The sequence below is a fragment of the Ruicaihuangia caeni genome, from assembly GCF_029952955.1.
Classification (GTDB): domain Bacteria; phylum Actinomycetota; class Actinomycetes; order Actinomycetales; family Microbacteriaceae; genus Ruicaihuangia; species Ruicaihuangia caeni.
Genome location: NZ_JASATX010000004.1, coordinates 1 through 113,552, shown reverse-complemented (window position 1 = coordinate 113,552; position 113,552 = coordinate 1). Strand labels below are relative to the sequence as shown.

The following is a 113,552-nucleotide window of genomic DNA, read 5'->3' as shown; positions in this document are numbered from 1 at the left end:
GGCGTAGAGATGAAGGATCTCGCGCTCGCGGCGACCGAGCTGCGCTTTCGCGAAGTCGCGATCGGCGTCGATCGCGCTCGCCCACTCGAGGTTGTTCAGCACTTCGCCGCGCGCGACAGTCTCCGCTGCAGCGAGCACCGTCTTCGTGGAGGACGACTTGGGAATGACTCCTGCCGCGCCCGCGGCAAGCGCCTCTCGAACGCTCGCGACCCGGTCAGCGATGCTGTGCACGAGCACGGCTGAACCGGTCGCCTGCACGTTCTTCACGTTCTCGGTCACGGTCGATCCGTCGCCAAGCGACAGGTCGAGCACGACCACGTCGCATTCCCGACCGTTGAGCTCTTCCGAGAGCTGGCGCACATTGGGCGCCTCGACCAGGAACTCGAAGCCGGCCTCGATGAACGCCGCTTTCAGGCCGAGTCTCACCGACTCGTGATCATCGACCACCGAGACGCGCACCGTGCGGGTCGCCGGGGGTGAACTTGCGTGCACAGTCACAGTCCTCCTGACGAGTGTTCGAAACGGTCATCACGCGGGCGCGTGCGTGTGCGCCCCGGCATCCCCGGCATCCCCGGCATCCCCGGCATCCCCGGCATCCCCGGCATCCCCGGCATCCCCGGCATCCCCGGCACAGTCTATTCCGCAGTCACTCGCGAACCAGCGAGGCGACGGCCTCGACGTGGTGCGTGTTGGGGAAGAGATCGAAGCTCCGAAGCGAGGCCAACCGGTACCCCCGCTCTCGAAGCGCACCCGCATCGCGCGCGAACGCCACGGGGTCGCAGGCCACGTAGACCAGCTGTGCGGGGCGCAGTGAGGCGAGCGCGTCCACGACATCGAGCCCCGCTCCAGCACGCGGAGGGTCGAGCACCACCGTCGCCGATTCGAGACGTGCGCGCTCGGGGGCCGAGCCCGCGGCCAATTGCCTCAGGAACGCCTCCACTCGCGAGGTGACTGCCCGGGCACCCACCCATTCGGCAAGGTTCTCTGCCGCGTAGTCGGTGGCGATGGCGTCGGACTCGACGCTGGTGATGCGCAGCCCCGTGCCGAACCTGTCGCCGAGCGCTGCGGCGAGCAGGCCGACACCGCCGTAGAGATCGAGATTCGCGGATGCCGGGTCGAACTGTGCTGGGTCGACCGCCTGCTGCACCGCGGCGGTCAGCGTGGATGCGGCGTGGCGGTGCACCTGCCAGAATCCGGAGTCAGCCAGGGCGAACTCACGCTCCCCCACGCGCTCGGTGATGGTCGAGCGGGCCTGCTTGCCGATGATCAACCGCGCCGAGCCGACGCTGGGCGCAAGCACATCGACGTGAGGCTCGCCGGCGAAGCGCTCGCCGAGCGGCGCGGCAGCCTGCACCTCGGGGGTCGCGAGCGGCAGGTCGTTCACTGGGATCACCCGATGCGAACGCGCTGCGTACGGCCCCAGGCGCCCCTGCTCGTCGACATTGAGCCGCACCCGGGTGCGCCACCCCGTGCCGTCCGGCTCGCCGGGCAGGCCCTCGATCGTGAGCCGATCTGCACCGAGCGCGTCAGCGAGCGTGTCGGCGTCGATTCCGCCCGTGCGGTCGAGCGCTTCCATGAGCACTTGCGCCTTGAGCTCCCGCTGGTGAGCGAGCTCAATATGGCCGAACTCCGCGCCGCCCGCTCGCTCTGCCGGGTCGCGATCGACGGATGCCGCACCCCACACGTGCTCGCGCCGATGCTCACTCGCCTCGATCACCCGGACGGTGTCGGCGCGCCAGAAGCGCTTCTTGCGGTCATCGCTCACCCGCGCCACGACGCGTTCCCCGGGGATCGCGTCGTTCACGAAGATCACGCGTCCTTCGTGCCTCGCGACCGAGATGCCGCCGTGCGCGATCTTGCCGACCTCGACTTCGAGTTCACGACCGATATCGTCGCCCATGCCTGCTCCTCGCCCGCTCGATGCCCGCCAGCACTACGCTGGCACGGCGCCCTCGAGTTTAGGTGGGCGGCTTGGGCAGACAGAGTGAGTGCAGGAGTCGTCGTGGGAGCACCGGTTCGTCTCTATCTCGCCTCGACTTCACCCGCTCGGCTCGCGACGCTCCGCGCTGCGGGCATCGAGCCGGCCGGATTGATCAGTCCCGGGGTCGATGAAGACGCTGTGGTCGATCGGCTCCGAGTCGAGCGGGCAGCCTCTGGCGGTTCGCTCACGCCCCACGACATGGTGCTCGAGCTCGCCAGGGCGAAGGCCGAAGCGGTGCAGGGACAACTCGTGGAAGGCGAGCCGATCGACGGCTTCGTGCTCGGCGGCGACAGCGCGTTCGAGTTCGACGGCGAGGTCTACGGCAAGCCGCATGAACCGGCCGTTGCCCGCGAACGCTGGCTCGCGATGCGCGGGCGAAGCGGCGTCCTGCACTCCGGGCACTGGATCCTCGACCACAGAAGCGCCAGCCTTGGCCCGGATGCGGGTGGCTCAGCCGTCGAGTGCGCGGGCGCCGGTGTGGTCGACTCCGCCGAGGTGCACTTCTCGGCATCCGTCGGCGATCACGAGATCGACGCATACGTCGCGACCGGTGAGCCGCTCGAGGTGGCCGGCGCGTTCACGATCGACAGTCGAGGCGCCGCGTTCATCGACCGGGTGTCGGGATCGCCGAGCGCCGTGGTGGGCCTGTCGGTGCCGGCAGTGCGCTCGTTGTTGCGGGATGCGTTCGGCGTCTCGTGGCATGAGCTCTGGAACCGCTGAGCGTCGATCGCCGTGGTCGCTCGCACCGCTTCGACTCGCCGCGTCCGACCGCCGCAGGGCCGCGGCTTGTAGGGCTCGACCAAACAAGGCTGCTGGTTCTTGGTGCTGTCAGCCAAAAACACCCTGCCGATCGGCTTTAGGCTTGGACACCGTGGCACGCATCAGCAAGGTACTCATCGCCAACCGAGGCGAAATCGCCGTCCGTGTCATCCGCGCAGCGCGGGACGCGGGAATCGCGTCGGTCGCGGTCTACGCAGACCAGGACCGTGACGCGGTGCACGCGAAGCTCGCGGATGAGGCGTACGCGCTCGACGGCACGACCAGCGCCGAGACATACCTCGTCATCGAGAAGCTGCTGTCGGTCGCGCGACGCTCCGGCGCCGACGCCGTGCACCCGGGATACGGCTTCCTGGCCGAGAACTCCGACTTCGCTCGCACGGTGATCGGCGCAGGGCTCATCTGGATCGGGCCCTCCCCCGAGGCGATCGAGCGTCTGGGCGACAAGGTCTCGGCGCGCCACGTGGCGGAGAAAGTCGGGGCTCCGCTCGCACCGGGGACCCTCAACCCGGTGAAGGATGCCGGCGAAGTGCTCGACTTCGTCGACGAATACGGCCTTCCGGTCGCGATCAAGGCGGCGTTCGGTGGTGGCGGTCGCGGGCTGAAGGTGGCCCGTGAGCGCGAAGAGGTGGCAGAGCTCTTCGAGTCGGCGACGCGCGAGGCCGTCGCCGCGTTCGGCCGAGGCGAATGCTTCGTGGAGAAGTACCTCGACAAGCCGCGTCACGTCGAGACTCAGTGCCTCGCCGACGCGCACGGCAATGTGGTCGTCGTGTCGACGCGTGATTGCTCGCTGCAGCGTCGTCACCAGAAGCTCGTCGAAGAGGCGCCCGCGCCATTCCTGACCGACGAGCAGGTCGCCGCGATGTACGACGCCTCGAAGGCGATCATGCGCGAGGTCGGCTACGTGGGCGCCGGCACCTGCGAGTTCCTCGTCGGCCAGGACGGCACCGTCTCGTTCCTCGAAGTCAACACTCGCCTGCAGGTCGAGCACCCGGTCTCGGAGGAGATCACGGGCATCGACCTCGTACGCGAGCAGTTCCGAATCGCCGAGGGCGGCGTGCTCGACTACGGCGACCCGATCGCGCGCGGCCACTCGTTCGAGTTCCGCATCAACGGTGAGGACCCGGGCATGAACTTCATGCCCGCCCCGGGCCCGGTGCACGTGTTCAAGGCACCTGGCGGCCCCGGGGTGCGGGTCGACTCCGGTGTAGTCGCCGGCGACGTCATCAGCGGCGCGTTCGACTCGCTGCTGGCGAAGCTCATCGTCACGGGCGCGACGCGCGAAGAGGCGCTCGAACGCTCCCGTCGCGCTCTCGACGAGTTCGAGGTGGCCGGCCTTCCCACAGTGCTTCCGTTCCACCGCGCGATCGTGCGCGACCCCGCGTTCGTCGATGCCCCCTTCTCGGTGTACACCCGATGGATCGAGTCGGAGTGGCAGAACGACCTCGAGCCATGGAGCGGCCAGGACGAGGAGACCGCCACGGTGACGCGACGTCACGCGGTTGTGGTCGAGGTCGGCGGCAAGCGCGTCGAGGTCACCATGCCGGCGCGGCTGCTTCCGCAACACGGGATGCCCGTGCAGCAGGCGCCCAAGCGCAAGACCTCCGCTTCGGTCGACACCGCGACCGGCGACTCCGTCAAGGCGCCGATGCAGGCCACCGTCGTCAAGCTCGCCGTGAGCGAGGGCGACCGCGTGGTGAAGGGCGATCTCGTGCTCGTGCTCGAAGCGATGAAGATGGAGCAGCCGATCACGGCGCACAAGGACGGCGTGATCAGCGGCGTCAACGCGCTGGTCGGCGCGACCGTCTCATCGGGTCACCAGTTGCTGAAGATCGTCGACTGACCGGGTCGCCTTCGCTGCGATCACCCCGCGGGTTGCTGCGGGTCACTGGGCAGCGACAGCGACACCTGTCAGTGCGCACTCAGTCGCCGCGCGCTCAGTCGCCTGGGTCGAGCTCCGGCGCTGTCGACTGCACGACGACGTGCATCGCGCGCGCGGCATCCGTGATGCTGCCGGAAATGGACGGGTACACGGCGAATGCGCGGGCGATCTGATCGACCGTGAGCCCGTGCTCCACCGCCATCGCGATCGGCAGGATGAGCTCTGAAGCGCGGGGCGCGACCACGACACCGCCGATGACGGTGCCCGATCCGGTGCGTGCGAACAGCTTCACGAAGCCGTCCTTGACGCTCTGCATCTTCGCTCGCGCGTTCGACTTCAACGGCAGCTTGTAGACCACGCCCTGCACGAGGCCGTCGTTGATCTGCTGCTCGGCCCAGCCGACCGTGGCGATCTCGGGCTGGGTGAAGATGTTCGAGGCGACATTGCGCAGCTCGATCGGGTTCACCGCTTCGCCCATCGCGTGGAAGATCGCGGTGCGACCCTGCATCGAAGCCACCGACGCGAGCGGCAGGAAGTTGCTGCAGTCGCCGGCCGCGTACACGGAGGGAAGCGAGGTGCGGGCGACCCGGTTCACGAAGATGTGCCCCGACTTGGTCAGCTGCACGCCGGCCTCTTCCAAGCCGATGCCCGAGGTGTTCGGAACAGAGCCCACCGCCATCAAGCAGTGGCTGCCCTCGACCTTGCGCCCATCGCTCAGCGTCGCGACGACGCCATCGGCGGTGGCCTCGACGGATGCCGCGCGGCTCTTCGACAGCACCTGCATGCCGTTGCGCTTGAACACCTGCTCGATCACGTGCGCAGCGTCGGCGTCCTCCCCCGGAAGCACCTGGTCACGGCTCGAGATCAGCGTCACCTGGGCGCCCAGCGCCCGGTAGGCCGAGGCGAACTCCGCACCGGTGACGCCCGACCCGACGACGATCAGGTGCTCGGGCACCGCCTTCAGGTTGTACAGCTGCGTCCAGGTGAGGATGCGCTCGCCATCCGGCCTCGCGGTGTCGAGCACGCGAGGGCTCGCTCCGACGCTGATCACGACCGTGTCGGCCTCGACCGAGTCGAAGTCGGTGCCGTTGCTGCTGTCGGTGGAGACCACGAGGCGGTTCGGCCCGTCGAGGCGCCCATCGCCCTGCACGAGGTGCACACCCGCGCGCTCGAGCGAGGAGCGCATGTCTTCCGACTGCTGACGCGCCAGGCGCAACAGGCGCTGGTTGACGGCGCGCAGGTTCACAGCGACCTCGGCGCGAGTCGGGGTGCCGGCATCCGTGCGTGCGAAGAATTGCACGCCCACATCGCCTGACGACGCGATCGACGTCGCGGCTTCCGCGGTGGCGATGAGGCTCTTCGACGGCACCACGTCGGTCAGCACCGCAGAGCCGCCGATGCCCACGCGCTCGACCAGCGTGACCTCGGCTCCGAGTTGGGCGGCGGTCAGTGCCGCCTCGTACCCGCCGGGACCGCCGCCGAGCACGGCGACGCGCTGCTTGCGCTCGAAGAGGTTGGCCATGAGTCCAAGTCTGGCAGGTCGCGCGCAGCGGTGCTGCGTGCCCGGGCAGCACTTGCCTCGCGACGGCGCGTGCGGCCCCGACTAGTGTGTCTTCATGGCACAGCACCCCCTCGATGACCCGGCCGTCAACCCGTTCGAGATCGCTACCAAGGCAGCCGAGCAGCTCGCCGAACGCACCGGCGTCGACCAGCACGACGTCGCGCTGACGCTCGGCAGCGGGTGGGCGAAGGCCGCCGAGCTGATCGGCGAGACGGTCGCGGACTTCCCCGCCAGTGAGATCGTCGGATTCGGCGAGCCGGCGGTGGAGGGCCACATCGGCAGCATCCGCTCGATCCGCGCCGAGAACGGCACCCGTGCGCTCGTGTTGGGAGCCCGCACCCACTACTACGAGGGGCACGGGGTTCGCCGAGTCGTGCACGGAGTGCGCACCGCCGCAGCCGCTGGTGCGAGCACCATGATCCTCACCAACGGTGCTGGCGGCATCAAGTCGGCCTGGCGGCCGGGTCAGCCGGTGCTCATCAGCGATCACCTCAACCTCACCGCCGACTCGCCGATCGAAGGCGCCACCTTCGTCGATCTCACCGACCTCTACTCGAAGCGTCTCCGCGACGTCGCGCGTTCGATCGACCCTGAACTCGATGAGGGCGTGTACGTGCAGTTCCGCGGCCCGCACTACGAGACCCCCGCCGAGGTGCAGATGGCGAAGACCCTCGGCGGTCACATCGTCGGCATGTCGACCGCCCTCGAGGCGATCGCCGCGCGTCAGTCGGGTATGGAAGTGCTGGGCATGTCGCTCATCACGAATCTCGCCGCGGGCATCCAGACGACGCCGCTCAGTCACGCCGAGGTCATCCAGGCCGGGCGCGAGGCCGAGCCAGTGATCAGCGCGCTGCTCGCGAAGGTCGTGGGTGCGCTGTGACGCCCGACGATCGCGCACGACACGAGCACGGGGGTGCCGCGCCGGCGCCGGTCACCGATGCCGAAGCGCTGCTCACCGCCGCTCGCAACTGGCTCGCGCAGGACCCAGACCCGGCTACGCGCGCCGAACTCGAACAGCTGATCACCGACACGGATGCCGGCGATGCCGCCGCCCGGGCCGAGCTCGCCGACCGCTTCGCCTCGCGCCTCGCCTTCGGCACCGCGGGGCTGCGGGGCGAGCTCGGCGCCGGCCCGAACCGCATGAACCGGGTGCTCGTCGCCCAAGCCGCTGCGGGACTCGCGGCGTATCTCACCTCGCGGGAGCCCGCGCCCACCGTGGTGATCGGCTATGACGGCCGGATGAACTCGGATGTCTTCGCGCGCGACACCGCCGAGATCATGGCCGGGGCCGGCGTGCGAACGCTGCTCATGCCGCGCTTGCTCCCGACCCCGGTGCTGGCCTTCGCCGTGCGCCACCTGGGCACGAGCGCCGGCGTCATGGTGACGGCCAGCCACAACCCGCCTCGTGACAACGGGTACAAGGTGTACCTGGGCGGCGCGGACGGCGGCTCGCAGATCAACACGCCCGCCGACTCCGACATCGCCGCGCAGATCGAGCGCGTCGCCGAGCATCCGATCGCCGATCTGCCCCGCTCTGAGCGGTACGACCTCGTCGACGACACCGTGATCGACGCATACGTCGAGCAGACAGCCGGGCTCGCCGGCACACCGCCCCGCGGCCTCCGCTTCGTCTACACCGCGATGCACGGCGTCGGATGGGAGACCTCTCAGCGCGTCTTCGAGCGCGCGGGATTCGACGCCCCCGTGGTCGTGAGCGAGCAACTGCTGCCAGACCCGGCGTTCCCCACCGTCGCGTTCCCGAACCCCGAGGAGCCCGGCGCGCTCGACCTCGCGTACGAAGCGGCGCGCGATTCCGGGGCGGATCTGATCGTCGCCCACGACCCGGATGCCGATCGGCTCGCGATCGCGATTCCCCTGGCGCCGGGCACCGCGCCGGAGGGCTCGACGGATGTCGCTGACGCTGCAGACCCGGCCCGAGGCTGGCGACGGCTGACTGGGAACGAGGTCGGTGCGTTGCTCGGCTGGCGCGCGGCAGAGCGGCTGCAGCATCTCGACCGTCCCGGCACGCTCGCGGCATCACTGGTGTCATCGCCGGCACTCGCCGCGGTCGCGCGGAAGTACCGCCTCGACTACGCCGACACTCTCACCGGCTTCAAGTGGGTCTCTCGGGTCGGCGGGCTGGCGTTCGGCTACGAGGAGGCGTTGGGCTACCTCGTCGATCCGAAGAAGGTGCGCGACAAGGACGGCATCTCAGCAGCGGTCGATTTTCTGGCGATGGCGAGCGAACTGAAGGCGGCGGGATCGAGCGTGGCCGAACGGCTGCGCGAGTTCGATGCTCGTATCGGCGCGTTCGCCTCCACCCAGGTCTCGCTGCGATTCGAGAAGCGCAGCGAGCTGCCCGCCATCATGCGCTCCCTGCGGGAACGGCCGCCCGCACACGTCGGCGAGCTGCGCGTCGAGCGCATCGATGACTTCAGCGGCGGATTCGGCCCGTTCCCGCCGAGCGACATCCTCCGGGTGTGGATCGAAGGCGGCTCGCGCGTCATCGTGCGTCCGAGCGGAACCGAACCGAAGATCAAGGTGTACATCGACGCCGCGGGCTCAGACGGCACCGCCGAGGAGCGTCGGGCCACCGCGGATGGCATCGTCGCGCGACTCGAGGCAGGCGTGCGGCAACTGTTGCAGGGCGAACGCTAGCCGCGCTGCTCGTAGTGCCGCACGTGCAGGTCGCGTTCGATGAGATATCGATCGTCTTCGGGGTAGAAGACGGCCAGCGTCGGCTCTGAACCCGCGAATCGCTTCACCGCCTCCATCGATTCCCATCGGGAGACGGTTGTGACCTCCGTGCGACCGTCGCCGAGATCGCGAGTGAGCAACCAGGCGTCGAGATTGCCGGGAGTAGTGCGGTAGGCGTCGATGCCCGTCCCGGTGATGTAATGCACGTAATCGTCGCGGTCGTCGGTGCGTACCGCACCGGTCCACATCCGCACGATCGAGGTGATGGCAGTCATGCGGCCAAGCATGCTCCGCCGCGACTCAGCCGCACAGCGGGCCGCATCTCCCTGCAACCAGCCGCCTGACCAGGCCGGAAGCTGAGAACTGCGTCAGCTGCGAAGCAGAGCCCGCACGTCGGCCGGGCGCTCGGCGGCGGCGATGCTCGCGATCACCGATTCGTCGTTGAACACGTTCGCGAGCTCTGCGACGGCACTGATGTGCCGCTCAGGGCTCCGCACCGCGAGGCCGAGCACGACGCGCACCGGATCGTTGTACGGATGGCCGAACGAGACAGGTTCAGCGAGCGTCACCACGCTGAGCCCCTCGGTCAGCACATCCCTGCCCGGCCGCGCATGGGCGAGCGCCAGACCGGGAGCGATCACGATGTACGCACCGTGGTCCTCGACAGTCCGCACCATTCGCTGCGTGTAACTCGCGCGAGTGACGCCTGCGCGCTGCAGAGCGTCGCCGGCCCGGGTCACCGCGGCGCGCCAATCGCGCACGCGAGCACCGATGACGATCGCGCGTTCGGGGAGTGCTGGCAGCGGCATCCGTCAGCTGTCCTGGACCGACGGCCCGCCGAGCAGTTCCTCGCCCAGCACGTTGTCGTAGGCCTCGATGATGCGCCCAGCGAGCGCGACTCGGTCTTCGATCGGCAGGAACGCCGCGGCGACGGCGTTCAGCTGGAACTGCTCGAGGTCTTCGAGCCCGTACCCGAACGTCTCGGCGAGCAGGCCCAGTTCGCGCGTCAGCGTGGTGGCGCTCATGAGGCGGTTGTCGACGTTCACCGTCACCCGGAACCCGAGCTGGTACAGCAGGTCGAAGGGGTGCTCGGCGAGGGATTCGCCCCACGCCTCGATGGCACCGGTCTGCAGGTTGGACGATGGGCTCAGCTCGAGCGCGATCTCGCGGTCCTTGACCCACCGCGCAACCGGTCCGAGCGAGACGTAGGTGGCCTCGTCGTCCTGGCCTTCGAAGTCGATGTCCTCCGCGAGGCGCACGCCATGGCCGAGGCGCAGCGCACGGCCGTCGAACAATGCGCCCTCGATGCTCGCGAGACCGTCGGCCTCTCCCGCATGCACGGTGACCGGGAAGTGGTTGGCCGCGAGCAGGTCGAAGGCGTCGCGTGCCTTGCTCGGCGGGAAGCCCGCTTCGGCGCCGGCGAAGTCGAAGCCGACCGCGCCGGTGTGGCGGTGACGCAGCGCGAGCTCGGCGATCTCGAGCCCCCGGTCAGCGTGCCGCATGGCGGTCACCAGCTGGCCCACCCGGATCTCGTGACCGGATGCCGCGGCGTCCGCCATGCCGAGCTCCAGGCCCGACTGCACCGCCTCGACCGCCTCGTCGAGGGTGAGCCCAGCGGCGAGGTGCTGCTCCGGTGCCCAGCGCACCTCGGCGTAGATGACGCCGTCGGCGACCAGGTCTTCGACGAACTCGCGGGCGATGCGCTCGAGCGCAGGAGCCGTCTGCATCACGGCGACGGTGAGATCGAACGTCTTCAGGTATTCGACGAGCGACCCGGAGTCGGCGCGCTCGGCGAACCAGCGCCGAAGCGACTCAGCATCGTCGGCGGGCAGGGCCACGCCCGCTTCGCCGGCCAGTTCGATGATGGTCTGGGGCCGCAGGCCTCCGTCGAGGTGATCGTGCAGCGACACCTTGGGCAGCGGCGCGATGTCGATGCCGTCGACCAGGAAGACCGCGGCTGCGGAGTGGCCGCTCTCTGCAGTGTCTGATCGGTGCAACGCATCGGCCTCGGCGTGGGTGCCGCCATCTGGTTCGGCGGACATGTGCGTCTGGTCGTCGGCGCGGGCGATCATGTCTCAAATCTAGCCGGGGCCCCTGGCCGCTAGTCTCGGAATGTGCCCAAGAAGATCATTCTCGACTGCGACCCCGGCCACGATGATGCGATCGCCATGCTCTTGGCCCATGGCAGTCCCGAGATCGAGCTGCTTGCCGTCACCACCGTGATGGGCAACCAGACCCTCGAGAAGGTGACCCATAACGCGCTCTCGGTCGCACGCGTCGCCGGGATCACCGGTGTTCCCTTCGCTGCGGGGGCCCACCGCCCGCTGGTGCGCGAGGTCGAGACGGCGCCTTCGATCCACGGTGAGTCAGGGCTCGACGGCCCGGTGCTGCCCGATCCGGTGCTCGAACTTGATTCACGCCACGCCGTCGACCTCATCATCGACACGATCATGTCGCACGAGCCCGGCACGGTGACCCTGGTGCCGACCGGCGCGCTCACGAACATCGCGATGGCGGCGCGCAAGGAGCCGCGCATCGTCCCGCGGGTGCGCGAGGTGGTGCTCATGGGCGGCGGCGTGCACGTCGGCAACTGGAGCGCGGTCGCCGAGTTCAACATCGTGATCGACCCCGAGGCCGCCCACATCGTGTTCAACGAGAAGTGGCCGCTCGTGATGGTCGGGCTCGACCTCACCCACGAAGCCCTCGCCACCACCGAGGTGGCCGAGCGCATCGCGGCGGTGAACACGGTCCCGGCGCGCTTCGTCGGCGAGCTGCTCGAGTTCTTCGGCGAGACCTACAAGCGCGAGCAGGGCTTCGACTACCCGCCCGTGCACGACCCGTGCGCAGTGGCGTATGTGATCGACCCGACGGTGATGAAGGTGACCAAGGTGCCGCTCGACGTCGAGCTCACGGGCGCACTCACGCTCGGCATGACGGTCGCCGACTTCAGGGCGCCCGCCCCGGCGGAGTGCACGACGCATGTCGCGACCGATCTCGACCACGGCAAGTTCTGGGGTCTCGTCGTCGACGCGCTCAAGCGGATCGGCGACCCCGAGCAGTAAGCAGGACTCAGGGTCGCGCGCCGGTGCGCGCGAGAGCCCGCGCGGCGAGCCGCCCGCCGGCGAGCGCCGCCGAGACGGCATCCGCTGTCCGCAGCCAGTCATCGAGGAACGCGGCCGTGAACGCGTCTCCCGCGCCGATCGGGTCGCCGTCGTCGACAGGCCGCACCGGCACATGCGTGGCCTCGAGGCCAGGGGCGCACACGACGACGCCCTCTCGGCCCATGGTCATGGCGACGACTTCGAAGCGAACTCCGAGCGCGCGTACGATCTCCAACGGGTCGTCGAGCCCGGTGAGCACGCGGCCCTCGTCGAGGTTCGGCAGCAGCACGGATGCCCCGGCGACCGCGTCGAGAAAGCGCTCCACCCCGAAGTCGGTCAGCGAGCCGGCTGAACTCGCGTCGACCGATACCGTGATCCCAGCGTCGTGGCAGCGGGCGATGAACGCCTGGTAATCGACGACCGCGTCGGCATCGTTGAAGACGCTGTAGGCGGTGAAGTGCACCAACGCGGGAAGCGGCCGATCGCGCACCGAGTCTGCGCCCCACAGCCATTCGCCGACCTCAGCGGTGGTGAGCACGGCGTTCGCGCCGCGCTCGGTGAGCATGGTTCGCCGACCCTCCCCCTCGAGCAGCACGACGATGGTGCCCGTGGGGAGTCTCGAGTCTTCGACGAGCTCGGCCTCCACGCCGAACTCGTCCAGGAGCGCGGCATGATGCGCCCTGTCGCCTCGGCCGACGCGGCCGTAGAACCGCACTGGAGCGCCGATGCTGCCGAGCCATGCGGCGACGTTCGCGGCTGACCCCCCGGCTCGCCGTTCGATGCTCGCCGGGGTGTCGGTGTCGGGGCGGATCGCTGCGAGCGGGCGCACGACGATGTCGTCGATCACATCACCGAAGACCGCGATCGAGGCGCGTTGCGAGCCGTCGATAGCGCCGCGAATGCCGGCGTCGGTCACGCCCCCGACCCAGCCGCCCAGGCGGTCGCGATCTCGCCGGCCAGCCGCACGTTGTTGCGCGCGATGTCGAGGTTGACCTCCAGGCTCACGCCACCGGAGGCCTCCACGATCGTGCTGAGCAGGAACGGTGTGACCGCCTTGCCGTGCACGCCCTGCGCGTCCGCGGCGGCAAGGGCTTCGGCGAGCACCCGGTCGTGGGTCGCCGGGTCCCATTGCTGGTTCTCGGGAAGCGGGTTGGCGACCAGGATGCCGGCACGCTCACCCAACGCGTCCTGCTGCCGCATCACGGCCGCGATCTCGTCGGCCGACTCGACCCGCCAATCGAGGGCGTACCCCGAAGTGCGCAGCCAAAAGCTCGGGAACTCATCGGTGCGGTACCCGAGCACGGGCACGCTGAAGGTCTCGAGGCGCTCGAGCGTCGCGGCGATGTCGAGCACCGACTTGACCCCGGCGGAAACGATGGTGACCGGGGTGCGGGCCATCACCGAGAGGTCGGCTGATTCGTCGAACGTGCTGGATGCTCCGCGGTGCACTCCGCCAAGCCCACCAGTGGCGAACACTCGCACGCCGGCCTTGTCAGCCAGGAAGGCGGTGGCGGCCACCGTTGTGGCGCCGCTCGCGCCCTTGGCCGCGAGCACGGCCAGGTCGCGCACCGACGCCTTGAACATGGCCTCGTCCTCGGCGATGCGGCGCACACCCTGGTCGTCGAGCCCGACGTTCGGCACACCGTCGATGACGGCGATCGTCGCGGGCGTGACACCGGCGTCTCGCAGGATCGCCTCGAACTCCTGCGCCGCTTCGAAGTTGCGAGGGCGCGGCAGGCCATGGCTGATGATGGTGGACTCGAGAGCGACGACCGGCTTGCCTTCGGCGAGCGCCGAGCCCACCTCGTCGGAGATGCGAATGGATAGCGAGGACATGACCCCAGCTTGCCGCACTCTGCGGGTTCGACGCACCCGTGCGTCGTTCTGGGATTCAGCCGATGCGGTCGGCGATGAGCGGCCCGCCATCTTCGATGGCGTCGCCCTCGTCGCCGATGGCCCAGGCGCCTTCGAGCACCTCGAGCGCGCGCGCGAACCGGGCCGGCTCGTCAGAGCTCAGGGTGAACAGCGGGTCGCCCTCGCGCACGCTGTCGCCCGGTTTAGCGTGCAGATCGATACCCGCCGCGTGCTGCACGGGGTCGTCCTTGCGCGCTCGTCCGGCACCCAGACGCCAGGCCGCGACGCCGAATGCGAGAGCCTCCTGCTTGGTGAGCACTCCCGAACGCGGTGCCGTGACCACGTGCGTCTCGCGCGGAGCGGGCAGCGCGGCATCCGGGTCACCGCCCTGCGCCGTGATCATGGCGCGCCAGGTGTCCATGGCCCGGCCGTCGCGCAGCGCCTCTTCGACATCGGCCTCCGGCTGCCCGGCGAGCGCGAGCATCTCGCGGGCAAGCGCGACGGTGAGCTCCACGACATCGGCGGGACCGCCGCCGGCCAGGACCTCGACCGACTCGCGCACCTCATTCGCGTTGCCGATGGCGAGGCCGAGCGGCACGTTCATATTCGTCAGGAGCGCCGCCGTGGCCACGCCCGCGTCCTGTCCGAGCTGCACCATCGTCTCGGCGAGCTCGCGGCTGCGCGCCTGATCCTTCAGGAACGCGCCTGACCCGAACTTCACGTCGAGCACGAGCGCTCCGGTCCCCTCGGCGATCTTCTTCGACATGATCGACGACGCGATCAGCGGAATGGACTCCACAGTGCCGGTGATGTCGCGCAGGGCGTAGAGCTTCTTGTCGGCCGGCGCCAGGCCGGACCCCGCGGCGCAGATGACGGAGCCGACCGACTCCAGTTGCGCGAAGAACTCGTCATTGCTGAGGTCGGCGCGCCACCCGGGGATGCTCTCGAGCTTGTCGAGAGTGCCGCCGGTGTGGCCGAGCCCGCGGCCTGAGAGCTGCGGCACAGCGACGCCGAACGAAGCGACGAGCGGGGCCAGGGGCAGGGTGATCTTGTCACCGACGCCGCCGGTGGAGTGCTTGTCGGCGGTGGGCTTCTCGAGCGCGTCGAATCGCATGCGCTCACCGCTTGCGATCATCGCGAGAGTGAGGTCGCGGATCTCGCGTCGCGACATGCCGTTGAGGAAGATCGCCATCGCCAGCGCGCTCATCTGCTCGTCGGCCACGAAGCCTCGCGTGAAGGCGTCGATCAGCCAGTCGACCTGGGCGGTGGTGAGCTCGCCGCCGTCGCGCTTGGCGCGGATGAGGTCGACCGTGTCGAATGCCTCGAGCGCCCCGCTCATGCCCGGTACTCCTCGAGGGTGCGGGGCCCGAACGCATCCGGCAGGACCTCGTCGATGGTCTTGATGCCCGACACCGTCTCGAGGAGCATTCCCTCAGCCGAGTGCTCGTACAGCAGCTGGCGGCAGCGGCCGCACGGCATGAGCGTGTTGCCGTGACCGTCGACGCAGGTGAGTGCGACGAGCTTGCCGCCACCGGTCATGTGCAGCGCGCTGACCAGCGAGCACTCCGCGCAGAGCCCGACACCGTACGAAGCGTTCTCGACGTTGCACCCCGCGATGATGCGGCCGTCGTCGACGAGCGCGGCGACCCCGACCGGGAATTGCGAATACGGCGCGTAGGCCTTGGACATGGCGTCGTTCGCCGCGTCACGGAGGGCGGTCCAGTCGATCGCGCGCGCGGCCGACTTGGTCTCCGCGCTATCGGAGTCGCGTTCTGCAGTCATGGCCGATCCTCTCGCTCTCGGTGGCTCCGCTGCGGTCTGCGGATGCCGCCCTAGGACTTGATGTACGGTTTGCCGTCTGCGGCCGGTGCTCTCGAGACGCCGACGAGGCCCGCGACCGCGAACACCGTGACGATGTACGGGAGCATGAGCATGAACTCGCTCGGCACGGGCGAGCCGATCACGCCGAGCACGTTCTTGAGGTTCGTCGCGAACCCGAAGAGCAGCGCGGCGAGGGTCGCCTTCACCGGGTGCCACTTGCCGAAGATGACGGCGGCGAGCGCAATGAAGCCCATGCCGGCGGTCATCTCCTTCTGAAACGCGCCGACCGAGCCCAGGGTGAAGTACGCGCCGCCGAAGCCTGCGATCGCCCCGCCGAGCGAGACGTTCCAGAAGCGTGTGGCGGCCACGTTGATGCCCACCGTGTCGGCTGCCGTGGGATGCTCGCCGACCGAGCGGAGGCGGAGCCCCCAGCGGGTCTTGAAGAGCGCGAACGCGATTACCGCGACGGCCACGTACATGACGTAGACGATGATCGTCTGGCTGAACAGCACGGGTCCGATGATCGGGATGCCGCTGAGCACCGGGATGTCGATGCGGGCGAAGCGCTCCGGCGAGTTGAGCGTTGCCGCATCCGCCTGGAGCACCTTGGAGTACAGGAAGCTCGTGAGCCCGATGACGAGCACGTTGAGCACGACGCCGACGATGATCTGGTCGACGAAGTACTTGACCGCGAAGGCTCCGAGCACGAACGAGACGAGGAGCCCGGCGATCGCAGCGCCCAGCAGGCCCAAGTAGGGATTGTTCGTGACACTGGCGATCAGCGCCGAGGTGAAGGCGCCAGAGAGCAATTGCCCCTCGATGGCGATGTTGACAACGCCGCCTCGTTCGGAGATGACGCCCGCCATCGCGCCGAAGATGAGCGGCACGCTCAACGACACCGTGCCGATCAGCAGCCCGGGGACCGGTACCGTCTCGCCGGCGGCGGCCCAGGCCAGGAACCCCACCATGAACAGCACCGCGAACACGATGACCACCCAGAGCGGGGTCTTGCGGCGCTGGCGCACCAGGATCGCGCTCCACAGGGCGATCGCGAAGAGCGCGATGGTGACGATCACTCCGGTGACGAACGCCGGAACGATGAGGTCGGGGATCTGGATGAAGTCGCGGCCGGTGGAGAGCCGGAACCCCGTCTCCGCCTCGGCGCGCGGGTTCAGCACGAAGAGCACCAGCGCGAGGAGCGCGAACACGCCGAAGGCGATCGGTGCCTTCCAGCTCACGACCGCGGCCCGCGCGACCGCCACGGCTCCGTTGGAGGTCTCGGCTGCTGGAGCCTGCGTCTCGGCGCTCATGCGGCCGCTCCCTTCTCAGCGCGACGATCGGAAGCGCGTACTCGGCGGCGAGGCGCGGTACCCGGCGTCGGCAATCTGAAGATCGCACGCACCAGGGGCGGTGCCGCGATGAAGAGCACGATCAGCGATTGCACGACAAGCACGATGTCGACGGGAACCTGGGCCGCCGCCTGCATGGTGAAGCCGCCCGCCTTGAAGGCTCCGAAGAGCAGCCCCGCCGCGAAGATGCCCCACGGACGGGAGCGGCCCAGCAGCGCCACGGTGATCGCGTCGAAGCCGATGCCGGCGTCGATGCCCGAACTGAAGCCGCTCGTCACCGTGCCGAGCACCTGGTTCACCCCGGCAAGCCCGCACAGGGCGCCCGAGATGGTCATCGTCCAGATGTAGACCGATGACACGCTCATGCCAGCGGTGCGTGCAGCGTTCGGGTTGATGCCCACCGCGCGGAACTGGAAGCCCATGCTGGAGCGGTTCAGCAGCCACCACACGTACACGGTCGCTGCGATGGCGGTGAGGAAGCCCCAGTGGACGTTGTGCCCGGGGAACAGCGGGGGGAAGATCGCCGTCGGCTCCATGGGCGGCGTCTTCGGCGTGTTGCCGCCGGGCGCCTGCAGCAGTCCGGGGGTGCGCAGCATGTACATGAGGAAGTACAGCGCGACGAAGTTCAGCATGATCGTCACGATGACCTCGTGCGCACCGGTCTTCGCCTTGAGGAGACCGACGATGCCTCCCCAGATGCCGCCGGCGATGAGGCCGGCAGCGACGGCGACGATCACGTGGATCACGGGGGGCAGGTTGAACGAGAACCCGACCCATCCTGCGGCTGCGGCGGCCATGATCATCTGCCCACGGCCGCCGATGTTGAACAGGCCCGCCCGGAATCCGAGCCCGACCCCGAGGCCGGCCGCGATCAGCGGGGTGGCGAACACGAGCGTGTCGGTGAGCGAGGTGAGCGCCGAGCCGACATCGTCGCGTGCGAAGTTATAGATCGAGCCGCGGAACAGCGCGAGGTAGGCCTTTGAGACCGCGTTCCAGATCGCAGCGAGCATGTCGCCGGGACGGGCGAAGAAGTACCCGGCCGTCTGCTGCACGCGAGCATCGGTGACGGCGATCAGGATGCCGCCCGCTATCAGCGCGAGCAGCACGGCCAGCACCGAGATCATCGCGCTGCCGCCGACGATGTCGCGCATCGCCTGCTGCCAGCGCGACGACTGCTCGACCGTGCGGTCGCGCTGCTCCGGCGCCGGCTCCGGCTGGGTCACGACTTCGGTCTGCTCGCTCACGCGGCCTCCCCCGCTCCTGCGGGCGTCTCGCCCGCCATCATGAGACCGAGCACCTCGCGGGGCGTGTCGCCCGGCACGATGCCCACGATCTTGCCGCGGTACATCACCGCGATGCGGTCGGCCAGCGCGGACACCTCGTCGAGCTCAGTCGAGACGACGATCACGGGGATGCCGGCATCCCGCGTCTGAATGATGCGCGAGTGCACGAACTCGATCGAGCCGACGTCGAGGCCGCGGGTAGGCTGCGCCGCGACCAGCAGACGGAGGTCGCGGCTCAACTCGCGCGCGAGCACGACCTTCTGCTGGTTGCCGCCCGAGAGCCGGCCGGCGAGGGAGTCGATGCCCTGAGCTCGGATGTCGAATTCCTTCGTCTTCTCGCGGGCGAAGTCATCGCGGAACCCGAGTTGCAGGTTGCCGAACCGCACGAACGGTTCCCCAGTGGAGCGGTTGAGCATCAGGTTCTCGGCGATCGTGAACTCCGCCACGAGGCCGTCTTCTGTGCGGTCCTCCGGAACGAAGCCGACACCTGCGTCGAGGATCTTGCGCACACCGCGCTTGACGATCTCGCGCCCGTCGAGCGTGATCGATCCCTTGACGTGCGGCTGCAGACCCAGCAGCGCCTCGGTGAGCTCGGTCTGCCCGTTGCCCTGCACTCCGGCAATGGCGAGCACCTCGCCGGCGCGCACCTCGAATGAGACGTCATCGACGTGCACCTGGCCGGTGGCGTCGGCGACGCTCAGCCCGTCGACGACGAGCACCGGTTCACCGAGGCGCGGCGGCTCCTTGTCGACCGAGAGATCGACCGCGCGCCCGACCATCATCGACGCGAGCTCGGTCGTGCTGGCTTCGGGAGATGCCTCGCCGACGACTTTGCCGAGCCGGATGACGGTGATGCGATCGGCGACCTCGCGGACCTCGCGCAGCTTGTGAGTGATGAAGACGATGGAGGTGCCGGCATCCCGGAGCTGGCGCATGATCGCCATCAGCTCGTCGGTCTCCTGCGGCGTGAGCACTGCGGTGGGCTCGTCGAACACGAGCACCTTCGCATCGCGCGAGAGCGCCTTGATGATCTCGACCCGCTGCTGCACACCGACGGGCAGCGTCTCGACGAGCGCATCCGGATCGACGTGGAACCCGAAGCGGGCGGAGATCTCGCGCACCTGCTCGCGCGCGGCGTCGAGATCGAGCACGCCGCCGGTCTTCGTCGCCTCGTGCCCGAGCATGACGTTCTCGGCCACGGTGAAGACGGGGATGAGCATGAAGTGCTGGTGCACCATTCCAATGCCCGCCGCCATGGCGTCGCCCGGCCCGCTGAAGTGCTGCACCTCACCGTCGAGGAGCACCTCGCCCTCGTCGGCCTGGTACAGGCCGTAGAGCACATTCATCAACGTCGACTTGCCCGCGCCGTTCTCGCCGAGCAGGCAGTGGATCTCACCCGGCTCGACAGTGAGCGAGATGTGGTCGTTGGCGACCAAGGCACCGAATCGCTTCGTGATGCCGCGAAGTTCGAGCTTCATGTTCCCGATTCTAGGAGGGGGCAGAAGCGCGGTGCGGGTGTTCACGAGGAGTCGTGGCGCCGCGTCGCGCCGGCCGGAACGCGTGCACGCGCACCGAGAATGAGGGAAGGGGGAGGCCATGCGGATGCCGGCCTCCCCCTCCCGCCCGAGGGCGGGTGCTACTGCTTCGGCGACGAGGGCGAAGTGACCTCGATCGAGCCGTCGATGATGCCCTTGCGCACCTGGTCGAGCTCATCGGCGAGCTTCGAGTCGACCTTGGACTCGAAGTCGTGGAACGGCGCGATGCCGACACCGTCGTTGTCGAGCGTGCCGACGAACGGCGTGCTGTCGAACTCGCCCTTCGAGGCCTGGATGACGACGTCGTGCACACCCACCTTCATGCCCTTGAGGATCGAGGTGAGGAACAGGTCCTTGCCCTCGGGGTAGGTCTCGTACAGGTCGGCGTCGACGCCGATCATCGCGATGTCCTTGCCCGAGTCGCGGATCGCCTCGACCGCGGAGGTGAAGATCGGCCCGCCGACCGGGAGGATCACGTCGGCGTTCTGGTCGATGAGGCTCTGTGCGAGCGACTTCGACTCGATGCCGGCTTCGAAGCCACCGGTGAACGAACCGTTCTGCGCCGCGACGTCCCAGCCGAGCGCGCGGACGGAGGTGCCCTTCTGGGCGTTGTAGTACTCGACGCCCTGCACGAAGCCGTCCATGAAGATGGTCACGGGCGGGATCGCGATTCCGCCGTAGGTGCCGACGACGCCCGTCTTCGAGTAGCTCGCGGCAGCGTAGCCGGCGAGGAAGGCCGCCTGGGCGGTGTCGAAGACGATGGGCTTGATGTTGTCGGAGTCGGGCTTGCCGTCGCCGTTCAGGTCAGCGAAGTCGTCGATGATGGTGAACTCGACGTCTGGGTTCGCCTCTGCGCCGGCCACCGTGGCCTCGGCGAGCAGGAAGCCGACCGTCACGATCAGGTTGCAGCCCTGGTCGACGAGGTTGCTGATGTTGGAGGCGTAGTCGGTCTCTGCGTTCGACTGCACGGTGTTCGGCGTCGCGCCGATCTCCTGTGCCGCCTCGGTCAGTCCCTCGTACCCGAGCTGGTTGAACGACTTGTCGTCGAACCCACCGGTGTCGGAGACCATGCAGGGGATGAAGTCAGGGTTCGAGGTCTCGCCGTTGCCGTTGCCGTTGCCGTCCGTCTCGGGGGGAGCTGCACAGCCGGTGAGCACGAGCACGCTCGTGCCGATGGCGGCCGCGCCTCCGATTGCGAAACGCCGCATTGAGTTTCTCAAGGTGTCCTCCTGGAAGGGATGCCCGGAACGGTCCGGAGCAGAATTAGGCCTACGTTACCGAATCCCCGGCAGACACTGAAGGAAATTCGCGGTCGTAGCCTAAGCGTTATTCGAGCGCGTTCCCGCGCAAGGAAACAGCGTCGAGCCGGGGATGAGGGCGAGTCGGTTGCGCGCCGCACCTCACGCGGCCCGACGAACGCGACTCGGCGGCCGACGACGCCTCTCCCGCGGAGCCCGATCTCACAGCACGTCGTTGCGACCCGAGAGCTTGAGCGCGTCGACGACCGCCTTCACGCGCTGGGCGTTCTCGCTCGTGGTGACGAGGAGCGCATCCGGGGTATCGACGACGACGATGTCGCTGACACCGATCAGCGAGATGAGACGACCCGTCTGACTCACGACGACCCCGCTTGAGGCGTCCGAGAGCACTCGCGCGTTCTCTCCGAGGATCGCCAGGTCGGAGGAGCGGCCACCGGAGTGCAGCTTCGCGAGGGAGGCGAAATCGCCGACGTCATCCCAGCCGAAGTGCGCGGGGATCACCGCGAGCTTGCCCTCAGCAGCGCTCGGCTCGGCGACGCTGTAGTCGATCGCGATCTTCTTGAGCCGCGGCCACACACGGTCGACGGTCGCTCCGCGGCGAGAGGTGTCCCACGCCGCCGCGAGCTCGAGCAGGTTGTCGAGCAACTCCGGCTCGGTCGCGCCGAGCCGTTCGAGCAGCAGGCTCGCGCGCGAAATGAACATGCCGGCGTTCCAGAAGTACCCGCCGTCGGCGAGGTAACCGCGAGCCGTCGCGATGTCGGGCTTCTCGACGAAGTGCTCCACCAGGCGCGCACTGGGCGCGCCGGGAAGGTCGAGCGGCGCGCCGCACCGGATGTATCCGAAGCCCACGGCCGGCTCGGTCGGCGCGATGCCGATCGTGGCGATGTACCCGGCATCCGCCGCAGCGACCGCTTCCACGACCGCCCGCTCGAACGCTCGGGTGTCGCGGATGACGTGGTCCGCCGCGAAGGAGCCCATGATGACGCCCGGTTCGCGTCGTTCGAGAATCGCGGCGGCGAGACCGATCGCCACGCTCGAGTCGCGCGGGTCGGCCTCGAGCACGACATTGTGATCGGCGAGCTCGGGGATGCGCTCCTCCACCGCCGCGCGGTGGGCCCGGCCGGTGACCACCATGATCCGCTGCTCGCCCGATATAGGAGCCAACCGATCCCAGGTGTCGCGCAGCAGGCTCTGTCCGGAGCCGGTGAGGTCGTGGAGGAACTTCGGTGCATCGGCACGGGAGAGCGGCCAGAGCCTCGAGCCGATCCCTCCGGCGGGGATGACGCTGTAGAAGCGGTCGATACCGGGCGCGCTCGATTGCATGGCCTCCACCCTATTCGCGTGCTTCTGACACCTCCCGTCTACCACGGCAGCCAACAACGGACGTCCGCCGGCCACGGCGGCGCAACCTCGCGCCCGTACCGTCGCGGTTGTGCGCGTAGCGGTGGTCACCGAGAGTTTCCTCCCGAGCCTGAACGGCGTCACGACGAGCGTGCGCCACGTGCTCGAGCAACTCGCCGCGCGAGGCCACGAGGCCATCGTCATCACACCGTCGGCCGAGAGCCCGCGCAGGTACGCCGGGTTCGCTGTGCATGAAGTACCGGCGATCGGCTATCGGAGCTTTCAGGTCGGGATGCCGGTTCCGCAGGTTCAGCAACTGCTCGCCCGCTTCGCGCCCGACGTCATCCACGCCGCCTCACCGTTCCTGCTCGGTACAGCGGCGCTGGCAGCGGGACGACGGCTCGGAATCGCGACGGTTGCGATCTACCAGACGGACGTGGCCCGCTATGCCCGCCGCAATCGACTGCGAGCCCTGGAGACGGCCGCGTGGAACGTCGTTCGCCGGGTGCACGAGGGGGCTGACCTCACCCTCGCTCCCTCGACGGCGGCGCTCGCCGACCTGCGGCGGCTCGGACTCACACGGTTGGCGCTCTGGGGAAGGGGCGTGGACGTGCACGGCTAGGATGCGCGAATACGTCCGCACCCTCGCAGCCGACCCCGCCTTGCGGGCGCGGATGGGCGAGGCGGGCAGACGGCGGGTGCTGTCGCGCACCTGGGAGTCGGTCTGCATCGACCTGTTCGCGCGCTACGAGGAGGTCATTGCGGCACGGCGCCAGGCAACCTCGCCCATGTCGGCATGAGACCGCATATCGGGCGAGACGACCTCGGCGGGGTTGCCGCCCAGCGGGTCACTTAGGCTGCCCTAACCAGCGCTGCTCCCATAGCGGAATAGACTGGAAATCGTTCGTGAATCGAACGGTCGCGGTCCCTTCGTGCGCGCGGCCAGCAGCTTCCTCAAGGAGGGTCCCTCGTGCCAGAGAAATCGGCCGAAGCCCTGGCAGACGAGTTCGCCAGGCGACGCACGCCCGACATCGACCCGCCTGGCAGGCCCGCCGGCACGCTGTACCGCGGTCATGAGGGCATGTGGTCGTGGGTGCTGCACCGCGTCACCGGCGTGGCCATCTTCTTCTTCCTGCTCGTGCACGTGCTCGACACCGCGCTCGTGCGCGTGAGCCCCGAGGCGTACAACGCCGTGATCGGCACGTACCAGACGCCGATCATGGGCCTCGGCGAGGTCGCACTCGTCGCAGCGATCGTGTTCCACGCCCTGAACGGTCTGCGCATCATCCTCGTCGACTTCTGGGCCGGCGGCACGCGCCACCACAAGCTCATGTTCTGGACCGTCATCGTGCTCTGGGCGCTGCTCATGCTGGGCTTCACCCCGCGCCACCTGATGAACGTCTTCAGCCACTAAGCGAGGGATTTCGGAATGTCTTCAACCATCGAATCGCCCCGCGCCGCTGCTCCGCGCCGGAAGGGCGCCAATTGGGAGAAGTGGGGCTGGATCTACATGCGCGTCAGCGGCGTGCTGCTGGTCGTGCTCATCTTCGGCCACCTGTTCACGAACCTGATGGTCGGCGATGGCATCAGCGCGATCGACTTCGGCTTCGTCGGCGGCAAGCTCTCGCAACCGTTCTGGCAGTGGTGGGACGTCGCGATGCTGTGGCTCGCGCTCATCCACGGCGCGAACGGCATGCGCACCCTCGTCAACGACTACGTGCGCAGCGAGACCGCGCGCAAGGTGCTCAACGGTGCACTGTTCGCCGTCGCCGCGGTGCTGATCATCCTCGGCACCCTCGTGGTCTTCACCTTCGACCCCTGCCCTGCCGGCGCGAGCGCCGACCTCTTGCCTAGCTTCTGTGGAGCCGCGTAATGCCTGAGTACCAAGACGGATCGATCGTCGACGGAGTGCACTACCACCAATTCGACGTCGTGATCGTGGGCGCGGGTGGCGCCGGGATGCGGGCGGCCATCGAGGCCGGGCCGAAGGCCAAGACCGCGGTCATCTCGAAGCTCTACCCGACTCGCTCGCACACGGGTGCAGCGCAGGGCGGCATGGCCGCGGCGCTCGCGAACGTCGAGGAGGACAGCTGGGAGTGGCACACCTTCGACACCGTCAAGGGCGGCGACTACCTCGTCGACCAGGATGCCGCTGAGATCCTGGCGAAAGAGGCCATCGACGCGGTGCTCGACCTGGAGAACATGGGCCTGCCGTTCAACCGCACGCCCGATGGCAAGATCGACCAGCGCCGGTTCGGCGGTCACACCGCCGAGCACGGCAAGAACCCCGTGCGTCGCGCGTGCTACGCGGCCGACCGCACCGGGCACATGATCCTTCAGACGCTCTACCAGAACTGCGTCAAGCACGGAATCAACTTCTTCAACGAGTTCTACGTGCTCGACCTCGTGATGAGCGAGATCGACGGCGCGAAGCGCGTCGCCGGCGTCGTGGCCTACGACCTCGCCACCGGCGAACTGCACGTGTTCCAGGCGAAGTCGGTCGTGTTCGCCACCGGCGGCTTCGGCAAGATCTTCAAGACCACGTCCAACGCGCACACCCTCACCGGTGACGGCGTCGGCATCGTGTGGCGCAAGGGCCTGCCGCTGGAAGACATGGAGTTCTTCCAGTTCCACCCGACCGGCCTCGCCGGCCTCGGCATCCTGCTCACCGAGGGTGCTCGCGGTGAGGGAGCGATCCTGCGTAATGCGAGCGGTGAGCGCTTCATGGAGCGCTACGCACCGACCATCAAGGACCTCGCACCGCGCGACATCGTCGCCCGCTGCATGGTGCAGGAAGTGGCCGAAGGCCGAGGCGCCGGCCCGAACAAGGACTACGTGTACCTCGACTGCACCCACCTGGGCGCAGAGGTGCTCGAGACGAAGCTCCCTGACATCACCGAGTTCGCGCGCACCTACCTGGGCGTCGACCCCGTGCACGAGCCGGTACCGGTGATGCCCACGGCGCACTACGCCATGGGAGGCATCCCGACCAACGTCGACGCCGAAGTGCTCGCCGACAACGAGACCGTCGTACCGGGCCTCTACGCGGCCGGCGAGTGCGCCTGCGTGTCGGTCCACGGCTCCAACCGCCTCGGCACCAACTCGCTGCTCGACATCAACGTGTTCGGCAAGCGCGCCGGCAACAACGCGGTGGAGTACGCGAAGAACGCCGACTGGGTGCCCCTTCCCGAGGACCCGGCGGCCGAGGTGCGCGAGACGCTCGAGTTCATGCGCAACTCCAACGGCACCGAGCGGGTGGCGACGATCCGCCGCGAGCTGCAGGAGACGATGGACCGGAACGCCCAGGTGTTCCGCACCGACGAGACGCTCGCCGAGGCGACCGAGGTCATTCACAACCTGCGCGAGCGCTACCGCAACGTGTCGGTGCAGGACAAGGGCAAGCGGTTCAACACCGACCTGCTCGAGGCCATCGAGCTCGGCTTCCTGCTCGACCTCGCCGAGGTCGTCGTCTACTCGGCGCGGAACCGCAAGGAGAGCCGCGGCGGACACATGCGCGACGACTACCCCGATCGCGACGACGAGAACTACATGAAGCACACCATGGCGTACCTCACGGGTGACCGGCACTCGTCCGACGCCAGCGATCACATTCGACTGGACTGGAAGCCCGTGGTGATCACGCGGTACCAGCCCATGGAGAGGAAGTACTAATGGCCGACCACGTGGCCGAGGCACCCGTGCCCACCATCGAGTCGTTCACCGTGACGCTGATCATCCGCCGCTTCGACCCCGAGGTCGACGAGGAGCCGCGCTGGGTGGACTACGACGTCGAGATGTACGCGACCGATCGCATTCTGGACGCGCTGCACAAGATCAAGTGGGAGGTCGACGGATCGCTCACGTTCCGCCGCAGCTGCGCGCACGGCATCTGCGGTTCGGACGCCATGCGCATCAACGGCCGCAACCGTCTGGCGTGCAAGACGCTGATCAAGGACCTCGACATCTCGCAGCCCATCTACGTCGAGGCGATCAAGGGCCTTCCGCTCGAGAAGGACCTCGTCGTCGACATGGAGCCCTTCTTCGAGTCGTACCGGCAGATCCAGCCCTTCCTGCAGGCGTCGTCGAAGCCCGAGAAGGAACGCATCCAGTCGGTCGCCGAGCGTGAGCGCTTCGACGACACCACGAAGTGCATCCTGTGCGCGGCGTGCACCTCGAGCTGCCCCGTGTTCTGGACCGACGGCCAGTACTTCGGCCCGGCGGCCATCGTGAACGCACACCGCTTCATCTTCGACTCGCGCGACGAAGCGGCCAATGTGCGCCTCGACATCCTGAACGACAAGGAGGGCGTCTGGCGCTGCCGCACGACCTTCAACTGCACCGAGGCCTGCCCCCGCGGCATCCAGGTGACCCAGGCGATCGCCGAGGTCAAGCAGGCGATGATCCGCGGCAAGGTCTAGCTCGCGACTCTGGCGCGAGTGCCCTCGCGTCGCACGAGAACCCCGCACGGTTTCGACCGGGCGGGGTTCTCTCGTTTGCGCGGGCTGACGGCTCTCGCGGTTCAGGCAGGAGCGGATGCCGCGGCCCGCGCGTCCGCGGCGCTGCGGGCACCCAGGGCGCGCTCGGCCCTGCCGCGGGCCTCGTCGAGCGTCACCGTGGCCAGCTCGGCGCGCACGTCGGCGAGCGCGGCGGGCGTCATCGACAGCGTCGTGACGCCGAGGCCCACGAGCACCACGGCCAGCCGCGGGTCGGCCGCGGCCTCGCCGCAGACGCCGACCGGTGTGCCGGCGGCGTTCCCGGCATCCCCCAGCAGCTTGATCATGCGAAGCACCGCGGGGTGCCACGGGTCTTGGAACGAGGCGACACTGCCCAGCAGCCTGTCTGCGGCGAGGGTGTACTGCGTGAGGTCGTTCGTGCCGATGCTCACGAAGTCGCAGGCGGCGACGACCTGCTCGGCGAGGACGGCGAGGCTCGGCACCTCGGCCATGACGCCCACAGTGCGCAGCCCGAGAGACTTGGCGAGTTCGACGAAGTACTCGGTCTCCTCGACGTCGGAGACCATCGGCGCCATCACCCAGAGTTCAGTACCCGGCGCCTGCTCAGCCGCCTGTTGCAGCGCGGTGAGCTGGTCGCGCAGCACCGTTTCGCGCTGGCGGAGCACGCGGATGCCTCGCAGTCCGAGCGCCGGATTCTCCTCGTGCGCATCGCTGAGGAAGGCGAGCGGCTTGTCAGCGCCTGCGTCGAGCACCCGCACGACAACCTTCTTGCCCTCGAACGCCTGCAGGAGCCGCGAGTACGCTTCACGCTGCCGTTCGACGGATGGAGCCTCCGCCTCACCCAGAAAGAGGAACTCGGTGCGGAAGAGCCCGACTCCCTCGGCACCCAGGTCGACGGCGTGCTTCGCCTCATCGGGGTTGCCGAGGTTGGCGAGCAAGGGCACCGAAGTGCCGTCGGCGAGTGCACCGGGAGTGAGCGGCGCCGCCGCCCGGGATGCCCGCTCGGCGATGGCGCGCTCGGCCTCGGCGCGCTGCTCGTCGCTCGGTGCCACGATCACCGTGCCGGCCGCGGCATCGACGAGCACCATGGTGCTGTCGACCAGTTCGGCCGCTCCTCCGACCCCCACGATGGCCGGAATGGACTTCGCCCGCGCGAGGATCGCCGTGTGGCTCGTCGGTCCACCCTCGCTCGTGACGAGCGCGAGCACCTTCTCGAGATCGAGCATTGCGGTATCAGCCGGCGCGAGGTCGGCGGCGACGAGCACGAACGGAGTATCGCTCTCGGGAACCCCCGGGGCCGGCACTCCGCGGAGCCGAGCTTGGGCGCGCTGGGAGACATCGCCGAGGTCGGCAGCGCGTTCAGCCATGTAGCCGCCCATGGCGGTCAGCGTCGCCCGGAACGTCGCGATGGCGTCGAACACCGCCCGCTCGCCGGTGCTGCCGGCATCGATGCGCGTGCGCACCTCGTCGAGCAGCATCGGATCCTCGGCCATGAGTGCTGTGGCCTCGAGCACCTCTTGTGCTTCCCCGCCTGCGGCTGCTGCCCGAGAGCGCAACTCCGCGGCCACCGCTGCCAGCGCCTCGGTGACCCGGCCGAGCTCCTCGGCGGCGTCGGCGGTGCGCTGGTCGTCGTCGGGATCGGGCAGCGGGTCCGGCATCCGCAGGACCGGCCCGATTGCCATTCCGAGACCGACGCCGACACCGCGAAGCTCCATGGCCGCACCTTCCGTTCCCGCGCACGTCGTTCCGTGCGCTGCAGGGTGCGCCACAGCCTACCCCCGGGCGGGGGTGCATTCGGGTGGCCGAGCGGAGCTCGCTCAGTAGCCTGAGAACATGGGGGACGAGCGGGGACTGCTGCAGAAGGCGAAGCAACGGCTCGAGCTCCTCATGCAGAAGCGGCCGGTGCGGGCCTGGCAGCGGTACTCGACTTCACGCGGACCGCTGCTCGCCGCAGGGCTCACCTTTCGCGGACTCTTCGCGGTGTTCGCCGCGGTGTGGGTGGCCTTCTCGATCATCGGCCTCGTGCTGGTCGGCAATGACGAATTGCTCGACGCGCTGATCGAATCGGTGAACGGCTTCATCCCCGGCCTCATCGACTCGGGCAGTGGAGGTGTGATCGATCCGAACACCCTGCAGGTGGGGGTCACCCTCAGCTGGACCGGAGCGATCGCGCTGGGCGGGCTCGTCTTCACCGCGGTCGGCTGGCTCGGCGCGGCCCGGGGAGCCGTGCGCATCATCTTCGACTACCCACCGGCAGAAGTGAACTTCGCGCTGCTCAAGCTGCGCGATCTGGGGTTCGGGATCGCGCTCGGCGCCCTCGTGCTCGTCTCGGCGGCGCTCTCTGTGGTGAGCACGCAGTTGTTCGGCGGCCTCGCGGAACTCGTGGGCCTCGACCGGGACTCGGCCGTCGTCACGCTCGTTCTGCGTGCGGCCGGTCTAGTGCTCATGGCGGCGATCGACGTGTTCGCCCTGTGCGTGCTCTTCCGCTTCGTCAGCGTGCTCCGGATTCCGTTCAAAGCCCTGATCGGCGGTGCCCTGATCGGCGCGATCGGCCTGGGTGCGCTCAAGCTCGCGGCAGGATTGCTGCTCGCGCGAACCGGGAACAATCCGCTCCTCGCCTCCTTCGCGGTGCTCCTCGGGCTGTTGCTGTGGATCAACCTCGCCTGCCAGGTGGTGCTCATCGCGGGAGCGTGGATCGCCGAGACGCTCGAGGATCGGGGCGTCATCGCCGACCCCGCGGTCGCCCAAGCAGAGCGAGAGCGCCAACGACGGGAGCGGGAGAAGATCGCCCGGCAGGCGCGCCGACTGGTGCCGCGCTGGCTGCGTTGGGCCGTGCGCGAGCCCAAGGCCGCACCGTCCCAGAGGCCGGGGCGGTCACCCTCGGATGTCGCGGGTGATCCCTAGACTCGAGCGCATGAGCGAGTCCCAGAGCGCCGCGGCCTCCAGCGGAGCAGTGTCCAGCGGAGCGGCGTCCAGCCGAGCAGAGTCGAGCACGGAAACGTCCGACGCACGGTCGTCCAAGGGCACGGCGGGCAAGCCTCTCCGGATCGCCACGGTCAACGTCAACGGCATCCGAGCCGCCTTCCGCAAGGGCATGGGCGAATGGCTGGAGGGCCGGGGCATCGACATCCTGGCGCTTCAGGAGGTGCGCGCCTCCACCGAAGACCTCGAGTCACTGCTCGGCTCCGAGTGGGACATCCTGCACGACCCGGCCACGGCCAAGGGCCGGGCGGGCGTGGCGCTCGCGAGCCGCGGCAAGGCGTCGATCCACCGTGTCGAACTCGGGGCGCCGGACTTCGACAGCGCGGGGCGCTGGCTCGAGGCCGACTACGAGGTCAACGACACGGTGATCACCGTGGTGAGCACGTACGTGCACTCAGGCGAAGACGGCACCCCGAAACAGGATGAGAAGTACAAGTTCCTCGACGCGATGACGGCCCGGATGCCGGAGCTCGAGCGTCACTCTCCGTTGTCTGTGGTGCTGGGCGACCTCAACGTCGGGCACACGAAGCTCGACATCAAGAACTGGCGCGGAAACGTGAAGCGCGCCGGCTTCCTGCCGAAGGAGCGCGCGTACTTCGACCGGTTCATGGGCGAGCGCGACGCCCAAGTCGAATGCGCCGACGGTTCGACCGGTACTGGCCTCGGCTGGGTGGATGTCGGCCGCCGCTGGGCTGGCGAGGTCGACGGTCCGTACACCTGGTGGAGCTGGCGCGGCAAGGCGTTCGACAACGACACGGGCTGGCGCATCGACTACCAATTGGCGACTCCGGCGCTCGCCGAGAGGGTCGTCGACTACGCGGTCGACCGCGCGGCCGCATACGACCAGCGGTGGTCCGACCACACCCCGGTCGTGGTCGACTACGCGGTGTAGCGATCTCCAGAAGCCCAGCGGCGTCAGGACCGACAGTCACTCGACCACGGTGAGCAGGTCGCCCTCCTCGATCGCTGCGAGCGAGAGCACTCTGTAGCCCTCGGTCTCGAAGAAGACGGTGATGCGGTCGTCCTCGACACTCATCACCGTTCCGCTCCCCCACTGGGTATGGCGCACGTTCGTCGCGGGTGAGAATCGCGCGGCTCGGTCGGCCTCACCGGACGCACGGTCGGCAGCATCCGCCGCGGCTTCCGCTGCGACTCCTGATTCGCAGTTGTCGCACTTGCCGCAGAGCTCCTGGCTCTCTTCACCGAAGTATGCGAGCAGCACGTGTCGTCGGCACGCCCGCGTCTCGGCGTAGCTCCGCATCATCGCGATGCGCGACTGCTCGATCCGTTCACCCGCCTCAGCGACCTCGACCGCGCGCTCGGCTGCGTCGTCACGGTCGACGCCTGCGCGAGCCCGGATCCCGGCTCTGCTCGATGTGACCACGCCCGCCTGATCGAGCAGGTTGACCAACCGCCCCACTGTGCGAGGCGAAGTGTCGGTCGAGGCCGCGATCTCCCGTATCCGCATCGGCTGCTGGGCGCGCTCGAGGGCCTCGAACACATCGCGGAGCGCCTCTGCAGCGGGGACGCCCGAAGCGAAGAACGTGCGCAGCCCGAGGTCTTCGCTCCGGTAGTGGAGCGTTATGGTGGCGGGCTCGCCGTCCCGGCCGGCTCGCCCGATCTCCTGGTAGTAGCTCTCGAGCGAATCGGGAACAGCGGCGTGCACGACGAAGCGAACATTGGGCTTGTCGATCCCCATGCCGAACGCGTTGGTCGCGACGACCACATCCAAGTCGTCCTCTTGAAAGGCGTGATGAACCTCCCTGCGACGGCCCGCGCTCAAGCCCGCGTGATACGCGGCGGCTCGAAGCCCGCCTTCTGCGAGCACCTCCGCGTACCGCTCGGTGTCCCTCCGCGTTGCCACGTACAGCAGCCCCGGCGTCGGCAGCTGAGCGACCTGCTCGGCGACCGCTGCCCGCTTCTCGGCATCTGTCTGGGCCCTCACCACGTCCAATCGAAGGTTCGGCCGATCGAACCCGTGGGTGAGGATGCGCGGATCCCGCATACGGAGGCGTTCGACGATCTCATCACGCACCGGTGGGGAGCCGGTGGCCGTCAGCGCGAGCAGCGTGGGGCGGCCGAGCGCGTTCGCGGCCTCGCCGATGCGCAGGTAGTCGGGTCTGAAATCGTGACCCCACGAGGAGATGCAATGCGCCTCGTCCACGACGAGCAGTCGCACCCCTGCCCGGGCAAGCGGTTGCACCATCGCTTCGTTGGCGAACTGCTCAGGAGCGACGAAGAGATACCGAGCCGCGCCTCGTTCCACGGCATCCAGCGCCTCCTCGTTCTGGTGCTCGCTCTGGTTGGAGTTGACCGCCACGGCCTGCGGGGCGCGAGGATGCGAAGCCAGAGCGTCGAGTTGGTCCTTCTGAAGGGCGATGAGCGGCGACACCACGACGGTCGGCCCCGGGATCAGCGCACCAGCGACATTGAACACCGCCGACTTGCCGTAGCCCGTTGGCATCACGAGGAGGGTGTCTCGGCCCTGCAGCACGCTCTCGATCGCCTTCGTCTGCCCAGGCCGCAAGGAGGACCAGCCGAAGACCTCGCGCGCCACCGATGCAGCATCAGGCGCCGCCGCGTCGCTGACCCCAGAGCCACTTCGCATCGCACTCCCTCTCGCCGGTCCTGCGACCAAGGGTGACCGGCCGGCGCGCCTGCTCCCAGTGATTGCCACCATCTCACCGTCTCCTCAGCGCTTTTCCTCAGCGCTTTTCCTCAGCGCTTTTCCTCAGCGCCCACGGCCGAGAGGCCGAGGCTCGGACGGCTCTCGAAGCGCGTGACCGGAGGCATCCGGAACTGCTGAGAGAATCGAGGGATGACGAAAGCGCGCCTCTTCTCGGGAATGCAGCCCTCCGCCGACAGCCTGCACGCAGGCAACTACATCGGTGCACTGCTGCAGTGGCGCGAGATGCAGCGCGACTACGACGCCGTGTTCTGCGTGGTCGACATGCACGCGATCACCGTGCCGCAGGACCCGGCCAGCCTCCGCGAGCAGACCCGACGGACGGCCGCCCAGTACATCGCGGCCGGTATCGACCCCGAGTCGTCGACGCTCTACGTGCAATCCCACGTGCCGGCGCATGCGCAACTCGCCTGGGTACTCAACACCATCACCGGCTTCGGCGAGGCCAGCCGGATGACGCAGTTCAAAGACAAGTCTCTTCGGTACGGCGCCGACGCGACGACCCTGGGCCTGTTCGCCTACCCGACGCTCATGGCGGCCGACATCCTGCTCTACAACGCCGATGCCGTGCCGGTCGGGGAAGACCAGAAGCAGCACGTCGAGCTCACGCGCGATCTCGCGAACCGCTTCAACACCCGGTTCGGTGAGACGTTCGTGGTTCCTGAGCCGGTGATTCTCTCTGACACCGCCCGCATCTACGACCTGCAGAACCCGACCTCGAAGATGTCGAAGTCGGCGGAGTCCGATAACGGTGTGCTCTGGTTGCTGGATGACCCGAAGCGCACTGCGAAGAAGATCAAGTCTGCTGCGACCGACTCGGAGCGCGAGATCCGCTTCGACCGCGGCGAGAAGCCGGGGGTGTCGAACCTGCTGACGATCCTCTCGGCGTTCACGGGTGAGGCCGTGACCGCCCTCGAGCAGCGGTTCGCGGGGCGTGGCTATGGCGACCTCAAGGGCGAAGTGGCGGATGCCGTCGTCGCCGAGTTCGCGCCCATCCGCGAGCGCGCGCTCGAACTGCTCGCCGACCCTGCAGAGCTCGATCGGCTGCTCGCAGGCAACGCCGAGCGCGCGACTGCCATGGCGGAGCGGACCCTCGCGGAGGTGTACGAGCGCGTCGGCTTCCTGCCTCGCGTGCGCGGCTGAGCTCCGCCCGGAATCGGTGCGCGGCGGGCGGCTCCCTGGTCGAGCGCGCCTGGACGCGAGTGGCCGCCGGTGGGCGCCGGCTGCCGCCCAGGTGCAGCGCTGCCCGGCCGGTGTTCGGCGCGAAACGGTCAACGCGAAACGTTCCAGCACGAAGCGGGAATATTCGGCGAAGAAGCGCGTTGGCTATGCTGAGCGAAGCAAATGTGCTCCGGGGTCGGTGAGAGTCCGAACCGGCGGTGATAGTCCGCGAGCCCTTCGGGGTTGATCTGGTGGAACTCCAGAACCGACGGTTAAAGTCCGGATGGGAGGAAGCACAGCGTGCCGCACTGCGCGCACGCCGCAACCACGCAGCAGACCCCGGATCGAGCGAAAGAGACCGGGATGATCAGCAGCAGGGCCCTCGATGAGGCCATGCGCCACGCACTGAGCCTTGCCGCGCACGGTCCGACGACCGGCGGCAATCCGCAGGTGGGCTGCGTGCTGCTCGATGAGAGCGGCGTCATGGTCGCGGAGGGCTGGCACCGCGGCGCTGGCACCCCGCATGCCGAGACGGATGCGCTCTCCCGTGTTGCCGATGCCGCGGGCCTCACCGCGGTCGTCACCCTCGAGCCCTGCAACCACACAGGACGCACCGGTCCATGCGCCCAAGCGCTCATCGACGCCGGAGTGCGCCGGGTCGTCTTCGCGCTCAGCGACCCCGGACAGGACTCCGCCGGCGGAGCCGACCGCCTGCGCGCGGCCGGCGTCGAGGTCATCGCCGGCGTGCTCGAGGCGGAAGCCTCCGAGTTCCTCACGCCGTGGCTCGTCGCCGCAGCCCGCCGCCGCCCCTGGGTGACCGCGAAGTGGGCGTCGACCCTCGATGGCCGCATCGCGGCCGCCGATGGCACCAGTCGCTGGATCACGGGCACCGCCGCCCGGCAGCACGTGCACGAGCAGCGCGCCGGCAACGACGCCATCATGGTCGGAACCGGCACGGTGCTCGCCGACGATCCCGCCCTGACGGCTCGCGGCGATGCCGGTGAGCTGCTCGAACGGCAGCCGCTGCCGGTGGTGCTCGGCGAGCGCGAGGTGCCAGCAGACGCACGACTCCGGCAGCATCCGCTCGGCTTCATCCAGTTCGCCACGCGCGATCTCGCTTCGGCGCTCGATGACCTGTGGCGGCGCGACGTCGGCCGGGTCTACGTCGAAGGGGGCCCGACGCTGATCAGCGCCGCGATCTCGGCCGGTCTCGTCGACGAGTACCACATCTACCTCTCGCCGATGCTGCTGGGCGGCCCTCGCCACGCGGTCGGCGATCTGGGCATCACCACCATGACCGACGCGCTGCGCCTGCACCTTCGCGACTTCAGGCGTCTCGGCGACGACATCGTGGTCATGGCGCGCACAGTCCCAGGCCCGACCCACCCCTCCCTCGACCGCGGCGACGACGTCGCCCACGGCATCGCACCCGAAAGGCACTGACCGAATGTTCACCGGCATCATCGAAGAGATCGGCCAGATCACCGAGTGGCGGCATGTCGCCGATGCGGCGCGCGTGACCGTGCGCGGGCCGATCGCCGTCAGCGATGCGAAGCACGGCGACTCGATCGCTGTCAGCGGCGTCTGCCTCACTGTGGTCGACCGCGGCGACGACTGGTTCACAGCCGACGTCATGGCGCAGACGCTCGCGATGAGCACCCTCGCGGATGCTGCCGCCGGGCGCCGCGTGAACCTCGAACGCGCCGCGCAGGTCGGCGACCGCCTCGGAGGGCACATCGTGCAGGGGCACATCGACGGCACGGCAGAGCTCATCGAAGTGCGACCTGGCGAGCAGTGGCGCGTGCTGCGCTTCAGCCTCTCCCCTGACACGGCGCCTCTCGTCACCGACAAGGGGTCGATCGCCGTGGACGGCGTCTCGCTCACGGTGAGCGCCGTCGGCCGCGACTGGTTCGAGGTGTCGCTGATCCCGGAGACGCTCAGCGCGACGACGCTCGGCGACCGTGTGGTGGGCGATCGCGTGAACATCGAGACCGACATCCTTGCCCGGCATGTGCGCCGATTGCAGGAGTTCGCCGCGCCGGCCGCTGAGACCGCGGCATCCGGCGCAGAAAGGAAGGCATCATGAGCCTCGCCGACATTCCCGAGGCGCTCGACGCCCTGCGGGCCGGCCGTCCGATCATCGTGGCCGATGACGAGAGCCGCGAGAACGAGGGCGATGTCATCATCGCGGCAGAGCTTGCCACCCAGGAATGGATGGCGTGGATGGTGCGACACACCTCCGGCTTCATCTGCGCGCCCATGACCAACTCGATCGCCGATCGGCTCGGGCTGCCGCCGATGGTGGCCGACAACACGGATCCGCGCGGCACCGCGTACACCGTCTCGGTCGACGCCGCCGATCGCATCTCGACCGGCATCAGCGCGGCCGACCGCGCCCACACGTTGCGAGTGCTCAGCGATCCCGACAGCGTTCCGGCAGACCTCACCCGGCCGGGGCACATCCTCCCCCTGCGTGCCGTCGAAGGCGGCGTGCGAGCCCGCGAGGGCCACACCGAAGCAACGGTCGACCTGCTGACGCTCGCCGGGATGACGCCGGTCGGCGCCATCGGCGAGATCGTGGCCGAAGACGGCGAGATGATGCGGCTGCCCGCCCTCATCGAGCTGGGCGAGCGCGAGAACGTTCCGGTCGTGACGATCTCGCAGTTGATCGACTACCTCGACGCCGGTTCGGAGCCCATCGTTGGCGCGCCCGAGAGCACGCCCGGTCCCGAGTCGCGACGCGTGCTCTTCGAGGTCGAGACCACCGTGCCGACCCTGCACGGCGACTTCCGGATGCGCGCCTACCGTGACCGCCGAACCGGTGCCGACCACGTCGCGCTCATCGCCGGCGAGCTCCGCGACGACGTGCTGGTGCGTGTGCACTCGGAGTGCCTGACCGGCGAGGCGTTCGGCTCGCTCAAGTGCGAGTGCGGGCCGCAGCTCGACGCCGCGATGGAGACGGTCAAGCGAGAAGGCGGCGTGGTGATCTACCTGCGCGGTCACGAGGGCCGTGGCATCGGCCTCATCAACAAGCTGCGCGCCTACCGTCTGCAGGAGGGCGGCCTCGACACGCTCGACGCGAACCTGGCTCTCGGGCTCCCGGCCGACGCCCGCGACTACGGCGCCGCGGCTGCGATCCTTCGCGACCTGGGCTTGCACTCTGTGCGGCTGATCACGAACAACCCGGAGAAGGTGCGCCAGCTCTCGGCTCGAGGCATCAACGTGAGTGAGCCGGTGCCGCTGGTGGTGGGCGTGGTCGACGCGAACCAGGGCTACCTCGCCACGAAGCGCGACCGCATGGGTCACACGCTCCCGGGCGACGCGCAGTTGAGCAGCCCCGTCTCGCCCATGTGACCGCAGCCCGCGACCGCGCGGGCGCGCAGGAGTACTGCAGTTCACTGCCGGCATCCGTACCGGCCGTTCGACCAGAAAGGAGCCGCTCATGAGCGGAGAAGGAGCCCCCACCATTGAGACGGATGCCGCGGGCCTGCGCGTCGTGATCGTGGCCGGACAGTGGCACACCCGCATCAGCGACGGTCTGCTCGAGGGAGCGCGCCGCACATTGCGTGCAGCTGGAGCCCAGTTCACTGAGGTGCGCGTGCCTGGCGCCTTCGAACTGCCCGTCGTCGCACGGGCAGCCCTCGAATCGGGCGCGGATGCGGTGGTCGCACTCGGTGTGATCATCCGCGGCGGCACCCCGCACTTCGAGTACGTGTCGTCGGCGGCGACCGATGGGCTCACTCGCGTCGCGCTCGACACCGGCAAACCGGTCGGATTCGGCGTGCTCACTCTCGATGATGAGCAGCAGGGGCTCGACCGGGCGGGATTGCCCGGTTCGAAGGAGGACAAGGGCGCCGAGGCGGCGAGCGCTGCCATCGCGACTGCGGCGACGTTGCGGGAGTTGCGCGCGAACCGCTGACGCCTTCGGCTCCACGACAAGGCTTGGGTCGGCGGCAGGGGTCCTATTCCCTTGCCGCCGACTCGAACGCTGGCCGGCAGCGCGGAGCCTGACACTCAAGCTCGCTGACGACGAACGTCGATGGCACGCGGCACGAGATGCGCGCAGCATTGGCAGTGACCGGCGGCCTGGAGCAGGCGCCGAATCGGAGGGCCAGACGATGTCGAATTCCGCTGCCAACCCGCTGAACCCGGCAGGGCCGCCCGAGCGCGCGCTCGCCGGGCCGGCGAACCCTGTGTCGCGGGTGGTGCTGGCAAGCCTGATCGGCACGACGATCGAGTTCTACGACTTCTACGTCTACGCGACCGCGGCCGTGCTGGTCTTCCCCTACTTGTTCTTTCCGACCGGCGATGCCACGACGGCGCTGCTGGCTTCCTTCGCGGTGTTCGGTGCCGCCATGATCGCAAGACCCCTCGGTGCTGTCTTCTTCGGGCACCTCGGCGACAAGCGCGGGCGCAAGACCACGCTCGTGGCCGCGTTGCTCACGATGGGCATCGCGACGTTCATCATCGGCCTGCTGCCGACGTACGCCCTCGTCGGGTGGTTCGCACCCCTGCTGCTGGTCGTCATGCGTCTCGCGCAGGGGTTCGCGATCGGCGGCGAGTGGAGCGGTGCCGCGCTGGTCGCCACTGAGAACGCACCGCCCGGGAAGCGAGCCTGGTACGGCACCTTCCCGCAACTGGGGGCACCGCTCGGGTTCATCATCGCCAACGGCATCTTCCTCATCATCGCGGCGCTACTGCCGTCGGATGACCCCTCCGTGCCGTCGGACGCCTTCCTCGCCTGGGGCTGGCGCATCCCCTTCCTGTTCTCGGTGGTCATGGTGGCCGTCGGCCTCTGGGTGCGGCTGCGACTCGTCGAGAGCAGTGCGTTCGAGCGCGCCGTCAAGACCGGTCGCGTCGAACGCCTGCCCCTGGCCGCGGTGTTCAGGAGCCACTGGCGCGAACTCATTCTCGGCACCTTCTACATGCTCGCCACGTACGTGCTCTTCTACCTGATGACCACGTTCTCACTGAGCTACGGTCGCGCACCGGTTTCGCCGACCGACCCAACTGTGCAGCCGGGGCTCGGCTACAGCTACAACACCTTCGTGCTCATGATGATCGTCGGCGTCGTGTTCTTCGCGATCTTCACGCTGATCTCCGGCCCCTTGGCCGACCGGCTCGGGCGGCGGCGCATGCTCATCTGGGTCACGCTCGCGATCATCGTGTTCGGCCTCGTGTGGGTGCCGCTGCTGAGCGCCGACGGTGTCGGCGTCATGGCGTGGCTCATCATCGGGTTCACCCTGATGGGGCTCACCTTCGGGCCTATGGGCGCACTACTGCCGGAGCTCTTCCCCACGAACGTGCGGTACACGGGCTCAGGCATCTCGTACAACGTGTCGTCGATCCTCGGTGCGGCGGTCGCGCCGTTCATCGCGGTGTGGTTGTGGGCGGTCGGCGACGGGAGTCCCTTCTGGGTCGGCATCTACCTCGTCGCGATGTCGGTGCTCACACTCGTCGCGCTGCTCATCGGCCGCGAGACGAAGGACGTCGACATCGAGCGCTGAGCGATCTTCAGCGCAGGAACAGCGCGCGTAAGCGCCGCGTGGTGAACGTGAGCCCGACGAGCACCATGACGACGTAGTACAGCACGTGCCACCACAGGTGCGGACCGACCGCGCCAGTGGTGAGGCCGCGCACCAGCTCCACCCCGTGCCACAGGGGCATCGCCTGGATGAGCCACTGGATCGCGACCGGGTACACCGAGAGGGGGTAGAACGTGGCCGAGAACAAGAACATCGGCAGCATGATGAAGTTGATCCAGTCCATCTGCTGGAACGTCTTCATGTAGCTCGTGATCGCCATGCCGAAGCTCGCGAAGGCGAACGCGATGAGCACGACCGCGGGCAGCGCGAGCAACGCCCAGAGCGAGAGGTTCAGCCCGAACGCCTGCATGACGAGCATGAACCCGCCTGCATAGAGCAGCCCGCGGGCGAGCGCGAGCATGATCTCGCCGAGCGCGACATCGAGCGGCCCGAGCGACGTCGCGAGCATGCCCTGGTAGAGCTTGCCGTAATTCATCTTGAAGAAGACGTTCCACGTCGAGTCGTACACGGCGCCATTCATCGCGGCGACCGCCAGCAGCGCGGGCGCGATGAACGCCGCGTAGGGCACCTCGGCACCGGTCGACGTCGTCACGGTGCCGACGAGCGACCCGAGGCCGATTCCCATCGCGAGCAGGTAGAGGATCGGTTCGAAGAGGCCGGAGAGCACGATGAGCCAGTTGGTCTTCGCGACCACCAGCCAGCCTCGGTGCATCACGGCGCGAGCGTTCCCCGCGTAGAGCGACGGCAGCAGGATGCCGCGCTGCACGCGCGGGCGCACCGCATCCGTGTCGATGCTCTCCGCCGTCGCGCCCTGCTCGGCACGGCTTGGCGCCGGCCACGATCGCTCGGTCATCGCGTCAACCTTCTGGTCGTGATGCGCCGTGCCAGGGCCACCCCGGCCGCCAGGAGCACGAGCAGATACGCCACATGGGCAACCGTGAGCCACAGGGGTTCCTGGTAGCCGTACGATGCGACGCGCGCCAGCTCGGTGCCGTGCCACAGCGGCGAGATCCACCCCAGCCAGTGCAGGCCCACCGGCAGCGTCTCGAGGGGGAAGAAGGTGCCCGAGAAGAGCGTCATGGGCAGCACGACGAAGCGCATGACGTAGTTCATCTGTCCCTTGTCCTGCTCGATGGTCGCCGAGTAGGCCATGACCAGCACACCGAACGAGAGCCCCGTGAGCGTCGCGATGACGATCGCGAGGAATCCCAAGCCGGAGGGCACCGCTCCGAACAGCAGCATGAAGAGGTAGTAGAGCGTCGACTGGGCGAGCAGGCGCCCCGAGACGGCGATCACGATCCCGTCGGCGATCTGCCTGGGCTGCAGCGGAGCGGCGTGCATCCCGATGAAGAACGGGTTCCACTTGAACCCGGCGATCACGGGATAGGTGAGCTCATCGACCGCAGTGGTCACCGCCGAGCTGCACAGCAGGGCGGGGGCGACGAACACGAGGTACCCGACCGCGCCGACCGCGCCGGCATCCGCGGAGCCGGCTCCGATGTTCTGGTCGACGAGCGTCGCGAGTCCCACGCCCAGCGCATAGAGATACAACAACGGCGTGCCGATGCCCGTCATGAGCATCGTCTGCAGGTACGCGCGCATGGTGCGGAACCAGTGCTCGGCGACGTACCAGGAGCCGAACCTGCGCGGGAGCGCCCCGGGGGGCGGTGCGGACTGGCTGGGGGACGATCGCTCAGTCGCCGGGACATCTCGGTCGGCCGGTGGCGCGCCGGATGCTGGCGTGCTCATTGCGTCGTCAGAACTCATCGGGCGTCACTACTCATCGGGCGTCAATCGATCAGGCTCCGGCCGGTGAGACGCAGGAACACGTCTTCCAGGCTCGAGCGTCGCACCAGCGAGGTCATGGGTTCGAAGCCCAGTTCGGTGACCCGAGCGAGCGCGGCCTCGCCGCTATGGGCGTACACGAGCACCCGGTCGGGCAGCACCTCTATGCGATCGCCGACGCCCTTGAGCGCCTCCGCCGCCTCGGCGTTGCGCGCCGAGCCGAAGCGCACCTCCAACACCTCGCGCGATGAGTGCTCGCGAATGAGCGAAGCAGGGGTTCCCTCGGCCATGATGCGACCCTTGTCCACCACGATGAGGCGATCGCAGAGCTGCTCGGCCTCGTCCATGTAGTGAGTGGTGAGCACGAGCGTGGTGCCCTGCTCCTTCAACCGGAAGAGGCGGTCCCAGAGCACGTGGCGCGCCTGCGGGTCGAGGCCGGTGGTGGGCTCGTCGAGCAGCATGATGCGTGGGTTGTTGACGAGTGCCCGCGCGATCGTGAGCCTTCGCTTCATACCGCCCGAGAGGTCGTCGACCCTCGACTTCGCCTTGTCTTCGAGCTGCGCGAAGGCCAGCAACTCGTCGGCCTTGGGCCGCAGATACGAGTACGGGAGCCCGAAGTAGCGGCCGTAGACGATGAGGTTGTCGCGCACTCGGAGCTCGGCATCGAGATTGTCGGCCTGGGGCACGACGCCCAGTTGTGAGCGGATCTCTGGGCCGTGAGTGTTCGGGTCGAGGCCGAGGATCCCCAGCCCGCCACCCGTGCGGGTCGAGACGGCACCCACCATGCGCATGGTCGTCGACTTGCCTGCGCCGTTCGGCCCGAGCAGGCCGAAGGACTCGCCAGGCGCCACCTCGAAGCTCAGCCCGTCGACCGCTGCGAAGTCCTTGTACTTCTTCACGAGGTCGACGGCGGTGATGACAGGCGCTGGCACGAGTGCCAAGCGTAGTGCGCGGGCCGCTGATTGCCGACAGTCGCCGCGCTTGCTACGGTGATGAGCGTCTACGGACTGCTCCCGGCGCCAGGCCGACCGGTGAGTGCTTCTGAACTGTGGGAAACCGATGCCAGGCCGGTCGGTGACATTCCTACGGAGGAAGTATGAGCACCCCTATCGACCGTGACCGCATCGCCGAGCTGACTGCTCGTGAGGCCGCACGCCTGAACGAGCGAACCACGGCTTCGCGAGACATGTTCGAGCGCGCCGGCCGGCACCTCTCGGGCGGCGTCGCATCGTCGTACCAGTTGCGCGACCCGTGGCCGATCTACATCGCGCGGGGTTCCGGGCCGAAGGTCTGGGACGTCGACGGCAACGAGATGTGGGACTTCCACAACGGCTTCGGCTCGATGGTGCAGGGCCATGCGCACCCCGCGATCGGGGCGGCCATTGCAGCGCGCTACCCGCAGGGCACCCATTTCGGCTGCCCCACGGAAGACGACGTCGTCGTCGCCGACGAGCTGGCCCGCCGCTTCGGTCTCCCCAAGTGGCGCTACACGAACTCGGGCTCCGAGGCGACCATGGATGCCATTCGCATCGCACGCGCCTTCACCGGCCGCGACACGGTCATGAAGATCTTCGGCTCGTACCACGGTCACCACGACACGGTCATGGTCTCGATCGGTGTCGAGTACGACAAGATCGGCGATCGCGAGAACCTGGAGTCGCTGCCGTACGGCGCCGGCATCCCGCAATCCGTCGTCGACATGACCGTCGCCGTGCCGTTCAACGACGCGGGAGCCATGGAACGCCGCATCGAGCGCTTGACCGTCGAGGGCCGAAAGCCCGCGTGCGTGATCATGGAGGCCGCGATGATGAACCTCGGCGTCGTGCTGCCCGAGCCGGGGTACCTCGAGGCCGTGCGCGACATCACGCGCCGCCACGGCATCGTGCTCATCTTCGACGAGGTCAAGACGGGGCTCACCGTCGCGCCCGGCGGCGCGACCGACAAGTTCGGCGTGACGCCTGACATGGTGACCCTCGCCAAGGCGCTGGGCGGTGGCCTGCCCTCCGGGGCGATCGGCGGCAGCGAAGACGTCATGGCGGTCGTCGAAGACGGTTCGGTCTATCAAGTCGGCACGTTCAACGGCAATCCACTGTCGATGGCGGCCGCACGCGCCTCGCTCGAACAGGTGCTCACACCCGACGCGTACGCGCACCTCGACCGTCTCAACCACCGCATCGTCACGGGGTGCCAAGGCGTCGTCGACAAGTACGACCTGCCCGGATACGCCGTCGGAATCGGGTCGAAGGGGTGCGTCACGTTCTCGACGAGCAAGGTCGTCGACTACGAGACCTTCAAGGAGAACCAGGATGCGGCGCTCGCCGACCTCGCGTGGCTCTTCAATCTCAACCGCGGCATCTTCATGACCCCCGGACGCGAAGAGGAGTGGACGCTGTCGGTGACCCACACCGACGAGGCGATCGACGCGTACATCGCCGTGTTCGACGAGCTCGCTCGCGAACTCCGAGCCTGACCGCAGAGGAGGCCTCTCGGCACGCGCCAAGCGACGCGACATTAGGCTGAGCGCCGTGTCAGCCCCAGCATCCCGGCGTCGCCCGTTCTCGAGACCGTCGAGTTCGGATGCCGACGGCCCCCGCGCCCGGTTCAGCCAGCTCATGCCCTATCTGCTCGAGCACAAGGGCGTACTGGCGTGGGTGATCGTGCTGAGCGTGTTCGGCGCCGCGGCATCGCTCGCACAGCCGGTGCTCGTGAGCCAGGTGATCGCGCTCGTCGAGTCGGGGCAGACGCTCGGTTCGCTCGTCTGGGTGCTCGTCGCGCTGGTCGTGGCGTCGGCGCTGCTGAGCGGCTACCAGCACTACCTCCTGCAACGCACCGGAACTTCGGTCGTGCTCTCGGCCAGGCAGCGGCTCGTCAGACGGATGCTGCGACTGCCGATCACCGAGTTCGACACGCGCCGCACCGGCGACCTCGTCTCGCGTGTCGGAAGCGACACCACGCTGCTCTACGCCGTGCTGACGCAGGGACTCATCGATGCGATCGGCGGCGCGCTCGTCTTCGTGGGAGCGATCATCGCAATGCTCATCATCGATCCGCTGCTGCTCGGGCTCACCGCCCTGGTGATCGCGGCCTCGATCGTGACGGTGGGCCTGCTCGCCGGCCGCATCCGGAGGGCGAGCCAGGAGCAGCAGGCGAAGGTCGGAGACCTCGCGGCTGCCGTCGAACGGGCGATCGGAGCGATCCGCACGGTGCGAGCGTCGGGGGCCACCGAGCGCGAGGCGACCGCGATCGTTGACGAGGCGAAGGGCGCGTGGCGGGCCGGCATCCGGGTCGCGCGCGTATCGGCGCTCGTCGTTCCCGTGGCCGGCATCGCCATGCAGGTCTCGTTCATCACGGTGCTCGGCGTCGGCGGTTTCCGCGTTGCGAACGGCTCGATCACGATCGCCGCGCTCGTCGCGTTCATCATGTTCCTGTTCATGATGATCATGCCGCTCGGCAGCGCATTCGGAGCGGTGACCTCGGTGAACCAGGCGCTCGGCGCGCTCGGCCGCATCGAGGAGATCATCGGTCTCCCGGGCGAGACCGAGCTCGATGCCGAGGTGCGGCCCGCCCCGCCGCTCGACACGCGCGATGCGATCACCTTCGAAGACGTCTCCTTCCGCTACCCCGAGGCGGCGCACAAGACCGAGGCCGAGAAGCTGCTCGCCGAGGCAGGTCAGCTCGGGCCGGCGGAGGGCGATCCAAGCGGCCTCGACGCGCGTGACGCGGGTGGTGAGCCCGACATCGCCCGATCGGATGCTGCCGCCTCCGGTGACCGCACTGTGCTGCGCGGCGTGAGCTTCAGCGTGCCGCGCGGCCAGCGCGTCGCCCTGGTCGGCCCATCGGGGGCCGGCAAGTCGACGATCCTATCCCTCATCGAGCGGTTCTACGACCCCACCGCCGGCGTGGTGCGCATGGGCGGGGTCGACATCCGCGCGATGGACCGTGCCGCGCTGAGGTCGCAGATCGGATACGTCGAGCAGGACGCGCCGGTGCTGGCCGGCAGCATCCGCGACAACCTGCTGTTGGGTGCACCCGACGCGACCGACGAGCAGTGCATCGATGTGCTGCGCGCCGTGAACCTGCTCGGCGTCATCGAGCGGACGACTGAAGGCCTCGACGCACAGGTCGGCGAAGACGGCGTCATGCTCTCGGGCGGTGAGCGTCAGCGCCTCGCGATCGCCCGCACGCTCCTCGCGGCGCCGCCGATCCTGCTGCTCGACGAGTCGACCTCGTCGCTCGACGGGCTCAACGAGCAGCTGCTGCGCGAAGCGATCGACGCCGTCGCCGAGAACCGCACGCTGATCGTGATCGCCCACCGGCTGTCGACCGTCGTCGACAGCGACCGCATCATCGTGCTCGAACGAGGCCGCGTGGTGGGCACCGGAACTCACTCAGAGCTGGTGGCGTCTACCCCGCTCTACCGCGAGCTGGCGAAGCGGCAACTGCTCGTCTGAGTCCCGCCCGCCGCTCGCGCTTCCTGTACTGACGCGACCCCGCGCGCTCCTCCGCCCGGCGTCGCCTCCCGCGCACCCCTCCCCCGCGTCGCCTCTCGCCCCGCGTCGCCCCTCCCCCGCGTCGCCTCTCGCCCTGCGTCACCCCTCCCCCTTCCGCCGAGATGCCAGAATCTGCACCCGCAGAGCCCGCAACGCAGCAGATTCTGCGATCTCGGCGGAGGGGCGGGCGTGGCGCGGGCCGGGGCAGGCCGGGGGCGTCCAGGTCAGGAGGGGGACGCGCCGTCCGCCGGCACCGCCGCGGCGATGTGCTCACCGATGGGGAAGGCCGCGGTGGCAGCGGGAGACGGCGCGTTGAGCACGTGGGTCATGCGCGGAGTGCGCTCGATGAGGAAGTCGTGCAGCAACGTGCCATCTCGGCGAACAGCCTGGGCTCGGATGCCGGCACGGTGCGGCAACAGGTCGCGAGTGCTCAACGAGGGCGCGTACTTGCGAACCTCAGACAGATAGCCCGACTTGAACAGCGAGTTGCGAACCTCCCGCGCCGCAGTGCGGAGGTTCGCCGTGCCCACTCTCCAGAGCCCCGGAAACGCTGCGTAGGCGGCGACGTCTCGAGCGTTGATCGAGAATTTCGGGTAACCCTCTCGCGCCATTCCGAGCACCGCGGATGGCCCGACCGTGATCTCGCCATCGATGGTCGGGCTGATGTGCACGCCGAGGAAGGGCAACTCGGGATCCGGCACCGGGTAGATGAGCGTCTTCACGAAGCCGGCGCGCGCTGGGCCCAGCCGGTAGTACTCACCGCGGAACGGCACGATCTGCACGTCGAGTTCGAGCCCGGCGAGCCTCGCCAGACGGTCCGCCTGCAACCCGGCGCAGACGACGAGGTGCCGAGCATGCACTCGCGCGGAAGGCGTCTCGACCACCACATCGTCGTCGCGCTCACGGATGCCGGTGACCCGAGCGCCGAGCACCAACTTCACGCCGCGCCGCGCCAGTTCCTCCGCCAACACGGCGCTCACCCTCCGGTAGTCGACGATGGCGGTGGTCGGGATGAAGAGCGCCTCGAGACCGTCGATCTCGGGTTCTCGACGGCGCAGCTCGGCGCGGCTGATCTGCTCATGGTCGAGGCCGTGGATCGCGGCTCGCTCGGTCAGGGCGGCGAGTCGCTCGACCTCGACATCGGAGGTGGCGACGAGCAGCTTGCCGCAACGCTCGACGGGAATGCCGCGCTCGTGGCAGAAGTCTGTGGTCGCCTTCGCACCTGACATCGAGAAGCGGGCTTTCAGAGAGCCCGGCGCGTAGTAGATGCCCGAGTGGATGACACCCGAGTTGTGCCCGGTCTGGTGCGCGGCGATGGTCTGCTCCTTCTCGAGCACGACGATGGAGGCTCCCGGATGCCGATCCGCGAGCGCCTTCGCCGTGGCGAGCCCCACGATGCCGCCGCCGACGACGCAGAAGTCGACGCTCGCATCCGTGCCGCCTCGTTGGCTCATCGGCGCCTCCTGCCTGCCGCAGCGCGCACCTCGCGCGTGCGTCCGCACCGTTACGGTATCGCCGCAGGGGCTCGCAACGAAGGGCTCGCAGGCATCCGGCTGCGCTCCAGCCCGCACTAAGCGCGCCGGCCGGGGAGATCTGGGCGGCGCCCGGCCACCGAACGTGGTCAGCCGGCCGTCAACCGCTCCGGCTGGTCGAGCACGATGAGCGGGCCGCGGCGCACGGCGGTGAGCACGACGCGCGACTCCGCGATCTCGGCCGTCGGGAATCGCCCGATCACGCCGGTCTGGAACGCGTACAGCTCTTCCTCGTCGGCGAACAGCGTGTCGATCAGCAGGGAATTGCGGCCGGTGGAAGCCGCGCAGAAGCGAACGTTGTGATGCGAGCCCAGCGCACGGCCCAGTTCGTCGATCAGCCCGGCCGGCGTCTGGATCCACATCATGGCCTCGAGTTGGAAGCCGAACAGCTCCGCAGGCACCTCTGTGCGCACGTGGAGCACTCCCTGGTGGAAGAGCGCCTCCATCTTCCGGCGCGTGGTCTGCAGGCTCAGGCCCGAGTCTGCGGCGAGGGCGGCGAGGGAGGCTCGGCCGTCGCGCTCGAGCAGCTCGACGAGGTGCCGGTCGGCCGCATCCAGGCTCACGGGAGCGCTCTTCGGCGTCGTCTCAGACGATGTCATGCCGCTCGTGAGGAGCGCGACCTGGTCGTCGGAGAGCCCTCCAGCGTTCCAGTCGTAGCCGGAGCGGTGCATCTTGGTGACCGTGCCGACTCCGAACGATTGCACTCCCTTGATGGAGGGCAGGTCGTGGAACAGCAGGCGGTTATGCGCATCGGCATCGGCCGGCAGCAGCAGTGCCGCGATGTCTCCCGACCCCTCGAGGATCGACACCGATGATGCGTCGTCGCGATGGGCGAGCACCGCGGCCGCGTCATGCACGCAGTGGAAGTCGGTGCGGAGACGCAGGAGCACCCCTCGCGCGTGCGCGACGCGGCTGACATCCATGTACGTCGAGACACGCACGGTGCCGTCTTCGAGCAACCGCTGGCCGCGACGCGACACCGTGCGCTCCGGGATGTCGAGCACGCGTGCGATCGCCCCCCACGTCGCGCGGCCGTTCACCTGCAACGCGGCCGCGACGGCACGATCGATCTGGTCGAACCCGTTCGGCACTTCCCCCACCATGACTCTCAACGTAGCGGCGCGCGCTCGCGCGGCGCGCTGGAGCTTGGAGCGACGGTCATTTCTGGTCGTCGCCGCGACGCCAACCGGTCGCCGTCTCGGCGACCGGTTGACGTCAAGCCCTCACAACACCAACGCATCCCTGGACGACCAGCTCAACTCGGCCCGCTCCCCCGCCCGCAGCTCCGAGTCGCCACCGGCGACCACTCGCAGCGTCTGGCCGTGGAAGTCGACGAGGTACTGCACCTCGCTGCCGCGGAACACGCGGGAGATCACCTGTGCCGGGACGCGAGCGTCGTCTTCGGCTTCTGCGGCTCCGATGCGCACGCGCTCCTGCCGCAGCACCATGGTGGCCGCGCCGGTCTTGTCGCTGCGCACCGGCACCGACTCGCCGCCGGCGAGTGTCGCCACTGGCGATCCGGATGCCGCCGAAACCGTGACGTCGAGCAGGTTGGCCGCGCCGAGGAAGTCGGCCGCGTAGGCGCTGCTCGGCGAACGGTAGAGCTCTTCAGGGGCGCCCGACTGCTCGACGACGCCATCGCGCATGAGCACGACCTGATCCGACATGCTCATCGCTTCGTCTTGGTCGTGCGTGACGAACACCGTCGTGAGGCCCAGGGCGCGCTGCAGCTCGATGAGCTCGACCTGCATCTCCTCACGGAGACGCGCATCGAGGTTCGAGAGCGGCTCGTCGAGCAGCAGCACGCGGGGCTGACCCACGATGGCGCGGGCGAGCGCGACACGCTGCTGCTGACCGCCCGAGAGCTGCCGCGGCATCCGCTCGGCGTACTGGCCCATGCGCACCTGCTCGAGCGCCTGACGGGCCAGCTCGCGCTGCTTCTTCGCGTTGCCGTACCGCTCGCCGCGCATGCGCAGCGGGAAGCGCACGTTCTCGAGCACGCTCATGTGCGGGAAGAGCGCGTAGCTCTGGAACATCATGCTCAGGTCGCGCTTCTCGGGCGCGAGCGCGGTGACGTCCTCCCCGCCGACGGCGATGCCGCCGCCGCTGACGGTCTCGAGGCCGGCGATGCAGCGAAGCAGCGTGCTCTTGCCGCAGCCGCTCGCTCCGAGCAGCGAGACGAAGGAGCCCGAGGGCACGGAGATGTCGATGCCCTTGAGCACCTCGACGTCGCCGAAGGACTTGTGCACGTTCTTGATGATGAGATCGGCCATCAGCTGAATGCCTTTCCGAGACCGACGACCTTCTCGATCACGATGATCGCGATCGCCGTCAGGGCCATTGAGAGTGTCGAGACAGCGGCGACGGCCGGGTCGGCGCTGAACTCGAGCTTGCTATAGATCGCCATGGGCAGGGTTTCGAGCGTCGGCGTGCGCACGAAGAGCGCGATCACAGCGTCATCGAACGAGACGATGAAGGCGAGGAACGCGCCCGCCACAATGCCCGGCCGGCACATGGGGAGCAGGATGTGCCAATAGCGGCGCCACCACGAGGCGCCCATGACGCGGGCGGCCTCCTCAGTGAACCGGTCGCTGCGAGCGATGACTCCCATCACCGTGCGCAGCACGTACGGGATCGTGATCACGATGTGCGCGATGGTGAGGATCGTCTGCGAGGGTCCGCCGAGGTAGCTCGACGAGAACTGCAGCATGCCGATGGCGAAGATGATGCTCGGGATGATGAGCGGCGACATGGCCAGCGACTGGATGAACGCCGAACCCGGGAACCGGTGCCGTGTCACGGCGAGGGCGGTCATGGTGCCGATGGCAGCGGCGACGAGCGCCGTGATCAGCGCCACCTGGATGCTCGTGAGGAACGGACTGATCCAGGTGTCGTCGCTCAGCACCTTCGCGAACCAGTCGAAGGTCCAGCCCTCGGGCGGGAACGCCAGGAAGCGCGTGGTGTTGAAGGCGGCGCCCACGACCACGAGCAACGGAGCGAACATGTAGACGGTGACGAGCACGAGCAGCGCAGTGCCGCCGATGCGGGCCCATCTGGGGATTGCGTGAACCATGGCTTACCTGTTTCTCGCCGCCAGCTTGCTGGTGATGCCGATGGTCGCGAGCACGACGATGAGCATCAGCACCGACTGCGCCGCAGCGAACGGCCAGTTCAGGTTGGTGGTGGCGTCGGTGTAGATGATCGACGCGACAACGGGGATCTGCGCCCCGCCGATCAGGTTCGGCGTGATGAACGAGCTGATCGACATGGCGAACACGAGCGTGCCGCCGGCGATCAGGCCCGGCACGGAGAGCGGCAGGATGACGTTCCCGAACGTGCGGGCGAAGGAGGCGCCCATGGTGCGCGAGGCCTCTTCGAGGCGCCGGTCCACACCGTTCAGCACGCCGAGGATCGACAGTACGGCGAACGGGATGAGCACCTGCACCATCGCGATGTTGATGCCGAGCTCGGTGCCGAGCAGCCCTTGGTTCGTGCGGCTCAGTTGCAGGAACCCAGGGATATCGGCGAGCGGGCCCGCGGGGCCCAGCAGGATGACCCAGCCGAAGGAGCGCACGACCACGCTGGTCATGAGCGGCAGCACGATGGCGATCATCATGAACGCCTGCACTCGTGCCGAGACGCGGGTCATCACATAGGCCAGCGGCAGGGAGATGACCAGCACCACGATGGTCTGGATGACGGCGAGCCTGATCGAGCGCCATGCCGCGCCCAGGTGGAAGGAGGACTCGAAGAACCTGCTGAAGTTCTCGAGAGTCCACCCCCCGCCCGTGGTGGTGACGCTCGACAGCAGCACCGTGCCGACTGGCAGCACGAAGCCGATGAGGAGCAGCACCACCACGGGCAGGACGAGGAGCCAGGGCTCCACTCTGAGGTGTCTCATTCGACGGATCTCACTCTTCGGACGCGATCAGGGATCGCATCGGGTGGGTCGGTTCCTACGCGTTACTGCGCGATGCGCGAGTTCCACGCGTCGGTCCAGGACTGACGCTTCTCGTTCACCACGGCGCTGTCGTAGCGCACGAGCTTGCCGAAGTCCTCACCGTGCACGACGCGGCTGCCGGTCTCGTCCGAGAGCTCGGCCTTGGTGTTCACCGGGGAGTAGTACATCGACTCGGCGAACTTGGCCTGCACCTCGGGGCGCAGTGAGAAGTCCACGAGCTGGGTCGCGAGGTCGGCATTGTCGCGGCCCGCGACGACGTTGGCGGTGATGAAGGATGCCGGGGCGCCCTCGCTCGGCAGGGCGAACTCGACCGGCAGGTCGGCCTTGCGCAGCGTCTCGGCGTAGTCCTGGGCGTACGGGGCGATCCACACGTCGCGAGCCGAGAAGGCCTGCTGCATGTCGGCCGACGTCTTGATCACGAACGCGGCACCGCTGTCGACGAGCGCGCCGAGCGAGTCAAGGCCGGGCTGGATGTCGTCGAGGTCGCCGCCCTCGTGCTGGTTCACCGCGAGCAGGGTGAGCAGGCCGTAGGTGTTCGACAGGTCGGTCAGCGCGACGTGCTGAGCGTAGTCGGGGTTGTTGATGTCATCCCACGAGGTCGGCGCCTTCTCGATCTTGTCGGTGCGGTACACGAGTCCGATCGGGGTCACCTGCATGACCGGACCCTCGCCCCGCTCCACGCCCTCTGCAGCGATGGGGTAGAGGTCATCGAGGTTGCTGAGATCAGCCGGGTCGATCGACTCGATGAGGCCATCTGCCGCCGCCGCGACTTCCTGGCCGCCCGAGAAGTGCACGACGTCGAGCTGCGGGTTGGCCTTCTGCGCCGTCAGCTGCGCCATGGCGTCTGCGCTGTACAGCGTGACGAGCGTGATCTCGGCGTTGTACTCCTCTTCGAACGGCTCGACGACGGCCTCGATGTACGCGGCCTCCCAGTCGCCGCCGAACGAGGTGACGACGAGCTCGGTCGGGGCGCCCTTGGCGTCACCGGAGTCTCCGGAGTCGGCCTGCGCGCTGCAGGCGGTGAGCGTCAGCCCCGCTGCGGCGATGATTGCCAGTGACTTGGCGAACTTCTTCATTGTGTTGCCTTGTGTCTTTCTCTTGGGTGGGTGCTGTGCCGTGATGGTCGAGCGCTGTGACTACTCGACCCGGCCGATGGTGAGCTTCTTGATGCCGGTCAGACGGATCTGGTACGACGCCTCGGCGAACTCCTTGAGCCCCTCGCTGATGGTCGCGAAGATGCTCACGGGGGTCCAGCCGAGGGGGCCGAGCGTGCGTGCGCCGGGTGCGTAGAAGACGCCGATCTCCCAGAACTCGAACGGCAGGCCGCCCATCTGGTAGGGGCGCTGGTAGTACCACATGAGGTCTCCGGTGCCGGGGATGACCTGCTGGTTCTCGGCCGGAACCGCTTCAGGGTCGAAGTTCTGCGCCTCTTCAGGCAGGCCGACCATGACTTCGGGCCCGGCGTAGATCGCGTGCATCGCGTCCATGGTCTGCGGCTTCGCGAGCGCGTTCCACAGCGTCTCGCAGGTGACCGGCGCGAGGTGGTCGTGCAGATCTGCGATGGCACGGGGGCCGTTCTCGTACTCGAGGAAGAACTGGCGGGTCATTGCGGGTGTCTCTCTTTCTTGGTGCTTCGGTGGTGCTGTCTCGCGCTCGCGCTCAGGCGTGCACGGTCTTGGTCGAGCTCGCGGGATGCTGCGAGCTCTCGTTCTAGGCGCGTTGGCGCACTCGCGCGACGAAGTCGCCGAAGAGGCGTTGCCGCGCATCGTGCTCGCTGTCGTCGCGCATCTTCTCGGGGTGCCATTGCACGGCGAGGAAGTCCCAGCCGTCGGTTGCTTCGACGGCTTCGATCACGCCGTCCTCGGCGTGCGCCACGGCGCGGATGCCATCGGGCAGCTCTGCGGCGGCCTGGTGGTGGATGCTGTTGACGATCGCCTGCTCGCCGAGGGATGAGGCGAGTGTGCTGTCGGCAGCGATGCGCACCGGATGCCGGTAGCCGACGAGTTCGTCGCCCGATTGCCCCTTCGGGTGCGGGTCGGTCACGTCGATGTCGTCGATCAGGGTGCCGCCGAGGGCGACGACCGAGATCTGCAGTCCCCTGCAGATGCCGAACACGGGCAGTCCAGCGCGTCGGGCCTCGAGCACGAGAGCGCGCTCGGTGGCATCGCGGCCCCGGTCGTACTGCTCGGTCGCTCCCAACTCAGTGGTCGACGGCTTGCCGCCGTAGAGCTCTGGGTGAACATCGCCGCCGCCTGAAAGCACGAGACCGTCGAGCATGCCGACGACGCGAGCGGCGCCATGCTCGTCGAGCTCGGGCAGCAGCACGACATCGGCTCCGGCATCCGTGATCGACTGCACGTACTCGGCACCGAGCGTGTACAGGTCGGTCCGCTGGGAGAAGTACGTCGGAAGCTCGCGTCGCCAGACCGTCATGCCGATGAGCGGCTTCGGAGCCGCGGCCGGCGTGCTCACGGCTCGACCTCCATCCAGATGGTCTTGAGGTCGGTGAACTTGTCGATGGCGTGGGCGCTCTTGTCGCGCCCGAACCCGGAGCCCTTGACTCCGCCGAAGGGCACCGTCATGTCGCCCTCTTCGAAGCAGTTGACCCACACGATGCCGGCCTGCATGCGGCGCGAGACCCGAGTGGCGGCACTGAGGTCGCGCGTCCACACGGACGCGGCCAACCCGTACTGAGTGCCATTCGCGACGCGGATGGCCTCTTCTTCGCTGTCGACGGTGATGACCGACAGCACCGGACCGAACACTTCTTCCTGTTCGATCGTCATGCCGGGCTTCACGCCGCCGAGCACCGTCGGGGCGACATACGAACCGTTGGGGTGACCGTCGACGCTGTGGCGGCCGGTCGAGCCCTCGAGCAGCTCCGCGCCCTCTTCGACCGCAGTGCGCACATAGCCGAGCACGCGCTGCAGGTGCTGCTCGCTCACGAGAGCGCCGCTCGGCGCATCGTGGAGCAGCGGGTCGGCGGGTGCCATCTCACGGGCCTGGAGTCGAGCGAAGTGCAGCACTTCGTCGGCGATGTCGCGGTGCACGACGACGCGACTCGAGGCGCTGCACATCTGGCCCTGGTTGTAGAAGGAGCCCGCTGCGCTCGCTCGGGCGGCCTTCTCGATGTCGGCGCCGGGCAGGATCACGCTCGCGGACTTGCCGCCGAGCTCAGGCCAGACGCGCTTGCCGTTCGATTCGCCCGAGTAGCGCAGGAACGCACGCCCGACTGCCGGCGAGCCGGTGAACGTGACGACGTCGACATCCATGTGGCGGCCGAGAGCCTGTCCCACCACATCTCCTCGGCCGGGGACCACGTTCAGCACGCCTGCGGGGAGCCCCGCCTCGAGGCCGAGTTCAGCGAGCTTCAGCGCCGAGAAGGGCGTCTGCTCCGCCGGCTTCAGCACGACGCTGTTCCCTGCGACGAGGGAGGGGCCGAGCTTCCATGCCGTCATGGTGAGCGGGAAGTTCCACGGCACCACTGCCGCCACGACGCCCGCGGGCTCACGTGTGATCAGTGCGAGCACATCGTCGCCCGCAGCGGGCGATTCGTCGGGCCGCTTGTCGGCGATCTCGCCGTACCAGCGCAGGCAGTTGGCGACCGCCCGCAGCTCCACGTTCTTGGCCTCGCGAACGGGCTTGCCCATTTCGAGCGAGATCGTGAGTGCGAGATCCTCAGCATGCTCCTGAACGAGTTCCGCCCACCGGCGAAGAACGGCCCCTCGTGCAGCAGGGCGCATGCCCGACCAGCGACGGTCGTTGAACGCGGCTCGTGCGGAGGCGACGGCCCGGTCGACATCGTGCGCGTCGCCGTGGGGCACGCGCTTCAGGAGGGCGCCGTCACGAGGGCTGATGACGTCGAACGTGTCATCGGCGAGGGGGTCGACCCAATCGCCACCCACCAGGTGACGCGCGGGCAGCCTGACAGAAGCGGCTTTCTCGATCCAATCGATCTCGGAAGGCACGTCTCTCACCTCGTTCTCTGAAGCGGCCATCGCTTCAAGTCAGGCCATACTGGCACAGATTCGCCAAATGATGCGAGTTGAGCATTCGTTTCAGTCACGCAAAGGGCCTAACGCGGGTATTTTCGCCGTCATCGACAACGAGCTCGCGGCGTAAACAGCAGGCGCGCAGAGGCGGGCGCGGCGCCGCGGCCGAACTGAAGACGGCTTCGGTGATCGAGCTACACGCGCTCTGACGCGCGAAGAGACAGCCAGGCGGCTGCCCGGTCGTCGGGGTCGGAGAGCGAGAGACCGGTGAGCGCCTCGATGGCGCGCACGCGCGCCGCGAGCGTCTGCCGGTGCACGCCGAGGCGCGCAGCCGCGGCACCCCACGCACCATTCAGCACGAGGAACGCGCGGAGCGTCTCGATGAGCGGAGCCGGCTCAGCGCGAAGCGGTTCGAGCACGTCGACGAGCGCCCCGACCGAGTCTCCGCTGAGCCGGTCGAGCACGAACCGCACGGTCGGCAGCGACTGGTAGCGCACGACGGATCTGTTCTCTGCCACGGCGGTCTCGTGCGCGCGCTGCGCCTCGGCGCTGCTGCGGGCGAGTGCATCGACCGGCGCCGACGAGCCGAGACCGAGGCGCAGCGGCATCCCGGCGCCCGATTCGAAGTTCTCGACCAGCGAGGCGAGCGCCTCGGCATGCTCGTCGCGCACGAAGCCCATGATCCCGCCGTGACGCGCGGTCACGATGTGCACGCTGCCGAGGTCGTCGAGCCAGCGCTGCATGAGGCGCTCGAGGTCCACGGCCTTCGATCGGGCACTGATCACGAAGCCGGTGAGCGCGCTCTCGTGCACGTCCCACCTGCGAAGCAGCTCGGCCGCGGTGGCACCTCCCGAGAGCAGCGCCTCGATCATCACGTCGCGACCGAGCCGCTCCGTCGCGGTCTGGTCGTGCCTGCGCAGCAACAGGTCGAGCAACGCGGCGCATTGAGCGGCGAGCGCTCTACCGCGGCTCGTCGACGATTGGCGCGACGCCACGACCAGGTAGCCGCTGAGATCCTCGCCGGACCCGATGTGGTGCACCTGCAACCCGGGGTGGCGTACGCGCACCTGGCGGCCGAAGGCGACGGCCCTTGCGTCGTCGACGTGCAACCGGCCCGCTCCGGCGCTTGCGATGAGCTCTCCGTGCGGGTCGAGCAGCACGGCCCAGCCATCGGTGCGATGCGCGAGTTCGGCGACGACGGCCGGCACCCCGCCGCGCCGCGCCACCTGCGTGAGCACCCGCGTACCCGTGGTGACCAGTCGGTCTTCCGCCGCTTCGTCGACGGCGAGCAGCGCGACCGCTTCCGGCAGGAGCGACACCTGCGCGCGGCCCGCACCCACGATGGCGGTGAAGGGCGACTGCTCGAGCGCTTCTCGCAACGCTCTCGACCGGTCGTGCGTGACCAGCACGGCCGATCGGAGCGCTGTCGCGCGACCGGCGGCCGAAGCATCCTCGGTGTCGAGCAATTGGCGGATGCCGGCGCGGTCTGCGACGACCAGCGTCGCGTAGTCGGGGTGCCCGACCAGCACGAAGTCTTCGAGCGCGATCGCGCCGTCGACGGTGATCGACGGGTCGAGTCTGCGGGCTCCGACGACGTCGCCGCCCAGCGCGCCCGCCACCTCGTCGAGAGTCTTCGCCATCCCCTCAGTGTACAAAGTGATGACTTATCAACCGCTCGATCACCATTTCTCACAGTGACTGCCGCTTCTAGAGATGCCTACCATGCGGTTGCTCGAAGCACAGATCCAAAGGAGCATCATGAAAGCCATCGTCTTCCGCGACTCATCGACGCCGCTGGAGCACACCGACGTCGAGCTCGCGGCACCGAAGGCCGGCGAGGTACGTGTCAAGATCGCCGCGGCCGGCGTCTGCCACTCCGACCTGCACGTCAAGCGCGACGAGTGGGAGGCCCCCGCACCGATGGTCATGGGCCACGAGGGCTCCGGCATCGTCACCGAGCTCGGCGAGGGCGTGACCTCGCTCGCCATCGGCGACCACGTCGTGCTGTCGTGGGTGCCGCCGTGCGGCGAGTGCCGGTACTGCCGCTCGGGCCACGAGGCGCGCTGCCAGAAGGTCGCGACCGTCGTCGCTCCGAAGGGAGTGCTGTTCGACGGCACGTCGCGGTTGTCGCGCGACGGCGAGAGCCTGCACCACTACCTCGGCGTCTCGTCGTTCGCCGAAGAGGTCGTCGTGCCGGCATCCGGGGCCATCAAGGTGCGCGACGACGCTCCCCTCGACGTCATCGCCGTCGTCGGCTGTGCGGTCGCCACGGGCGTCGGCGCAGTGCTCAACACCGCGGCCGTCGAGCCCGGCGCAACCGTCGCCGTCATCGGCTGCGGCGGCGTAGGACTCAACGTCGTGCAGGGCGCGAAGCTCGCCGGCGCCGAGCGCATCATCGCCATCGACGTGCTTCCCGAGAAGACCGCCATGGCAGTGCAGTTCGGAGCCACCGACCAGATCGACGCCTCGAAGGGCGACCCGGTCGAGGCGCTCTTCGAACTCGTGCCCGACGGCGTCGACTACGCCTTCGATGCGATCGGTCGCACGGTCACCACCGAGCAGTCGATCCGGATGCTGGGACTCGGCGGCGCGGCCGTCATCGTCGGGCTGCCTCCGACCGGCGCCAAGGCGTCGTTCGAGCCGCTGGTGCTCGCGGAAGCCGACCAGCGAATCCTCGGTTCGAACTACGGCTCGGTGCGCCCCTCGATCGACATCCCGGCTCTGGTCGACCGGTACATGGACGGACAGCTGAAGCTCGACCCGCTCATCTCGGGCCGCCGCCCGCTCGCAGAAGCCGCCGAGGCGTTCGACGACCTCGAGCACGGCGGCGCGCTGCGCACCCTGCTCATCCCGTGACCCCCGACCCCGCGCCCCGCACCGCCCGAGGCACCGCTCGAGGCACCGCCCGGCCCGGACCGCTCCAAAGAATCACCACATCAACACCTTCGATCACCACTCATAGGAGAGTCGACACACCATGACAACCACGACCAACGCGCCGTCCTCCGGTGCCCAGAAACCCGTCGACGCGGGCCTTCGTCGCGGAGTGATGAGCGGGCCCGAGCTCGCAGCACAGGCGATCGCCAACATCGCTCCCAGCGCCGTCGTCGCCTTCACCGCCGCCGCGATCTTCCTCGGCGCGGGCAACGGAACGATGCTCTCGTTCATCCTCGCGACGCTCGTCATCCTGTCGGTCGGCTACTGCGTGGCAGTGTTCGCCCGCCGCAACGCGTCGGCCGGATCGCTCTACACGTACGTGTCGAAGGGCCTCGGCCCGCTCGCCGCGTATCTCGCCGGCGTCGCCCTGCTGATCGGATGCTGGGGCATCGCGGCCGGGTCGCTCGGCGGTGCGGTGTCATACATGAACCAGTTCCTCCTGCTGCTCGGCGTTCCGGCCGAGGGGGTCGGCTGGCAGATCGCGCTCGCGATCGTGCTCGGCGGGCTCGCGACGCTGTTCACCATCCGCGGCATCCGCCTCTCGGCGCGCGTCTCGCTGGTGCTCGAACTGGTGTCGATCGCGATCATCCTGATCCTGCTCGTGCTCGCGCTCGTGTGGGCCGGCCCGAACGCCTGGGACCCGTCGCAGTTCAGCTTCCAGGACGCGCCTTTCCAAGGTGTGGCCGCCGGTATGGTGCTCGGCATCCTCGGCTTCGTCGGCTTCTCGTCGGCTGATGCGCTCGGCCGCGAGGCGAAGAACCCCTACACCGCGATTCCCCGCGCCATCATGTGGAGCGCCGTGGCCGTGGGCGTCATCTATGTCTTCGCCGCCTACACCCAGATCGCCGTGCTCGGCGACGACCTGGCGACCAGCGCGAGCCCGCTCGAAGACATCGCGACCCTGATCGGCATGCCGGCGTGGTTCGCCCCGATCCTCACCTTCGGTGTGGGCGCCTCGTTCTTCGCCGTCGTGGTGGCTCCGCTGAACGTCGTGGGTCGCATCATCTACGTGATGGGCAAGGAGGGCGTGGTCGCCGAGCGGTTCGGTCGCACGCACGAATCGCACCTGACACCTCACCGAGTGCTGCTCGTGGCAGGCCCTGCGGCGATCCTGCTCGACATCATCATGCTGTCGATGAACGTGCACCCGATGGACATCGTGGTGTGGGTCGACACCTACGGCACGTACGGCTACATGGTGGCCTACGCGCTCGTGGCGATCGCCTGCGTCGTCTACACGCGTCGCGAGAAGATGCGCAACGGCCTGGTGTGGCTCTGCGCCACCGTTGCGGTGGTCGCCATGGCCTACGTGTTCTTCGCGAACGTGTGGCCCGTGCCGGCATGGCCGCTCAACGTGATCCCCTACCTGTTCCTCGCGACCATGATCGCGGCGCTCGGCTGGTACCTCCACCTGGCGAAGAACCGCCCCGAGGTCATCAAGAACATCGGCAACACCGAGACCGACGCGCTCGAGGGCGTGGGCTGACACCCTCGTAGCTCACGCGCACCAGGGGCCCGGCATCCGCAGTAGCGATGCCGGGCCCCTTGCAACCGCCGCGAACCGGTGCGGGCTGAGAGCCCCCTCAAGGTCGAGCGGTTACCGTGAACGGCATGGCTGGGGGCACGAGCACACCGGGTGAGTCGGTACTGAGCCGCTCGATGCGCTTGCTCTCCGCTTTCGACGCCGACGACCCATATTTGACGCTGGCCGAACTCTCCGCGCGAGGAGGGCTGCCGCTCTCGACGACTCACCGCCTCGCTCGCGAGTTGACGAACCTCGGGCTGCTCGATCACGGCCGAGATGGCCGTTACCGCATCGGCGTGAGGCTGTGGGAGATCGGCGGCCTTGCTCCGATCAGCCTCGAGCTGCGCGAGCAGGCGATGCCGCTGCTCATGCGCCTCTACGACGCGACCGGCGAGAACGCGCATCTGGCCGTGCTCGACGGCCACGAAGCGCTGTATTTGATCCGCATCATGGGCCCGCACGCCGTACCGACCCTGAGCCGCATGGGCGGGCGGCACCCGCTGCACACCACCGGGGTTGGCAAGGCGCTCCTGATGACGCGCGACGAGCACTGGCTCGACCGCTTCCTGGCCCAGCCGCTCGAGCGCGACACAACCCACTCGATCACGGACCCGGCCGAGCTGCGTGCCGAACTGAACCGCGCGCGGGTACGCGGCTACGCCACGACGCGCGAGGAGATGACGCTGGGCAACGTCTCGATCGCGGCACCACTGCCGGCGGTGCCGGGGCTGCCTCCCGCAGCCATCGGAGTCGTCACCCACCTCGATCGCGCCGACGAGAACCGGCTGGCCCCGCTCGTGATCAAGGCCGCGACCGCGGTCTCTGAAGTCTTCGCCTCTGCGCGCTCCTGATTCGGAGCTCGCGCCGCGCCTGCCGCGCCGTGTCGCTCGTGTCGCGCGCGACACTACGCAATTCACCAGCCGGAGCCACCCCCAGTGGTGATTCCCGTAGTCCGGCGAAGCGCTGGGCCAGCCACACTTCCACCCAGTGAGAACTGACGCTGTCGCTCGGCGCTCCCTCTGTCACGCTGACTCTCGTCCCACCGACAGACCAGGAGACACCATGACCCTCGCCAGCCAGGCTGAGATCTCCAAGGAGATCGAAGCCGCGCAAGCCGAGTATCAGGCAGGGCTCGCGGCCGGGCAGCCGGAGCAGACGCAGCCCCGCCTCGACTACGCGCCGTACCGCTCGAGTGTGCTTCGGCACCCCACCAAGAACCCCAAGCTCGTCGACCCCGAGACCATCGAGCTGTGGTCGCCCGCCTACGGCGAGCGCGACGTGTCGCCGCTCGAGGCCGACCTGACCATCCAGCACTCCGGCGAACCACAGGGCGAGCGCATGGTCGTCACCGGCCGGGTGCTCGACGGCGATGGCCGGCCCGTGCGCAACCAACTCGTCGAGATCTGGCAGGCGAACGCCGGTGGTCGCTACATCCATCAGCGCGACCAGCATCCGGCGCCCCTCGACCCGAACTTCACGGGAGCGGGCCGTTGCATCACCAATGACAACGGCGAGTACCGGTTCACCACCATCAAGCCGGGCGCCTACCCGTGGCGCAACCACATCAACGCGTGGCGGCCGGCGCACATCCACTTCTCGCTGTTCGGCAATGCGTTCACCCAGCGCATTGTCACGCAGATGTACTTCCCCGGCGACCCGCTGTTCCCGCTCGACCCGATCTACCAGTCGATCGCGGATCAGAAGGCACGCGACCGCCTGGTGGCCACCTACGACCACGATCTGACGACGCCGGAATGGTCGCTCGGATATCGTTGGGACATCGTCTTGACAGGGCCGCAACGTACCTGGACCGAGCCAGAAGGAGACGAACTGTGAGCAAGCTCGTCGGCACGCCGGGTCAGACCGTCGGACCGTTCTTCCACTACGGCATGCCCTTCCTGGGCGGCCCCCAGATCGCCGAGCCGCACTCCCCTGGGGCCATCGTGCTCACCGGCCGGGTGCTCGACGGCGAGGGGCAGCCGATTCCCGACGCGATGGTCGAGATCTGGCAGCGGGATGCCGATGGCAGCATCCCCCGCGCGCGCAGCGTGCTCCGCCGCGAGAACCAGATGTTCTCGAACCCGGTGCACCGCGAGAGCCACGGGTTCACCGGCTTCGGGCGCGCTGCGACCGACGACCACGGCGTGTACCGGTTCTGGACGGTCAACCCGGGCGCCGGCGACGACGGCAGTGCGCCGTTCTTCGCGGCCATCGTCTTCGCGCGCGGACTGCTGAACAAGCTGCACACTCGCATCTACCTGCCCGAGAACGCAGACGCCCTTGGCGCCGACCCGTTGCTCTCGGTCCTGACGGATGACGAGCGCGCCACCATGGTGGCGACCCGCGACGAACGCGGCTGGCTGCACCACGACATCAGGCTGCAGGGCGACGGCGAGACGGTCTTCCTTGCGTTCAACTGAGTGCGCCGCCCGTTGACGATGCATCCGATCGACGACGCTGACTACGGCCTGCTCGCCCCGGTGTGGGCGGGCACGGCCGTAGTCGGCGTGACGAGCGATAGGTCAGTGCTCGCGGCGATGATCGAGGTCGAGGTCGCGCTCGCGCACGTGCAGGCCCCGGTCGAGATCGCCGAGCGCATCGAGACGGCACTGCGCGACTCCCAGATCGACGTCGCCGAACTCGCTGTCGCAGCGCGGGGCGGCGGCAATCCGGTGATTCCGCTGCTGAAGCTGCTCCGCCCGCTCCTCGACGACGACGCCGCTCGCTGGCTGCACCGCGGGGCGACCAGCCAAGACGTGCTCGACACGGCACTCATGCTCATCGCCGGCGGCGCTCTTCGCATCGTGCTGCAAGAGACGGATGCGGCGATCGCCGCGCTCGCGCGACTCGTCGATCAGCACCGGCGCACCGTGATGGCAGCACGCACGCTCACCCAGCACGCGACGCCGACCACGTTCGGTCTGAAAGCCGCGATCTGGCTCGAGGGCCTCGTCATCAGCCGCGATCGACTTCGCGAAGTCGCTGCAGCACTGCCCGCACAGCTCGGCGGCGCTTCCGGCACCCTGGCTTCGTTCACCGAGCTGGCGCAGCAGACTCAGGGCGCACCCGAGCCGGTTGACGTGGTGACGGCATTCGCCGAGCGTCTCGAGCTCGCGGCGCCGCGCCTGCCCTGGCATGTGATGCGGCATCCCGTCACCTCGCTCGGCGATGCGCTGGTCTCGCTCTGCGACGCCTTCGGCACCATCGCCACCAACGTCGCGACCCTCGGCCGCACCGAGATCGGTGAGCTCGCCGAAGGCAGCGGCGGCGGATCGTCCGCCATGCCCCACAAGCGGAATCCGGTGCTCAGCACGCTGATCCGCTCGGCCGCACTGCGTGCGCCGGGCCTCGCCGCCGAGCTGCATCGCGCCGCCGTCACGGTGGACGAGCGGCCCGACGGCGCCTGGCACAGCGAATGGCAAGCCCTTCGCGAACTGCTCCGACTCGCCGGCGGCACCGCCGAGAGCGGCCGAGCGCTGCTGGAGCACCTGCAGGTTCACCCCGAGCGCATGCGAGCCAACCTCGACGCGACGGCCGGCCTCATCGTGAGCGAGCGCGTCATGCTCCGCCTCGCCCCTCGCATCGGCGCCAAGCGCGTGCAGCACCTCATCGATGAGGCGGCGACCACGGGCACGCCGCTTCGAGAAGCACTGACCGCCGCGCTCCCCGATCTCGACGCCTCCGAGCTCGAGGAGCTGACGGATGCCGCGCGCTACACGGGCGCGGCAGACGACTTGATCGAGCGCTCGCTCACCCGGGCGCTGAAGGGAGCTGAATGACCACCCCGACCATCACCGGCGTCAGCCTGCGTGGCAGCAAGGGCCGCTACGACGAACCGCTGCTGCTCGGACCGAGCCTCGGCACTGCCGCAGCCACGGTCTGGGGGCCTGCCGCGCCCGCCCTCGACTCGCGATACCGGCTGCTCGGCTGGGACCTGCCCGGCCACGGCGAATCCGCGCCCACGACCCAGCCATTCTCGGTCGCGGAACTCGCCCAGGGAGTGATCGCGATGGCCGATGCTGCAGGAATCGACCACTTCCTCTACGCGGGCATCTCGCTCGGTGGCGCCGTCGGGCTGCAACTCGCACTCGACTTCCCTGAGCGCGTGAAGGGCCTGGCGGTCGTGTGCGCGTCGCCGAGGTTCGGCGTCGAAGAGGCGTGGCGCGAGCGGGCGCGTCAAGTCAGGGCGAGCGGAACCTCCAGCCTCGTTGTGGGGTCGGCGCAGCGCTGGTTCGCCCCAGACACCGTCGCCCAGCAGCCCGAGATCACGAGCGCTCTGCTGCACGGTCTGGCTTCGGCGGACGATGAGAGCTACGCGCTGTGCTGCGAGGCGCTCGCGGTGTGGGACGTTCGCGACCGGCTCGGCGAGATCAGCGCACCCACCATCGCGATCGCGGGAGTCCACGACCAGGTGAGCCCGCCGAGCGATGCCGAGGAGATGGCCGGCGCGGTGGCCCGAGGAGAGGCGCACAGCATCCCCGACGCGTCGCACCTTGCCCCGGCCGAGCGCCCCGCCGAGGTGGCGCAGCGACTCGACACGTTCTTCGGAGGCATCCAGTGACCGACGCCGTGAACGCGCGCCCGAGTGGCGACGCGACCAACCCGAACGCCCACCTGCACACGCTGAGCGACCAAGAGCGCTACGAACAGGGCATGAAGGTGCGGCGCGAGGTGCTCGGCGATGCCCATGTCGACCGGGCGACCGACGCGATCACCGACATCACGCGGGACTTCCAGAGCTTCATCACGCGCACCGCGTGGGGAGAGGTCTGGTCGCGCCCGGGGCTGGACCGCCGGATGCGAAGCGCCTGCACTCTGACAGCGCTGATCGCCAACTCGCACCTCGAAGAGCTCGCCATGCACGTGCGCTCTGCGATCACGAACGGGCTCACCCGCGATGAGCTCGTCGAGATCTTCTTGCAGTCGGCGATCTACTGCAGCATCCCGAACGCCAACAACGCCTTCAAGGTGCTGCAGACGACGCTCGCCGAACTCGACGCGCAGGCGTAGCACTCCGCAGCCACCCCGACGAAAAGGGGCGGCGCCGCCGTGAGGGTGGCGCCGCCGCTTTTTCGCGTCGTGGAACTCCCCCTCACTGCTCTCAAGTCGATTTGGTAGTATCGCTATGTGAACGCATGTTCGCTATGCGAACACTGCCAACACTCTTCGGCGCGACACGGCGCCGACCCTGACCATGAAGGACGTACGGATGCTGTCGAAGATCAGTCCATCCGTCAGCGACGCGCTTGCCGGCATCGCTGACGGCGCCACCATCATGATCGGCGGGTTCGGGCTCGCCGGGCAGCCGGTCGAGCTCATCGACGCGCTGCTCGAGCAGGGCGCGACCGACCTCACCGTCGTGAGCAACAACGCCGGCAACGGCGACCACGGCCTCGCGGCGCTGCTCGCGGCCGGTCGCGTGCGCAAGGTGATCTGCTCCTTCCCGCGCCAGAGCGACTCGCATGTCTTCGATGGGCTGTACCGCGCCGGCAAGATCGAGCTCGAACTCGTGCCGCAGGGCAACCTCGCCGAGCGCATCCGCGCCGCGGGCGCCGGCATCGGAGGGTTCTTCACACCCACCGGCTTCGGCACGACGCTCGCAGAGGGCAAGGAGACCCGCACGATCGACGGGCGCGACTACGTGCTCGAGCACCCGATCCACGCCGACTACGCCCTCATCAGCGCGTACCGGGCAGACCAGCTCGGCAACCTCACCTACCGCAAGACCAGCCGCAACTTCGGTCCGGTGATGGCCTCTGCCGCCCGAGTCACGGTGGCGCAGGTCGACCGCATCGTGCCGGTCGGCAGCCTCGACCCCGAGAGCATCATCACGCCTGGGATCTTCGTGACCCATGTGGTCGAGACCGGCGATCGCCCGTGGATCGCCAGCGGCCAGTTCGAGACTGAAGCCGAGGAGGCAGAAGCATGACCAGACTCTCCCGCCCCGACCTCGCGAAGCGCATCGCCGCCGACATCCCGGTGGGCGCGTACGTGAACCTGGGAATCGGCGCCCCCACGCTGGTGGCCGACTACCTGCCCGAAGACCGCAACATCACGCTCCACACGGAGAACGGCATGCTGGGCATGGGCCCCGCCGCCGAGGGCGACCAGATCGACCCCGATCTGATCAACGCGGGCAAGATCCCCGTCACCGAGCTCCCGGGCGCCGCGTACTTCCACCACGCCGACTCCTTCGGCATGATGCGCGGCGGGCACCTCGATGTGTGCGTGCTCGGTGCGTTCCAGGTCTCGGTGAAGGGCGACCTCGCCAACTGGAACACCGGCGCCCCCGACGCCATCCCGGCGGTCGGCGGCGCGATGGACCTCGCCATCGGCGCGAAGAGCGTGTGGGTGATGATGGATCTGCTGACCAAGCAGGGCGAGTCCAAGCTAGTCGAGCAGTGCAGCTACCCGCTCACCGGTGTGGGCTGCGTCTCGCGGGTCTACACCGACCTCGCGGTGTTCGAGGTGGGCGCGGAGGGCGCCACCGTCCTGGAATCGTTCGGCGAGAGCATGGACGAGCTCCGCCGACTCACCGGCATCGACCTGAAGGGCTGATCATGACCGCAAGCTATGTCTACGACGCGGTGCGCACGCCGTTCGGGCGCATCGGCAAGTCGCTCGCCGGCGTGCGCCCCGATGACCTCGCGGCGCACACTCTCGAGGCGCTCGTCGCTCGGCATCCCGAGCTCGATCTCGAGCGCATCGACGAGGTGATCCTCGGCGATGCCAACCAGGCAGGTGAGGACAACCGCAACGTGGCGCGCATGGCGTCGATCCTCGCAGGCTTCCCGACCAGCGTTCCTGGCGTCACCGTGAACCGCTTGTGCGGGTCGAGCATCGAGTCGGTCATGCAGGCGAGCCGGGCTATCGAGACCGGCGACGCGAACATCGTGGTCGCGGGCGGTGTCGAGTCGATGAGCCGAGCCCCTTGGGTGATGCTCAAGCCGAACCGGCCCTACCCCGCGGGCAACGAGACGATGCACTCGACCACGCTCGGCTGGCGAATGGTGAACCCCCGGATGCCGAAGGACTGGACGGTATCGCTGGGTGAGAGCACCGAGATCCTCGCCGAGCGGTACAGCATCTCGCGCGAAGCGCAGGACGCCTTCGCGGTGCGCAGTCACCAGCTGGCGGCATCCGCATGGGATGCCGGCGTCTACGACGACGAGGTCGTGCTGGTGCCGGGCACCGACCTCACTCGGGATGAGGGCATCCGCGCCGACACGACGCTCGAGGTGCTCGCCGGCTTGAAGCCAGCCTTCCGCAAGGAGAACGGCACGGTCACCGCCGGCAACGCCTCGACGCTCAATGACGGCGCCTCCGCGCTCATCATCGGCGCCGAGGGCGCGATCGAAGCGGAGCCCCTCGCACGGATCACAGGCCGCGGCGCGTCGGGCGTAGACCCCAACGTGTTCGGCATCGGTCCGGTCGAGGCCGCGAACCGGGCGCTGGCGCGTGCCGGAAAGACCTGGGACGACGTCGACGTGGTCGAGCTCAACGAGGCATTCGCGGCGCAGAGCCTCGCCTGCCTGCAGCTCTGGCCCGATCTCGACCCCGAGAAGGTCAACATCCACGGTGGCGCCATCGCCATGGGGCACCCGCTGGGCGCCTCCGGCGGTCGCATCATCGGTCACGTCGCGCACGAGCTGAAGCGCCGCGGCGGTGGCGTGGGCGTCGCCGCGCTGTGCATCGGCGTCGGGCAGGGCCTCGCCGTCGTGCTGGAACGCTGAGCCGACGCGAAGCGCAGACCATGGTCGAGAGCACTCGCGGGGGGTCGCCGGTCACCGGCGGCCCCCTCGGTTCGCCGGAACCGCCGCCGGCCGCCGCGCATTCCGCGGCCGGCACGGAGCCCGCGCCAACCGCGACAGGCCAGTCGAGCGGCGAGTTCGTGCAGTCGCTCGCACGCGGGCTCGCGGTGATACGAGCGTTCGACGCCGAGCACCCCCGACGGTCGCTCTCCGACATCGCGCGCGCCACTGGGCTGACGAGGGCCACCGCGCGCCGGTTCCTGCTCACCCTTGAAGAACTCGGCTATGTGCGCAGCGACGGCCGCGACTACTCGCTCACCCCCCGGGTGCTCGAACTCGGCTTCAGCTACCTGTCGTCGCTGACCCTTCCAGAGGTCGCGCAGCCGCACCTCGAGCGGTTGTCGCGCACGCTCGACGAATCGACCTCGGCCAGTGTGCTCGACGGCAGCGAGATCGTGTACATCGCCCGCGTGCCCACCCGGCGCATCATGTCGGTCTCGATCACCATCGGCACGCGCTTCCCCGCATTCACCACCTCGATGGGCCGCGTGCTGCTCGCGGGCCTCGCCCCGTCCGAGCTCGACCGGATGCTGGCGCTCTGGCAGCCGAGCGGATTCACGGCCGCGACCATCACCGAGCCGGCCGCCCTCCGCTCTGAGATCGCCCGAGTTCGCGAGCAGGGCTGGGCGATGGTCGACCAGGAGCTCGACTTCGGGCTGCGCTCCTTCGCAGCCCCGATCCACCAAGACGGCAGAGTCGTGGCCGCGATCAACGTGTCGACCGCAGCGGGGCGCCGTTCAGCCGAAGAGTCGCTTCGCGACATCGTGCCCCCGTTGCTCGAGGCTGCGCGTTCGATCGAGGCCGATCTAGCCCATTATTGACGTATCGGCGCCCGAGACGGGCGCCGCGCTGGCGTCGCGGCGAAGGCCAGAAACGGCCTTCGCTCCAAGCTCCAGCGCGCGCGTTCGATCGAGGCCGACCTAGCCCATTACTGAAGTAGCGGCGTTCGATCGAACGCCGAGCCAGCCCACGACTAGCCCTCAGCGCGACTAGCCCTCAGCGCGACTAGCCCTCAGCGACTAGCCTTCAGCGCGCGCGTCGTACGCGACTTGACCGCCCGCCGAGCGCACCTCCGCGAGAGCCTCGGCGCTCGCCTCCTCGTCGACACCGGCCGTGTACCGCTCGAGCACGCGTACCTTTCGGCCCGCCGCCAGCGCGTCGAGAGCGGAAGCGCGCACGCAGTGATCGGTGGCGATGCCGACCACGTCGATCTCGGTGACGCGGTGCTCATCGAGCGCCTCGCGAAGCGAAGCCCCGGCATCCGTTCTGCCCTGGAAGATCGAGTAGTCCGGCTTTCCCTGGCCCTTGCGGATGTGCACATCGATGGCTTCCACATCGAGCGCGGGGTGGTACTCGGCCCCCGGCGTTCCCGCGACGCAGTGCGGCGGCCAGGTGTCGACATAGTCAGGGGTCTCCGAGAAGTGACCGCCGTTGTCGTTGTCGGCGTCGTGCCAATCGCGGGAAGCGAAGACCACGTCGTAGTCGGATGCTGCGAGCAGTTCGGTGATGCGGCGTGCCACCTCTGCGCCACCGGTCACGCCAAGGGCGCCACCCTCGGTGAAGTCGTTCTGCACGTCGATGATGAACAGCGCTTTGGTCATGACAGCAGGCTAGTCGCGCGGCGCTGGAGCTACTGGTTGCTCAGATTCGCGCCGCAGCGGTAGACGGCGGTGGCCAGGGTATCGAGTGCGGTGGTGGTCACCACGTCGTCGTCGCCGACCGCATAGAACGCGAATGCGAGCTGCGTGCCGTCGGCCGCGTTCACCACGCCGGCGAGCGAGCGGCCGGTCCAGATCCAGCCGGTCTTCGCGGCGATCGCCCCGCGCGCCACGGCGTTGTCGCCGGTGTAGCGGGAGGCGAGCGACCCTGTCTTCCCGGCGACCGGGAGCCCGTCGTAGAGCACACGCAGGTTCCGCTCGCCGTGCAGCGCCTTCGCGAGCAGTTGCGACACATAGACGGGCGTGGCGCGGTTGTGCTCGCTGAGCCCGGAGCCGTCGCGGACGGTCATGCCGGTGGTGGGGATGCCGTAGTTCGACAGCGCACGCGAGTACGTCTCCTGCAGCGACCCGAACGTTCCGGCGAGCCCGAGGCGCTTGGAGGTGACGCGCGCCAGCATCTCGGCGATGGTGTTGTCGCTCACGAGCAGCATCTGGCGAACGAGGGTCGCGACCGGCTGCGACTGCACCTCTGCCAGCACCGCGGCATTGGCCGGCGCGGCACCGAGCTTCACCGAGTCGACTCTGACGCCCTCGGCCTGGAGTGCGCTCGTGAACCACTCCCCCGCCCGGGCGACGGGGTCGTCGCTGCGCCGGCTGGTGCCGCGAGTCGGGTCGTCTCGGTCGCCGTCCACCTGCAGGGCGGTGACCTCAGACATGTAGCCCTGCGTCTGCTCCGAGCGGTCCCAACTCGACTCCCAGCTGTCGTTCGGATCCCACAGCGTCGAGTCGAGCACGAGCGTGACCTCGTCGACCTCGTCCGTCAGCTTCGCGCGCACCTGCGCGGCCAGGTCGCCGAGCTTCGGAGCGCCAGGGTAGAAGCTCTCCGAGCCGGAGCCGAGACGGCTGAGCGTCGCGTCTCCACCGCCGACGAGCACGATCGTGTCGGGGTCATCCCCTTGCACCACCCGGGTGGTGAGCCGGTGGTCGGGTCCGAGCACGTCGAGCGCCGCGGCGGCGGTGAGCACTTTGAGCACGCTCGCGGGTCGCTCCGGGGCGGCAGCGTTCCGGTCGAAGAGCACTTCGCCGGTATTGGCATCGAGCACCGAGGCGTAGAGTGCCCCGAGCGCGGCGGTCTGCGTCTGCGGAGTGATCGAGCACGTGCGCAATGCGCTCGGCGTGGTCAGCGGGTCGGGCAGCGGGCGGGGCGGCTCCTCGGTCTCGGTCGGCACGACGACGGGCGGGGGCTCGGGCGCGGCCTGGGTCGAACCCGATGCACCGACCGCGACGCCGGCGACCACTGAGCCCGCTCCCAGCAGCGCGAATGCCGTGGCGAGCGCTGCGGCGAGCCAGGCGCGCGGATGCCGACGGAACAGACCGCTGAGCCCGCCCCCCGGCGCGGTCGCCGGAGCGAGCTGATCGCCCGCGGCTGCTGCGGCCGCGTAGCCGGCCGCCGATTCGCTCGCCAGCCCGGTGGGCGCACCGATGAGCACCGTCGGCACGTCGTCGTGGGCAGACCCTGGGGCGCGGCGCTCGTCGCCGCCGGGCGCGACTTCGGATGCGGCCGGCTCGCGGCCGGCGCCACCGTCGAAGTCGGGCAGTTCGCTCCGGTCGATCGCAGCGGTCGGCTCGTCGACGACGGAGTAGGCAGCGGTCGGCTCGTCGACGACGGAGTAGGCCGCTGTGGGCTCGTCGTGGACCCCGCTGCCCTGGTCGCCGGCATCCGCCCCTTCTTCCGGCACCATCGGCATGGCTTCGGTCGCCGGCTCTGCGGCGCGGGCGCGGTCGTCGTGCTCCTGGGCCCGCTCGGCGTCGCGACGCTCGCGGCGGCTCAGCGGGGGCTGCTCGTCGGTCACCCGTCCATGGTAGGCGTGCGCTCGTGGCCGCCGTTCACCACGGCGACGTCGGCGCCGCCGTCAACTGGTTGCAGCGATCGTCGCGACACCGGCCAGTACGAACACCACGCCGGCGATCTGCACCGGTTTCAGGCGCTCACGGTGGAACCACCAGCCGAGCAGCGCCGTCACCGCAGGGAACAGCGACGCGCACACAGCCACCACAGTGAGCAGGCCCGCCTGGCTGGCGACTGCGAATGAGAGGTTGGCGGCATACCCGAGCAACCCGATCGCGAGAGCGCCGACCAGCAGCCATCCCCTCGCGCGCGGACGGTGCCGCAGCACGGCGAGCGCGACCGAGTAGACGATGAGTGCGACTCCGCCGTTGGTGATCAAGGTCACCGGCACGTCGTGCGCACTGCCGAGAGCGATGGTGAGGTTCGAGACACCGAACCCGAGCGCCGCGAGCAGCGCGAGCAGCACCGGTTTGACTCCGTGGCCAGCGCCGCGGTTGCGCACCTCTGGTCCACTCGCCAGCACGGTGCCGATCACGGCGACAATGAGGCCGACCACCAGCGGTCCGCCGATCGGGTCGCCGGCAGCGAGCCCGGCTCCGACAGGCACGAGCACCCCGAGGGCGGCGATCGGTGCCACGACCCCCATGGTGCCGATCGCGAGCGCGCGGTAGAGCGACGCGACCGCGACGGCCACCGCGACCCCGCCGATCACGCCCCACATGAGCGCGGGCTGCCACTCGGCGCCGGGCGGCTGCATGACGATTTGGGGCAGCACCGACACCGTCGCGGTGAGTTGCGAGAAGAACAGCACCGTGAGCAGCGGCAGATGACGAGCGAGAGTCCCGCCGAGGAAGTCGGTGACGCCGAGCAGCAGAGAGGCCAGCAGCGCCAGCAGTACGAAACCAGTCACGAGTGCGCACCGCGGCGCGCGAACGCCCCGACGAACTCCTCCGCCGACAACGGCTGATCATCCCAGCCGAGAGCGCGCGCGAGCCGGGTGAGCTGCGGCGGTTCGACGGCCGCCGCGTCCAGCTCGGCATCCCGCACGAACACGTCTCGGGGATGACCGTCGACGAGCACCTGACCGCCGGCCATCACGATGACCCGATCGAAGTGCTCGGCGCAGAACTCCATGTCGTGTGTGATCGCGATGACGGTGCGGCCGGCATCCGTCAGGGCGGCGACGACCTGAGCGATCATGTCGACACCGGCGGCATCCTGCCCCGTGGTCGGCTCATCGAGCACCACGACGGGAGTGCCCATCGCGACCACACCGGCGAGCGCCACTCGTTTGCGCTCACTGAGCGAGAGGTGGTGAGGATGCAGGTCGGCCACGCCGCTCAGACCGACGGCTTCGATCGCCGTCTCGGCGCGCCTGGCGACCTGTGCACTGTCGAGCCCCAGATTGCGCGGCCCGAATTCGACGTCGGCGCGCACCGTGCGCGCGAAGAGCTGTTCGTCCGGGTTCTGGAACACGTAGCCGACGCGCGTCGCGAGCTCGGCGATGGTGTGCTCCGACGTGATCCAATCGCCCACCTGCACCCTGCCCGACGTGGGGCGGAAGATGCCGTTCAACTGACGCACGAGGGTCGTCTTGCCCGCACCGTTCTGGCCGACGATCGCCACGCGCTCTCCCGGCCGGATGCTGAGGCTCACACCCTTCACGGCTTCGACGCCGCTGGGATAGCTGAAGCGCACATCCTCGATGAGCACCTCCATGCCCACGATGACCGGATCAGCCCCCGCGGTGTTCGCGACGGGAGCCACACCCTCGGCATCCGCCCGGCTCATCGCACGCTCCTCTCCCGGTCGAAGACTCGCTCGGCCTGCTCGAACGACACCGGCAGGGGCACTTCGGGGGGCAGCAGGCCGCGTTCGCGCGCCAAGCGCCCGGCGGTCACGTACCTCGTCGTGCCGACGGCCCACTGCGCCAGCCGGTCGTCGGCGAGCACGTCATCGGGCGCTCCCGAGAGCACGATCGACCGGTCAGCGACGACGTGCAGCCGGTCAGCATGCTGCTGCAGCAGTTCGAGCTTGTGCTCGAAGATGACGATCGTGATCCCGGTCTCCCGCAGCGCCGAGAGCACGTCGAACACCATTCGGGTGCCCGCGGGGTCGAGTTGCGCGGTGGGTTCGTCCATCACGATCACCGGAGTGCGCAGCACGATCATCGATGCGATCGCCACGAGTTGCTGCTGGCCGCCAGAGAGCGCGTACGGCGAACGGTCGAGCAGATGCTCGATGCGAAGCAGGGCGGCCACCTCGTCGACACGGCGCTGCATCTCGTCGCGGGGTGTTCCGAAGTTCTCCAGCCCGAAGGCGATCTCCTCGCGCACGGTGTACTTGGCACCGGAGATCTGATTGAACGGGTTCTGGATCACCAGACCCACGACCGAGACGGCGTCGACCAGCGACCCCGTCGACAGGTCGCGACCATCGACTCGCACGGTGCCGCTGAGTTCACCGCCGTCGGCGTGCGGGATGAACCCGGCGATGATCTTGGCCAGCGTGGTCTTTCCAGCACCGGAAGCGCCGACGATGCCGGCGATGGAGCCGCGTTCGACCTCGAGGTCGACGTGCTCGAGGGTGAGAGCCTCGGCATCCGGATAGGCGTACGAGACGTCGGTCAGTGAGATCACAGCACTCCGAACACGATGGGGACGACGATCGCGGCGACGGCGAGCACGAGCATGAGCCAGCGCGAGACGCGTTGCGCGGTGGAGTCGGGCACCGGTATCAGCGCCGTTCGCCGCGCAGCCGACCCGAATCCGCGGGCCTCCATGGCCGTCGACCGCTCCTCGACGTCGGTGAACATGCCCAGCACGAGCGGGCCGAGCAGGGGCATCATCACTTTGACCCGCGCGAGCGGGCTGCCCTTGACCGCGAGTCCGCGCGCCTGCTGCGCGAGGAGGATGCCGTCGGCGCGGTCGCGGAACGCGGGGATCAGTTGCAGCGTCGAACTGATGATGTAGCTGAACTTCGGCGACATTCCCCGCTCGGTCAACGCGCCCATCAGATCGCCCGGGTGCGTCGTGAGCACGAACAGCACGGACGTCAGCACGAGGCACACGATGCGCGACCCGATTCCGAGGGCGAAGAGCAGACCCTCGGTCGTGAGCGCGAGCACTCCCCACTCGGCGAGCACCGTCTTGCCGCCGGGAAAGGTCAGCCCCTGCACGAGCACCAGCACCACGATGATCGGCAGGAGCAGCTTGAGACTCAGGCTGAGCAGCCTGCCGCCGCAGTGCGCGACCACGGCGGCAGGCACGACGACGCCGACCACGATGAGCCCGGCCACCCACCACAGCGGCACCGCGAACACGATCACGACGATCGTGAGCATCGCCACGAGCTTGGTGACGGGGTTGAGGCGATGCACCGGCGAGCGCCGGTCGAGGTACAAGGTCGACGTCATGTTCGATCAGCGCTCGACAGCGACCTCGCCCGTGGGCTTCGGCGATGTCTTGCCGAAGACGCGGTATTCACGGACGAATGGGAATCGCTGGCGGAAGCGGCCGGGCATCGCGGCGAGGATCAGCACCACCACGGTGAAGGTGATCGCCTTGTCGAGCGGGTCTGAGAGCAGCCCCTGCAATGTCGTGGCTCCAAGCAGGGTCTGGCCCATCGCCTGGAACGCCCCTACGATCGCCCCGGTGCCACCGCCGGTCGCGCCGCCGAAGACGAACGCCGAGATGGGCGCCGAGATGATCGCGGCGACGATGCCGGTGACGGCTCCCGCGATAGGCGCGAGATAGAAGCGGCGGAACATGCCCCACCGCGCCGCGTAGCCGGCGAGCACACCGATGACCACCTGAACGACCGCGAATGGAAGGGCGATCGGGCTGAGCGTCAGTCCCCAGATCACGTTCGTCAGGATGCCGGTGACCACTCCGGCGGCTGGCCCGGCGAGCGCCGAGACGAGCACCGTGCCGATCGAGTCGAGATAGAGGGGAAGCCCGATCACGGCGACGATCTGACCGACCACGATGTTGAGCGCGATCGCGACCGGCACCATGGCGATCGTCGCCGTCGGCAGCCGATGGATCGACCCGATGGCGAGCAGCAGGGCGCCGATGAGGTAGCCGCCCATCGCGATGAGCGAGGCCCGGCTGGTGCTGCTCTCGGCCACCTCAGCCGGCTGGCCGATCACGAGGTACAGGTAGGTCGCGACGATGATCACCGCGCCGACCGCCACGAGGACGGTATTGCGCACGCGGCGTGAACTGGATTGCGCGATGGACGTTGACATGATGCCTCCTTGCATCCGGCCTGCTATCGGGGTGTTGCGGTCTGGGCGATCTGGGCGTCGCTGGCTCCCCCGGCAGCTCTCGCGAGCGAGCCGACCCGCTCGATCGTGCGGCGGAAGAACTCGGCAGGGTCGGTGTCGACAACGATGTCGGCGTTCGCCGCGCGACCCCACATGCCCCGCCAGTCGGCGACCGTCTGCCCGCGAGTGAGCGTGCCCGCCAGTTCGACATCGACGGTCGCGGCGCGAGTGGTGGCGATCGTCGGGTCGAGAGCGACCGCGGCAGCGAAGGGGTCGTGCATGTGGGCGAGGTAGCCCTGATCGTGCGTGTTGTGGAACTCGAAGTAGAAGCGCACAGCATCCGAGAGGTGACGGATGACGGGGTTCGAGGCCGTGGAGCGAGTACCGGGGACGTCGTCTGCGCTGAGCTGCTCGACTGGTTCGCTGCCAGCGGCGCGCGCGAGCTCGGCGAGATGCGCGGGGAACATCTCGATGCGCTCGGTGACATCGAGCGCGCATACGATGGGGCGCCGGTCGGTGGGCACCACCGAGAACGCGTCGAACACGATCTTCGCCGAGTCGGGGTCGACGGCGATGTTCCACTCGGTGGTCGGGGTGGTGTTGCCGGCGTAGTTGAACGCTCCGCCCATGATCACGAGCCGCTTGAGGAGCTTCGGGAGCTCGGGTTCGAGCTTGACCGCGAGCGCCAGGTTCGTGAGTGGCCCGGTGACGAGGCCGGTGATCTCACCTGGGCGCTCTCGTACGAGGTCGATCCATACCTCAGCCGCGTGCCTCGGTGAGACGGAACGGGAGGGCGCGGGCAGCACCGCGTGGCCGATGCCCTGCGGTCCGTGCGTCTCCTCGGTGGTCATGAGCGGCTGGATGATGGGCACCTCAGCGCCCAGAGCCACCTCGACATCGGCGTGACCGCAGAGCTCGAGCCAGGCGAGGTTGTTGATCGCGACCTGTCGCGCCGGCACATTGCCCGCTGTGCAGGTGATGGCGAGCAACTCGGCCTCGGGGCTGGCCATGAGGTACAACAGCGCGAGCGAGTCGTCGATGCCGGTATCGACGTCTGCGATCAGTGGAACGGTCTGCTTGTGGTTCACCGGGTCTCCGTGTCTGTTCGACATGTCGCGCGACCCCGTAGCGGTTCGCGGCGACAAGGCCAACTGGGTCGGGCTCGGTCTCGGCCACCTCGCATCGGTTCGCCGACGGCGGCGACGCACGATGGCGGCTTCGACCTATCCAGACAACGGCGCTCCCTTGCACGGCCAGAGCGCGGCGTCGCAGCTCTGATGTGGCATCACTGTACTGAGCAGCGACGCCCGTGTCCATCACGCTGCGTGCTCGTGTCGCGGCGTGTCGCGTCTCGCTCCTCCCTCTGCTCCGGAGCGCCTGTCAGAGTGGTGGTCATGGACCTCAGGATCTTCACCGAACCTCAGCAGGGCGCCTCATACGACGAGCAGGCGGCGATGGCGAGGCGCGCGGAACAGCTCGGCTTCGATGCGTTCTTCCGCTCAGATCACTACCTGCGCATGGGTGAAGGCGATCCCATGCCCGGTCCGACCGACTCGTGGGTGACCCTCGCCGGTCTCGCACGCGAGACGTCGAAGATCCGCCTCGGTACCCTGGTCAGCTCGGCGACGTTCCGGCATCCAGGTCTCCTCGCCATCCAAGTGGCGCAGGTCGATGCGATGTCGAATGGCCGGGTGGAATTCGGCCTCGGCACGGGCTGGTTCGCGGCCGAGCACGAGGCCTACGGCGTGCCCTTCCCCAAGAAGCGGTTCGGGATGCTGGAGGAGCAGCTCGAGGTGATCACCGGCCTGTGGCAGACACCGGTGGGCGAGCGCTTCGACTTCGAGGGGCACCACTACCGGCTGACCGACTCGCCGGCGCTGCCCAAGCCCGTGCAGTCGCGGATGCCGCTCATCATCGGCGGCGGCGGCAAGGAGCGCACGCCGCGCCTCGCGGCCCGCTTCGCGACCGAGTACAACCAATCGTTCCCTGAGAAGCCGGCGATCGCACCGCAGCTCGACCGGGTGCGGGCGGCGTGCGAGGAAGCAGGCCGCGACCCCGAGGAACTCGTCTACTCAGTCGCTCTCGTCGCCTGTGTCGGCTCGGACGAAGCCGAGTTCGAGCGCAGGGCGGCCGCGATCGGGCGTGAGCCTGCCGAGCTCCGGCGTCACGGGCTCGCGGGCTCGCCGCAGGAGATGCTCGACGGCATCGCCCAGGTGGCCGAGCTCGGGATCTCGCGCGTCTACCTGCAGTGCCTCGACATCCGCGACCTCGACCAACTGGACCTCATCGCCGAAGAGGTCATGGCGAAGCTCTGACGCTCGGCGCTCAGCGCTCAGCAGCGCGCAGATAGGCCACGACCGCGGCTACCCGGCGGTGCGTGGCGGGCTCCGGGTCGAGTCCCAGCTTGCTGAAGATCGCCGTGCTGTGCTTCTCGACGGCCGAGACGGAGATGTGCAGCGACTTCGCGATCGCCCGGTTGCTCTGCCCGTCGGCCATGAGCGCGAGCACGTCGCGCTCACGAGGGGTCAGCTCGGCGATCAGCGTGGGGGATGCCTCGGCAGCGAGCCCGCGTGGCTCGCCGGGAGTGCGACGACCGCCGAGAATCAGCCCGACCGGCACGAGCGGCGCGGCCACGAGGAACAGAGCGGTCGAGAGCGCCGAGAACTGCGGCGGAACGAGCGCGCCTGCGACCATGATCGCGGCCATGAGCACCAACGCCACGAGCGGCAATGAGAGGCGGGCACGCAGTTCCCGTCCCCCGCGCGTGGCTCGCGTGATGCCAACGGAGACCGCGAGGGGTGGGAGCGCGAAGCCGAGCACGCTCAGATGAACCAGGCCTTCGGGCAACGCCGCGGCGATCGGTCCAATCGCCTCAGGCGCGTCCGAGCCTGCGAGCACCGGAGGCGTCGCCCCTGCGAACCCAGTGATGAGCGGCACTGCCGCCGCCACCGCCATGACGACGAACGCCCACCTCGGCGAAGGGCCGGACGGGTATCCCGCGGCGAGCACGACGAACACCGCGAATCCTGCGACGAACAGCACCTGCGAGGCCACATGCCAGACGGGGGCGGAGTGCTCTGCTTGCTGTGCGAGCGCGGACGCGGCGAAGGCGCTCAAGTGCAGAGCGCCGGCTGCGACGAGAGACCGGCACGTGAAGCGGAGGGCTCCCCACACGGGGCCCAGCATCCCCGCCACGACGAAGAGCGCGGGCACCACGAGCGCGGTCTCGGCGCCGAGCGCCGCCGGTGCCGCCCACGGGATCATCGAGAGCCCGCCGACGCCGATGACGATGCTGACCAGGTCGAGGTGAGACGTCATGCGTTCAGTATCACGACCCTGAACTCGCAGCGAGAAGCATCGGCTAGGAATTTGCGGTCAACCCCACCATCTGCTGCGGGCAGCCTCATCACGTCTGGCAGCGGTCCGCTCCTAGCTTGAGTCGCAACCCGGGCGGCACAACGAGCCGCTCACAGAGGAGGTATCCCATGTCCGCATTGACCTCGACACCGTCGATGACCCCGCTCACGCGCTCGCCGCTGGGAGCACGCGTGCGCACGGGCCAAGTGCTGCTCACGCTGTTCTTCACAATGTCGGCACTCATCGCGGTGAGCACGGTCTTCGCTGACGACCCGTTCGAAGCGCCCGCGCTGGTTCTGATCGCCTCGTTCGGGTTGCTCGCCGCGATACTGGGCATCGCGGCGGTATGGGGAGCGGTCACCTCGCGCCTGGTGCAGCTCTCGATGTGGGCGATGCCACTGTTCTTCGTCTCCCACGTGGCGACGCTCGGCACTTGGCTGCCGGATGCGCCATTCGCAGTGCTCTCCGCCGTCGGGGCGCTTCTCGTGATGGGCGCCGGAAGCGGTCCGGCGAAGGTCGACGACGCCGCGCCGGCGTGACGCAGCGCAGAGCGCGCGCTGGCGCACATGGCGCGCGACGCGCCGTCTGCGCCGCTCGTGAGTGCGGCTCTACATGGAGCGGTCGTTCCCGCCGGCGATGTCAGGGTCTGCATCGACGTTGTCGTCGACCACCGGGTCGCGCTCGACTCGCACTTCCTCCCGTTGCACCGGAACGCTCACCGACTGCTCCTCAGTCACGACGTATCGGCGCAGCCGGACGCGGCCAGAGCGCATCGACCCACTGCCGGCATCCGGCTGCTCGGCAGTTCGAGACATCGAGTCGTCTCTGGCCATGGCCGCGTCAGAGGAAGATGTGTTGCGATCATGCACCGCGCCGACCTCTCCAGTGCCCTCCATCCCGTAGTAGCGGTACAGCTCGTCCTCGTCGGACGGTTCGAGATGGGCATCCGCGTCGACGCGGGGCGCGTCCTTGACGCGGTCTTTCTCGTAGGCGACTCGAAGGTCGTCACCGTCCCAGTCGGCGCGGTCGAGCGGCACGAGCGACTCCTTCATCCCGAAGAGCCCGGTTCGCACGCTCACCCAACTGGGGCGGCCGTCATGATCGTCGACGTAGACCTGCCCGACCGAGCCGACCTTCGACCCGGTGGGGTCGACGACGTCGGCGCCGATCAAGCTTCCGAGGTTCTCTCTGTTGATCATTTCTGGTTCCTCTCGGATTCTCCCAGTGCGGCTTTTCGGGTGGAGCCGTCTTGGGGGCGGGCACTTCCCGCCTTCAATGCCGATGCGGCTGCTCACGAGCATGCTCTCGGCGACTCGGCTGCACAGGGGTGCGGGGGCTTTCCCAGCCAACTCGCGGAGTGCGGCCCGGAAGTCAGTCGAACGGTGTTGACGAGCGGTGGCGGCCGCGACATCACCGTCGCTAGCGTGACGGTATGAACGACGACGTGAACAGGGATTCACCGCAAGGGCGCGTGCGCCAACTTCGACTTGTCGTGCACGCGGAGGACTTCGAGCAGGCGCTGGCGTTCTACCGCGACGCTCTCGGGATGCCGGAGCAGGAAGCGTACGAGGGCGCCGGCGGCGCGAGAGTGGTCATCCTCGACGCCGGGCGCGCGACCCTCGAGCTTTCGAACTCGGCGCAGGTGCGCATGATCGACGAGGTGGAAGCCGAAGGTCGCCCGAGCGCTCATCTCCGTGTCGCCCTTGAGGTCGACGACTCGGCGACCGTCACAGCGCAGCTCGTGGAGGCCGGCGCCGACTTGGTCGCTGCGCCCCGTGAGACGCCGTGGCGTTCACTCAACTCACGTCTCGACGCACCCGCCGGGGTCCAGCTCACGATCTTTCAGGAACTCGGACCGGGCGATTGATCGACCATGGCGACAGCAGGTGAGGGCTCTCAGCCGATGCTGAGCACGGTCTTGCCGGTGCCGTGGCCGCGACCGATGTGCCGGATCGCGTCCGCAGCGTGCTCGAGCGGGAACACCTGGTCGAGTGCGGGCCGCACCGCATCCTTCTCGATGTAGTCGGTGAGCTCGAGCAGATCGGCCGTGTTCTCGATCGAGATGACGCCGACGATGCGGTGGCGGCTGAACGCCGTCACCAGCGGGGCGACGAGCATGCGGCTGAGACCGCCGAGCGGGCCGACTTCGGCGCCCACGATCGCGATCGCCCCGCCCGGCACGAGTGCAGCGCGCAGCGCGGCGAGCTGCCTTGCGCCCCCCATGTCGAGAATCGCATCGTAGGGCCCAGCGGCGAGGGGGTCTTCGACGGTGTAGTCGATGACGGCATCCGCCCCAATGGAGCGCACCAGCTCGAGTTTCGGGCCGCTCGCAGCTCCTGTCACCCTCGCGCCCATCGCCTTTGCGAGCTGAACGGCGAAGGTGCCGACCCCTCCCGCTGCACCGAGCACCAGCACATGCTGACCGGCCTGCAGTCGCACAGCATCGCGCAGTGACTGCAGCGCTGTGGGCCCGGAGATCGGCACGGCCGCGGCCTCCTCGAAGCTGAGCGAGGCCGGTTTCGGCGCGATTTTCTCCGGTTTGGCCAATACGAACTCTGCGAACGACCCGTTTGCGGTGCCGAACACCTCGTCGCCCGCGCCGAACGCATCGACGCCCTCGCCTACTGCGGTGACGACTCCTGCGAAGGCCATGCCCCGCACGGGCCAGCGGGGTCGGCGAAGCCCGGCGGCGAGCCGCACGAGGCCTGGCTTGCCGGCCATCAGGTGCCACACCCCGGGGTCGACGCCGGCCGCTCTCACCTCCACGAGCACCTGGCCGGCCGAGAGTCGGGGGCGGTCGATATCGGCCAGGCGCAGCACATCGGCCTCGCCATACCGGTCTTGCACGATGGCTCTCATTGATTGCTCTCCTCTTCGAGCGGTGACTCTGCGGGGTATTGGAATACGTCGTCGAGCCCGGCATTGAACGCGCGAGCGATTCGGAACGCTGTCTCGAGCGACGGCGAGTAGCGCCCCTGCTCGATCGCGATGAGTGTCTGCCGCGTCACGCCGATGCGCTCGGCGAGCTCGGCCTGGGTCATCTCGCCGGCTTCGAACCGGAGTCGGCGGATCTGGTTCGTCACTCGGGTGGCCTTGGCCGGCGACTTGGCAGCACTCGCGGATGCCGCCTCCGATCCGTCCCTTGGGGCGCGTTTCACCATGCGTTCAGCCCGCCCTTCACCACGTCGCCGAGAAACCGCGCCGATACGCGATGATCTTCGCGATCGATCCGAGCACTGCCGACAGGAAGAACCCGAGGTAGATGGCGTTCGCGATCCAGAACACATCGAGCCGGAGCATGGCGAGAACGAGGCCGGCGAGCGCGCCCGCCACCACGAACGCCTGGCCGGTATGGTCGGCCCACCGGCTGATCTGACGGTCGCGCTCGTCTCTGGTGTTGTTGTCGAGATCGGTGAACACGCGGAACAGCGCATGCAGCACGAACGAGGCGAGGATCGATCCGCCGATGGTCCAGAGCATGGGCCAAGCGAACTCGGCCTCGGTGAGCGGGCGCCCCTCCAACCCGCCGAGCAACAAGGCGAGATAGACCGGATACCCGACCGCTGCCAGCACGAGCATGATCCACGCGCTGCGCTCTTCCGGTGCCGAATTGAAGGTCATCGCCAACTCCCCATGTCAAAGAAACCAGACATTGAGAATGTAAAGGCATTGCGACTTCGTGTCAAGGAAACTTGACATACTGACTCGCCCGATTCGGGTCGGGCGCCACCCCTGGGGCCTTGCCGCGACACGCACTCCCCCGTGTGGGGGTCTTTGACCCCGGCGGCATCGCCCCCCTATGGTGAGCGGCAACACTATGGCAGTGGGGAGATGAGATGTCTTCATTCGGTGCTCGGCGCCAACTCGATCTCAGCGGGCTCGGGGGGATGACGAGACGGCAGGTCATGCAGCTGGCGGCGGTCGCCGGCGGCAGCCTGCTACTCGCGGGATGCACGACGAAGCCGACAGGCGTCGCGCCGAGCAATGGAAGCTCCTCGAGCGACCAGATCATCTGGTCGAACTGGCCGCTCTCGGTCGACACCGAGGATGACGGCACGATCCCGAGCCTGGTCGAGTTCGAGGAGCGCACCGGCATCCGGGTCGAGTACCTGGCGGAGATCAACAGCAACGACGAGTGGTTCGCGAAGGTGCAACCGCTCATGCAGGGCGGCCAAGGCATCCCGGCCAGTGTCATCAGCCCCACTGACTGGATGGGCGGCCGCTTCATCTCGCTCGATTGGGCGCAGAAGCTCGACAAGTCGAAGCTCGCGAATGCGAAGAATCTGTTGCCGGCGTTCCAGAGCCCCGCGTTCGATCCCACGCGCGATTACTCACTCGCGTGGCAGGGGTGGCTCGTGGGCATCGCGGTGAACACCGATGTCACCGGCAAGGACGTGCGAACGGTACAGGAACTGCTCACCGACCCTGCCCTCAAGGGCAAGGTGTCGCTGCTCACCGAGCTTCGCGAGACGACCGGCACCTTGATGCTCGCGAACGGCGCCGACCCGGGCGCCTTCAACGACGACGACTTCCAGCAGGCGATCGAAGACATCGAGTCGGCGCGCCAGAGCGGCCAACTGCGCCGCTTCACCGGCAATGACTACGCGGCCGACCTCTCGCAGGGCAACATCGGCGCATGCCTCGCCTGGGCGGGTGACGTCGTTCAGCTTGCGAAGGACAACCCGGCGATCAAGTTCTTCATCCCCGACTCGGGTGGGGTGCTGATGGAGGACGTCCTGATGGTTCCCACGGGCGCGCCCGACACCGAGGCCGCCCACAAGCTCATCGACTTCTACTACGAGCCCGAGGTCGCCGCGCAGGTGGCCGCATATGTGAACGCAGTGTGCCCGGTCGCGGGCGCTCAGGATGCGATGGCCTCCATCGACCCGGAATTGGCCGACAACCCGCTCATCTTCCCCGATGCCGAGGAGATGAAGAAGATGTTCACCTACAAGCCGATGGACCTCGACGAGAACCAGGCCCGCCAGTCAGCCTTCGACAAGGCGCTCGGACTTTGACCGCCACGGAACAAGTGGGGGTCGTCAGTTCTGAGGTGGGAGCGATCGAAGGCGATCTCGAGCTTCGCGGACTCGTCAAGCGGTACTCCGGCACCACAGTGGTCGACAGCCTCGATCTCACCATCCCGAGCGGCCAGCTCTTCGCGCTGTTGGGACCGTCCGGATGCGGCAAGACCACGACGCTGCGGATGGTTGCCGGTCTCGAGCAGCCCGACGAAGGCAGCATCCTGCTCTCCGGCAACGACATCACCCAGTTGCGCGGGTTCCGGCGGCCGGTCAATACCGTGTTCCAGTCGTACGCGCTCTTCCCGCACCTGACCATCTTCGAGAACGTGGCGTTCGGCCTTCGCGAGCGCAGGGCGAGCGACATCAAGCGCAAGGTCGAGCGCATCCTCGAGACCGTCGAGCTCTCGGCCTTGGCGCAGCGCAAGCCCGCGCAACTCTCGGGCGGGCAGCAGCAGCGCGTCGCACTGGCGCGTGCCATCGTCAATGAGCCGCAGGTGCTGCTGCTCGACGAACCGCTCGGGGCCCTCGACATGAAACTGCGCCGCCAGATGCAGTACGAGGTGAAGCAGATCCAGAGCGACCTCGGCCTCACGTTCCTGCATGTCACGCATGACCAGGAGGAGGCCATGACGATGGCCGACAAGATCGCGGTGATGAATGGCGGCCGGATCGAGCAGATGGGCGCACCGGAAGAGCTCTACGAATCACCCCGCACGGCCTTCGTCGCCAACTTCCTCGGCAATTCCAACCTGCTGCCCGGAATCGTGCTCGGCCATGAGAGCGAGCTCGCGATGATCGATGTCGCGGGCCAGCAGGTGCGCGTCCCATCGGCACGAGTGCACGCCACCGACCAGAGCGTATTCGTGGGTGTGCGTCCCGAGAAGATCAGGATCGCCCGCGATCACGACGTCGCCGCAGCAGGCGAGAACGAGCTTGCGGGCATCGTGCTCGATTCGTCGTACACGGGCATCGGCACCGAGTACGTGGTCGAGGTCGCCGGCAGCAACGAGACCGTGAAGGCCTTCGTTCAGAACGACTCCGTGCGTGAGCGCTTGGCTCCGGGAACATCAGTACGCCTGATCTGGCAACTCGGGTTCACCTTCGCGCTCGATGGCAGCCAAGACCCTCACGCGGGTGAGGGCACCGCCGTCGGGGCCGATACCCAGCACGTCGCAGCGGTCGGCGCGCGGGGACGCGCTGCACGCCGCAAGCGGAGGTGACGCCATGACGAGCGCCACGACTGCAGGTCGCCGCAGGTGGGCGCCATACCTGCTGCTCGCCCCCATGGTGGTGTGGCTGCTCGCCTTCTTCTTGTCACCGCTCGTGACGCTCGTGATGGGCTCGCTGCAGTCGGGCTCGTTCCAAGAGGGATTCGTCTTCACCTTCGAGGTGGCCAACTACGTTCACGTCGTGACCACGTACTGGCCGTGGTTCCTGCGCTCCGTCGCGTTCGCCGCGATTGCGACGGTGTGCGCGCTGCTGATCGCCTACCCGCTCGCCTACATGATCGTGTTCAAGAGCGGACGATGGAAGTACCTGCTGCTCGTGCTCGTGGTTGCTCCGCTGTTCGCGAGCTTCCTGGTGCGCACGCTTGCGTGGACCACCATCCTCGCCGACCAGGGCGTCGTCGTCGGTGCGTTGCGGACGGTCGGTCTGCTCGGGCCCGATCAGTGGCTCCTGGCCACACCGGTGTCGGTCATCGCCGGGCTGACCTATAACTTCCTGCCGTTCATGGCGCTGCCGATCTTCGTGAGCCTCGACCGCATCGACCGTCGACTCATCGAGGCGGCGGGCGACCTGTACGCGAGTGGGTTCCGCGCTTTCCGCCGGGTCACGCTGCCGCTTTCACTGCCGGGGATCGCCGCGGGAACGCTGCTCGTGTTCATTCCCGCTGCGGGCGACTTCGTGAACGCCCAGTTGCTCGGCAGCGTCGATACGCAGATGATCGGCAACGTCATCGATAGTCAGTACCTGCGGGCGCTCGACTACCCGACCGCATCCGCCATCTCGGTCACGCTCATCGTGCTCATCATCGGACTGGTCGCCCTGTCGCTGCGCCGCGCGCGCACCGACGAGCTGTTCTAGGAAGCAGAGTCAACGTGGATGCTTCGAACGCCCGCACCGCTCGGCCGCTGCACTACTCGGCCGCCCGCGAACGCGCAGCCGCTTTCTTCGGTCGTCACGCGATCCGAGTGATCGGCGCACTCGCGGTCGTCTACCTGCTGCTGCCGATCGCGGTGGTGGTGCTCATGTCGCTCAACGACCCGGCGGGGCGGTACAACTTCACGTTCAACGCGTTCACGCTCGACAACTGGGCGAACATGTGCGGACCATACGGCCTCTGCGAATCCGTGCTCCTGAGCCTCCAGATCGCGCTCGCGGCCGCCGCGGCCGCCACCGTCATCGGCGTGCTGGCCGCCTACGCGCTCACCCGCTTCGATTTCGCGGGCCGTGCGACCGCCAACGTGCTCGTGCTGCTGCCGATGACCATGCCGGAAGTGGTGCTGGGCGCATCACTGCTGACGCTGTACGTGAATGCGGGCATCCCGCTCGGTCCAGTCGCCATCCTGCTCGCCCACATCATGTTCTGCATCAGTTTCGTGATCATCGTCGTGAAGGCGCGGCTCGCGATGCTCGACTCCCGCCTGCTCGAAGCGGCGACCGATCTCTACGCGAACCCCTGGCGGGCGTTCCGCCGTGTGACGCTGCCGCTGGCGGCTCCCGGCATCCTCGCCGGTGCGGTGCTGGCCTTCGCGCTGTCGTTCGACGACTTCATCATCACGAACTTCAACTCGGGCAGCGCGATGACGTTCCCGATGTACGTCTGGGGCGCTGCCAAGCGCGGTGTGCCGCCGCAGGTCAACGTCGTGGCGACGTTGATCTTCCTCGTGGTCATGTCGCTCGCAGTCACCATGTCGATCGTCACGACGGTGCGCGCCCGCCGGGCCCGGTGAGCGCCGGGGCTCTCGCGTCTTCCTGAGACGCCCCCCGCGAAGGCGTCGGCTACGAGGATTGCCCATGGAGTCCATGAGCGCTTGGAAGCGTGACGGCCGCGTACCAACACGGTCACCGCTCGCCACGCCAGTTCTGCCTCGGCGGTGGACTGGGAGCTACCGGCGTCGACGAGCCCTCGCTCGAGACGGCGGGTCAGCTCTCGAAGACGGGGGAGGTGAGGTGAGCCGCCTGTGGGAATCGAACCCACGACCTTCTCATTACGAGTGAGACGCTCTGCCGACTGAGCTAAGGCGGCGTGGCACCGCGTGAGCGGTGGCACAGCACACAAGTCTAGCGGACGTCACGGCATCCTCTGTTCGTCCGCCGCAGTCGCCGGGCGATGGCCTCAGTGCGCGAGCGTGCCCAGCAGCGCGAACGCACGGCGGAGCTCGTCTGCAAGTGTTCGGCTCGACATGTGGTCCGCCCACCTCAGCCACGAGTGCCGCATCGCGCCGACGGCGACGAACGCGATCAGCGCCGCGCGCTCCTCGCGCTCGTCCTCGGCCTCCGCCGAATCCGTCGCCTCGAGCCGCTCCGCCACGAGCTCGGCGAACGCTGCCTCAAAGCGGCGCATATTGGCCATGTTCATGGCCACGATCTCGGGATGCCGACGACTCACCTCTCGGCGAAGCTCGAGGAGTTCGCGGTCGGCCGCCACCTGCTCGGCGGCTGCGGCAAGGAGTTCGCCGATCGCCTCGAACAGGTCAGACTGCTTCGCCGAGATGAAGGCATCGGTGGCCTCACGCTGGCGCAAGCTCGGGAGTTCGGAGGTGAGCGCGTCGTCTTTGGTGGCGAAGTAGTTGAAGAACGTGCGCGGCGAGACATCCGCCGCTCGACTGATGTCATCCACTGTCACTGCGCCGAGGCCGCGCTCGGCAGCAAGCGACAGCGCTGCGTGCTGGATCGCACGACGGGTCGCAGCGCGCTTGCGCTCGCGGAGACCGGGCTGAACAGGGACTGTCATCACCTAATTATTGCAGACGCCGCAAACTTGCAGTCGGCAGCCGCGTGAGCCAGGCGGACCGCGGCACGCTCAGCACTGGGGGTCGCTTGCCGGCACCGTTCCGTCGATGAAGTAGTCATCGACCACTTTGTTGACGCAGTCGTTGGATCCGTATGCAGTGTGCCCCTCGCCGTTATGCGTCACGAGGTGACCGTTCTGCAGTTGCCGTGCCATGTTCTGCGCCCACACATACGGTGTGGCAGGGTCGTTCGTCGTGCCCACCACGAGGATGTCGCTCGAGCCTTCTGCAGCGATCGCCACGCGCTCGCGTACCGAGCCGAACGGCCAGCTGGCGCACGTCACGCCGTACGACATCTGCGGGCCGAAGATCGGTGCCTCCTGCTTGAGGAAGGCTGCTTCGGCACGCAGCTCGTCGTTGTCGGGATCGCCGTCGTCGTAGTCGAGGCAGTTGATCGCGAGGAACGCCTCGGTCTGGTTCGTGCTGTATTCGCCGTCTTCCGTGCGGTCGTTGTAGTAGTCGGCGAGGAAGAACGCCGTATCGGCATTCCCGCTGAACACCTCGGTGAACAGCTGGTTGAGCAGAGGCCAGTTGCCCTCGTTGTACAGGGGCAGGATGATCGCCGTGAACATCGTGCTGCTGCCCAGCATGCGACCATCGCTGTGACGTAGCGGGCTCGCGTCGAGCTGGTCGAGAAGCTGTCGGATCTGCTGCATCGAACTATCGACCGAGCCACCGAACGGGCATTCGCGGTCGCCGAGGCAGCTGGCGAGATACGCGCGCATGGCGTTCTCGAAGCCCTTCGCTTGCGTGACCGTGACGTCGAGGGAACTGGTCGCCGGGTCGAGCGCGCCGTCGAAGACGAGTCGCCCCGTGTTCTCGGGGAAGAGGTCGGCGTAGGTCGCGCCAAGGAAGGTGCCGTACGAGTAGCCGAGATAGTTCAACTTCTCGTCGCCGAGCACCGCTCGCAGCATGTCGAGATCGCGTGCAGCGCTCTCTGTGTCGACGAACTCGAGCAGCGGGCCCGTGTGCTCGAGACAGGCTTCACCGAAGTCGGCGGCCGAGGCCCGGAGCTCGTCGATCCAGGCATCGCTTCCCGGTGCTCCGGGCGCGATGTCGTACAGGTACGCGTCGAGCTGGCGCGGGTCATCGTGGCACGACACCGCCGACGAGCGGCCCACACCCCTCGGGTCGAAGCCGACGATGTCGTAGCTGCCCTGCAGTCGGTCGGTGGTGGCGAAATCGACGCTATCGAGCACGAAGTCACGGCCCGACGCCCCGGGCCCGCCGGGATTGACGAGCACTGAGCCGAGACTGCTGCTGCCGGTCGCCGGCTGGCTCGCCAACGCCAACTCGATCGTCTCGCCGTCAGGATCGGACCAGTCCATGGGTGCGATCGCGGTAGCGCAGAAGATGCCATCTGCGCACTTCTTCCAATCCAGTTCCTGGTGGTAGAAGCGTTCGAGCGCCTTGTCGACGGGCTCGAGGGTCGGCGTCGAGACCATCGGCGGTGCGAACAGGCTGCACCCCGATAGCATCAGCGCGGCGGCTCCCACCGCCGCCATGGCTCCACTGCTGACGACCCGTCTCACGGTGCGGCGATTCCTCTCCCGGATGCTGGGTGCGCCTGTGATGGCAGCACCGCGGTCAACATTGCTTCGAGCGCGAGCAGCGCCGCGACGTTCCCCTCGATCCGGCGCCGAGCCAACGCGATCGCATCGAGCACGCCGAGGCTGTGCGCCGCGTCGGTCTGCTCGGCAGCGCCGACGAGCCGGTCTCGGATCGCCTCGTTCACGAGACGAGTGTCGACGCCCAATTGCAGCAGCAGCACATCGCGGAACAGCGACTGCAGATCGACAAGGATGCGATCGATGCCGTCACGGAGGCTTCGAGTCGCCCGGCGCTTCTGGTCTTCTTCGAGCGCTCGGAGCTGGCTGCGCAGGGCGGTCGGCACCGCCCCACCGGGCTCAATGCCCAGTGATCGGAGGAGCTGGTCGCGTTCTTCGGCGTCGCGCTCCTCGGTGATTGCAGTGCCGTCTTCCTTGGCGAGCTCGAGCAGTCGCGCCGCAGCGAGCACCGCGTCTGACACGGAGCGGATGCCGAGCGCCAACTCGATCGTCTCGGAGCGTCGTTGCCGGGCGTCATCGCTGGTGGCGAGACGGCGCGCCATTCCGATGTGGCTCTGGGCTTCGCGAGCGGAGCGCAACGCCCGCTCGGCGTCGACGCCGTCGCGGTGCTCGAGCAGCCGCGCGACCTCCTCCACGCTCGGAGTCGTGAGGCGCACCACGCGCACCCGCGAGCGGATGGTCGGCAGCAGATCTGCCTCGCTGGGCGCGCAGAGGATCCACACGGTACGGGGCGGCGGTTCTTCGAGCGCTTTCAGCAGCACGTTCGACGTGCGCTCAGTCATGCGATCGGCATCCTCGACGATCATCACGCGATAGCGCGCGACGCTGGGCGAGAACTGGCTCGAGGTGAGGATGCGCCGCACATCGTCGATCTTGATGATGACGTTCTCGGTCTTCAGCACCGTGAGATCGGGATGACTGCCCGCCTCCACCTGTTGCCGCACCGCGTCGCGCCCCGTCTCGTCGGCGTCGATCGAGAGGAGTTCGGTCGCGAAGGCGTACGCGAGGTTGGAGCGGCCAGAGCCGGGCGGCCCGGTGATCAGCCAAGCGTGAGTCATTCCGTGCTCGCCGGCCGACGCCGCAGCGGCGGCCTGGCGGATGGTCGCGATCGCGGCATCCTGACCCGCCAACTCGCTCCATGCCGTCATGTGCACCAGCCTAGATCGCGGCGCTGACAACCGATCGCCAGAAGACCGCCTCCGCGCTGCGGTGCGCGGTGCGGCGTCTGCCGGAACTCAGAGCAGCGTTTCGACGCGCGCGCGGATGCTGTCGGCAAGTGTCCCGATCGGGTCGGCGGCGGAAAGCACGAGAAACCTGGTCGGCTCATCCGCGGCCAGCGCCAGGTAGGCCTCGCGCACGCGCTGGTGGAACTCGATCGCCTCGGTCTCGAGACGGTCGAACCGCTTGCCCTCGAGACGCGCCCGCCCGGCCCTCGGGTCGATGTCGAGCAGCACCGTGAGGTCTGGCATGAGGCCCCCGGTGGCCCACAGCGACAGCGAACGGATCTCGCCGGCGTCGAGCACGCGACCCGCGCCTTGATAGGCGACCGACGAGTCGAGGTATCGGTCCTGCAGCACTACGGCTCCACGCTCGAGGGCCGGTCGGACCTTCGTGGCGATGTGGTGCGCCCGGTCGGCCGCGTAGATGAGCGCCTCGGCACGCGGATCGATGTGCCCGCGGTGGTGCAGCACGATATCGCGCAGGGCCTCCCCCACCTCCGTGCCGCCGGGTTCGCGCGTCTCGACGACGTCGCGTCCGAGCGACCGGAGCCACTGAGCGAGGTGGGCCAGTTGAGTCGACTTGCCGGCCCCGTCCCCGCCCTCGAGCGTGATGAACAGCCCGCGCACTATTCGGACTTCTTCGCCGCGCTCTTGGGCGCGGCAGCCTTCGTCGTGGTCGTCTTCGCCGTCGTCTTCTTCGCCGTGGTCTTCTTGGCTGTGGTCTTGGATGCCGCAGCCTTCTTCGCCGGTTTCTTGGCCGGCCCCTTGGCGCGCTTCTCCGCCAGCAATTGCACGGCGCGGTCGAAGTCGATGCTGTCGACCGACTCGCTCTTGGGGATTGTCGCGTTCGTCTCGCCGTCGGTCACGTACGGCCCGAAGCGGCCATCGCGCACCTTGATCGGCTTGCCGCTGACAGGGTCGGCGTCGAACTCCTTCAACGCGCTCGCTGCCCGTCGCGCACCGTACTTCGGCTGCGCGAAGCGCTCGAGGGCGCCCTCGAGGTCGATGCTGAAGATCTGGTCCTCGTCGTCGAGCGAGCGAGTATCGGTGCCCTTCTTGAGGTAGGCCCCGTACCGGCCGTTCTGCGCCGTGATCTCATCGCCCGACTCGGGGTCGGTGCCGACCACGCGCGGCAGGCGCAGCAGTCGAAGCGCCGTCTCGAGGTCGATCGTGTCGACGCTCATCGACTTGAAGAGCGACGCCGTCCGCGGTTTGGGTGCCGCAGCCTTCTTGCGTCTTCCCTTCTTGGCCGATTCGGATGCCGCGTCCGTCTCACCCGCGGTGGGGCTCGCCGATGCTGCCTCCTCCGCCGCTTCGGCCTCGGCCTCGGTGACGTACGGGCCGAAGCGGCCGTCCTTGGCGACGATCTGCTTGCCGGTCTCGGGGTCGATGCCGAGCACGCGGTCGCCGGTGACGGGAGCCTCGATGAGTTCTCGCGCCTTCTCGGGGGTGAGCTCGTCGGGTGCGAGGTCTTGCGGCAGGTTCACCCGCCGCGGCGTCTCCGCCTCGGCATCCGCCACTTCGAGGTACGGACCGTAGCGCCCGATGCGCAGCACGATGTCGTCGGTGATGTGGGTCGAGTTGACCTCGCGAGCGTCGATCTCTCCGAGGTTGTCGATGACGGTTCGAAGCCCGCGGTGGTCGTCGTTGCCGAAGTAGAAGCCGCGAAGCCAGTCGACGCGATCCTCCTCGCCGCGCGCGATGCGGTCGAGGTCCTCTTCCATTGCGGCGGTGAAGTCGTATTGCACGAGGTCGCCGAAGTACTCCTCGAGCAGTCGCACCACGCTGAAGGCGATCCAGCCGGGTACGAGGGCGCCGCCCCTCGGCACCACATAGCCGCGGTCGACGATCGTGGAGATGATGGCGCTGTAGGTCGAGGGCCGGCCGACGCCGATCTCCTCGAGCGCCTTGATGAGGCTCGCCTCGGTGTAGCGAGCGGGCGGGCGGGTCTCGCTGCCCTTCGCCTCCACGGCGTCCAGCGCGAGCGCCTCGCCCTCAGCGAGTTGCGGCAGCTTCGCCTCGGTCGCATCGGCGCTCTGCTCGTCGTCATTGCCCTCTTCATAGGCGAGCTTGAAGCCCATGAAGGTGAAGACCGTGCCCGAGGCCACGAATTCGGCGATCGAGCGCTTCGAGGCATCCGCACCGGCCTGAGCGACCTCGGCCGTGATGTCGACGGATGCCGTGAAGCCCTTCGCGTCGGCCATCTGGCTCGCGACGGTGCGCTTCCAGATGAGGTCGTACAGCTTCCACTGGTCCGGGCTCAAGACGCCGCGCAGCTCCGCCGGTGTGCGGAACGTGTCGCCAGCCGGACGGATCGCCTCGTGCGCCTCCTGCGCGTTCTTGCTCTTGCCGGTGTAGACGCGGGGCTTCTCGGGAACCGTCTCAGCACCGTAGAGCGAACGCGCCTGATTGCGAGCGGCCTCGGTGGCCTGCTTCGAGAGCGACACCGAGTCGGTGCGCATGTAGGTGATGTACCCGTTCTCATACAGCGCTTGAGCGGTGCTCATGGTGATGCGCGAAGTGAAGCGGAGCTTCCTCGCCGCCTCCTGCTGGAGGGTCGACGTGGTGAAGGGCGCCGCCGGGCGGCGGGTGAGGTCCTTCCGGCGCAGGCCCGACACCGAAATGGGCACGCCCGGAGCGCGCAACGCCGCAGCGAGCGCCTCGGCCGTGGTCTCGTCAAGGGCGCGGACGCCCTGCTTCAGCACGCCCTTGTCGTCGAAGTCGGCGCCGGTCGCGATGCGCTCGCCATCGAGCCTGGTCAGGCGCGCGGTGAACTTGGAGCCGGCGGATGCCTGGGGCGCGAGCTGAGCGGTGAGCCCCCAGTAGCTGGCAGCGACGAAGGCGAGCCGCTCGCGTTCGCGGTCGACCACCAGACGCGTCGCCGCCGACTGCACACGGCCTGCGGAAAGACCGGGACCGACCTTGCGCCAGAGCACAGGCGAGACCTCGAAACCGTACAACCGGTCGAGGATGCGCCGGGTCTCCTGAGCGTCGACGAGCGAGGTGTTGAGTTCGCGGGTCGCCTCGCGAGCGCGTTCGATCGCCTCTTTGGTGATCTCGTGGAACACCATGCGCTTCACGGGCACCTTGGGCTTGAGCACCTGCAGCAGGTGCCAGGCGATGGCTTCGCCCTCGCGGTCTTCATCGGTTGCGAGGTAGAGCTCGTCCGCGTCTTTCAGGGCTTTCTTCAGCGCGGTGACGGTCTGCTTCTTGCCCTCGGAGACCACGTAGTAGGGCTCGAAATCGTTGTCGACGTCGACGCTGAATTTGCCGAGCGAGCCCTTCTTGAGCTCGGCGGGAAGGTTCTTCGGCTCGATCAGATCGCGGATATGCCCGACGGAGGCCTGCACCTCGTATTCGTCGCCAAGGTATTGGGCGATCGTCTTCGCCTTCGCCGGCGACTCGACGATGACCAGTTTCTTGCCTGGCACTGTGCTCCCTGCTCGTGTTTCTCCGCTGGTCGATCCAGCCGCAATGTCAGGCACACGATACATGCAGAGACCGAGTCGCCGACGAATCGAAGTGTACGGTCAGACGCTGGTCAGTCGCCCCGAGGGCGAGCCGCTTCTCGTCTGGCTCCGTCTCGGCAACCTCCCGCCGGTCATGCCACGGTGCTGGGGCGGAACCGCTACCCGGGAGGCCCGGCCGTTGCGACAGCATGCGCCGCGAGCGGGAGCACGGCGAGGCCCAGCACCGGAACCGACACACGTACCGTGACGACGAAGCCTTCTTGCAGACAGCCGCTCAGGGCACCCCCATGCGCTGCTGCGAGGGCGGCGGCAGTCTCGCACGGGTGCCCGGGCGCGATGCCGCGTGCCACATCGGCGGCTGCCAGCGCTGCGGCATCTGCGGCGTGCCCTGCGCGGTGCTTCGCGGCATACGCCGAGGCGAGGGGTCCGAGGAGCGACAGGATGCCGGCCAGCACCGCGACAAGCGCCACCGCGAGCACCGAGCCCGCACCGTGCTCATCGCGCCAACGCATCGCCACCCATATATAGAGGTACGCCCTTGTCACGGCGCCCCGGTCCGCCCCCGTCACAGCGCCGACTTGCTTGCGCACGACTCAGCCGAGAGCGACGGCATGGGCAGCACACGCGTGACTCCTTGCGGTGCCGCTGATGCTCGAACGCAGACCAACCCATCGCGCGTCGCCACCTCGAGGCGGTGCCCCTCGTGCGCATCAGGCACAGGGTCTCCGCGTACGACCGCCCTCACCGCCACCGCCGCGGCGTCTTGCAAGCGCAATTGCGTCACCCCGTACTGCGAGAGCGTGAGCAGCACCAGGAGCATGACGATCACCGCAGGCATCACGGCGACGAATTCCGCCGCGACGGCTCCGCGATCGGTGACAGGCCGGTCGCCGAGTCGCCGCCACCCACTGCCCTCACCCAGAGAAGGAGAGCGCATTCCGCACGAGTTCGGTCAGGATGCCGCGCACCTCATCGGAGCGCATGATCACGACCAAGAGACCCGCGAACCCGACCGCCGCCATCGTCGCGATGGCGTATTCGGCGGTCGCGGCGCCGCGCTGCTCGGTCACGAGTCGAAGCGGCATCCTCACGCTGAGCCGGTGCTTCTCGCTCGCGCAAGCCCTTGAGACGCGTCGAGATTTGAGCGGCAAGCGCTGCTGCGACTCGAGCCGGCGCAGGTGGCGGAGACGGACGAGCAGACGTCGAGCGGCGATGGAGAGCCTGGAACCATACATGTGCGCTTCCTTGGGGTCGGGGCACGAGTGCCTCCACCATGGCGGTAGCTCCGCACCGGCGATCGGTCAGCGGCGCAGACCGCGATCGTTCGCTCGCACCATGCGGGTGGTGGAGGACGCGGCGAGAACCTGGCTCGGCGACGCACCGGACGCTCCGGGGACGTAGGTTCGATGCACCATGATCGTGTACACCATCGGCCACTCCACCCGCACAGAAGCGGAGTTCCTCGAAACGCTGCACGCCTACGAGATCGAACTGCTCGCCGACGTGCGAACGGTGCCGAAGTCAAGGCACACGCCGCAGTTCCATATCGACAATCTGAGTCGCACCCTGCCCGCCCGCGGGATCGACTACCGGCACTTCAGCGCGCTGGGAGGCCTGCGGCACGCCAAGAAGGACTCGACGGTCAATGCGGGTTGGCGCAACGCCAGCTTTCGCGGCTACGCCGACTACATGCAGACATCCGAGTTCGCCGAGGGCATCGCCGAACTCATGCGCGCGGCATCCGAGAAGCGCACTGCGATCATGTGCGCCGAGGCGGTGCCGTGGCGCTGCCATCGGTCGATGGTGGGCGATGCGCTGCTCGTGCGCGGCGTCGAGGTTCGCGACATCTTCAGCGACACCGATTGGCGCGCGGAGAAAGTCACGCCCTTCGCGGTCGTGGACGGCACCACCATCACGTACCCGGCCGAGCAGTAGCGCACCGAGCGCGGGCGTCACACCATCGGTCGGGCTTCTCGGCGCGCTTCATTGAACTCACGGCGGCAGAAGCCCCCGCAGATCCGGGCCTGCAGACCCCGGGAGAGCGCGGCGCGCGAGATGCCTCGGCGGTACCATCGGCCTCGAACTCGAAGCGCCTCTCGCTCCTGGTGACTCGATCCGGAGGTGATCCGGTGCCGCGTCGAGCGGTGCGTCGATTTCGCCGGCTGCTCGGAGTGGAGGTGCCGCCACGCAAGCGGATCGTTCGTCGGCCGTTCGCTCTGGCGCGAGCGGAAAGGCGCGCGGGCCCGGCACAAGGCCGTCCGTGGCAATCACTGCCGTGTCGATCGGGGCCCTCGGCTTCGGGCTCGCCGCGTCAGGCTCGGGAATCCCGTCGTACTGGGGGGATGAAGCTGCCAGCATCCTCGCCACGCAGCGTCCGTTCCCTGCACTGCTCGCGCTGCTGCTGCGGATCGACGCGGTGCATGGTCTCTACTACTCGTTCCTGCAAGTCTGGACGGGCGTGTTCGGCACCGGCGAGTTCGCCACGCGCTTTCCGAGCACGGTCGCTGTCGGATTCGCGGCAGCGGGCGTGGTGGTGCTCGCGAACCGTCTGCTCGGTCCCAGACTCGGCCTGGTCTCGGGCGCCGTGTTCGCGGTCCTGCCGGTGGTGACGCGGTATGGCGCCGAGACGCGCTCGTATGGCATGGTCATCGCGGCATCCGTCTGGCTCATGGTGCTGCTGGTGCACCTCGCGCAGCGACGCAGTCGGAGCATCGCAGGATGGGCGTCGTTCGCCTTCGCCTCGGCGGTCTCCGTTCACTTGTTCGTGTACCTGGTGCTGCTATGGCCGGTGCAGTTCGCGATGCTCCTGCTGCTTCGCGCGCCGAGATCGGTGATGGTCCGGTGGCTATCGGCATCGAGCGTGGCCTTGGTGCTCTCACTCCCGTTCATCATGCTGGCCGTCTCGCAGCGCTTTCAGATCGCGTTCCTGGCGGAGCGCGAGTACGCCACGGCTGCCTCAGCGCTCGCCGGTCAGTGGTTCGACTTCGCCGTGTGGTTCGCGATACTCGCCTGGGCGCTCATGGTGGCAGCGGCAGCGGCCGCGTCGCGATGGAGCGAACTGCGCCCCGCGTGCGCGATCGCGGCGATCTGGGCGCTTCTGCCCACGGTGGTCCTGCTGATCGGGAACGCACTCGTCACACCCATGTACAACCTCCGGTACACCGCGTTCTCGGCACCGGCGGTGGCGATGCTCATGGCCATCGGCATCGAAGGCGTTCGCCGAGCGCTGGCGAAGCGCCTGCACCCTCGTCGCGCGGAGTATGTGACAGCCGCGCTCGTGGCAGCGATTGTGATCGCGGTGGCGCCGGTGTACATGACGCAGCGGACCCCGTTCTCGAAGGCCGGCGGTGCTGACTTCAGGCAGACCGCAGCCGCCGTGGCGGCGCATGCGCAGCCTGGTGACGCGATCGTCTTCGATGAGACGACCAGGTTCGCCCAACGCCCACGGCTCGCGATCGACCTCTACCCTGAGCAGTTCGCGGGCGTGCACGATGTGGCGCTCGAGGTGCCCTATTTCGCTCGGGACTGGTTGTGGGACGAGGTCGCGACGCTGCCTGAGACGCTGAAGAGACTCGCCGGCTATGACAGGGTGTGGGTGCTCGAGCGCGGCCGGAATCAGGCTGAGGTCGACGCCGTGCGCTCCCTCGGCTTCAACGTTCGCCAATCAATACCGGTCAATCGAATCATCGTGTACGAGCTCGTGAGAAAGTGATCGTTGTGGCCGTCGGTCAGTCACCCGCGTCTCGCTGCCCGAGGGCGTGGTCACCTCGTCGGCGAATCGCATGACCGCCGCTGCGAACGCCTCGGGCCGGTCGAGATTCGAGAAGTGCCCAGCCCTCGGGATGGTCTCGGCGCGACCGTCGATGCAGGCCCGCAGGTAGTCCCTGACACCCACCCGGAACTGGTCGAACCGCCCGTTGAGCAGCAGCACGGGGCACTCGACGGCCCACAGCATCGAAGGCCGGCACCGCTCCATCACCTCGCGCCAGGCGGCCGGCGTGGGCGCGAACCAATAGCCGCCCGCGATCACCGGCTCGATCAGCTCCGGCCGGTACAGGCGGCGCAGCACCCGATTGTTGATGCGCGTCATGCGTTGCTCGCCCAGCCGGTCGGTGACCCGCGCGACCCATCGGTACACGGCCGCTCCAGCCCCGACTGGCGTGGCGCTGCTGCCAGCGAGCACGAGTCCGGCCAGGGACTTCGGATGCCGGGCCGCATAGGTCATGGCCGCGTAGCCGCCGAGCGAGTGCCCCACGAGCACTACCGCTTCGTCGGAGGAGGCTTCGGCCACTGCTTCGGCGATGACCTCTGCCGCCCGGTCGAGTGTGAAAGGCTCCTTCGACCGGCTCCCGTGCCCGGGAAGGTCGACCAACGCAACGGGGCCGGCCCGCTCGAGCAGCGGCACCTGCGGGCGCCACTGCGTGCTCGACAGTCGCGAGCCGTGCACGAGCACGAACCGCGGGCGACCACTGGGCGTTACCGCGACCCTCGGACTGCGTTCGGATGCGCGGCGACCGGCGTGCATGCCACCAGGATGACAGCACAGACGGCCCCCGGCATCCGTCGAACCCTGCGGTCTTTCCTCAGCGGCCCTCTTCGGCCCGGCTGAGTCGCTGCGAGAGCCACACCGGGATGAGGGAGGCGAGGATCACGACGGTTGCGACCACGTTCACCACGCTCGCCTGGTTGGGGCGGCCCATCTGGTTCATGATCCAGAGCGGCAGCGTATCGACGCCTGGTGGGGCGGTGAAGATGGTCACGACGACCTCGTCGAAGCTGAGCGCGAAGGCGAGCAGCGCCCCGGCGATGAAGGCCGTGCGGAATTGCGGGAAGGTCACGAGCCGGAAGGTCTGCCAGAGGCCCGCCCCGAGGTCCATCGACGCTTCCTGAAGGTTCGGGCTCATGCGGCGCAGGCGCGCGAGCACGTTGTTGAACACCATGACGATGCAGAACGTGGCGTGCGCGACGATCATGCCGAAGTACCCAAGATGGATGCCCATCGGCTCGAGGATCGAGTTGTAGGTGTTGCTCAGCGCAACACCCGTCACGATTCCGGGCAGCGCGATCGGGAGGATGACGAGGAGGTTGACCGTCTCCTTGCCGAAGAACGAGTAGCGCTGCAAGGCGAAGGCCACGAGGGTGCCGAGCAGCATGGCGATGAGGGTGGCGCCAGACGCCACGACCACCGAGTTCCAGAGGGCGTCGCGGATCGGTTGGCTGGTGAACGCCACCCCCCACCACTCGAGCGACACGTTCTTGATCGGCCAGCTCGCGATGCGCGCAGCGTTGAACGAGTTCATCACGACGAGCGCGAGCGGCGTGTACATGAAGATCAGCACGACCGCGACGATCGCGCCGAGCCCGATCTTCGCACCGCGGGAGAGTCTCAACATGGCGGGCTCCTAGAGGTTGCGCAGCGCGCCCGACTTGCGCACGGCGAAGAGGTACAGCAGCACGAAGACGATCGGCACGACCGAGAAGGCCGCGGCCATGGGCGGATTGAGGTTGATGTTGGAGGCGATGATGCTGCCGATCATCTGCGTCGATCCGCCGACGAAGCGGGCGGCGATGAAGTCGCCGAGACTCAATGAGAAGGTGAAGATCGAGCCCGCAAGCAGGGCCGGCTTGATGAGCGGCAGCACGACCGTGCGGATCGTGGTCCAGCTCTTCGCGCCCATATCGGCCGACGCGTCGAAGAGGTTCACCGGGATCTGGCGGATCGCCGTGTAGACCGGCACGGCCATGTACGGGAACCAGAGGTAGGTGAGGGTGAGGATCACCGTGACGATGCTGAACCCTGGGCCCGTGATGCCGAGCGGCGCGAGGGCCCAGTTGAAGAAGCCCTCTTCGGTGAAGGTGATGCGCATCGCAAGGATCTTCACGAGGTAGCCGGCCCAGAGCGGGAGGGTGATGGCGACGGCCAGCACCCCTCGGAGCCAGGGCGACGCGATCTTCGCCATGAAGATGCCGAGCGGCACCGCGAACAGCGCGCACACCACTGTCACCGCGAGAGCGATGCCGAGTGTGCGCAGAGACGTCGCGAGGTAGGCCGGGGTGGTGAAGATGCTCGCGAAGTTGTCGAGCGTGAAGCCCGGCTTGACCTTCGAGGTGAAGGGATCGGTCACCCAGAACGCGGTGACGAGCATCATCGCGAGCGAGAAGATGTAGACGCCGACGAGCCAGACCATCGGTATGGCGAGCAGGCCTGCGAGCCGGAGGCGCGGCCGGCGATACAGCATCGTCGACAGCGGCCTGGTGCCGGCGGTCGACGAGCGGTCGACGCGGGCGGGCGCGGTGGTGGTCACTGATGTTCCTTCATCGATTGCGAACGGATGCCGCGGACGGCGGGGTGGGCCGGGTCTCCCCGGCCCACCGCGGTTGTCATCCCTTGACGGTCAGCCAGGCCTGCGTCCACTGCTGGAAGTTCGTGCAGGTGACGTCCTTGCGGCCGTCGACGCACTGCTCGATCGGAGTGGTCCAGAACCAGACGTTCTTGAAGTACTCCTCGTCGGTGGCGTTGAACTCCTCGCAGTGCGCCGCCGCCTCGTCGCTCAACTCGCAGAACGCCGCGTTGGCGGGCGCCATGCCGAAGTTCATCGCGATGGCACCGTTGACCTCGGGAGAGCTGGTGTAGTCCATCCAGAGGTAGGCGCAGTTCGGGTTCTGTGACTGCGACGAGATCATCCAGGCATCTGACCAGCCGGTCGAGCCCTCTTCAGGGAGCACTCCCTTGAGCTTGTCTTCGCCCGACAGCTTGCGCAGCACCTCCCACGAGGTGCCCACGACGGTGGTGCCGCCGACGAACGAGGTGATCTGCGCTGCGGGGTCGCCCCAGTACTCGCTCACGATGGCGTTCTGCTGCTTGAGCAGGTCGACCGCGGCAGCGAGCTGCGTCTCGTCGAGCGCATACGGGTTGGTGATGCCGAGCTCCGGCTGGTGCGCCATGAGGTAGACCGCGGCATCCGCGATGTAGATCGGCGCGTCGTATGCGGTGATCTTGCCGGCGTAGGGGCTGTCGGCCTCCCAGACGACATCCCAACTCGTCGGCGTCTCGGTGACGACCTCGGTGTTGTACTGCAGGATGTTCGCGCCACGACCGATCGGAATGCCGTAGCTCTTGCCGTTGATGGTGTCGTAGATCTGGCCCTTCATGCCCTCGACGATGTCGTCGCCGAAGTTGGGGATGAGCTCGGTGTTGATCGGCGCGACGTCACCGCCGGCGATGAGGCGGAGGCTGGCGTCGCCCGAGGCGGACACGAGGTCGTAGTCGCCCGTGCGCATCAGCGTCACCATCTCGTCGCTCGTGCCGGCCACTCGGCGGTTCACGACGCAGCCCGTCTCCTCGGTGAACTTGTCGCTCCAGGCCGGCTCCACGAAGCCGCTCCACGCGACGATGTTGACCTGGCCCTCACCCTCGCCGAGGCTCTCGAGCATCGGCACATCGGGCACGTCGATCTGCAGACCGCCGGGGGCGTCGACGTCGCCGCCTGGCGCGTCGTCGCCGCTGGCACAGCCGGCGAGTACGAGAGCCGCTGCCGCCGCGACGGCGGGAAGCAGCATCCGCTTCTTCTTCATGAATCGCTCCTTCTTCGGATCAATTGCTGGTGTTCGGTGCGTGGGCAGGTGGTTGAGTACGAGGCCGGTCACGGCACGACGGACGCGTGATCGCGCGTCCAAGCCGCGACCACGCGATCGCCGCGCTGCGCGCCTGCAGAGAGGCCCGGACGGTGGTCGTTCTGGCGCGACGCGATGAGACGCAACCCCTCGGCGGTCTCGACGATCGTGCGCGTGTTCGCGCCGGTGTAGACGGTTTCGACGACGGTGGCGGCGACTCCGGCCTCGTCGGAGGCCAGCTGCGCGTCCGCCGGGAGCAGCCGCACTCGTTCAGGGCGGATGCTGATGAGCCGGTCGATGCCGGCGATGCGCGACGCGTGCTCCGGGCCGACGAGGTTCGACACCCCGAGGAACCCGGCGACGAACTCAGTGGCGGGTTGCTCGTAGACCTCGACGGGCGAGCCGACCTGCTCGACCTTGCCGTTGTTGAACACGGCGACCCGGTCGCTGAGCGTGAGGGCTTCCTCCTGGTCATGGGTGACGAAGATGAAGGTGATCCCGACCTCGCGCTGAATCTGCTTGAGCTCGACCTGCATCTCTTCACGCAGCTGCTTGTCGAGTGCGCCGAGCGGTTCGTCGAGCAGCAGCACCTTGGGCTTCAGCACCAGGGCACGAGCGAGCGCGATGCGCTGACGCTGACCGCCGGAGAGCTGGTGCGGCAGGCGTTCGGCGACGCTCGAGAGCCGCACCTGCTCGAGCGCGCGCTGGACCGCCCGCGCGCGCTCGGCCTTGGCCACTTTCCGCACTTTGAGCCCGTAGGCCACGTTGTCGGCGATCGAGAGGTGCGGGAACAGGGCGTAGTCCTGGAACACCGTGTTCACGTCTCGGTCGAACGGCGCGAGCGCGGTCACATCCGCACCGCCGAGGGAGATGCTTCCCTCGGTCACCGGCTCGAAGCCGGCGATCATGCGGAGCACGGTGGTCTTGCCCGAACCCGAGGGACCGAGCATCGAGAAGAACTCCCCCGGACGCACATCGAGATCGAGGTCGGCGACCGCGGTGAAGTCTCCGAATCGCTTCGTGACGCCCCGGAGGGTGACTCCGGAGGTCTGCAGGCCGGCGGTACCACTCGCCTTCGATGGGGCGGACGGTTCGGCGACGGTGTCGGTCACGGACATGGTGCGTGAACTCCTTGGAACGGCGTTGGTCGGGACTGCGAGGTCAAAGATATAGTTCCATAGGTTTGAGCGCAAGACCTATGGTTCCGTAGGTATTGATTGCGCGCCGGCAGGACGGCGCGCCACATGCCGAGAGGTCGCCCGGAGGCGCGATGCGAGACAATGGGGCAATGCAGCACAGCGCCCGCCGAGACGACACGGCGGCGCAGCCTTCGCGGATGCAGAGCGCTGTGTTCCTGCCGATCGGCGACGAAGGCCGCGCGGAACTCGTGGAGCGGCGCATCGCCGAGGCGATCACCGGCGGTCTCATTCCCGCCGGCGAGCGCTTGCCGTCCGAGTCGGCTCTCGCGCGTTCTCTGCGGGTGGCACCCGTCACGGTGCGGGAGGCGCTCGTCGCGCTGCGCGATCGCGGGCTGATCGTCACGAGGCGGGGGCGCAACGGCGGCAGCTTCGTCGCGGACTCGGCGGATCCGGCGCAGTTCACGGCGAAGCGCCTTGGGGCGATGTCGCGCGTCGCACTTCGCGATCTCGGCGCGCACTACTCCGCGATCACGCGCGCCTGTGTAGGGCTCGCCGCCGCGCGTGCCGATGCGAGCGAAGTAGCGCGCATCAGGCAGCGACTCGCCAACGCCGACGCCGCCGATGAGAAGGCGTGGCGCCGGGCTGCGGATGAAGCGCAAACCGAAATCGCGGCGCTCAGCCAGTCGGCCCGGCTCACCAGGGAGCAGATGCGGCTGCAGGCCGAGTTCTCGCCATTCTTGGGCCTGATCGGGCAAGACGCCTCCGCGCGTGAACAGCAGCGCCGTGCCGTGCTGGCTGTGCTCGACGCGCTGGAGCGGGGCGATGCGGATGCCGCAGCATCCGCGGTCGATGCCTTCGTGCGCGATTCGGTCGCGCTGCTGATCGACCACCAGATGCGCCTGCACCGCGCGTGACTCGACCGTCGCAGCGGTGTGACGACCCCGCTATCGGTTGATACCATTCGCTGATCGCCAGAGTCGGACAAGGGAGCGACGCATGAAGGCGCTGCAGGCCACTGATGCCCCGGCAGCAGTCGACACCGTGACAGCCTTCTTCCAGCGCGGAGTCGATGCGCTGGGCGAGGGCACACGAGAGCTCGCCGCCGACGTCGCCAGCGCCCGCGCTGAGGGGCCCCTCACCCGGGCGAAGCTCGACGCGATCGTGCTGCCCTATGCGCAGGCACTCTTCGATCGCGCCGGCGTGACCGTCTACGGCGCCGGCTTCATCGCCGCCATCGGCCTGCTCAACGACGCCAGCGGCCACTTGTCGTGGTGGCAGGGTCCGCGCCACTCGAAGCTCGAGCTCGCCGCGCAGAACATCGGCAAGGAGCACATCGACTACAGCGAACTGGAGTGGTATCGCGTCCCGGTGTCGACGGGGAAGCCGCATATCGCGGGCCCGCACGTCGACTATCTGTGCAGCGATGAGTACACGATCACTGTCGCGTATCCCGTGTTCGTGGGCGGCGAGTTCATCGGCGTGCACGGCATGGACGTGCTGCTCGACGCGGTCGAGGGAGAGCTTCTGCCGTTGCTGAGCGGAGAGACGGAAGAGATCACCGTCATCAACGCGGTGGGACGGGTGCTCGTTTCGACCAACCCGCACCGCGCGACGGGAGATCCAGTGCGTGACGCGGGCGATACGCTCACGCGGTACGAGTGCGAGGGCCTTCCCCTGGCAGTGCTCGTCAGCTGAAGCGCTGGGCTTCACGGGCGCCGCGGATCACTCAGGCCCCGACCCCGCCGGCCCCCATCGTGGTACCGACGACGGTGATGACCATCGGCACGACGCCGAGCAGCATGAACGCGGGCAGCACGCAGATGCCCATCGGCAGCATGAGCCGCACGGCGAGGGTTGCCGCTTGACGCTGACTCTCGGCGCGTCGGTCGAGCCGCCGCTCAGTGGCATCGCCGCGCAGGAGCAGCGCAGCGGGAGCACCGGCGCGCGCTGAGAGTTCGAGCACCTCCGAGACCGAGTCGAGCCCTTCGAGGTGAATGCCTCGCCGTCGCGCTTCAGCACTCACCGTGTCGAACGCGCGTGCCGGCGCGGCACCGCCGGAGAGAGCGATCGCAACCAGTTCGTGAGCAAGTCCGGGCAATGTCGAAGCGGGCTGTGCACGCTCCACCAGACGGTTGCTCCAACGGCGCCCGAGCATCATCAAGACGACGCCGCTCAGGGCGGACACGAGACCGACCGGCGTGCCCAGGAGGACGCCGATCGTATCGAACCCGAGGGCCGCGCCGAACCCGATGCCTGCTAGCGGCAACAGCGTGACGAGTTTCGCCGTGGCCTTCGGCCCGGCGAGTGCCACGTCGATGTCGCGTTCGGTGGCCGCGGCATCCCGGAGACCGTCCGCTATGGCGCTCAAGGCCGGTGCGAGTGGAGCCCCAGCTTGAGAAGCGACTGCCCAGCAGACCGCGATGGCAGAGGCGGCGACGGCCTCTGGGCTCTCGTCATCCATGGACGCGACCGTGTCGTCGATTGCAGCACCGATATCGCCCGGATGCTGCAGCCGTGCCGAGACGGCGCGCGGAAGCGGCGAGTCGCCGAGGTGATGCCACGCCGCTCGGGGCGACAGCCCGGCCCGCATGAACACCGCGAGGCGCTGAGCCACACGTGCGGCATCGACCATGCCGTCGATGCGCTGCTCGCTGGTGCGACGGTGGCGGCGAATGGCGGTAGTGGAAGGGCGGCGCGACGCGTGCGCCGTCTGCGAGGAGGGCCGACTGCGGGCATCGCTGACGCCGGCGGAGGGCAAGGCGTCGGTCATGGCACGCCCGGATGGTCGCGCAGCTCGGCGATCGTCAGCCGACCCTCTCCGTCGATGGCGAAGCAGCCCAGCTTCGCGATCTTTCGGGCGCCGCCGCGACGCTCGACGTGGATCACCGCATCGATGGCGCTCACCGTCTGCCGTGCGATGGCGCGATCCGACATGCCGGCGAGGGCCCCTAACGCCTCGAGTCTCGCCGGCACGTCTTCGAGCGAGTTCGCGTGGAGGGTTCCGGCGCCGCCATCGTGCCCGGTGTTCAGCGCGGCGAGCAGCTCGCGAACCTCAGCGCCCCGGCACTCACCGAGCACCAATCGGTCGGGTCGCATGCGCAATGCCTCGCGCACCAAGCGCGACAGCCCAATCGCACCGGCGCCTTCGAGGTTCGCCTGACGAGCCTCGAGCGGCACGAAGTGCGGATGCTGCACTCGGAGTTCAGCCACATCCTCGACCGCGATGATCCGCTCGGTCTGGGCCGCGGCGCTCAGCATCGCAGCGAGCAGCGTCGTCTTGCCCGCGCCGCCCGCGCCGGTGATGAGCACGTTGGCGCGCCGATCGACCAACGCCTGCACGTGCTCTCGCGGCACCTTCTCGAAGCATCCGGAACCCTCGAGGGTCGCGAGGTCGGGAGGTCGCCCGCCGGGCACCCGGATCGAGAGCAGCGTGCCCGACGGCGAGACCACGGGGAGCACGGCATGAACGCGGATGCCGGCCCCGAGCCGAACGTCGATGCAGGGATTGGCTTCGTCGACGTGTCGCCCGCCCGCTGCGATGAGAGCCACGGCGAGAGCGCGCAGTTCTGGCTCTTCCAGATGGACGCCTGCGGAGTGGAAGCCATCGCCTCGATCGACGAGCACCGGGCCGGCACCGTTCGCCACGATGTCGGTGATGCGCTCGTCGCGCAGCAGCGAAGCGAGGGCGCCGAACACCTCGTCGCCCGGCACAGGCGCGTGCAGCGGCACCGACAAAGATTCCCTCGGTGTCGTCGCGCCCGGTCCCTCGCGTACAGCGAACGGCGCGCTGCGGGATGCCCCAGAGCGGACGTTTCCTGAGGCGATCCACACATCCGGCGGGGGTACCGCGACGAACCGCGGATCGGCGCGTTGCGGGGAGCCGCTGGCGCCGGGCGTCCACGGGACGCCACCGGCGAGCGAATCGCTCGACAAGCTTTCGCGGAGAGGGACCCCAGTCCGTGGTGCGGTCGATGAGGCGCTGCTGAGAGTCATGCCATGAGCCTGCCGACCGCATCGATGCGAGGGAGCCCTTGCACAGCACGTGGGGAACGCCCGGTGGCTGGACGGAACTGAGGAGGCCGGCCTTGCAAGGCGTTCAAGCTCGCGAGGTGAGCCCGGACTCGCGAGTTAAAGAGAGGGGCGGCGCCGGTTGGGGGGAACTGGCGCCGCCACTGCTGCGGATGATTGGGGGGAATCGATTCCGCCGCACCCGAATCGAGATTCGGTGCCATCAGTGTAGCGCGCAGCATCCCGCCGCGATCAGCACTTTCAGGCATTGTGAGCAGGTACACAGCCAGCTGTGTGGTGGAGGAATCTGGGCGCCGCGGGGCTGGTGGGCGGCCCTTCGACTCAGCGATCGAGGCACGGCAGCATTTCGGTCAGTGACAGCGAGCGCTGCTCGTTCGTCAGCGGATCGGAATAGGATCGGAGCCGTTCAATGAAGACAACACACGGCGATCCGGGCCGCCCGTGGCATCGACAAGGACCATCTCGTACACATGAACGCTCCCCAGATCGAAACGCTGCTGCACGAAAACCGGCGGTTCGCGCCCAGCCCTGAGTTCGCTGCCCAGGCGGTCGCGACTCCAGAGCTCTACGAACGCGCCGCGGAAGACCGTCTCGGCTTCTGGGCCGAGCAGGCGCGGGCTCTGCATTGGCACACCAAGTTCGAGCAGGTGCTCGACTGGACCAACGCGCCCTTCGCCCGCTGGTTCGCAGACGGCCGCATCAACGTCGCCTACAACTGTCTCGACCGGCATGTACTGGCGGGTCACGGCGACAGGGTCGCGCTGCATTGGGAGGGCGAGCCCGGCGACAGCCGCTCGATCACGTACGCCGAATTGACCGCTGAGGTGAAGCGTGCGGCCAACCTGCTGACGGCGCTCGGCATCCGTCAGGGCGATCGCGTTGCGATCTACCTGCCGATGATTCCTGAAGCGGTCATCGCGATGCTCGCTGTTGCCCGCATCGGCGCGGTGCACTCGGTCGTCTTCGGTGGCTTCAGCTCCGACTCGCTGCGCTCGCGGATCGAAGACGCGCAGGCGAAGCTCGTGATCACGGCCGACGGCGGCTACCGCAAGGGCTCGGTGTTCCCGCTCAAGCCGGCGGTCGACACGGCGCTCGCAAGGGGCGGCGAATCGGTCAAGCGCGTGCTCGTCGTCAAGCGCGGCGGCAATGAGATCGACTGGACCGAGGGCCGCGACCTGTGGTGGCACGAGGAGCTCGCGCAGGTCGACGCCGACCACGAGGCGAAAGGCTTCGAGGCCGAGAACCCGCTGTTCATCCTGTATACCTCCGGCACCACTGGAAAGCCCAAGGGCATCCTCCACACCTCTGGCGGCTACCTCACCCAGGCGTCGTTCACCCACCGCGCCGTCTTCGACCTGCACCCTGAGACCGACGTGTTCTGGTGCACCGCCGATATCGGTTGGGTGACCGGACACAGTTATGTGGTCTACGGGCCGCTCGCGAACGGCGCCACGCAGGTCATGTACGAGGGCACCCCTGACACGCCGCACCCGGGTCGCTGGTGGGAGATCATCGAGAAGTACAAGGTGTCGATCCTCTACACGGCGCCCACGGCGATCCGTTCGTTCATGAAGATCGGCCGCGAACACCCGCAGCGCTTCGACCTCTCGTCACTGCGCGTGCTGGGTTCGGTCGGCGAACCGATCAACCCGGAGGCGTGGATCTGGTACCGCGACATCATCGGTGGCGGCAAGACGCCCGTCGTCGACACGTGGTGGCAGACCGAGACCGGCGCCATCATGATCTCCGCGCTGCCTGGCATCACCGAAGCGAAGCCGGGCAGCGCCCAGACGCCGATCCCTGGCATCGCGATCGACGTGCTCGACGACAACGGCAAGCACGTAGGAAACGGCAACGGGGGCCTGCTGGTTGCGACCGAGCCCTGGCCCGCGATGCTCCGCGGCATCTGGGGCGACCCGGAACGCTTCATCGAGACGTACTGGGAGAAGTTCGACTTCGAAGGCACGCCGCAGCGACGCATGTACTTCGCCGGCGACGGTGCGCGGCTCGACGAGGACGGCGACATCTGGCTGCTCGGCCGGGTCGACGACGTGATGAACGTGTCGGGCCACCGCCTGTCGACCGCCGAGATCGAGTCGGCGCTGGTGTCGCACCCGATCGTCGCCGAGGCGGCGGTCGTCGGCGCATCCGACGAGACAACCGGTCAGGCCGTTGTGGCCTTCGTGATCCTGCGTGCCAAGCAGAGCGAAGCGCAGACCAACGACGAGGCCGCGGCGCTGCTGCGCGCGCACGTCGCCGAGCAGATCGGTGCCATCGCGAGGCCCAAGAAGGTCTACATCGTCACCGAACTGCCGAAGACGCGGTCGGGCAAGATCATGCGTCGTCTGCTGCAAGACGTCGCCGAAGGGCGTGAGGTCGGCGACACCACGACACTCGCCGACACGTCAGTGATGTCGGTCATCACGGCGACGGTGCACTGAGCCGCGAGGCAATGGACGTCCGGTCGCTCGCTCGACGGAGCACTCGCCAGTGTTGGTCACTGACGCGGGCCGGCAGCAAGGGCGGGTAACGCGCGGATACGAAACGAGGGGCGGATGCTCGGGGATCACCCCGCAGCATCCGCCCCTCGTCGTACTGGGTATGAGCGGGCGTGCCGCTCGCACGCGCGAGCCGATCTGCCCCTCGCGGGCTTGAGCCGAGCCGCCGGAGCGCTCAGGCGAACTCGACCACGAGCTCGACCTCGACCGGAGCGTCGAGCGGCAGCACGGGCACGCCGACGGCAGAGCGCGCGTGCTTGCCGACCTCGCCGAAGATCTCGCCGAGCAGCTCGCTAGCGCCGTTGATCACGCCGGGCTGTCCCGTGAACGTCGGCACAGACGCCACGAACCCGACGACCTTCACGATGCGGGTGATGCGGTCGAGTGAACCGATCGCCGCGTGCACGGCCGCAAGCGCGTTCAGCGCCGCGACCCGGGCGCACTCGTTCGCGACCTCGGGCGTCACCTCGGCGCCGACCTTGCCGGTGGCCATCAGCGCGCCATCGCGCATCGGCAACTGCCCGGCGGTGAAGACGAGGTGGCCGCTTACGACTGCCGGCACATACGCTGCGAGCGGCGTGACGACGGCCGGAAGCTCGAGGCCGAGCTCACGCATCCGCTCAGCGATCATGCTTGCGCCTTCTCACGCTTGAAGTAGGCGACGAGTCCGCCTTCCGGGCCGGTGACGACCTGCACGAGTTCCCACCCCTGTTCGCCCCAATTGTTCAGAATTGCGGTCGTGTTGTGCACGATCAACGGCGTAGTGAGGTATTCCCAAGTGCGCATTGCGCGGCTTCCGTTCAGCTAGGCGGCGTGGTTCTTCCCGTACCCTACTCGTATGTCTGCCCAAGAATCACGGCGCTCCGGTGTGCTCGGAGCCATCCTCGGCATGCTGGGATTCAGCGGTCTCGCCGGGCTGCTCGTGGCGATCATGGTGACACCGGCGATCGCCGTCACCGGAATGACTGCGAACAACGCTGTTGGCATCTTCAACGAACTTCCGGAGTACGCGACGCTCGGCGACGACCTCGCCCAGAAGGTCACGCTGTACGGCACTCAGGGCGGCCAGCCCGTGCCCTTCGCCACGATCTTCGAGACCAACCGTGAAGAGGTGGGCTGGGACGAAATCTCGCAGTACGCGAAGGATGCCGCGGTCTACGGCGAAGACGCGCGCTTCTTCGAGCACGGCGGCGTCGACATGCAGTCGATCATGCGCGCGCTCGCGTCAAACGTTCGCTCCGGCGAGGTCGAGAGCGGTGGCTCGACGATCACCATGCAGGTGATCCGAAACATCAACATCGAAGCCGCGAACCAGCTCGAGGACCCCGAAGCGCGCAAGGCCGCGTACACCGAGGCAGTCGAGCCGAGCATGGATCGCAAGCTCAAAGAGATGAAGCTCGCGATCGGGCTCGAGAAGCGCTACGACAAGCAGACGATCCTGCTGGCATACCTCAACATCGCTAACTTCGGCGGCACCACCTATGGCATCCAGGCCGCAGCGCAGCGCTACTTCGGCGTGAACGCGACCGACCTCACCCCGGCGCAGGCGGCGAGTCTGATCGCGATCGTGCAGTATCCGGCATCCCGCTCGCTCGAGAGCCCGGACAACTACGAGCGCAACAAGATCCGTCGTGACTACATCCTCGGCCAGATGCTGAAGTACAAGTCGATCGACCAGGCGCAGTACGACGAAGCGATCGCGACCCCGATCGAGCCGACGCTCACGCCGCTCAACAACGGCTGCATGGCGGCCAGCATCGCACCGTACTTCTGCGACTACGTCGTCAAGACGCTGCTCAACGACCCGGCCTTCGGCGAGACCGCCGACGACCGCCGACAGGCCTTCCGCAAGGGGTACGACGTCTACACGACGCTCGACATCGGCGCGCAAGCGACCGCCGAGGCCACCATGCGCCAGTGGGTGCCCTCGTATGACGACCGCTTCCAGCTCGGGTCGTCCACTGTCGGGGTGCAGCCGGGCACCGGTCGCATCATCTACATGACGCAGAACACCTCGTTCAACGACACCGCCGCCGGCGGCGGACCCGGAACGAGCGCCGTGAACTACAGCACCGATTACGATCGCGGCGGTTCGCGCGGATTCCAACCCGGGTCGATCTACAAGATCTTCACGCTCGGTCAGTGGCTGAAGGACGGCCACGGGCTGAACGAAGTGGTGACCGGCAAGCCGCAGACCTGGCGGCAGAGCACGTTCACCCGATGCGGTTCGCCCATGGGCGGCGCCGATTGGAAGCCGAAGAACGACAGCTCGTCGCCGACGAACACGAATGTCGTCAACGCAACCGCCACCTCGAACAACAACGCGTTCGTCGATATGGCGCAGGAGCTCGACATCTGCGACATCCGTGACACCGCCGCCTCACTCGGCATGCACACGGCGACCGGCGAGAAGGACGGCTCAGACATGATGACCGTGCTCGCGAGCGTCATCGGCGGAAGCGATGACACCTTCGCGCCGCTCACCATCGCCAACGCGTTCGCGTCGATCTCGGCGCGCGGTCTCACCTGCACGCCGACCGGCATCGACCGCGTCACGACGCCGAATGGCGAGGAGCTCAAGGTCCCAAACCCGAACTGCCGGCAGACGCTCGATCCAGAGATCGCGGACGCCATGATCTACGCGATGAAGCGCACCCTCATGGGCGGCGGTACCGCGGTTGCGTCGAGGCCCTACAACTCGGTTCCGATCTTCGGCAAGACCGGATCGACGGATGCCTACAACCAGACCTGGGTCGCGACCGCGACGACGTCGATCGCCGGTGTCACCTGGGTCGGCAACGTGCAGGGCACGCAAGCCATGTCGCGCACGTACATCAACGGAATGGCCGGCAGCCGGCTGCGCCACGCAGTTCAACGACAGTTGAACACCCAGTGGCAGACCTTCTGGGGCGGCAACGACTGGCCCGAGCCCAACCGTTCGTTCCTGACCGGCAACAACGCCCCGGTGCCCGACCTCACCGGCCAGAGCGTCGACAGCGCGCGTGAGCTCATCGAGAGCCTCGGGTTCAACTTCGAGGACGGCGGACCGATCGCCTCGTCGCTCGACGCGGGACTCATCGCACAGACTGATCCCGGAGCAGGCGCCAGCGTGCCTCGCGGAACGACCATCACGGTGTACACCAGTGACGGCTCGCTGAAGGCGACCATGCCGGATGTCGTCGGCCAACAGACCGATGAAGCCTTGAACACGCTGATCGCCGAGGGATTCAGTGCGTCGAGGGTGAGTTACAGCTTCGTGGAGGGGCCCCCGGGCCAGGTGTGTCGCGTGAAGTCGTCTGACCCCGCCGCTGGCGCAGGCACCACCAAGGACGCGGCTATCACGCTGACGGTGATCAGTGATGCCGACGGCGAGGACCCCGGCTGCCCGTGACGCGAAGGAGCACCCTCGGCACCTCGTTGGGGGCGGTCGCCATGGCGCTGACCGCCGCCGGCGCGGGCGTCGCGACCTACGCCACGGCGGTGGAGCGGAATGCGTTCCGCGTACGCAACGAGGTGCTGCCGGTGCTCGACCCGGGCGCCCGGCCGCTGACGGTGCTGCACATCGCCGACCTCCACATGGCTCCGTGGCAGCGTGCGAAGCAGGACTGGGTGCGGTCGCTGGTGCATCTGGAGCCCGACCTCGTTGTGAACACGGGCGACAACATCGGTCATGCGGAAGGCCTGAGCGGCGTCAAGCGTGCACTTGAGCCGTTCAAGGGCATCCCTGGAGTCTTCGTGCACGGCTCGAACGACTACTTCGCTCCCGTCGTGAAGAACCCCCTGCGCTACCTGACCGGGCCCTCGAAGTCGCGCGAGCGCTCACCCGAACTCGACATCGCGCCGCTTGACGAGTTCTTCGAGGGCGAGCTCGGATGGCTCAGCCTCGACAACACCGCTCGAGCGATGACGATCAATGGCTCGAACATCGAGTTCTTCGGCACAGCCGATGCGCACCGCGGGTGGGACAGGCTTGATCGGCTGGCTCGTGAGATCGATGAGATGCGTGAGAACGTCGGCTGGCAGCACGACGCGATGAAGCCGGAGACCGTGCGGATCGCCGTGACGCACGCCCCGTACCAACGCGTGCTGAACTCGTTCGTCACCCAGGGTGCGGATCTCATCTTCGCCGGCCACACCCACGGAGGTCAGGTGTGCGTGCCCGGAGTGGGCGCACTGGTGACGAACTGCGACCTACCGCGTTCGCTCGCGTCGGGTTTGACCGTGTGGCGGCATGCCCGCGGCGCCTCCTACCTGAACGTCTCGGCAGGCATCGGCACGAGCATCTATGCGCCCGTGCGGTTCGCGTGTCCGCCCGAGGCTGTGCTGCTGACGCTGACCCCGGCCGACATCGGGTATTCTTGACAAGTTGCCGCACTCGTGCGGTGACGGGGTATGGCGCAGTTTGGTAGCGCGCGTCGTTCGGGACGACGAGGCCGCAGGTTCAAATCCTGTTACCCCGACAAATGTGATGTCTCAAGACATCGTGAACGCTCCGAACCCACAATTTTGGGTTCGGAGCGTTTGTCATTTCGCTGTCGCC

Annotated in this window: 107 protein-coding genes, 2 tRNA genes, 1 pseudogene and 1 riboswitch (1 of these 111 running past the window's edge); of the genes and pseudogenes, 49 read left to right on the top strand and 61 right to left on the bottom strand. The window is 68.2% G+C overall.

The features are described 5' to 3' along the window. Both QF206_RS10335 and QF206_RS10330 read right to left on the bottom strand, forming a co-directional pair. On the bottom strand, nucleotides 1-498 hold the 5' portion of the coding sequence (locus QF206_RS10335) for a response regulator transcription factor (RefSeq protein WP_281489147.1). The gene continues 195 nt to the left of window position 1, outside the view; only the first 498 of its 693 coding nucleotides appear in the window; it begins with the start codon at nucleotides 496-498; its stop codon lies off the left edge, out of view. A gap of 148 nt (nucleotides 499-646) precedes the next feature. Continuing rightward, entirely contained in the window at nucleotides 647-1,900 is a 1,254-nt protein-coding gene (locus tag QF206_RS10330) for a class I SAM-dependent RNA methyltransferase (RefSeq protein ID WP_281489146.1), read from the bottom strand. Nucleotides 1,901-2,002: 102 nt separating this feature from the next. On the opposite strand from QF206_RS10330, the gene QF206_RS10325 reads away from it, so the two are divergent. Both QF206_RS10325 and QF206_RS10320 read left to right on the top strand, forming a co-directional pair. Further along, complete coding sequence (locus QF206_RS10325; protein ID WP_281489145.1) at nucleotides 2,003-2,701, top strand: Maf family protein; 699 nt, start codon at nucleotides 2,003-2,005, stop codon at nucleotides 2,699-2,701. Between the two features lie 151 nt (nucleotides 2,702-2,852). Further along, nucleotides 2,853-4,601, top strand: coding sequence for an acetyl/propionyl/methylcrotonyl-CoA carboxylase subunit alpha (locus QF206_RS10320; protein WP_281489144.1), 1,749 nt, complete (start codon nucleotides 2,853-2,855; stop codon nucleotides 4,599-4,601). A gap of 94 nt (nucleotides 4,602-4,695) precedes the next feature. On the opposite strand, the gene QF206_RS10315 is transcribed toward QF206_RS10320, so the two are convergent. Next, on the bottom strand, nucleotides 4,696-6,162 hold the full coding sequence (locus QF206_RS10315; RefSeq protein WP_281489143.1) for an NAD(P)H-quinone dehydrogenase: 1,467 nt from the start codon (nucleotides 6,160-6,162) through the stop codon (nucleotides 4,696-4,698). Between the two features lie 94 nt (nucleotides 6,163-6,256). On the opposite strand from QF206_RS10315, the gene QF206_RS10310 reads away from it, so the two are divergent. Together QF206_RS10310 and QF206_RS10305 are read left to right on the top strand one after the other, a co-directional pair. After that, a complete protein-coding gene (locus QF206_RS10310) occupies nucleotides 6,257-7,081 on the top strand; it encodes a purine-nucleoside phosphorylase (protein WP_281489142.1) in 825 nt (274 codons plus the stop codon). Between the two features lie 68 nt (nucleotides 7,082-7,149). Then, entirely contained in the window at nucleotides 7,150-8,859 is a 1,710-nt protein-coding gene (locus tag QF206_RS10305; protein WP_281489271.1) for a phospho-sugar mutase, read from the top strand. On the opposite strand, the gene QF206_RS10300 is transcribed toward QF206_RS10305, so the two are convergent. The 3 genes from QF206_RS10300 to QF206_RS10290 form a co-directional block, all read right to left on the bottom strand. Beyond that, a complete protein-coding gene (locus QF206_RS10300) occupies nucleotides 8,856-9,173 on the bottom strand; it encodes an antibiotic biosynthesis monooxygenase family protein (protein WP_281489141.1) in 318 nt (105 codons plus the stop codon). The two genes, QF206_RS10305 and QF206_RS10300, sit on opposite strands and share 4 nt — an antisense overlap. Nucleotides 9,174-9,266: 93 nt before the next feature. Further along, nucleotides 9,267-9,707, bottom strand: a complete 441-nt coding sequence (locus tag QF206_RS10295) for a PTS sugar transporter subunit IIA (RefSeq protein WP_281489140.1) — start codon at nucleotides 9,705-9,707, stop codon at nucleotides 9,267-9,269. A 3-nt stretch (nucleotides 9,708-9,710) separates the two neighbouring features. After that, entirely contained in the window at nucleotides 9,711-10,970 is a 1,260-nt protein-coding gene (locus QF206_RS10290) for an adenosine deaminase (RefSeq protein ID WP_281489139.1), read from the bottom strand. 42 nt (nucleotides 10,971-11,012) lie between these two features. On the opposite strand from QF206_RS10290, the gene uriH reads away from it, so the two are divergent. Beyond that, a complete protein-coding gene (uriH, locus tag QF206_RS10285; protein ID WP_281489138.1) occupies nucleotides 11,013-11,960 on the top strand; it encodes a uridine-preferring nucleoside hydrolase UriH in 948 nt (315 codons plus the stop codon). Nucleotides 11,961-11,967: 7 nt separating this feature from the next. Here uriH and QF206_RS10280 read toward each other — a convergent pair whose 3' ends face one another. The 9 genes from QF206_RS10280 to QF206_RS10240 form a co-directional block, all read right to left on the bottom strand. Beyond that, the gene (locus QF206_RS10280; RefSeq protein ID WP_281489137.1) at nucleotides 11,968-12,915 is read right to left on the bottom strand and encodes a carbohydrate kinase family protein; all 948 of its coding nucleotides are present in this window, start codon (nucleotides 12,913-12,915) and stop codon (nucleotides 11,968-11,970) included. Continuing rightward, nucleotides 12,912-13,835, bottom strand: coding sequence for a pseudouridine-5'-phosphate glycosidase (locus tag QF206_RS10275; RefSeq protein WP_281489136.1), 924 nt, complete (start codon nucleotides 13,833-13,835; stop codon nucleotides 12,912-12,914). The genes QF206_RS10280 and QF206_RS10275 overlap by 4 nt, the downstream gene beginning before the upstream one ends. Nucleotides 13,836-13,890: 55 nt before the next feature. Beyond that, the gene (locus QF206_RS10270) at nucleotides 13,891-15,192 is read right to left on the bottom strand and encodes a thymidine phosphorylase (RefSeq protein WP_281489135.1); all 1,302 of its coding nucleotides are present in this window, start codon (nucleotides 15,190-15,192) and stop codon (nucleotides 13,891-13,893) included. Beyond that, nucleotides 15,189-15,635: a cytidine deaminase gene (locus QF206_RS10265; RefSeq protein WP_281489134.1), complete on the bottom strand. Its 447-nt coding sequence runs from the start codon at nucleotides 15,633-15,635 to the stop codon at nucleotides 15,189-15,191. The genes QF206_RS10270 and QF206_RS10265 overlap by 4 nt, the downstream gene beginning before the upstream one ends. A gap of 50 nt (nucleotides 15,636-15,685) precedes the next feature. After that, on the bottom strand, nucleotides 15,686-16,984 hold the full coding sequence (locus QF206_RS10260) for an ABC transporter permease (protein ID WP_281489133.1): 1,299 nt from the start codon (nucleotides 16,982-16,984) through the stop codon (nucleotides 15,686-15,688). Continuing rightward, nucleotides 16,981-18,267: an ABC transporter permease gene (locus QF206_RS10255; protein WP_422785384.1), complete on the bottom strand. Its 1,287-nt coding sequence runs from the start codon at nucleotides 18,265-18,267 to the stop codon at nucleotides 16,981-16,983. The genes QF206_RS10260 and QF206_RS10255 overlap by 4 nt, the downstream gene beginning before the upstream one ends. Next, on the bottom strand, nucleotides 18,264-19,784 hold the full coding sequence (locus QF206_RS10250) for an ABC transporter ATP-binding protein (RefSeq protein WP_281489132.1): 1,521 nt from the start codon (nucleotides 19,782-19,784) through the stop codon (nucleotides 18,264-18,266). Before QF206_RS10250 ends, QF206_RS10255 begins: the two co-directional genes overlap by 4 nt. A gap of 158 nt (nucleotides 19,785-19,942) precedes the next feature. Next, the gene (locus QF206_RS10245; RefSeq protein WP_422785383.1) at nucleotides 19,943-21,049 is read right to left on the bottom strand and encodes a BMP family lipoprotein; all 1,107 of its coding nucleotides are present in this window, start codon (nucleotides 21,047-21,049) and stop codon (nucleotides 19,943-19,945) included. A gap of 252 nt (nucleotides 21,050-21,301) precedes the next feature. Further along, entirely contained in the window at nucleotides 21,302-22,423 is a 1,122-nt protein-coding gene (locus QF206_RS10240) for a mannose-1-phosphate guanylyltransferase (protein WP_281489130.1), read from the bottom strand. A 109-nt stretch (nucleotides 22,424-22,532) separates the two neighbouring features. Between QF206_RS10240 and QF206_RS10235 the strand changes: the two genes are divergently transcribed. From QF206_RS10235 to QF206_RS10210, 6 genes are all read left to right on the top strand, one after another. Next, the gene (locus tag QF206_RS10235; RefSeq protein WP_281489129.1) at nucleotides 22,533-23,063 is read left to right on the top strand and encodes a glycosyltransferase; all 531 of its coding nucleotides are present in this window, start codon (nucleotides 22,533-22,535) and stop codon (nucleotides 23,061-23,063) included. Nucleotide 23,064: 1 nt separating this feature from the next. After that, nucleotides 23,065-23,241, top strand: a complete 177-nt coding sequence (locus tag QF206_RS10230) for a glycosyltransferase (RefSeq protein ID WP_281489128.1) — start codon at nucleotides 23,065-23,067, stop codon at nucleotides 23,239-23,241. Nucleotides 23,242-23,435: 194 nt separating this feature from the next. Beyond that, nucleotides 23,436-23,855 (top strand): succinate dehydrogenase, cytochrome b556 subunit, encoded by a 420-nt coding sequence (gene sdhC / locus QF206_RS10225; RefSeq protein WP_422785389.1) that lies wholly within the window; start codon nucleotides 23,436-23,438, stop codon nucleotides 23,853-23,855. A gap of 15 nt (nucleotides 23,856-23,870) precedes the next feature. Continuing rightward, complete coding sequence (locus QF206_RS10220) at nucleotides 23,871-24,314, top strand: succinate dehydrogenase hydrophobic membrane anchor subunit (RefSeq protein WP_281489127.1); 444 nt, start codon at nucleotides 23,871-23,873, stop codon at nucleotides 24,312-24,314. Next, nucleotides 24,314-26,113: a succinate dehydrogenase flavoprotein subunit gene (gene sdhA / locus QF206_RS10215; RefSeq protein ID WP_281489126.1), complete on the top strand. Its 1,800-nt coding sequence runs from the start codon at nucleotides 24,314-24,316 to the stop codon at nucleotides 26,111-26,113. Before QF206_RS10220 ends, sdhA begins: the two co-directional genes overlap by 1 nt. After that, on the top strand, nucleotides 26,113-26,859 hold the full coding sequence (locus QF206_RS10210) for a succinate dehydrogenase iron-sulfur subunit (RefSeq protein ID WP_281489125.1): 747 nt from the start codon (nucleotides 26,113-26,115) through the stop codon (nucleotides 26,857-26,859). The genes sdhA and QF206_RS10210 overlap by 1 nt, the downstream gene beginning before the upstream one ends. Nucleotides 26,860-26,960: 101 nt before the next feature. Here QF206_RS10210 and ptsP read toward each other — a convergent pair whose 3' ends face one another. Next, complete coding sequence (gene ptsP / locus QF206_RS10205; RefSeq protein ID WP_281489124.1) at nucleotides 26,961-28,610, bottom strand: phosphoenolpyruvate--protein phosphotransferase; 1,650 nt, start codon at nucleotides 28,608-28,610, stop codon at nucleotides 26,961-26,963. A gap of 118 nt (nucleotides 28,611-28,728) precedes the next feature. On the opposite strand from ptsP, the gene QF206_RS10200 reads away from it, so the two are divergent. Further along, nucleotides 28,729-29,799, top strand: a complete 1,071-nt coding sequence (locus QF206_RS10200) for a YihY/virulence factor BrkB family protein (RefSeq protein ID WP_281489123.1) — start codon at nucleotides 28,729-28,731, stop codon at nucleotides 29,797-29,799. A gap of 10 nt (nucleotides 29,800-29,809) precedes the next feature. Continuing rightward, nucleotides 29,810-30,769 carry an exodeoxyribonuclease III gene (locus tag QF206_RS10195; RefSeq protein ID WP_281489122.1) on the top strand — a complete coding sequence of 320 codons (960 nt, stop codon included), beginning with the start codon at nucleotides 29,810-29,812 and terminating at the stop codon, nucleotides 30,767-30,769. Nucleotides 30,770-30,805: 36 nt separating this feature from the next. Here the strand turns inward: QF206_RS10195 and QF206_RS10190 are convergent, their stop codons facing one another. Beyond that, nucleotides 30,806-32,434 (bottom strand): RecQ family ATP-dependent DNA helicase, encoded by a 1,629-nt coding sequence (locus QF206_RS10190; RefSeq protein ID WP_281489121.1) that lies wholly within the window; start codon nucleotides 32,432-32,434, stop codon nucleotides 30,806-30,808. 261 nt (nucleotides 32,435-32,695) lie between these two features. Between QF206_RS10190 and trpS the strand changes: the two genes are divergently transcribed. The 6 genes from trpS (at nucleotide 32,696) to QF206_RS10160 (ending at nucleotide 39,231) form a co-directional block, all read left to right on the top strand. After that, nucleotides 32,696-33,706 (top strand): tryptophan--tRNA ligase, encoded by a 1,011-nt coding sequence (gene trpS, locus QF206_RS10185; protein ID WP_281489120.1) that lies wholly within the window; start codon nucleotides 32,696-32,698, stop codon nucleotides 33,704-33,706. Between the two features lie 201 nt (nucleotides 33,707-33,907). Continuing rightward, a riboswitch (FMN riboswitch) is annotated at nucleotides 33,908-34,023 on the top strand. A 64-nt stretch (nucleotides 34,024-34,087) separates the two neighbouring features. Further along, nucleotides 34,088-35,167, top strand: a complete 1,080-nt coding sequence (ribD, locus tag QF206_RS10180; protein WP_281489119.1) for a bifunctional diaminohydroxyphosphoribosylaminopyrimidine deaminase/5-amino-6-(5-phosphoribosylamino)uracil reductase RibD — start codon at nucleotides 34,088-34,090, stop codon at nucleotides 35,165-35,167. 4 nt (nucleotides 35,168-35,171) lie between these two features. Beyond that, complete coding sequence (locus QF206_RS10175; RefSeq protein ID WP_281489118.1) at nucleotides 35,172-35,810, top strand: riboflavin synthase; 639 nt, start codon at nucleotides 35,172-35,174, stop codon at nucleotides 35,808-35,810. Beyond that, nucleotides 35,807-37,078: a GTP cyclohydrolase II gene (gene ribA / locus QF206_RS10170; RefSeq protein ID WP_281489117.1), complete on the top strand. Its 1,272-nt coding sequence runs from the start codon at nucleotides 35,807-35,809 to the stop codon at nucleotides 37,076-37,078. The genes QF206_RS10175 and ribA overlap by 4 nt, the downstream gene beginning before the upstream one ends. An 88-nt stretch (nucleotides 37,079-37,166) precedes the next feature. Continuing rightward, nucleotides 37,167-37,643, top strand: a complete 477-nt coding sequence (ribH, locus tag QF206_RS10165; protein WP_281489116.1) for a 6,7-dimethyl-8-ribityllumazine synthase — start codon at nucleotides 37,167-37,169, stop codon at nucleotides 37,641-37,643. A 199-nt stretch (nucleotides 37,644-37,842) separates the two neighbouring features. Beyond that, entirely contained in the window at nucleotides 37,843-39,231 is a 1,389-nt protein-coding gene (locus tag QF206_RS10160; protein WP_281489115.1) for an MFS transporter, read from the top strand. A gap of 7 nt (nucleotides 39,232-39,238) precedes the next feature. Here the strand turns inward: QF206_RS10160 and QF206_RS10155 are convergent, their stop codons facing one another. Genes QF206_RS10155 through QF206_RS10145 form a run of 3 tightly spaced genes read right to left on the bottom strand, consistent with a single transcriptional unit; the run spans nucleotide 39,239 to nucleotide 41,987 of the window. Beyond that, nucleotides 39,239-40,123, bottom strand: coding sequence for an ABC transporter permease (locus tag QF206_RS10155; RefSeq protein ID WP_281489114.1), 885 nt, complete (start codon nucleotides 40,121-40,123; stop codon nucleotides 39,239-39,241). Continuing rightward, a complete protein-coding gene (locus tag QF206_RS10150; RefSeq protein ID WP_281489113.1) occupies nucleotides 40,120-41,037 on the bottom strand; it encodes an ABC transporter permease in 918 nt (305 codons plus the stop codon). Before QF206_RS10150 ends, QF206_RS10155 begins: the two co-directional genes overlap by 4 nt. Nucleotides 41,038-41,060: 23 nt before the next feature. Continuing rightward, nucleotides 41,061-41,987 (bottom strand): ABC transporter ATP-binding protein, encoded by a 927-nt coding sequence (locus QF206_RS10145; RefSeq protein ID WP_281489112.1) that lies wholly within the window; start codon nucleotides 41,985-41,987, stop codon nucleotides 41,061-41,063. Nucleotides 41,988-42,151: 164 nt separating this feature from the next. Between QF206_RS10145 and QF206_RS10140 the strand changes: the two genes are divergently transcribed. Next, a complete protein-coding gene (locus QF206_RS10140) occupies nucleotides 42,152-43,525 on the top strand; it encodes an aspartate aminotransferase family protein (protein ID WP_281489111.1) in 1,374 nt (457 codons plus the stop codon). Between the two features lie 46 nt (nucleotides 43,526-43,571). After that, complete coding sequence (locus tag QF206_RS10135; RefSeq protein ID WP_422785388.1) at nucleotides 43,572-45,506, top strand: ABC transporter ATP-binding protein; 1,935 nt, start codon at nucleotides 43,572-43,574, stop codon at nucleotides 45,504-45,506. Between the two features lie 263 nt (nucleotides 45,507-45,769). On the opposite strand, the gene lhgO is transcribed toward QF206_RS10135, so the two are convergent. From lhgO to QF206_RS10085, 10 genes are all read right to left on the bottom strand, one after another. After that, nucleotides 45,770-46,999, bottom strand: a complete 1,230-nt coding sequence (lhgO, locus tag QF206_RS10130; protein ID WP_281489109.1) for an L-2-hydroxyglutarate oxidase — start codon at nucleotides 46,997-46,999, stop codon at nucleotides 45,770-45,772. 167 nt (nucleotides 47,000-47,166) lie between these two features. Then, nucleotides 47,167-48,180: an Lrp/AsnC family transcriptional regulator gene (locus QF206_RS10125; RefSeq protein WP_281489108.1), complete on the bottom strand. Its 1,014-nt coding sequence runs from the start codon at nucleotides 48,178-48,180 to the stop codon at nucleotides 47,167-47,169. Nucleotides 48,181-48,300: 120 nt separating this feature from the next. After that, nucleotides 48,301-49,350: an ABC transporter ATP-binding protein gene (locus QF206_RS10120; protein WP_281489107.1), complete on the bottom strand. Its 1,050-nt coding sequence runs from the start codon at nucleotides 49,348-49,350 to the stop codon at nucleotides 48,301-48,303. Next, nucleotides 49,350-50,150, bottom strand: a complete 801-nt coding sequence (locus QF206_RS10115; RefSeq protein ID WP_281489106.1) for an ABC transporter permease — start codon at nucleotides 50,148-50,150, stop codon at nucleotides 49,350-49,352. Before QF206_RS10115 ends, QF206_RS10120 begins: the two co-directional genes overlap by 1 nt. A 3-nt stretch (nucleotides 50,151-50,153) precedes the next feature. Then, nucleotides 50,154-50,978, bottom strand: coding sequence for an ABC transporter permease (locus QF206_RS10110; RefSeq protein WP_281489105.1), 825 nt, complete (start codon nucleotides 50,976-50,978; stop codon nucleotides 50,154-50,156). Between the two features lie 62 nt (nucleotides 50,979-51,040). Next, nucleotides 51,041-52,114 carry an ABC transporter substrate-binding protein gene (locus QF206_RS10105; protein WP_281489104.1) on the bottom strand — a complete coding sequence of 358 codons (1,074 nt, stop codon included), beginning with the start codon at nucleotides 52,112-52,114 and terminating at the stop codon, nucleotides 51,041-51,043. Between the two features lie 60 nt (nucleotides 52,115-52,174). Beyond that, nucleotides 52,175-52,645 carry a DUF3830 family protein gene (locus QF206_RS10100; protein WP_281489103.1) on the bottom strand — a complete coding sequence of 157 codons (471 nt, stop codon included), beginning with the start codon at nucleotides 52,643-52,645 and terminating at the stop codon, nucleotides 52,175-52,177. A 103-nt stretch (nucleotides 52,646-52,748) separates the two neighbouring features. After that, nucleotides 52,749-53,510, bottom strand: coding sequence for a gamma-glutamyl-gamma-aminobutyrate hydrolase family protein (locus QF206_RS10095; protein WP_281489102.1), 762 nt, complete (start codon nucleotides 53,508-53,510; stop codon nucleotides 52,749-52,751). Next, a complete protein-coding gene (locus tag QF206_RS10090; RefSeq protein WP_281489101.1) occupies nucleotides 53,507-55,006 on the bottom strand; it encodes an aldehyde dehydrogenase in 1,500 nt (499 codons plus the stop codon). The genes QF206_RS10095 and QF206_RS10090 overlap by 4 nt, the downstream gene beginning before the upstream one ends. Before the next feature lie 218 nt (nucleotides 55,007-55,224). Then, complete coding sequence (locus QF206_RS10085; protein WP_281489100.1) at nucleotides 55,225-56,670, bottom strand: PucR family transcriptional regulator; 1,446 nt, start codon at nucleotides 56,668-56,670, stop codon at nucleotides 55,225-55,227. 118 nt (nucleotides 56,671-56,788) lie between these two features. Between QF206_RS10085 and QF206_RS10080 the strand changes: the two genes are divergently transcribed. From QF206_RS10080 to QF206_RS10025, 12 genes are all read left to right on the top strand, one after another. Then, nucleotides 56,789-57,886 carry an alcohol dehydrogenase catalytic domain-containing protein gene (locus QF206_RS10080; RefSeq protein ID WP_281489099.1) on the top strand — a complete coding sequence of 366 codons (1,098 nt, stop codon included), beginning with the start codon at nucleotides 56,789-56,791 and terminating at the stop codon, nucleotides 57,884-57,886. Between the two features lie 121 nt (nucleotides 57,887-58,007). Next, nucleotides 58,008-59,453, top strand: coding sequence for an APC family permease (locus tag QF206_RS10075; protein ID WP_281489098.1), 1,446 nt, complete (start codon nucleotides 58,008-58,010; stop codon nucleotides 59,451-59,453). A gap of 125 nt (nucleotides 59,454-59,578) precedes the next feature. Continuing rightward, complete coding sequence (locus tag QF206_RS10070; protein WP_281489097.1) at nucleotides 59,579-60,343, top strand: IclR family transcriptional regulator; 765 nt, start codon at nucleotides 59,579-59,581, stop codon at nucleotides 60,341-60,343. 211 nt (nucleotides 60,344-60,554) lie between these two features. Beyond that, a complete protein-coding gene (gene pcaH / locus QF206_RS10065) occupies nucleotides 60,555-61,328 on the top strand; it encodes a protocatechuate 3,4-dioxygenase subunit beta (protein WP_281489096.1) in 774 nt (257 codons plus the stop codon). Beyond that, on the top strand, nucleotides 61,325-61,912 hold the full coding sequence (gene pcaG, locus QF206_RS10060; RefSeq protein WP_281489095.1) for a protocatechuate 3,4-dioxygenase subunit alpha: 588 nt from the start codon (nucleotides 61,325-61,327) through the stop codon (nucleotides 61,910-61,912). Before pcaH ends, pcaG begins: the two co-directional genes overlap by 4 nt. Nucleotides 61,913-61,930: 18 nt before the next feature. After that, on the top strand, nucleotides 61,931-63,271 hold the full coding sequence (locus tag QF206_RS10055) for a lyase family protein (protein ID WP_281489268.1): 1,341 nt from the start codon (nucleotides 61,931-61,933) through the stop codon (nucleotides 63,269-63,271). Next, nucleotides 63,268-64,053 carry an alpha/beta fold hydrolase gene (locus QF206_RS10050; protein WP_281489094.1) on the top strand — a complete coding sequence of 262 codons (786 nt, stop codon included), beginning with the start codon at nucleotides 63,268-63,270 and terminating at the stop codon, nucleotides 64,051-64,053. The genes QF206_RS10055 and QF206_RS10050 overlap by 4 nt, the downstream gene beginning before the upstream one ends. Then, nucleotides 64,050-64,502 (top strand): 4-carboxymuconolactone decarboxylase, encoded by a 453-nt coding sequence (gene pcaC / locus QF206_RS10045; RefSeq protein WP_422785382.1) that lies wholly within the window; start codon nucleotides 64,050-64,052, stop codon nucleotides 64,500-64,502. Before QF206_RS10050 ends, pcaC begins: the two co-directional genes overlap by 4 nt. Nucleotides 64,503-64,701: 199 nt before the next feature. Further along, the gene (locus QF206_RS10040; protein WP_281489093.1) at nucleotides 64,702-65,421 is read left to right on the top strand and encodes a 3-oxoacid CoA-transferase subunit A; all 720 of its coding nucleotides are present in this window, start codon (nucleotides 64,702-64,704) and stop codon (nucleotides 65,419-65,421) included. After that, a complete protein-coding gene (locus QF206_RS10035) occupies nucleotides 65,418-66,050 on the top strand; it encodes a 3-oxoacid CoA-transferase subunit B (protein WP_281489092.1) in 633 nt (210 codons plus the stop codon). Before QF206_RS10040 ends, QF206_RS10035 begins: the two co-directional genes overlap by 4 nt. Before the next feature lie 2 nt (nucleotides 66,051-66,052). Beyond that, nucleotides 66,053-67,225, top strand: coding sequence for a thiolase family protein (locus QF206_RS10030; RefSeq protein WP_281489091.1), 1,173 nt, complete (start codon nucleotides 66,053-66,055; stop codon nucleotides 67,223-67,225). Nucleotides 67,226-67,245: 20 nt separating this feature from the next. After that, nucleotides 67,246-68,124, top strand: a complete 879-nt coding sequence (locus tag QF206_RS10025) for an IclR family transcriptional regulator domain-containing protein (protein ID WP_281489090.1) — start codon at nucleotides 67,246-67,248, stop codon at nucleotides 68,122-68,124. A gap of 198 nt (nucleotides 68,125-68,322) precedes the next feature. Here QF206_RS10025 and QF206_RS10020 read toward each other — a convergent pair whose 3' ends face one another. Genes QF206_RS10020 through QF206_RS09985 form a run of 8 tightly spaced genes read right to left on the bottom strand, consistent with a single transcriptional unit; the run spans nucleotide 68,323 to nucleotide 76,165 of the window. Further along, entirely contained in the window at nucleotides 68,323-68,904 is a 582-nt protein-coding gene (locus tag QF206_RS10020; RefSeq protein ID WP_281489089.1) for an isochorismatase family protein, read from the bottom strand. A 29-nt stretch (nucleotides 68,905-68,933) separates the two neighbouring features. Continuing rightward, entirely contained in the window at nucleotides 68,934-70,814 is a 1,881-nt protein-coding gene (gene dacB, locus QF206_RS10015) for a D-alanyl-D-alanine carboxypeptidase/D-alanyl-D-alanine endopeptidase (protein WP_281489088.1), read from the bottom strand. Between the two features lie 60 nt (nucleotides 70,815-70,874). Continuing rightward, nucleotides 70,875-71,720, bottom strand: coding sequence for an EamA family transporter (locus tag QF206_RS10010; RefSeq protein ID WP_281489087.1), 846 nt, complete (start codon nucleotides 71,718-71,720; stop codon nucleotides 70,875-70,877). Continuing rightward, entirely contained in the window at nucleotides 71,717-72,601 is an 885-nt protein-coding gene (locus QF206_RS10005; RefSeq protein ID WP_281489086.1) for an energy-coupling factor ABC transporter ATP-binding protein, read from the bottom strand. Before QF206_RS10005 ends, QF206_RS10010 begins: the two co-directional genes overlap by 4 nt. Then, a complete protein-coding gene (locus QF206_RS10000) occupies nucleotides 72,598-73,449 on the bottom strand; it encodes an energy-coupling factor ABC transporter ATP-binding protein (RefSeq protein WP_281489085.1) in 852 nt (283 codons plus the stop codon). The genes QF206_RS10005 and QF206_RS10000 overlap by 4 nt, the downstream gene beginning before the upstream one ends. Continuing rightward, on the bottom strand, nucleotides 73,446-74,225 hold the full coding sequence (locus QF206_RS09995) for an energy-coupling factor transporter transmembrane component T family protein (RefSeq protein ID WP_281489084.1): 780 nt from the start codon (nucleotides 74,223-74,225) through the stop codon (nucleotides 73,446-73,448). Before QF206_RS09995 ends, QF206_RS10000 begins: the two co-directional genes overlap by 4 nt. A 6-nt stretch (nucleotides 74,226-74,231) precedes the next feature. Then, entirely contained in the window at nucleotides 74,232-75,059 is an 828-nt protein-coding gene (locus tag QF206_RS09990) for an ECF transporter S component (protein ID WP_281489083.1), read from the bottom strand. Between the two features lie 23 nt (nucleotides 75,060-75,082). Continuing rightward, on the bottom strand, nucleotides 75,083-76,165 hold the full coding sequence (locus QF206_RS09985) for a nucleoside hydrolase (protein WP_281489082.1): 1,083 nt from the start codon (nucleotides 76,163-76,165) through the stop codon (nucleotides 75,083-75,085). A 22-nt stretch (nucleotides 76,166-76,187) separates the two neighbouring features. Between QF206_RS09985 and QF206_RS09980 the strand changes: the two genes are divergently transcribed. Continuing rightward, a complete protein-coding gene (locus QF206_RS09980) occupies nucleotides 76,188-76,355 on the top strand; it encodes a hypothetical protein (protein ID WP_281489081.1) in 168 nt (55 codons plus the stop codon). 116 nt (nucleotides 76,356-76,471) lie between these two features. Beyond that, nucleotides 76,472-77,392 carry an LLM class F420-dependent oxidoreductase gene (locus QF206_RS09975; RefSeq protein ID WP_281489080.1) on the top strand — a complete coding sequence of 307 codons (921 nt, stop codon included), beginning with the start codon at nucleotides 76,472-76,474 and terminating at the stop codon, nucleotides 77,390-77,392. 10 nt (nucleotides 77,393-77,402) lie between these two features. Here QF206_RS09975 and QF206_RS09970 read toward each other — a convergent pair whose 3' ends face one another. Next, a complete protein-coding gene (locus tag QF206_RS09970; RefSeq protein ID WP_281489079.1) occupies nucleotides 77,403-78,395 on the bottom strand; it encodes a helix-turn-helix transcriptional regulator in 993 nt (330 codons plus the stop codon). Between the two features lie 167 nt (nucleotides 78,396-78,562). Here QF206_RS09970 and QF206_RS09965 point away from each other — a divergent pair, with 167 nt between their 5' ends. Further along, a complete protein-coding gene (locus QF206_RS09965) occupies nucleotides 78,563-78,973 on the top strand; it encodes a hypothetical protein (RefSeq protein ID WP_281489078.1) in 411 nt (136 codons plus the stop codon). Nucleotides 78,974-79,042: 69 nt separating this feature from the next. On the opposite strand, the gene QF206_RS09960 is transcribed toward QF206_RS09965, so the two are convergent. Beyond that, nucleotides 79,043-79,633: a PRC and DUF2382 domain-containing protein gene (locus QF206_RS09960; protein ID WP_281489077.1), complete on the bottom strand. Its 591-nt coding sequence runs from the start codon at nucleotides 79,631-79,633 to the stop codon at nucleotides 79,043-79,045. 233 nt (nucleotides 79,634-79,866) lie between these two features. Here QF206_RS09960 and QF206_RS09955 point away from each other — a divergent pair, with 233 nt between their 5' ends. Further along, nucleotides 79,867-80,301, top strand: coding sequence for a VOC family protein (locus tag QF206_RS09955; protein WP_281489076.1), 435 nt, complete (start codon nucleotides 79,867-79,869; stop codon nucleotides 80,299-80,301). Nucleotides 80,302-80,330: 29 nt separating this feature from the next. Here the strand turns inward: QF206_RS09955 and QF206_RS09950 are convergent, their stop codons facing one another. From QF206_RS09950 to QF206_RS09940, 3 genes are all read right to left on the bottom strand, one after another. After that, nucleotides 80,331-81,293, bottom strand: a complete 963-nt coding sequence (locus QF206_RS09950) for an NAD(P)-dependent alcohol dehydrogenase (protein ID WP_281489075.1) — start codon at nucleotides 81,291-81,293, stop codon at nucleotides 80,331-80,333. Then, the gene (locus QF206_RS09945) at nucleotides 81,290-81,517 is read right to left on the bottom strand and encodes a helix-turn-helix transcriptional regulator (protein ID WP_281489266.1); all 228 of its coding nucleotides are present in this window, start codon (nucleotides 81,515-81,517) and stop codon (nucleotides 81,290-81,292) included. The genes QF206_RS09950 and QF206_RS09945 overlap by 4 nt, the downstream gene beginning before the upstream one ends. 94 nt (nucleotides 81,518-81,611) lie before the next feature. Further along, nucleotides 81,612-82,055, bottom strand: coding sequence for a hypothetical protein (locus tag QF206_RS09940; protein WP_281489074.1), 444 nt, complete (start codon nucleotides 82,053-82,055; stop codon nucleotides 81,612-81,614). A gap of 215 nt (nucleotides 82,056-82,270) precedes the next feature. Here QF206_RS09940 and QF206_RS09935 point away from each other — a divergent pair, with 215 nt between their 5' ends. The 4 genes from QF206_RS09935 to QF206_RS09920 are packed head-to-tail and all read left to right on the top strand — an operon-like array spanning nucleotide 82,271 to nucleotide 86,412. Then, entirely contained in the window at nucleotides 82,271-83,452 is a 1,182-nt protein-coding gene (locus tag QF206_RS09935) for an ABC transporter substrate-binding protein (RefSeq protein ID WP_281489073.1), read from the top strand. Next, entirely contained in the window at nucleotides 83,449-84,678 is a 1,230-nt protein-coding gene (locus QF206_RS09930) for an ABC transporter ATP-binding protein (RefSeq protein WP_281489072.1), read from the top strand. Before QF206_RS09935 ends, QF206_RS09930 begins: the two co-directional genes overlap by 4 nt. Before the next feature lie 4 nt (nucleotides 84,679-84,682). After that, nucleotides 84,683-85,543 (top strand): ABC transporter permease, encoded by an 861-nt coding sequence (locus tag QF206_RS09925; RefSeq protein ID WP_281489071.1) that lies wholly within the window; start codon nucleotides 84,683-84,685, stop codon nucleotides 85,541-85,543. A gap of 14 nt (nucleotides 85,544-85,557) precedes the next feature. Further along, nucleotides 85,558-86,412 (top strand): ABC transporter permease, encoded by an 855-nt coding sequence (locus tag QF206_RS09920; RefSeq protein WP_281489070.1) that lies wholly within the window; start codon nucleotides 85,558-85,560, stop codon nucleotides 86,410-86,412. Nucleotides 86,413-86,635: 223 nt separating this feature from the next. Here the strand turns inward: QF206_RS09920 and QF206_RS09915 are convergent. The 9 genes from QF206_RS09915 to QF206_RS09875 all read right to left on the bottom strand — a co-directional run bounded on the left by QF206_RS09915 (nucleotide 86,636) and on the right by QF206_RS09875 (nucleotide 94,817). Continuing rightward, nucleotides 86,636-86,708 (bottom strand) — tRNA-Thr (locus QF206_RS09915). Nucleotides 86,709-86,798: 90 nt separating this feature from the next. Beyond that, the gene (locus tag QF206_RS09910; protein WP_281489069.1) at nucleotides 86,799-87,416 is read right to left on the bottom strand and encodes a TetR/AcrR family transcriptional regulator; all 618 of its coding nucleotides are present in this window, start codon (nucleotides 87,414-87,416) and stop codon (nucleotides 86,799-86,801) included. Between the two features lie 69 nt (nucleotides 87,417-87,485). Continuing rightward, complete coding sequence (locus tag QF206_RS09905; RefSeq protein WP_281489068.1) at nucleotides 87,486-89,006, bottom strand: alpha/beta hydrolase; 1,521 nt, start codon at nucleotides 89,004-89,006, stop codon at nucleotides 87,486-87,488. Further along, nucleotides 89,003-90,190 (bottom strand): DNA polymerase III subunit delta', encoded by a 1,188-nt coding sequence (locus QF206_RS09900; protein ID WP_281489067.1) that lies wholly within the window; start codon nucleotides 90,188-90,190, stop codon nucleotides 89,003-89,005. The genes QF206_RS09905 and QF206_RS09900 overlap by 4 nt, the downstream gene beginning before the upstream one ends. 87 nt (nucleotides 90,191-90,277) lie before the next feature. Beyond that, nucleotides 90,278-90,892 carry a dTMP kinase gene (gene tmk, locus QF206_RS09895; RefSeq protein ID WP_422785387.1) on the bottom strand — a complete coding sequence of 205 codons (615 nt, stop codon included), beginning with the start codon at nucleotides 90,890-90,892 and terminating at the stop codon, nucleotides 90,278-90,280. After that, nucleotides 90,889-93,693: a type I DNA topoisomerase gene (gene topA, locus QF206_RS09890; protein WP_281489065.1), complete on the bottom strand. Its 2,805-nt coding sequence runs from the start codon at nucleotides 93,691-93,693 to the stop codon at nucleotides 90,889-90,891. Before topA ends, tmk begins: the two co-directional genes overlap by 4 nt. Before the next feature lie 197 nt (nucleotides 93,694-93,890). Then, on the bottom strand, nucleotides 93,891-94,322 hold the full coding sequence (locus QF206_RS09885; protein ID WP_281489064.1) for an Rv3654c family TadE-like protein: 432 nt from the start codon (nucleotides 94,320-94,322) through the stop codon (nucleotides 93,891-93,893). Next, nucleotides 94,298-94,669, bottom strand: coding sequence for a TadE family protein (locus tag QF206_RS09880; RefSeq protein ID WP_281489063.1), 372 nt, complete (start codon nucleotides 94,667-94,669; stop codon nucleotides 94,298-94,300). The genes QF206_RS09885 and QF206_RS09880 overlap by 25 nt, the downstream gene beginning before the upstream one ends. Then, the gene (locus tag QF206_RS09875; RefSeq protein WP_281489265.1) at nucleotides 94,647-94,817 is read right to left on the bottom strand and encodes a DUF4244 domain-containing protein; all 171 of its coding nucleotides are present in this window, start codon (nucleotides 94,815-94,817) and stop codon (nucleotides 94,647-94,649) included. Before QF206_RS09875 ends, QF206_RS09880 begins: the two co-directional genes overlap by 23 nt. 328 nt (nucleotides 94,818-95,145) lie before the next feature. Between QF206_RS09875 and QF206_RS09870 the strand changes: the two genes are divergently transcribed. Then, on the top strand, nucleotides 95,146-95,667 hold the full coding sequence (locus QF206_RS09870; protein WP_281489062.1) for a DUF488 domain-containing protein: 522 nt from the start codon (nucleotides 95,146-95,148) through the stop codon (nucleotides 95,665-95,667). 325 nt (nucleotides 95,668-95,992) lie between these two features. Further along, on the top strand, nucleotides 95,993-97,444 hold the full coding sequence (locus QF206_RS09865) for a glycosyltransferase family 39 protein (protein ID WP_281489061.1): 1,452 nt from the start codon (nucleotides 95,993-95,995) through the stop codon (nucleotides 97,442-97,444). Here QF206_RS09865 and QF206_RS09860 read toward each other — a convergent pair. The 5 genes from QF206_RS09860 to QF206_RS09840 all read right to left on the bottom strand — a co-directional run bounded on the left by QF206_RS09860 (nucleotide 97,397) and on the right by QF206_RS09840 (nucleotide 102,464). Continuing rightward, nucleotides 97,397-98,257 (bottom strand): alpha/beta fold hydrolase, encoded by an 861-nt coding sequence (locus tag QF206_RS09860; RefSeq protein ID WP_281489060.1) that lies wholly within the window; start codon nucleotides 98,255-98,257, stop codon nucleotides 97,397-97,399. The genes QF206_RS09865 and QF206_RS09860 overlap by 48 nt on opposite strands. Before the next feature lie 58 nt (nucleotides 98,258-98,315). Further along, nucleotides 98,316-99,125 (bottom strand): ABC transporter permease, encoded by an 810-nt coding sequence (locus tag QF206_RS09855; RefSeq protein WP_281489059.1) that lies wholly within the window; start codon nucleotides 99,123-99,125, stop codon nucleotides 98,316-98,318. 9 nt (nucleotides 99,126-99,134) lie between these two features. Continuing rightward, entirely contained in the window at nucleotides 99,135-100,037 is a 903-nt protein-coding gene (locus QF206_RS09850; RefSeq protein WP_281489058.1) for an ABC transporter permease, read from the bottom strand. Between the two features lie 76 nt (nucleotides 100,038-100,113). Next, complete coding sequence (locus QF206_RS09845) at nucleotides 100,114-101,307, bottom strand: extracellular solute-binding protein (RefSeq protein WP_281489057.1); 1,194 nt, start codon at nucleotides 101,305-101,307, stop codon at nucleotides 100,114-100,116. 68 nt (nucleotides 101,308-101,375) lie between these two features. Further along, nucleotides 101,376-102,464 carry an ABC transporter ATP-binding protein gene (locus tag QF206_RS09840; RefSeq protein WP_281489056.1) on the bottom strand — a complete coding sequence of 363 codons (1,089 nt, stop codon included), beginning with the start codon at nucleotides 102,462-102,464 and terminating at the stop codon, nucleotides 101,376-101,378. Nucleotides 102,465-102,634: 170 nt separating this feature from the next. On the opposite strand from QF206_RS09840, the gene QF206_RS09835 reads away from it, so the two are divergent. Both QF206_RS09835 and QF206_RS09830 read left to right on the top strand, forming a co-directional pair. Continuing rightward, nucleotides 102,635-103,399 carry a FadR/GntR family transcriptional regulator gene (locus tag QF206_RS09835; RefSeq protein ID WP_281489055.1) on the top strand — a complete coding sequence of 255 codons (765 nt, stop codon included), beginning with the start codon at nucleotides 102,635-102,637 and terminating at the stop codon, nucleotides 103,397-103,399. 82 nt (nucleotides 103,400-103,481) lie between these two features. Further along, nucleotides 103,482-104,180: a cache domain-containing protein gene (locus tag QF206_RS09830; RefSeq protein ID WP_281489054.1), complete on the top strand. Its 699-nt coding sequence runs from the start codon at nucleotides 103,482-103,484 to the stop codon at nucleotides 104,178-104,180. 31 nt (nucleotides 104,181-104,211) lie between these two features. On the opposite strand, the gene QF206_RS09825 is transcribed toward QF206_RS09830, so the two are convergent. Both QF206_RS09825 and QF206_RS09820 read right to left on the bottom strand, forming a co-directional pair. Continuing rightward, complete coding sequence (locus QF206_RS09825; protein ID WP_281489053.1) at nucleotides 104,212-105,255, bottom strand: type II secretion system F family protein; 1,044 nt, start codon at nucleotides 105,253-105,255, stop codon at nucleotides 104,212-104,214. Next, nucleotides 105,252-106,214 carry a TadA family conjugal transfer-associated ATPase gene (locus QF206_RS09820; RefSeq protein WP_281489052.1) on the bottom strand — a complete coding sequence of 321 codons (963 nt, stop codon included), beginning with the start codon at nucleotides 106,212-106,214 and terminating at the stop codon, nucleotides 105,252-105,254. Before QF206_RS09820 ends, QF206_RS09825 begins: the two co-directional genes overlap by 4 nt. Before the next feature lie 770 nt (nucleotides 106,215-106,984). Between QF206_RS09820 and acs the strand changes: the two genes are divergently transcribed. After that, a complete protein-coding gene (gene acs, locus QF206_RS09815) occupies nucleotides 106,985-108,955 on the top strand; it encodes an acetate--CoA ligase (RefSeq protein WP_281489051.1) in 1,971 nt (656 codons plus the stop codon). Between the two features lie 232 nt (nucleotides 108,956-109,187). Here acs and QF206_RS09810 read toward each other — a convergent pair whose 3' ends face one another. Both QF206_RS09810 and QF206_RS09805 read right to left on the bottom strand, forming a co-directional pair. Next, nucleotides 109,188-109,643: a RidA family protein gene (locus QF206_RS09810; RefSeq protein WP_281489050.1), complete on the bottom strand. Its 456-nt coding sequence runs from the start codon at nucleotides 109,641-109,643 to the stop codon at nucleotides 109,188-109,190. A 14-nt stretch (nucleotides 109,644-109,657) separates the two neighbouring features. Further along, nucleotides 109,658-109,798: pseudogene (locus tag QF206_RS09805) on the bottom strand (DUF4177 domain-containing protein); the annotation flags it as partial. 52 nt (nucleotides 109,799-109,850) lie between these two features. Between QF206_RS09805 and QF206_RS09800 the strand changes: the two are divergent. The 3 genes from QF206_RS09800 (at nucleotide 109,851) to QF206_RS09790 (ending at nucleotide 113,472) form a co-directional block, all read left to right on the top strand. Further along, entirely contained in the window at nucleotides 109,851-112,403 is a 2,553-nt protein-coding gene (locus tag QF206_RS09800; RefSeq protein WP_281489048.1) for a transglycosylase domain-containing protein, read from the top strand. 41 nt (nucleotides 112,404-112,444) lie between these two features. Then, entirely contained in the window at nucleotides 112,445-113,374 is a 930-nt protein-coding gene (locus QF206_RS09795; protein WP_422785386.1) for a metallophosphoesterase, read from the top strand. 24 nt (nucleotides 113,375-113,398) lie between these two features. Beyond that, nucleotides 113,399-113,472: transfer RNA gene (locus QF206_RS09790), tRNA-Pro, on the top strand. Nucleotides 113,473-113,552 lie beyond the last annotated feature (80 nt).

Bases quoted from the DNA above. Each gene is read 5' to 3' on its own strand.
- QF206_RS10175 (WP_281489118.1), top strand. From the start codon at position 35,172: ATGTTCACCGGCATCATCGAAGAGATCGGCCAGATCACCGAGTGGCGG.
- QF206_RS09855 (WP_281489059.1), bottom strand. From the start codon at position 99,125: ATGTTGAGACTCTCCCGCGGTGCGAAGATCGGGCTCGGCGCGATCGTC.
- QF206_RS09970 (WP_281489079.1), bottom strand. From the start codon at position 78,395: ATGACGTCTCACCTCGACCTGGTCAGCATCGTCATCGGCGTCGGCGGG.
- QF206_RS10150 (WP_281489113.1), bottom strand. From the start codon at position 41,037: ATGAGTTCTGACGACGCAATGAGCACGCCAGCATCCGGCGCGCCACCG.
- QF206_RS10265 (WP_281489134.1), bottom strand. From the start codon at position 15,635: ATGACTGCAGAACGCGACTCCGATAGCGCGGAGACCAAGTCGGCCGCG.
- ptsP (WP_281489124.1), bottom strand. From the start codon at position 28,610: ATGGAGCTTCGCGGTGTCGGCGTCGGTCTCGGAATGGCAATCGGGCCG.
- QF206_RS09925 (WP_281489071.1), top strand. From the start codon at position 84,683: ATGACGAGCGCCACGACTGCAGGTCGCCGCAGGTGGGCGCCATACCTG.
- trpS (WP_281489120.1), top strand. From the start codon at position 32,696: ATGACGAAAGCGCGCCTCTTCTCGGGAATGCAGCCCTCCGCCGACAGC.
- lhgO (WP_281489109.1), bottom strand. From the start codon at position 46,999: ATGAGCCAACGAGGCGGCACGGATGCGAGCGTCGACTTCTGCGTCGTC.
- QF206_RS10070 (WP_281489097.1), top strand. From the start codon at position 59,579: ATGGCTGGGGGCACGAGCACACCGGGTGAGTCGGTACTGAGCCGCTCG.
- QF206_RS09965 (WP_281489078.1), top strand. From the start codon at position 78,563: ATGTCCGCATTGACCTCGACACCGTCGATGACCCCGCTCACGCGCTCG.
- QF206_RS10030 (WP_281489091.1), top strand. From the start codon at position 66,053: ATGACCGCAAGCTATGTCTACGACGCGGTGCGCACGCCGTTCGGGCGC.
- QF206_RS10020 (WP_281489089.1), bottom strand. From the start codon at position 68,904: ATGACCAAAGCGCTGTTCATCATCGACGTGCAGAACGACTTCACCGAG.
- QF206_RS10300 (WP_281489141.1), bottom strand. From the start codon at position 9,173: ATGACTGCCATCACCTCGATCGTGCGGATGTGGACCGGTGCGGTACGC.
- QF206_RS10075 (WP_281489098.1), top strand. From the start codon at position 58,008: ATGACAACCACGACCAACGCGCCGTCCTCCGGTGCCCAGAAACCCGTC.
- QF206_RS09795 (WP_422785386.1), top strand. From the start codon at position 112,445: ATGGCGCTGACCGCCGCCGGCGCGGGCGTCGCGACCTACGCCACGGCG.
- QF206_RS10275 (WP_281489136.1), bottom strand. From the start codon at position 13,835: ATGTCCTCGCTATCCATTCGCATCTCCGACGAGGTGGGCTCGGCGCTC.
- QF206_RS10080 (WP_281489099.1), top strand. From the start codon at position 56,789: ATGAAAGCCATCGTCTTCCGCGACTCATCGACGCCGCTGGAGCACACC.
- QF206_RS09910 (WP_281489069.1), bottom strand. From the start codon at position 87,416: ATGACAGTCCCTGTTCAGCCCGGTCTCCGCGAGCGCAAGCGCGCTGCG.
- QF206_RS10115 (WP_281489106.1), bottom strand. From the start codon at position 50,150: ATGGTTCACGCAATCCCCAGATGGGCCCGCATCGGCGGCACTGCGCTG.
- QF206_RS10315 (WP_281489143.1), bottom strand. From the start codon at position 6,162: ATGGCCAACCTCTTCGAGCGCAAGCAGCGCGTCGCCGTGCTCGGCGGC.
- QF206_RS10295 (WP_281489140.1), bottom strand. From the start codon at position 9,707: ATGCCGCTGCCAGCACTCCCCGAACGCGCGATCGTCATCGGTGCTCGC.
- QF206_RS09990 (WP_281489083.1), bottom strand. From the start codon at position 75,059: ATGTCAACGTCCATCGCGCAATCCAGTTCACGCCGCGTGCGCAATACC.
- QF206_RS09830 (WP_281489054.1), top strand. From the start codon at position 103,482: ATGAAGGCGCTGCAGGCCACTGATGCCCCGGCAGCAGTCGACACCGTG.
- QF206_RS10245 (WP_422785383.1), bottom strand. From the start codon at position 21,049: ATGCGGCGTTTCGCAATCGGAGGCGCGGCCGCCATCGGCACGAGCGTG.
- QF206_RS10025 (WP_281489090.1), top strand. From the start codon at position 67,246: ATGGTCGAGAGCACTCGCGGGGGGTCGCCGGTCACCGGCGGCCCCCTC.
- QF206_RS09840 (WP_281489056.1), bottom strand. From the start codon at position 102,464: ATGTCCGTGACCGACACCGTCGCCGAACCGTCCGCCCCATCGAAGGCG.
- pcaH (WP_281489096.1), top strand. From the start codon at position 60,555: ATGACCCTCGCCAGCCAGGCTGAGATCTCCAAGGAGATCGAAGCCGCG.
- QF206_RS10250 (WP_281489132.1), bottom strand. From the start codon at position 19,784: ATGAAGCTCGAACTTCGCGGCATCACGAAGCGATTCGGTGCCTTGGTC.
- QF206_RS09975 (WP_281489080.1), top strand. From the start codon at position 76,472: ATGGACCTCAGGATCTTCACCGAACCTCAGCAGGGCGCCTCATACGAC.
- QF206_RS09835 (WP_281489055.1), top strand. From the start codon at position 102,635: ATGCAGCACAGCGCCCGCCGAGACGACACGGCGGCGCAGCCTTCGCGG.
- QF206_RS10035 (WP_281489092.1), top strand. From the start codon at position 65,418: ATGACCAGACTCTCCCGCCCCGACCTCGCGAAGCGCATCGCCGCCGAC.
- QF206_RS10085 (WP_281489100.1), bottom strand. From the start codon at position 56,670: ATGGCGAAGACTCTCGACGAGGTGGCGGGCGCGCTGGGCGGCGACGTC.
- QF206_RS09950 (WP_281489075.1), bottom strand. From the start codon at position 81,293: ATGAGAGCCATCGTGCAAGACCGGTATGGCGAGGCCGATGTGCTGCGC.
- sdhA (WP_281489126.1), top strand. From the start codon at position 24,314: ATGCCTGAGTACCAAGACGGATCGATCGTCGACGGAGTGCACTACCAC.
- ribH (WP_281489116.1), top strand. From the start codon at position 37,167: ATGAGCGGAGAAGGAGCCCCCACCATTGAGACGGATGCCGCGGGCCTG.
- ribA (WP_281489117.1), top strand. From the start codon at position 35,807: ATGAGCCTCGCCGACATTCCCGAGGCGCTCGACGCCCTGCGGGCCGGC.
- QF206_RS10040 (WP_281489093.1), top strand. From the start codon at position 64,702: ATGCTGTCGAAGATCAGTCCATCCGTCAGCGACGCGCTTGCCGGCATC.
- QF206_RS10125 (WP_281489108.1), bottom strand. From the start codon at position 48,180: ATGGTGGGGGAAGTGCCGAACGGGTTCGACCAGATCGATCGTGCCGTC.
- QF206_RS09880 (WP_281489063.1), bottom strand. From the start codon at position 94,669: ATGCGCTCTCCTTCTCTGGGTGAGGGCAGTGGGTGGCGGCGACTCGGC.
- QF206_RS09800 (WP_281489048.1), top strand. From the start codon at position 109,851: ATGTCTGCCCAAGAATCACGGCGCTCCGGTGTGCTCGGAGCCATCCTC.
- QF206_RS10050 (WP_281489094.1), top strand. From the start codon at position 63,268: ATGACCACCCCGACCATCACCGGCGTCAGCCTGCGTGGCAGCAAGGGC.
- QF206_RS09900 (WP_281489067.1), bottom strand. From the start codon at position 90,190: ATGACGGCATGGAGCGAGTTGGCGGGTCAGGATGCCGCGATCGCGACC.
- QF206_RS09995 (WP_281489084.1), bottom strand. From the start codon at position 74,225: ATGACGTCGACCTTGTACCTCGACCGGCGCTCGCCGGTGCATCGCCTC.
- QF206_RS09860 (WP_281489060.1), bottom strand. From the start codon at position 98,257: ATGCACGCCGGTCGCCGCGCATCCGAACGCAGTCCGAGGGTCGCGGTA.
- QF206_RS09825 (WP_281489053.1), bottom strand. From the start codon at position 105,255: ATGACCGACGCCTTGCCCTCCGCCGGCGTCAGCGATGCCCGCAGTCGG.
- QF206_RS10195 (WP_281489122.1), top strand. From the start codon at position 29,810: ATGAGCGAGTCCCAGAGCGCCGCGGCCTCCAGCGGAGCAGTGTCCAGC.
- QF206_RS10140 (WP_281489111.1), top strand. From the start codon at position 42,152: ATGAGCACCCCTATCGACCGTGACCGCATCGCCGAGCTGACTGCTCGT.
- QF206_RS10160 (WP_281489115.1), top strand. From the start codon at position 37,843: ATGTCGAATTCCGCTGCCAACCCGCTGAACCCGGCAGGGCCGCCCGAG.
- QF206_RS10100 (WP_281489103.1), bottom strand. From the start codon at position 52,645: ATGACCCGCCAGTTCTTCCTCGAGTACGAGAACGGCCCCCGTGCCATC.
- QF206_RS09875 (WP_281489265.1), bottom strand. From the start codon at position 94,817: ATGCCGCTTCGACTCGTGACCGAGCAGCGCGGCGCCGCGACCGCCGAA.
- QF206_RS10230 (WP_281489128.1), top strand. From the start codon at position 23,065: ATGCGCGAATACGTCCGCACCCTCGCAGCCGACCCCGCCTTGCGGGCG.
- QF206_RS10005 (WP_281489086.1), bottom strand. From the start codon at position 72,601: ATGAGCCGGGCGGATGCCGAGGGTGTGGCTCCCGTCGCGAACACCGCG.
- QF206_RS10120 (WP_281489107.1), bottom strand. From the start codon at position 49,350: ATGGCCGATCTCATCATCAAGAACGTGCACAAGTCCTTCGGCGACGTC.
- QF206_RS09980 (WP_281489081.1), top strand. From the start codon at position 76,188: ATGTCGCGCGACCCCGTAGCGGTTCGCGGCGACAAGGCCAACTGGGTC.
- QF206_RS10330 (WP_281489146.1), bottom strand. From the start codon at position 1,900: ATGGGCGACGATATCGGTCGTGAACTCGAAGTCGAGGTCGGCAAGATC.
- QF206_RS10105 (WP_281489104.1), bottom strand. From the start codon at position 52,114: ATGAAGAAGTTCGCCAAGTCACTGGCAATCATCGCCGCAGCGGGGCTG.
- QF206_RS09940 (WP_281489074.1), bottom strand. From the start codon at position 82,055: ATGACCTTCAATTCGGCACCGGAAGAGCGCAGCGCGTGGATCATGCTC.
- QF206_RS10110 (WP_281489105.1), bottom strand. From the start codon at position 50,978: ATGAGACACCTCAGAGTGGAGCCCTGGCTCCTCGTCCTGCCCGTGGTG.
- QF206_RS10240 (WP_281489130.1), bottom strand. From the start codon at position 22,423: ATGCAATCGAGCGCGCCCGGTATCGACCGCTTCTACAGCGTCATCCCC.
- ribD (WP_281489119.1), top strand. From the start codon at position 34,088: ATGATCAGCAGCAGGGCCCTCGATGAGGCCATGCGCCACGCACTGAGC.
- QF206_RS10200 (WP_281489123.1), top strand. From the start codon at position 28,729: ATGGGGGACGAGCGGGGACTGCTGCAGAAGGCGAAGCAACGGCTCGAG.
- QF206_RS10270 (WP_281489135.1), bottom strand. From the start codon at position 15,192: ATGAGCGGGGCGCTCGAGGCATTCGACACGGTCGACCTCATCCGCGCC.
- QF206_RS09955 (WP_281489076.1), top strand. From the start codon at position 79,867: ATGAACGACGACGTGAACAGGGATTCACCGCAAGGGCGCGTGCGCCAA.
- QF206_RS09960 (WP_281489077.1), bottom strand. From the start codon at position 79,633: ATGATCAACAGAGAGAACCTCGGAAGCTTGATCGGCGCCGACGTCGTC.
- QF206_RS10155 (WP_281489114.1), bottom strand. From the start codon at position 40,123: ATGACCGAGCGATCGTGGCCGGCGCCAAGCCGTGCCGAGCAGGGCGCG.
- QF206_RS09810 (WP_281489050.1), bottom strand. From the start codon at position 109,643: ATGATCGCTGAGCGGATGCGTGAGCTCGGCCTCGAGCTTCCGGCCGTC.
- QF206_RS10210 (WP_281489125.1), top strand. From the start codon at position 26,113: ATGGCCGACCACGTGGCCGAGGCACCCGTGCCCACCATCGAGTCGTTC.
- acs (WP_281489051.1), top strand. From the start codon at position 106,985: ATGAACGCTCCCCAGATCGAAACGCTGCTGCACGAAAACCGGCGGTTC.
- QF206_RS09935 (WP_281489073.1), top strand. From the start codon at position 82,271: ATGTCTTCATTCGGTGCTCGGCGCCAACTCGATCTCAGCGGGCTCGGG.
- QF206_RS10055 (WP_281489268.1), top strand. From the start codon at position 61,931: ATGCATCCGATCGACGACGCTGACTACGGCCTGCTCGCCCCGGTGTGG.
- QF206_RS10290 (WP_281489139.1), bottom strand. From the start codon at position 10,970: ATGATCGCCCGCGCCGACGACCAGACGCACATGTCCGCCGAACCAGAT.
- QF206_RS10310 (WP_281489142.1), top strand. From the start codon at position 6,257: ATGGCACAGCACCCCCTCGATGACCCGGCCGTCAACCCGTTCGAGATC.
- QF206_RS09845 (WP_281489057.1), bottom strand. From the start codon at position 101,307: ATGAAGAAGAAGCGGATGCTGCTTCCCGCCGTCGCGGCGGCAGCGGCT.
- QF206_RS09870 (WP_281489062.1), top strand. From the start codon at position 95,146: ATGATCGTGTACACCATCGGCCACTCCACCCGCACAGAAGCGGAGTTC.
- QF206_RS10220 (WP_281489127.1), top strand. From the start codon at position 23,871: ATGTCTTCAACCATCGAATCGCCCCGCGCCGCTGCTCCGCGCCGGAAG.
- QF206_RS10260 (WP_281489133.1), bottom strand. From the start codon at position 16,984: ATGAGCGCCGAGACGCAGGCTCCAGCAGCCGAGACCTCCAACGGAGCC.